Source organism: Sphingobium sp. TomMM35A (genome assembly GCF_054771735.1).
The window spans coordinates 1-111,947 of the sequence record NZ_BSRC01000001.1 but is presented as its reverse complement, the minus strand read 5'-3'; the positions used below and the strand labels follow the sequence as shown (position 1 = coordinate 111,947).

Here is a 111,947-nt window from a genome sequence, read left to right as displayed (position 1 = left end):
GCATGGTAAGGGATTCCGTTCGGGCAAGTCATGGCCTAGAATTCAGGTCATGAGCGCGGGCAGTGACATGGTTGAAGGATGGCGTCGGCATCTGGCGCTGGACCGGCGGCGCTCCACGCATACGGTGCGCGCCTATATGGCGACGGCGGAGCGGCTGATCGCCTTCCTCGAAGAACATCGCGGCGAGGCGGCGACGGCGGCCCTGTTGCAGAGCGTGGAACAGGCCGATCTGCGCGCCTTCCTGACGGCGCGGCGGATGGACGGCATCGGCAATGTGTCGGCGGCGCGGGAATTGTCGGCGGTGCGCGGCTTCCTGAAGTTCATCGGCGGCGAGGATGCGCGGGTGCCTGTGCTGAAAGGCCCGAAGGTGAAGCGCGGCCTGCCACGACCGATTTCGCCTGACGAGGCGGTGGCCCTGGCGCAGGATATCGCCGAGACCGCGCGTGAGGGGTGGATCGGCGCGCGCGATTGGGCGGTGCTGCTGCTGCTATACGGCGCGGGGCTGCGCATTGGCGAAGCCATGGGGCTGATGGGCGATGTCCTGCCGCTTGGCGATACGCTGCGGGTGACGGGCAAGCGCGGCAAGAGCCGACAAGTGCCGCTGCTGCCCCAGGTGCGGGCGGCGATCGAGGCTTATGTGGCGGCCTGTCCCTATCCGGCTGGCCGTGGCGAGCCCTTGTTCCGTGGCGCGCGAGGCGGGCCGTTGTCGGCGGCCTTGATCCGGCGGGCGGTGCAGGGCGCGCGGGGGCGGCTAGGGCTGTCGGACCGGACGACGCCGCATGCGCTGCGGCACAGTTTCGCGACGCATTTGCTCGGGCGCGGGGCGGACTTGCGGTCGCTCCAGGAACTGCTGGGGCATGCGAGCCTGTCCTCGACGCAGATCTATACGCAGGTGGATGCGGCGCATTTGCTGGATGTGTATCGGAATGCGCATCCCCGGGCTTGAAGGGGGGCGGACACATATTCCCCTCCCGCAGGCGGGAGGGGCCAGGGGTGGGCTGGCGCGACACAGAGGCATTATCCAACGGCTAGGTCGAAGCTCGCTCCGCTCGCGCCCACCCCCTAGCCCCCTCCCGCCTGCGGGAGGGGGAACAGGATATCACCCCCTTGGCTTCCAGGTCGCCAAGCGCCAGAGGTAGAGTATCACCGCGCCCACGACACAGGCCGTCGCCACGGGCCCGACATATTTATCGATATCGCGGAAATTCTGACCCAGCAGATAGCCCGCATAAGCCAGAATGATATTCCAGATCAGCGCCCCGCCCGCCGTCCAGGCGAGAAAGCGGACGTGCCCCATGCGGAACAGCCCGGCGGGGAGCGATATCATCGTGCGGAAGGCGGGCAGGAAGCGAAAAACGAACACGACGATCTGACCATATTTGCCGAAAATATGATCGAGCTTCTCCACGTCCCGCCATTCCAGCGTGGCCCATCGGCCATAGCGGTCGACCAGCGGCTTGAGGCGATGAAAGCCCAATATGTGCCCGACCAGATACCAGAAATAATTGCCGACGGTGGTGCCGATCGTGCCCGCCAGCAGCAGCCACTCCATCGCCATCCGGCCCTGCCCCACGCGAATGCCGCCGATGCCCATGATGAGTTCGGACGGCACAGGCGGGAAGACATTTTCCAGCACCATGAGGAGGAAGATGCCCCAATAGCCGCCCGCGTCGATGAGGTGGAGGACCCAGTCAGTCATGCGACAGGCCGCCCGGCACTGTTACGTGCTCCTGCGAAGGCAGGAGCCCAGTTCGACCGGGGGGCCTGGGCTCCTGCCTTCGCAGGAGCACGCTGCGCCATTCTGGTCAGGCAGCCACCCGCTCGGCGAGGCGGGCGTCGATCGCGTCCCAGATCATGCCGCCCGTATCCGTGCCGTTGAACGCGTCGATCGACACGATGCCGGTGGGCGATGTCACGTTGATTTCCGTCAGCCATTCGCCGCCGATCACGTCGATCCCGACGAACAGCAGCCCGCGCCGCTTGAGTTCCGGGCCCATAGCCGCGCAGATCTCCAGCTCGCGGTCGGTCAGCTCCGTCTTCGCCGCCGATCCGCCCACCGCGAGGTTCGAGCGGATTTCGCCTGCGCCGGGAATGCGGTTGATCGCGCCTGCGATGTCTCCGTCGATCAGGACGATGCGCTTGTCGCCTTGCGCCACGCCGGGAATGAAAGCCTGAACCATGAAGGGCTCGACCCATGAAGCGTTGAACAGTTCCACAAGCGCCGAAAGGTTCGCGCCGGATTGCCCGACATGGAAGACCGCGTTGCCCGCGTTTCCGTAGAGCGGCTTGACGACGATCTCGCCATGTTCGGCAAGGAAGCTCTTCACCTCGGCCAGGTCGCGGGTGATCATCGTGGGCGGCATGAAGCGGGCATAATCGAGCACGAACAGCTTTTCCGGCGCATTGCGGACGGCGGCGGGATCATTGACCACCAGCGTTTCGGCCTGCACCCGCTCCAGCAGATGAGTGGCGGTGATGTAGCTCAGGTCAAAGGGCGGGTCCTGCCGCATCAGCACGACATCGACGTCGCGGCCGAGGTCGAGCATTTCCGGCTCACCGAAGGCGAAATGGTCGCCGTCCACCTTCTGCACCTTCACCGGGCGCGCCTTTGCCAGTACGCGGCCGTCGCGATAGGTAAGGTCGGGCGCGAGATAATGGTATAGCCGGTGCCCCCTCGCCTGCCCCGCCAGCATGATGTGGAAGGTGGAATCGCCCTTGATGTTGATCCCTTCCATCGGGTCCATCTGCACGGCGACGGTGAGAGGGTTGAGTTCGGTCATCTGCTTTTACGTCTCCGTTCGGGCTGAACCGGACGAGAGCGGGTCAGCCCCCATGCCAGACATTCGCCAGATGGCGCGGCGGGCGGCCCGGCGCAAGGAGGATCACATCGATTCGCATGTCATCGCCCGGCTTGGCGAGGTCGTAGAACAGCATTTCGGCAGCCGCAGCCACGCGGGACAGGCGGCGTTCGTCGATCGCGAGGTCAAGATCAGCACCGGTCGCGCGGGCCTTCACCTCGACAAAGGCCAGCATCGCGCCGCGCCGGGCGACAAGGTCCACCTCCCCCGCAGGCGTGCGGAGGCGGCGGCCGACGATCTGCCAGCCCTTGAGCCGCAGCCACCATGCGGCGATCCGCTCCGCTTGGCGTCCGCGCTTTTCAGCAGCCTGCCGCTTCACCCCTTCAGTTCCAGCGCGCGATCGTACAGGGCGCGGCGATCGAGGCCGAGCTTCTTGGCAACCTCCCCCGCCGCCTTGGAGACCGGGAGCCGCTCCATTGCTTCGATGAGGGCAGCGTCGGCATCTTCTGCGCTGGCAGGCGGGGCTTCGCCGGGCGGGCCGACGATGACGACGATCTCCCCCTTGGGCGGCGCGTCGGCATAGCGGGCGGAAAGTTCGCTCAAAGTGCCGGTGCGGGTTTCCTCGAACGCCTTGCTGATCTCGCGGCTGACGGCGGCATCGCGATCGCCCAGCCCCTGCGCCATGGCGGCGAGGCTTTCGGACAGGCGCGGGCCGCTTTCGTAGAAGATGAGCGTGGCGCGCAGGGCCGCGACTTCGGCCAGGGCATCGGCCCGCGCCTTCTGCTTCACCGGCAGGAAGCCCATGAAGAGAAAGCGGTCGGTCGGCAGCCCCGACAGGGTGAGCGCGGCGATGGCGGCGCTGGGCCCCGGCAGCGTCACAACGCTCCGCCCCGCCGCGCGCGCATCGCGGACCAGCTTGTAGCCCGGATCGGAGATGAGCGGCGTGCCCGCGTCTGAAAGCAGCGCGACTGATTCGCCCGCCATCCGCTCGATCAGGCGCGCGCGGACCCCTTCGGCGCTATGGTCATGATAGGGGATCATCGGCCGATCCGACCCGGCGTGACGCAGCAACCGTGCGCTCACCCGTGTATCTTCCACGGCGATCACATCGGCGCGGCGCAGGACATCGGCCGCGCGCGGGCTAAGGTCTCCAAGGTTGCCGATCGGCCCTGCAACGATGTAAAGCCCGGGTTCCAGCCCCGAAGTTGTATTTTCCATAAGGACGCCAGATGACAGAGACGGATGCCCTCCGGCAAGCGGACATGTTCGCGGCAATGAAGCGCGGCGCGCGCATCCTCTTCGCCGCCAGCGCCCTGGCGCTCGCTGCCTGTCAGTCGATCGTGCCGCGTGGACCCGCGCCCGTCCGTCCTTCCGAGCCTGTCCCGACCGGCCCCGACGTGACGCAGGGCCTGCCCACCGATGCGCAGCGGCACCGCGTCGCGCTGCTGGTGCCGATGAGCGGCCCCAATGCGGGCGTCGGCCAGTCGATCGCCAATACCACCACCCTCGCCCTCCTGGATACCAAGGCGGACAAGGTGCGCATCACCACCTATGACACCAGCATGGGCGCGGCGGCGGCGGCGAACCGGGCGCTGGCGGAAGGCAATCGCCTGATCCTGGGCCCGCTGCTGGCAGAAGACGCGCGGGCCGTCGGGCCGATCGCGGCGCGGGCTAACGTGCCGGTCATCAGCTTTTCCAACGATGTGAGCGTTGCCGGAAACGGCGTCTACATCATGGGCTACATCCCCGGCCAGTCGATCGAGCGCGTGGTCGACTTCGCCAAGGGCAAGGGACTGTCGAAGTTCGCCGCGCTGGTGCCCAAGGGCATGTATGGCGAGCGTTCCGGCACATCGCTGCTGCGCGCCGTAGAGGGCGCGGGCGGCACGGTCGTATCGATGCAGACCTTCGACCGGACGCCAGCGTCGATGACGGCGGCGGTCAAGAAGTTGCAGGCATCGTCCAGCTATGACGCACTGCTGATCGCCGACAGCGGGCGGGTGGCTTTGCAGCTTGCCCCCATCGTGCGGAAGAATGGCGGCGCGACAGCGCGGCTGCTTGGCACGGAATTGTGGAATACGGACAGCAGCCTCGGCTCCAGCCCCGCGCTGCGGGGAGCCTGGTTCGCCAGCGTGTCGGACGGCCTCTACGGGCAACTGGCGAGCAAATATCGGGCGCGCTACGGCAGCGCGCCGTTCCGCCTGTCGGCGCTGGGCTATGATGCGGTGCTGCTGACCGTGCGCATCGCGCGCGACTGGCGGCCCGGCACCCCCTTCCCGGCGGCGCGGCTGCGCGATGCGGGCGGCTTTTCCGGGATCGACGGGGCGTTCCGCTTCGGACGCAGCGGGATAGCCGAGCGAGCGCTGGAAGTGTCGGAGATTGGTGCGGGCACCTACACGGTGGTGGCTGCGGCACCGAAGGCTTTCGGGGAGTAGTAACCACCTTTCGCCCAAACTCTTCCGTTCGGGCTGAGCCTGCCGAAGCCCTTGTCTTCCAAGGGGGGAAGCCCTTCGACAAGCTCAGGGCGAACGGAGGTAGCGCTTAGCCTTTGATCCGCCCCGTGGGCAGGATCAGCGGCCATTCGCCATTCGCATCGATGCACGCGGAAATGCCGTAGACTTGGGCAAGGCTCTGCTCCGTCAGCACGTCCATCGGCTTGCCGTCCGCGACCAGCCGCCCCTGGTCCATCAACAGCAGCCGGTCGCAATATCGCGCCGCCATGCCCAGGTCGTGCAGCACGGTTACAACCAGCGATCCTGCCCGCGCTTCGGCCTTCAGCAAGTCCATGACATCAAGCTGATGCCCCGGATCAAGCGCGGCAAGCGGTTCATCAGCGATGAGCGAGGGCGCTCCCACCGCCAATGCGCGGGCGAGGAGAACACGGGCCCGTTCGCCGCCTGACAATTCTGTCGCGATCCGCCCCTTCAGGTGCAACACATCCGCGCGGGCAAGCGCCGCATCGACCACCGCCTCATCCTCTGCCGACAGCCGCGAGAGCGGGCCCAGATGCGGCATCCGCCCCAGTGCGACCAGCCGCTCCACCATCAAGGGCCAGTGCAATGTCTGCCCCTGCGGCAGATAGGCGACCACACGCGCGATGTCCTTGCGGCCGATATTGGCGATCGGCTTTTCATTGATCGACGCCGTTCCGCTCTCCACGCGCGCAAGGCCGAGCATCGCTCGGATTAGCGTCGATTTGCCCGCGCCATTGGGACCTATGATGCCGACCAGCTGCCCCGGCTCCAGCGCCGTAGTGACGCCGCGAACCGCAGCATGACGGCCAAGGCGCACCGACAGCTCCTGCGTGCGGATCGTCACCATAGCCGCCGCTCCCGCATCAGATGGACCAGGAAGACCGGCACACCCAACAGCGCCGTCAGAACGCCCAGCTTCAATTCGCTGCTGGTGGGAATGAGCCGCACGCCGATGTCCGCAAGCGTCAATAACGCCGCGCCGCCGAGCAAGGACGGAAGCAGGATCGCCGACGGCGAGCGATCAGTCAGCGGCCTGACGAGATGCGGCACGATCAGCCCGACAAAGCCGATCGCGCCAGACACCGCGACCGCGCCACCGACGCCGATGGCGACACCCAGCATCATGCGCAGCCGCGCCTTGGTGAGGTCGACGCCCAATGCCTGCGCGCCTTCTTCGCCCAAGGTCAGCGCGTCGAGACTGCGCCCGTCCGCGATCAGCAGCGCGGCTCCGACAAGCACGCAGGGCAAGGCGATCCAGACATGCGCATAGCTGCGATTTTCAAGGCTGCCCATCAGCCAGCTCATGATCTCCATCGCGGCGAAGGGATTGGGCGACAGGTTGAGCGACAGGCTGATCCCCGCCCCGGCGAGCGTTGCGACGGCAATGCCAGCGAGGATCAGCGTCAAAGGACTTTCCGATGGCCCGGCCAGCAGGAACAGCGCGCCGATCGCGATCAGGCTGGTGGTGATGGCCAGGATCGGCAGGATCACTGGATGAAGCTGCGCCAGCCCGAAATAGAGCGCGCCCACCGCCCCGAGCGCGGCTGCATTGGATGCGCCAAGCACCGAAGGTTCGGCCAGCGGATTGCGCAAATAGCCCTGCAATGCCGCTCCGGCGAGGCCGAGCATCGCGCCGACGATCAGCCCGAGCAGCATGCGCGGCACGCGCAGATCGATCAGGATGGCGCGGGCGACCTCATCGCCGCCGCCGCTCAGGACGGCAAGGATGCGAGGGGGTGAAAGCGGAACGGCGCCCAGCGTGAGCGAGCCCAGCGCTGCGATGAGAGTCAGCGCGGTGAGAACCGGGAGCAGAAGCGGATGGCGGCGCGCGCTCATGGCTTGCGCACTCCAAGGCCGCTGATACAGGTCGTAGTGCTCCTGCGAAGGCAGGAGCCCAGTTGCTTCACTTGAGCTGGGCTCCTGCCTTCGCAGGAGCCCAGCACGTTGCAGAGGCAGGATTGATGCGCGGAAAGATCATCGCGGCGCTTTGTGCGCTCAGCCTCACCAGCGCCGCCCCTGCCCCGCCACGCCGCATCGTGTCGCTCAACACCTGCGCCGACCAATATGTGCTGGCGCTCGCCGATCCGGGTCAGATCGCGGCGTTGAGCCCCTATGGCCATGATCCCGAATTGTCGGCAGCGGTGGCGAAGGCGCGGCGCTTTCCGGTGCTGAAGCGCCCGGCCGAAGAGGTGCTGGCGTTGCGGCCCGACTTGGTGATTGGCTTTCCTGATGGCACAGGCGGCGTGGTCGGCGCGCCCGATGGGCGATGGCGCAAGCTGGGCCTCGCGAGCGCAACCAGCTTCGCCGCAATCCGCGATCAGGTTCGTCAGGTCGCGGCGGCGGTCGGCCAGCGCGCGCGCGGCGAAGCGTTGATCAGGGGCATGGAGCGCGATCTTGCCGCCCTGCCCCGGCGCAAGGGCGGCGGGGTCGCGGCCTATTATCAGCGACGCGGCTACATGACGGGCACGGGCACCCTGGTCGATGAACTGATCCGGCGCGCGGGCCTCGTCAATCTGGCGGAAAAGCTCGGCAAGCCCGCGCTGGCGCAAGTGCCGCTGGAACAGATGATCGCAGCCAAGCCCGACTATCTGATCGTGGAAGAAGGCAGCGAAAACATCGTCGATCAGGGGACGGAGATGCTGCACCATCCCGCGTTGAGATCCATCCCCCGCATCCGTGTGCCCCAGGCCTGGACGGTCTGCGGCGGCCCCGCCTATGTGCAGGCCGCGCGCAGCATCATTGCCCAGGCGGATGCTGCGGGCAAAGAGAGGGCGCAGCCAAAGGCCGCGCCCCGGCGATGAAGCGGGGCGGCCGCCCACCCCGTTCATCTTTCACCGTCAGAAGCGGACACGCACGCCGCCATAGGCCGATCGGCCATAGGTGCTGTAGCCATAGACGGTCGCATATTCTTCGTCCGTGACATTGTCGATGCGGCCGTAAATCTCCAGATGCTCGTTGATCGGCAGCGAGGCGCGGAGGTCCAGCCGGGCGTAGCCGTCGAGACGCTGGGTGTTGGCGGCATCGTTGAAGCTGTCGCCGACCATGGTCACCGTTGCGCCAGTCGACAGGCCGAACGACCAATCATAGTCTGCCGAGACGCTGACGGCATCCTTTGCGCGGCGGGGAAGGCGCTTGCCTTCGTTGAGCCCGCCTTCGGACCGGTCGACAGCGTCGATATAGCTGTAGGCCGCTATGACCGTCAGCGCATCGACGGGCTTCAGCGTCAAGGCTGCTTCCACGCCCTTTGCACGGGTGCGGGTGAGGTTGACATAGCGGCCGAAAGGAAGGGCGAAGCCGTCGAAATAAATCTGGTCGCGGGTGTCGCGGCGAAACGCGGTGACAGAGATCATCGCGCGGCCCTCATCCAGGCTCTGATCGAAGCCGATGTCATAGCTTTTCGACCGTTCGGGCTTGAGGTCGAGATTGCCATAGGTGGCGTCGTAGATCTGGTACAGCGAAGGTGCGCGAAAGCCTTCGCCATAGCTGGCGCGGATATTGGTGCGGCCTTCATTGGGCGTGTAGTTGGCGTTGGCGCCAAAGGTGGTGGCGCCCCCGAATTGGCTGTGATCGTCATGGCGTACGCCGCCGGTAACCGACAAGCCAACAAAAGGCTTTACGACCGCAAGCGCATAGACGCTGTCGATGTTTACCTCTGCTCCGCTGACGACCTTATCGCCTGTGAAGAAGTCGTAGAAGAACGAGTCATATTTGGGCCGCTCATGCTCGTAGCCAAAGACCAGTTTGGCTTGATCCACCGGCTGATAGACGCCTTCATATTCAAATCGCAGGTTGGTGCCTGAATAGCCATAGTCAGGCGCGGAACTGGGCGCGAAGAAATAGTCGCGGTCATTGCGGAACCAGGTCACCGCCGCACGCTGCGTCAACTTGCCGTCGAAAGAGGAAAGGTTGAGCCCCGCATAGCCGACATATTGGTCAAGCTTGCTGCTATCCCTTGATTCAGCCGGCGCGCCAAAGAAGATGTCGGTATCGAGGTCCGCATGGATGTAATAGCCACGCAGGTCGAGGCTGAGATTGTCGGTGAAGGCGAGCTTCAGCTTCGCGTGGGTCGCGATATTTTCATAACCGTCCTTCTCCGTACCGCCCTGTGCCGCGGAGATGCCATCGGTACGGAAATAGGCGACGCCCGCGCTGCCCGATGCGATGCCGGTGCTGCCCGATATGTCAGCCTTTGCATTCAGCGTGTCGGCATAGCCATAATCCACCGATGCGCTGCCGCCAACGCCTTCGCCCGGCTCGGCCGACATGATGTTGACCACGCCGCCGATCGCCTGGCTGCCGTAGACCACCGAATTGGAGCCGCGCAGCACTTCGATGCGGCGGATGTTGCCCGTGAGCAGATTGCCGAAGTCGTAGGCATCGCCAATGACGCTCGGGTCATTGATCTTCACGCCATCGAGCAGCACCAGCGTTTGCGTCGTTTCCGCGCCACGGATCGAAATGCCGGTGACGCCGCCCACGGCATCGGCGCGGTTGAAACGGACGCCGGGCGTGGTGATCAGCAGGTCCGCGACGCTGACATTCTGGCGCGTCTCGATCGTCTTTTCATCGATCACCGTCACGGCCTGCCCGACTTCATCGGTCGGCTGCTCGATGCCGAGCGCGGTGACGACGATTTCGTCTGCGTCTTCGGCAAGCGCTGGGGTGGCGGCGAGGAGCGCCAGCAGCGAGATTCCGGTCTTGAACATATTCTGTCTTCCCTGAGCGCCATGCGACATGAGGCCAGGGCGTCCGCGCGAGCGGCCGGTGCGCGAGGGAGGGAGACGCCAATCCCGTCACGCGCACCGATGCGGCCCTGCGCCGCTTCGTCGCTCAGACGGAAAACCGTGCCCGGGCCGATCCCTGGACCCAGGCAAGAGCGACCATGCGCCGGCAGGTTTCCTGGCTCGCGGGTCGTCGCGGCGATGCACGGGCCTTCCCGGACGCGTGTCCAGTGGCTGGTCCCCCTCGCCTTCCCCTTTTGAAGGCATGCGGGTTTCCGGGTGCATCGCGCTCACCGCTTACAGTTGCAGGGGCAGCTGCGGATTTGGACGGATGAGCCGTCCGCACCGCATTCCCTTTCCGGCGCGATCTTATCGTCAGCGGTTGCCCGCTCACGCCGCGCGCCATAGGGGAAAGCGAGGGTTCTGCCAAGGAGTGGATCGATGCGATTACTGGGCGCTGTGCTTGCCGGGGGACGATCAAGCCGGTTCGGGAGCGACAAGGCGCTGGCGCTGATGCCGGATGGGCGCATGCTGATTGAACATGCGGTAGCAGCAATCGCGCCGCATGTGGAGACGGTGGTGGTCTGCGGGCGGACGGTCGAGGGGATGACCAGCCTCTCCGACCGGCCCGCGCCTGATATGGGACCGCTGGGCGGGCTGAACGCGGCACTGCATCATGCGCGGGACGAAGGCTATGACGCGGTGCTGACGACCGGGTGTGACATGCCGCTCTATCCGGCGGCGCTGGTGGAGGCGCTGGCGGGAGAAGGCGCTGCGGTGTTGAAGGGGCAGCAACTTGCCGGTTTCTGGCCTGCGGGGCTTGCAGATGAACTGGACGCGCATCTGGCTGAGGAGAATAGCCGGTCGATATATGGCTGGCTGGAGCGGATCGGCGCGCGGATCGTGGAGCGGGCGGATATCGTCCTGCCGAATATTAATCGACCGCAGGATCTTGCCGGATTGCCAAAAAGCTAGCTGCGCCGTGCTCCTGCCTTTGCAGGAGCACGTTGCTTATCGTGCTGAGCGGGTTGCACCCTATCGCCGAGCTGAACTTGCCGAAGCCCCCTCCCTTCCTTCCAACTAAGTTCGGGGGCGTTCGGCAAGCTCAGGGCAAAGGTCGCGGAGAGCCGGTCTTCAAAGCTGAAGAGCGACGCTCGTGGCGGCCTCTACTGGCATGGTCGTGCCCGCCACCGCTTCACCAATCAGAAGCAGGGTCGGATCTTCGTCGCTGATCGTGGCCACCAGAAAGGCAAGCGCCGACAGCTTCCCCCGGATCAGGCGTTCGGTGGGCAGCGAGACATTGACCGCCACCATCACCGGCGTCTCGGGATCGCGTCCGGCGGCGATCAGCTGGCGGCTGATCTCTCCGGCGGCGGCGCGCCCCATATAGATGCCGAGCGTGCCCCCGGGACGGGCGAGCGTTTCCCAGTCGAGCTTGAGCGGCTCACCGGCTTTCAGATGCGCGGTCACCAGTGTCAGGCCGCGCGCCTTGCCGCGCAGGGTGAGCGAGGCGTTGCCGCTTGCCGCCGCCGCGCTGGCAGTGGTGATGCCGGGGCAGATGTGGGTGCGGATGCCGTCAGCGGCGAGATGATCCATCTCCTCGGCCGAGCGGCCAAAGACCGACGGGTCGCCGCCTTTCAGGCGCACGACGCGCTTGCCTGCCTTTGCGGCGGCGAGGAGGAGGTCGTTGATGCTTTCCTGATCCTTGCTGTGGCGGCCGGAGCGCTTGCCGACGCTGACGCGCTCGATGCCCTGCGGGATGAGGTCGAGGACGCCGGGGCCGACCAGTGCGTCATAAAAGACGATGTCGGCCGCCGCCATCAGCTTTTCGGCCTTGCGGGTCAGCAGGTCCGGGTCGCCGGGACCTGCGCCGACCAGCCAGACTTCACCGGGGGCGATAAGTTCATTCGGCTGCATGGAGCGTCTCCTGCGGGATTTGGGCGAGGATGTTGGCGAGCGCGGGGCGGCAGGACCCGCAGTTGGTGCCCGCGCCGATCGCCTTGCCGATGGCGGGCACGTCGACCAGGCTCTGGTCGCGAATTGCGGCGACGATCTGGTTGAGGCCGATGTCGAAGCAGACGCAGATGGTCGGGCCTTTGTCAGGCTGGCTGCCGGGGCCGCGCGCCGCGAGGACGGAAGCGCCCACCTCTTCGGCTTCAAGCTGGCCGATGAGCCAGTCGCGCGTGGGGAGCAGGCCGGTGCGGGTCACGAAGAGGACGCCTGCCAGCTTGCCATCCTTGATAATCGCGACGCGGCGGGTGCCACGCGACATATCGACGGCCTCGACCCGGTCGCCCCTGGGCAGGCAGGCTTCGAGCCGGGCGGGATCGCCATTGCCCGCGACCTCGTAAAGCGCGCCGCCCGGCACGGTGACCTTTGTCGCCCACAGGCAGGGAACCCTGGCGGGCTGCTCGCCGCGCAGGATCAGGAAGCCCTTCCACTCGGTCGCGACTTTCTCGATGCTGGCGGGCGTCAGCTTGAAGCCGGGCTGACCGGAATGGGGATCGACCAGCGGGCGGGGGAGCAGGCCGGTGCGGCCGCCGGTCGAGATTTGATCGGTCCAGTGGATCGGGGTGAAAATCTCGCCCCTGCGCTGGCCCTCGCTGAACGCCACGCGGAAGATGCTGTTGCCCTGCGCCGTGAAAACCCGGGCCAGGTCGCCATGGGCAATGCCCAGTTCCTGTGCGTCCTCGGCATGGATTTCGACAAGCGGCTCCTCCCGATGACGGGCGAGCTTCGCCGACAGGCCGGTGCGCGTCATCGTGTGCCACTGGTCGCGATAACGGCCGGTGTTGAGCGTCATCGGCCACTGTTGGAGCGGCTCCTGAAGGTCCATCTGCTTGGCGAGTACCAGCCGCGCCTTGCCATCGGGGGTGGAGAAGCGACCATCCGCGAAGGGCTTGTCGCCACCCCAGCGGAAGGGCTCCATCGCCTCATAGGCGTCGTTGCCGATGGTCGCCTGCGCGCGCAGGTTGAGCAGCCGTGCACCATCATTCTGATAGGCGGTCAGGCGGGCATGTTCGCGCCAGATGTCGGCGGGCCGATCATAGGCGAAGGCGTTGCGCCAGCCCATGCGACGGCCGACTTCCTTGATGATCCACCAGTCGGGCTTCGCCTCGCCGGGCAGCGCCATGAAGGGGCGCTGGCGGCTGATGGTGCGGTCCGAATTGGTGACGGTGCCGTCCTTCTCTCCCCAGCCAGCAGCGGGCAAGCGAACGTCGGCATAGACGCTGGTGTCGGTGTCGGCGATGATGTCCGAGACGACGAGGAAGGGCACGGTCTCCAGCGCCTCGCGGACCCGGCCTGCGTCGGGCAGCGAGACTGCGGGGTTGGTGGCCATCACCCAGAGCGCCTTGATCCGGCCTTCGTTGATGGCGCGGAACAGGTCGACGGCTTTCAGGCCCGGCTTGGTCGCCATGGTGGGCGCGGCCCAGAAGCGGCCGACGCGTTCCACATTCTCCGGCGCGAAGTCCATATGGGCCGCCAGCGTCGAGGCGAGGCCGCCGACTTCGCGGCCGCCCATGGCGTTGGGCTGGCCGGTGATGGAGAAGGGCGCAGCGCCGGGCTTGCCGATCCGGCCGGTAGCCAAGTGGACGTTGATGATCGCGTTGACCTGATCAGTACCGCGGATCGACTGGTTGATGCCCTGGCTGAACAAGGTGACGGTGCGCGCGGTGGCGGCGAACAGCTTGAAGAATTGCTCCAGCAGCGCGGGCGCGATGTCGCAGGTCTTTGCCGTGGTCCAGAGATCATGGCCGGTGCGGATATGCTCCCAGAAGCCTTCGGGCGCATTGAGATGGTCGGCGATGAACGCAGGGTCGGTGACGCCTTCCTGATCGCACCAGGCGAGCAGACCGCTCATCAGGGCAACGTCGGTGCCAGGCTTTACGGCCAGGTGCAGGTCCGCGCCTTCGCAGGTTTCGGTGCGGCGTGGGTCGATCACGACCAGCTTGGTCCCACGCTCCGCTCGCGCCGCCTGAATGCGCTGATAGACGATCGGGTGGCACCAGGCGGTGTTGGAGCCGACCAGCACGATCAGATCGGCTTCGTCCAGATCGTCGTAGCTGGCAGGCACGATGTCCTCGCCAAAGGCGCGGTTATGGCCCGCGACCGCGCTCGACATGCAAAGGCGGCTGTTGGTGTCGATATTCGCGGTGCCGATGAAGCCCTTCATCAGCTTGTTGGCGACATAATAATCTTCGGTCAGCAACTGGCCCGAGACGTAGAAGGCGACGCTGTCGGGGCCGAAGCGATCGACGGTGTCGCGAAATTTCTTCGCGACGAGGTCCAGCGACTTGTCCCAAGTGGCGCGCTTGTTGCCGATCATGGGGTGCAGCAGGCGGCCGGTTAGGCCCACCGTCTCGCCCAGATGCGTGCCCTTGGAGCAGAGCCGCCCGCCATTGGCAGGATGCGCCTCATCGCCCTTGATCGTGACCGATCGGGGTCCGGTCGGCGTGGCCGAAATGCCGCAACCGACGCCGCAATAGGCGCAGGTAGTGCGGATGGCCTGGTTCATGCTCTTACCTCTTCTTCCCGAGGAACAAGAATTGGGTGGAGGCGCTTGCCGCAAGGGATGGCCAACAAGACACCCCCACCCAGATCCCCGCCATTATGGCTGGGGACCGGAAGCTCGATGCCGCTTTCAGGCAGCCGCCTTCAGCGCCGTGGGCCGAGCGATCAGGATGCGACCGCCCTCCTCCTTCACGGCGATGGTCGGCGTGCAGCCCTCGTCATTGCCCTGCGCCTCGCCCGTTTTCAGGGCGATGTTCCAGTTGTGGAGCGGGCAGGCGACGCTGTGGCCATGGACGATGCCCTGGCTCAGCGGCCCCTTCTTGTGCGGGCATTCATTGACCAGCGCGAAGACCTTGTCATCGCTGGTGCGGAAGACGGCGATTTCCTTTTCGCCGCCAATCTGCACCGTGCGAGCGCCGCGCTGGGGAATGTCGGCCAGCGTTCCGATGTCGATCCAATCGGTCATGGGTGTCACTCCGCAGCGATGGCAATGGGTTCGAGGTGCTGGTGCAATTCGCTTTCTGCACCGGCGGCGCGCTGCGCCCAGGGATCTTCCTGGCTGAAGCTTTGCGAATAGAGGAAGCGTGCGCGCAGAGCCTCGCGGCCTGCGTCGTCCTCGACGATGCGCTGCTTCACATAGTCGACTCCGACGCGCTCGATCCAGGGCGCGGTGCGCTCCAGATAGCGTGCTTCCTCGCGGTAGAGCTGGGTGAAGGCGGCGCAGTAATCGAGCGCTTCCTGCTCGGTCGAAACCTTGCAGAGCAGATCGGTGGCGCGGACATGAATGCCGCCATTGCCGCCGACATGCAGTTCATAGCCCGAGTCCACGCAGACCACGCCGAAGTCCTTGATCGTCGCCTCCGCGCAGTTGCGGGGGCAACCGGATACGGCGATCTTGAACTTATGGGGCATCCACGACCCCCAGGTCATCCGCTCCGTCTTGACGCCAAGGCCGGTCGAATCCTGCGTGCCGAAGCGGCACCATTCCGAACCCACGCAGGTCTTCACCGTACGCAGCGACTTGCCGTAAGCGTGACCCGACACCATTCCAGCGGCATTGAGGTCGGCCCAGACGGCGGGCAGATCTTCCTTCTTGATGCCGAAGATATCCAGACGCTGGCCACCCGTGACCTTCACCATCGGCGCGTCATATTTCTCGACCACATCGGCGATCGCGCGCAGTTCCTTGGGGTTGGTCAGGCCACCCCACATGCGCGGGACGACCGAGTAGGTGCCGTCCTTCTGGATGTTGGCGTGCATACGTTCGTTGACGAAACGGCTCTGCTGGTCATCGACATATTCGCCCGGCAGCGCGCAGAGCAGATAGTAATTGAGCGCGGGGCGGCAGGAGGAACAACCATCCGGGGTGGACCAGTGCAGCTTCTGCATCACCTCGGGGATCGAGCGCATATTCTGCGCCACGATCTCGCGGCGGACATCGTCATGGCCGAAGCTGGTGCATTTGCACATCGTCTTGGGACCCGACTGGACGTCATCGCCCAGCACCACCGCCAGCAGGTTCTCGACGAGACCAGTGCACGAACCGCAGCTGGCCGAAGCCTTGCAGGTGGCGCGCACGGCATCCAGGCTGCATGCGCCCTTTTCGATGCAACCCACGACCTGGCCCTTGCTGACGCCGTTGCAGCCGCAAATCTCGGCATCGTCCGAGAGCGCCGCAACGGCCGCCTTAGGGTCCAGCGCGCCTCCTCCAGAGGCGAAGGCCTGACCGAAGATCAGCAGGTCGCGGATTTTGCCGACATCTTCCTCGCGCTTCAGCAGGTCGAAATACCAGCCGCCATCCGCCGTGTCGCCATAGAGGACCGCGCCAATGACCTTGTCATCCTTGACCACGACGCGCTTGTAGACGCCGCGTGATGCGTCGCGCAGCACGATGTCCTCGCAACCCTCACCGCCCGAGAAATCACCGGCGGAGAAGACGTCCAGACCGGCGACCTTGAGCTTGGTGGAGGTGACCGAACCCTTGTATCCCGTGTGCTGATCGGTCAGCCCATCAGCCAGGCTGCGGCACATGTCCCACAGCGGCGCGACAAGGCCATAGACATTGCCGTCATGCTCGACGCATTCGCCGACCGCCAGAACATCGGGGTCGCTGGTGACCATATGGTCATCGACCTTGATGCCGCGATTGACCTCCAGACCGGCTTCGCGCGCCAGAGCGGTCGAAGGGCGGATGCCCACCGCCATGACGACCAGGCTCGCCGGGATTTCGGTGCCGTCCTTCAGGCGGACGCCCTCGACCTTGCCGTCGCCATAGATGGATTCAGTGTTGGCGCCGGTCAGGATGGTTTGGCCCCGGCCTTCCAGCGCGATCTTGAGCAACCAGCCCGCCGCTTCGTCCAGCTGACGTTCCATCAGCGTGTCCATGAGGTGGATGACCGTCACCTTCATGCCGCGCAGGGTCAGGCCGTGTGCCGCTTCCAAACCGAGCAGGCCACCGCCGATCACCACTGCGTTGCCGCCCTTTCCGGCAGCTTCCAGCATCGTGTCGACATCCTTCATGTCGCGGAAGCTGATGACGCCGGGCAGGTCCTTACCCGGAACCGGGATGATGAACGGGTCGGAACCCGTCGCGATCAGCAGCTTGTCATAGCCAACAGTGCGACCCGACAGGCTCGTGACGGTCTTGGCGGTGCGGTCGATGCCCGTCACCGGATCACCCGCGATCAGTTCGATCTGATTGTCGTCATACCATTCGCGGCTGTTGATGATGATGTCATCGAAGCTCTTCTCACCAGCCAGAACCGGCGAGAGCATGATGCGATTATAGTTCACATAAGGCTCTGCGCCGAAGATGGTGACGCGATAACGCCCTGCATCCCGTGCCAACAGTTCCTCGACCGCGCGGCAACCGGCCATGCCGTTGCCAACAACCACCAGATGTTCGCGAACATCGTCCGAAGGCACGAAGATATCCTCTTCGTTGGCCGTCTCCGGTCCGGCGTTGTTCTGAAAATCCATCCCTTGACTCCAGACAATAAAAAAGCCGCCATCCGGACCCCTGGGCTTTGAACCCAGAGGTCTGGATGGCGGCTTTGCCATCATTCACGCTTTGTTGATCCGTCCGTGGATCACCGCAGCTATGTCAGTTGAGGACAACCTTGTCCTTCGCAGTGCAGCATAGATGAATGGGAAATGGGGTCAAGGTGATTCGGGAGAAACTTTCGCTCGAAATCCCAGAACACTTCCACCCGTTCGCACTGAAACAAAGGGCGGCGGCTCCTTTTCCGAGTGCCGCCGCCTCCCTCTCCAATCACTCTCTGATCAGATGCGCGCGCCGCTGCTCCAGGTCGCCCGCCATCGTGCACGAACCATCGAGATGCCAAGGAAGGCCACCACGCAAAGCCCCGCGAAGATCAGGAAGCCCGGCGCAAAACTGCCGGTGAACTGCTTGGCGATCCCCAGCGACGAAGCGAGGTAAAATCCACCAATGCCGCCCGCCATGCCGACCAGGCCCGTCATCACGCCGATTTCCGCCTGGAAGCGCTGCGGCACCAGTTGGAACACCGATCCGTTGCCGGCACCCAGCGCCAGCATCGCCGCGACGAAGAAGCCAAGCGCCGAAACCAGTGTGTCAGCGTAGGATACAGCCGCCAGCGCCAGAGCGGCGGCGATATAGACCATCATCAGCGCCTTGACCCCGCCGATCCGGTCGGCCAGCGCGCCGCCCATCGGACGGACCAGCGATCCGGCGAACACGCAACCCGCGGTGCAATAGCCTGCGGTGATCGGCGTCAGCCCGAACTGATCGGTGAAGTAGATTGGCAGGCTCGCGGCAAGGCCGACGAAACCGCCAAAGGTCACGGAATAAAAGCCCATCAGCCACCAGGCGTCCGCGCTCTTCAAAGGCTGGAAATAATCCACCAGCTTCTTGGGCGCAGGCGCGTTGGGCGCATTCTTCGCCATCATCATGTAGAGGACGAACACGATGGTAAGCGGGATGCAGGCGAGGCCGAGCACAGCGTTCCATCCGAACAGCTTGGCCAGGATCGGCGCGAAGAGCGACGCCAGCACCGTGCCCGAATTGCCCATGCCCGCAAGGCCCATGGCCTTCCCCTGATGTTCAGGCGGATACCAGCGGCTGGCCAGCGGCAGCGCGATGGCGAAGCTTGCGCCTGCAAAGCCCAAAATCACGCCTAGTGCCAGCGTACCGCCAAAGCTGTTGACGCCCATGAACCAGGCGGTGAAGAGGCCCAGGATCACGATGACCTGGCTGATTGCCCCCGCCTGCTTGCAGCCGATGCGGTCGACCAGCAGGCCGTTCACCACCCGCAGCAGCGCGCCCGCAAGCGTCGGCACCGCGACCATCAGCCCCTTTTCAGCGGGCGTCAGGCCCAATGTCTTGGAGATCGACGGGGCGAGTGGCCCAAGCAGCACCCACACCATGAAGGCGAGGTCGAAATACAGAAAGGCCGCGATCAGCGTCGGCGTGTGACCAGCTTTCCAGAAGCTGGTCGAACCCGCTTTCCCCTCACCGCTTTTGTCGCGGTCCCAATAAGCAGTTGCCATGATGCAAGTCCTTCAATCTAAGTGAAATGGACATAAAAAAAGCCGCTCTCCGGACGATCGCTTTCACGACATCCGGCCAGCGGCTTTGCTGCAAAATAATGTTGAGGAGAGCGTGCACCCTCTTTGGGCAGGCTCATCCGTAAACGCGCATCGTCGCGCGACCCTTATCTTATCCGATGATTCGTTTCATGTTGCAAGGCACAATTTTTCGTCGTTCATCGGCTTCAAATCCTCCCCAATAAGGATGGGGATGGAGCATTTAGAAACTCGCGAGAAAATCCTCGATCCGCTCAGGATCGAACACCCGCCCGTCGAAGAAGCGATCCGGCCCCAAGGTCAATTCGCCGCGCTTCGATCCCACCGCCAGTGGTGAGGCGACGGCGCCCTCCACCTTCATGCTTGCGCCGGGTATCGGCACATTGCTGTCCGCCAGCGCCCGCCGGAATATGTCGGGGCGGAACACGGACCCGGCCTTGGCGGCATTCTCCGCTGTATGCTCAACCATCTTCCACCGCACGAGCTGCGAATAGAGCCATAGCGCCTGACTGCGCCACGGAAACGGCGTAGCCTCCCGCGAAAAGAGCAGGAAGTCGGGCATATCCACGGGTGGCATATCCGCGCGCGCGGTGATGCGCCCCGATAGCGCGCGCCCGATCACATCGGCAGGCTGGTCGACCAGATGCGGCTGGGACAATAGGTGCGCCAACGCCTCATGGTTGGCCGGATCGTCGCACCATGCCGCCGACCGCACCAGCGCGCGGATCAGCGCATCGACGGCCTGCGGATTTTCCTCCAGCCAGGGCGTGCGGAAAGCCAGCACCTTTTCCACCCCGCGCCGCCAGATCCGCTCGCCGATCGCCACCGCTTCGGCAAGGCCCGCGTCCACCGCCGCGCTGCCCCAGGGCTCGCCCGCAATGAAGCCGTCAATCTCGCCCGCGCGCATCGCCTCCACGGTCAGCGACGGCGGCACCACCCGCAGCAGCACGTCGCGGTCCGGATCGACGCCAGCGCTCGCCAGCCAATAACGCAGCATGACCGCATGGCTGGAAAAGCGGTGGACGACGCCGATCACCGGCTTGCGCTTCCACAGGCCGATGGCGGCGGCGAAATCATGCGCCGTGCCCAGCGGATCGTCGAGCCGCGCGACCACATCGGGGTCGAGCGCCTGCGCGAATTCGCGTGCCATCACCAGCATATTGCCGTTGACGTTGAGCTTGTAGGGCGCGGCCAGCGGCGCGGGCTGCTGGCTCAATCCCAGCGTCACCGCGATGGCGAGCGGCGCCAGCATGTGGGCGGCCTGCACCTGCCCGAACACCAACCGGTCGCGCAAAGTCGCCCAGCTGGTCGCGCGGACGAGGTCAAGGGCGATGCCCTCCTCTTCCGCAAAGCCCTTTTCCCGCGCCACCGCCAGCACGGCGGAGTCGGTCAGCGGCAGATAGGCGATGCGCAGGGACGTCGTCATAACCCTCCTCCCAACAGGTCGCTGGCGGTGATCAGGGCCTGGGCGACATCCACGATCTTCTTCCCCTGGTTCATCGCGCCCGATCGCAGCAGCGCATAGGCGTCCGGCTCGCTGATGCCACGCTGGCTCATCAAAATGGATTTGGCGCGGTCGATGATCTTGCGGTCGGACAGCGCCGTGCGCGCCTCGTCCAGTTCCGTTTGCAGCTTGGCGAAGGCGTTGAAGCGGCGCACGGCCAGCTCCAGCACCGGCTTCACCCGTTCCTTGCGCAGGCCATCGACGACATAGGCGGACACGCCCGCATCGATCGCCGCGCCGATCATCGATTCGTCGGACTGGTCGACGAACATCGCGATCGGCCGGGCCAGCGCACGGCTGACCGACAGCATTTCCTCCAGCATGTCGCGGCTGGGGCTGCCCAGGTCCATCAGCACGACGTCGGGCGCCATGCGCTCCAGCCGCGCGACGAAGCCGCCGCGCGGGGGAACGATGTGGATATCGTCATAGCCCGCCTCGCGCAGTCCTTCTTCGAGTACCGTCGCGCGCAGGCCGCTGTCATCGATGATGACGATTCGCATGTGGACCCCGACCCTTTTGCCCTTTCAGTGACGGCGATGCTGCGCCGCGTCAATCGGGCGAGCGCGGCAAGGTTGCCTGCGTGCCGCACCTGCTGTATCGCTGCAGACCAATATTCGGAGGATCGACACCATGGACATCAACCTGATCGCACAGCCCCAACGCTTTGCTTTCAGCGAGATTTTTGCCCATGCCTTCGATCACATTATCGCACATCAGCTGGTCCGCGCCAGACGGGACAACCGTCCTTTCGGACATAGATTTTCGTTTCACTCCTGAGCGGATTGGCCTTGTCGGACGCAATGGCGTCGGCAAATCGACGCTGCTCGCCCTCATTTCCGGCAGGCTGAAGCCCACCAGCGGCAGCATTCAACGGGACGGGACCATCGCCGAACTGCGCCAGACCGTTCAGGTCGCGCCTGGCGAGACCATCGCCGATCTGTTCGGCGTGGCCCAAGCGATGGCGCTCCTTTCCAAGGCCGAACGCGGCGAGGCTGACATGACCGAGCTGGAAGCATGCGACTGGACGCTGCCATCCCGCATTGAGGAGGCTCTGGCGGACACCGGCCTCGAAGCCTTGCCCGAAACGCCACTCAGCCAATTGTCGGGCGGGCAGCGGACGCGGGCGGCGCTTGCCGGAGCGGTCTTCGCCCGGCCCGATTTTCTGCTTCTGGACGAACCGACCAACAATCTCGACGCCGATGGCCGGGCCGCGCTGATCGCCCTGCTCGCACGCTGGCGCGCGGGCGCGATCGTCGTCAGCCATGACCGCACGCTGCTGGAGGAAATGGAGGCGATCGCCGAACTGACGACGCTCGGCATCAGCCGCCATGGCGGCAACTTCTCCTCCTGGCAGGCACGCAAGGCAGTGGAACTGGCCGCTGCCGAGCAGGACCTCGCCAATGCCCAACGGCATCAAAGGGAGATCGCCAAGCGCACCCAGATCGCTACCGAGCGCAAGCAGCGCCGCGACGCCGCAGGCGCACGCAAGGGCGCAAAGGGCGACATGCCGCGCATCCTGATCGGCATGCGGAAAGACCGCGCCGAAGGGTCAGGTGGGGAGGCGGCGCGGCTGGCCGAGCGCCTGCGCCGCGAGTCGGAGCAGGCAGCGCAAGCCGCCCGGCAAAGGATCGAAGTGGTCGAAAGCCTGACGGTCGCCCTCCCCTCCACCGCTGTGCTGCCGGGGCAGCGGATCGTGATGCTCGATCATGTCACCGCGGGGCATGACCCCAACGCGCCGATCCTCAAGGGGCTGTCCTTCACCGTCAACGGCCCGGAACGCATCGCGATCATCGGCCCCAATGGCGCGGGCAAATCCACGCTGCTCCATGTGATCGCGGGCAGCCTTCCGCCGCTGTCCGGACAGGTCGACCGGCACGTCGCCTGCGCGCTGCTGGACCAGAAGGTGGAGCTGCTCGATCCGGCCGCCAGCATCGCGGACAATTTCGCGCGGCTGCATCCGGACGCCACCCATAATGAGGTACGCGCCGCCCTTGCCCGCTTCCGGTTCCGCGCCGACCTCGCGCTGCAAAAGGCCGGGAGCCTCAGCGGCGGGCAGCTGCTGCGCGCGGGGCTCGCCTGCGTGCTGAGCGGCGCGATGCCGCCGCCGCTGCTGATGCTGGACGAGCCGACCAACCATCTGGACCTGGACAGCATCGCGGCGATCGAACAGGGCCTGCTTGGCTATGACGGCGCGCTGATCGTGGTCAGCCACGACCCGGCCTTCCTGCGCGCCATCGGCATCGATCGGGAGATCAGCCTGCCTTAATGCGCCGCCGACATGTCCACGCGCGCCACCGGCTTCGGCGCGACCCAGACCAGCGCGGCTGCCACGAACAGGATCAAGGATGCGATGAAGAACACATGGTTCATCGACAATACCGTCGCCTGCTGATCGACCAGATTGGCAAGCATTTGCGGCGTCTGCTCGGGCGAAAGCCCCGTTCCGGAGAGCCGCGAGCCCACATCGGGGGCGAGCGCCGACACCATTTCATTGCGCGCGGTCCGCTGGCCATTGCCCCAGCCTGTGAGGACGACGGAGGTTGAGATCGCCACGGCCATGGTGCGCAGGAAATTCTGCATGCCCGCCGCTGACGCCGTCTCTTCCGGATTGACCGAACCCAGGGTCAGCGTCGTGAGCGGAATGATGAAGAAAGGCATCGCCAACCCCTGCACGACCTGCGGCAGCGAAAGCGTCCAGAAATCGGCTCCGCTCGTCCACCCGGCCCGCCACATCGTGACCATGCCCATCCACGCCACAGACGCCGATATCAGGATGCGCACATCCACTTTGCTGACCGCGCGGCCCGCCAGCGGCGCGACAAGAATGGACGTCATGGCGGTGAACGCCGTGACGATCCCCGCCCAAACGGCGGTGTAGCCCATCGATATCTGGAGCCATTGGGGAATGATGACGATCCCCGCGAAATAGGCCCCGAAGCAGAGCGAATATGTCAGCACCCCCGATGTGAAGCCGACATGGCGGAACACGCGCAGATCGACGATCGGATGCTCCTCGGTCAACTCCCAGATGATGAAGACGAGGAAGCCGATGCCCGCCAGCACGGCCAGCGTCAGGATCATGGGATCGGCGAACCAATCATGGTCGCGGCCGGTATCCAGCATGATCTGGAGACAGCCGATCCAGAATATCAGCAGGGCAAGGCCGATATAATCGATCGGCAGCTTCTTGCGCTCCGTTTCGGCTGGGGCGAGCAGCACCATCGCTGCGAAAACGCACAGCACGGCGATCGGCAGGTTGATGAAGAAGATCCAGTGCCAGCTCCAATTGTCGCTGATATAGCCGCCGATGATCGGCCCCAAGGCTGGCCCGGCGAGCGTCGTCATGGCCCAAAGCCCCATCACCCTTCCGCGCTGCTCGGGCGGAAAAATGCGCATCAGCAGGGTCTGCGACATCGGCATCAACGGCCCGCCGCACAGCCCCTGGCCGATGCGGCACACGACAAGCATGCCGAGCGTCATCGACAGGCCGCAGAGCAGCGAGAAGATGCCAAAGCCGATCATGCCCCCGATGAAGAGCCGCACCGTCCCGAACCGCTGCGCCAGCCAGCCGGTCAATGGCACGCAGACCGCTTCGGCCACCGCATAGGATGTGATGATCCATGTGCCCTGGTCAGGGGAAATGCCCAGATTACCGGCGATATGCGGCACCGACACGTTCGCGATCGTCAGGTCGAGCACGACCATGAAATTGCTCAATGCCAGCACGAACCCCGCCAGCATCCGCCGGCGGGGGTCCATAAAGAATTTTTCGGCCGCTTCGGTCACGCGCCCGTCCTCAATGGCGCGACAGGTCGATCTCGACCTCGGTCGAGAGGCCTACGCGCAGCGGATGGGCGGCGAGTTCGCGCGGATCGAGCGCGATGCGCACGGGCAGGCGCTGGACTACCTTGATCCAGTTGCCGGTCGCGTTCTGCGCCGGGATCAGCGCCAGCGACGATCCGGTGCCGCCCGAAAAGCCGACAACCTTGCCATGATAGACGACATCCCCGCCATAAATGTCCGCAACCACCGTCGCTGGCATGCCGACGCGGACCTGCCGCAGCTGCCGTTCCTTGAAATTGGCGTCGACATAGACTTGGGCAAGCGGCACGATGCTCATGATCGGGCTCCCTTGCGCGACGCGCTGGCCGACTTGCACCTGACGCCGCGTCACCACGCCATCGATCGGCGCGCGGATGATCGTGCGGCCAAGGTCAAGGCGCGCATTTTCAAGCTTCGCCTTGGCGGCAAGCACGGCGGGGTCCGTCTCGATGGTCGATCCGCTGACAAGGGCGTCGTTCGCTGCTAGCTGCCCCTGCGCCGCGCCCTGCGTCGCCCGTGCCGTCGCCACGCCCGCGCGCGCCTGCTCCAAGCCAGCCCGCGCCGCTGCAAACGCCTTGCGCGCGCTGGTCACTTCCTCACCCGAGACCGCGCCTTCGGGCGAGAGCGCCTCGCGCCGCTGAAGGTCCACCCGCGCCTTTTCATAATCGGCCTGGGCAGCGGCAAGCTGAGCGTTCGCCTGCGCGATGTCAGCGCCGCGCGCCCGCACCTGGGCGGAAAGCGATGTGCTGGTGGCCGCAGTCTGGCGGAAGCGGCGGCGCGCTTCGGCGAGGTCAGCCTCCGCCTGCGCGACGGCAATCCGCGCGTTGGTGGGGTCGAGCCGCACCAATATGTCGCCGCGCTTCACCGCCTGCGTGTCGGTCACCCGCACTTCCACGGCCTGCGCGGAAATCAGCGGCGTCACCTGCGCAATCTCGGCATTCACATAGGCGTTGTCGGTGCTGACATGATTGCGGCCGATCAGCAGATACCAGAGCGCATAGATCGCGCCGATGATCAGCACGGCCGCAGCCAACCGGATCAACCACTTCTTGCGCTGCTCCATCCGCGCGCTCTTGTCGGCGCTGCCCCCGTCTGTGCTGGCGGTATCGGTGGTGAATTCGGAGGCTGCATCAGCCATTGGGCAGGTCCTTGGACGAGATGCCGCTGGAGGCGAAGCCGCCGCCCAGCGCGCGAATGAGGGCTATGTCTGTGGAAAAGGTGAGCGCTTCCAGTTCCGCTACGGACTGACGCGCGGAAAGCAGCTGATCCTCGACATTCAGCACGTCGAGAAAGGTGAAAAGCCCGCCGCGATAACGTTTCTGCGCGATCGCATAGGCTTCTTCCGAAGCGGCCAGCGCCGCTCGTGCTTCGGTCAGCCGCTGCTCTAGCAAGCGGCGGCCGGTGACGGCATCCGCCACGTCGCGATAGGCGCCCAGCACGGTCCGGTCGTAATTGGCGACGGCTTCATCAAAGGTCGCCCGCGCGCCCCGATAGCGGCCGCTCAGCTCGCCGCCATGAAAGATAGGCAAGCTGATCGCCGGGCCCACCGTGCCGAACAGCGAATCCTTGCTGAACAGCGTGTCGACGAACGATCGGGGGCCCGTCGCCGATTGATCGGTGAACGACGAATTATACCCCAGCGACTGCACCCCGACCAAGGCGCTCAAGCGAATGGCCGGGAAGAAATCCGCGCGCGCCACCTTGATCCGCTTGGCCGCCGCTTCGGTCCGCGCGAGCGCGGCGGCGACATCGGGACGGCGTGCGACCAGGTTTGTGGTGACATCGGCAGGCAGGCCCAAGCCAGTCAGCGCAGCCAGACGCGGCTGCGTGATGGCAAGGCCGCGATCCGGCCCCGCCCCGATCAACGCAGCGATCTGATGCCGCCGCACAGCGATGGACTGGTCAATGCCTGCCAGCGCGGCGCGGGCTGCGGAGACCGTCGCATCGGCCTGCCGCACGCTGCCTTTCGTTTCCAGCCCATTGCGCTGCCGGTCCGCCACCAGTTTCTGGCTCGCGGAGCGGATGGCGAGCGCGCGTTCCTGGATCGCCCGTTGATCGAACAGGCGGGCAAGGTCGGCATACGCATCGCCGATGCCGGTCGTAAGCGCCAGTCGCGCCTGCTGCGCATCGAAGCGCGCGGCCTCCGTTTCCGACGTGGCAGCAGCGAGCGCGGCCCGATTGCGGCCCCAAAGGTCGAGATCGAAATTCAGGTCCAGCGCGACCTGACCCGTGCCCAGCCAGCCCTTGGGCACGAAATCCTTCGGCAGACCCATATTATAGCTCTGCTTCGTCGCGGCGGCCGAACCGTTGAGATCAAGCGAAGGCGCAAGCGGAGCCCCGGCCTGCTGGGCAGCGGCGCTTGCCTGCCGGAAGCGCGCGGCGGCGGCGGCAAGGTCGGGCGATCCCGCCAGCCCCTCCTCCATCAACGCATCGAGTTGCGAGTCGCCATAGGCCTTCCACCATCCGTCGGCGGGCCAGAGCGCGGTGCCCTGGCCGAGCGTCTCCGACGCGGCGATGCTGGATGCAGGCCGGGGCGCAGGCGCCTTGCCCAGGTCCGGCACAGCCGCGCAGGCGGACAGCGCCAGCACCGCCGCCGTCAGGCTTCCAGCATGAAGGAGATGGGTCGATCGACGTGTAGACATAGGAAACCGTACCATGTGGTATGAAAAACGCCTTTGCGCCTGCCGCAGGACCTTGTCAACCAAATTATCGTACTATATGGTACGCTTTTATGACAGCTCCGACCGACACTGCCTGCCTGTCCCGCCGCGAAGTCCGGCGCCGCGACCGCCGCGACGCCATTATCGCCGTTGCGAAGCGATCGTTCCTCGAAACTGGTTATGCCGCAACGACCATGTCCTCCATCGCCGCTGAACTGGGCGGGTCGAAGGGCACCTTGTGGAGCTATTTTCCGAGCAAGGAAGAATTGTTCGCCGCCGTCCTGCGCGACGCGACGAAGGTCTATCATGCCAGCCTCGCCCAGTTGCTCGACACCGGGGGTGAGCTTGAACCGACGCTGCTGCGCTTCAGTCACGACCTGCTGCGCAAAGTAACGTCGCCGGACGCGATAGCGCTGCATCGGCTGGTCGCGGCAGAGGCGAGCCGCTTTCCCGAAATGGGCGCGATCTTCCATGAACTGGCCCCACTCTACACCCGCAACCTGCTGGCCCGTTTCCTTGAAGGTGCGATGGACAAGGGGCAGTTGCGGCGGGCCGATGCCATGCTTGCCGCGCGGACGCTAGTGGTGCTGACGCTCTCGGGCTGTCATCAACAGATGATCTGGGGCGAGATAGATGCACCTGAAGCCAAGCAGATCGACGCCGATGTGTCCTTCGCGGTGGATTGTTTCCTGCGCGCCTATGCGCCCGATGCCGAAGCGCCAAATCCCTGACAGACGCATTAACCATTTTTTTGCGTGCTTATCCTAGATCAAGCCGTGGAGGAGATCCACGCCATGCAGTTCTTCAGGGCAATGGACAGCAGCGACAGCGCCAGGACGGAAGGCGCTCGGCCGCTTCGCCGCCGCAGGCTGCTGCTGATCGACGAGGACGAAACGGCCCGCGCGGTAATCGGGCGGCGCCTCTCCCACCTCCATCATGACGTGGCGCTTGCTGAAAACGGCTTCGTTGCCCTGAATCGCCTTCTCGCGCGCCCAGCCGACATCATCCTCATCGACATGGGCCTCAAAATCCTGCCGGCGATCGCTACCATGAGGAAGATCCGCGCGGCCGGGCTCTCGGGTCAGGCAAGCTTCGTGATGATCGCGGGGCGGCAGGACAGCGGCAGCGTCGTCGAAGCGTTGGAAGCGGGTGCGGACGATTATGTAGCCAAGCCGTTCGACTTCGCCGTCTTGGATGCGCGGCTGCGCCAGCTCTGCCAGCGCACGGACGAGATCAATGCGCTGACCCGCCACAATGCCGAACTCGATGCCCGCATCGCGCGCCGCGCCGTGGAACTCGGCGAAACCCGCGACGCCCTGCAGCTGTTGCAAGCGGACCGGGCACGGCTGGTGTCTTCCATCCAGGCGCTGAATGACGAGATCACAAGGCTGAGCGCTGGCCGGGCCTGACGCCGCGCGCGCGTTTGAGCTTGTGCCCTACATCGCTCGGCTTTCTAACACCCGTTCGCCCTGAGCCTGTCGAAGGGCTCTACTTCTTTTAAGAAAAGGAATGCTTCGACAAGCAGCCCGAACGGCTCGAATAGGCCTGCCCGATCCTAACGCTTCAGCCAGCGCGTTGCGGCGAACCAGCCACTGATCCCCACCGCCATGACCACGCAGACCGCCACCACGCCCCAAAACGCCCAGCGCTCATGGGCGAAGGGTATGCCGTTGACGTTCATCCCCAGCAAGCCGGTCAGGAAGGTCAAAGGCAGGAACACCAGCGCCACGACGGATATGATCAGCGCTTGCCGGTTCATCTGCTCGGCGCGCAGGTCCGTCAGCTCTTCATGCGCCAGCGCCGATCGTTCCCGCACCGCCTCCAATTCCTCGGCCATGCGCGCGCAGCGGTCCGCCGCTTCCTGCAAATGCAGCCGGTCGTCGGGATGCAGCCAAGGCGCGTCCGCCGCCGACAATCTTTCCAGCGCCTGCCGTTGCGGCGAGATGAAGCGGCGGTAGCCGATCGCCGAGGCACGGATTTCCGATACCTGCCGTCGCACCTCCGCCGCGCCGCTATCGCTCAGGCTGCTTTCGATTTCATCCAGATCATCGCCAAGCTGCGCGACTTCAGGGTCGAGTGCTTCGGTGATTTCCTGTGCGAAGGCGGCGATGAGGTCGCCCGGATCGCGGATTTCCCCGGCAAGCATCCGCTTCACCACCAGCTCCATCGCCGCGAGCGGGCGGTAGCTTACGGTGATCACCCGCGCATGTTCGGCCCACAGGCGGATCGACACCAGCGGATCGCCGCCCGCGCCCTCTTCCGCGCCCAGGCCGCGCAGGTTGATGAGCGCGCCATGCCCCATCAATGTGCAGCGCGGCCGCGTCTCCTGCGCCAGCAATGCCGACAGCGCCGCCTGTGGCATATGGTCGCAGCGCGAGACGATGCCGTGCGCATCCTCCCGCCAGCCATCGGCATGGACCCAGCTGAAAGCCGCATGATCCGCCTGCGCGCAAAAATCGTCGAGCGAGATTTCGCGGGCTCCGTCGCCATTATAGACGAACACCCGGCTCATCGCGGCATCTCCAGCCATAGCGACAGTCCCTCACCCGGCGCTTCCGGCGGCGCGTCGGCAGGGATGCGCACGGCGTCGGCGCGCGCACGATCAAGAATCGCGGGCGGCACGCGGGACTCATGATAAATGCGGTCTGCCTCCCCCAGCAGGCGGGCGGCGCGCAACGTCAGCTCATCGGGATCGTCCGACAGCAGACGCAACGCGACCAGGCGGGAAGGTTCGGCCTCCCCCTGCTCCGCCAGCCAGCGCGGCACCGCATCGGCGGCATCCTCGCGCAACGGGTCGATCAGCCCTCCCGCCGACAGGCCGGCGTCGATCGCCCGGCGGCGCGCGCTCGCATCGGGCCAGCGCGCTCGAATGGCGGCGCGCGCGTCGTACAACGCGGCGGCGAGCGTCCCGAGCCGCTGTGGCAAAAGCGCCTCGATCCGCTGGCGCAGCGCCTTGGCCAGTCCCGCCGAAGCCCCGCCCGTGCCAATGGCGATCAGCACAGGCTCCCGATCGATGATGGCGGGCAAGGTGAAGTCGCAAAGCTCCGGCCGGTCGGTCGCATTCACCAGCACGCCCCGCGCCTTCAGCCGCGCGACGGTCGCCTCATCACCATCCGCGACGATGGCAATCCCCGCGTCCGCATCCTCACCGACAATATGAGCGCCCGCCCGTTCCAGCAGCCGCCGCTTGGCGTCCGCCGCCTCGCCGGACCCTGTCAGGATGACGGCCCTGCCCTTCAACACCAGGAAGACGGGCAGGCTTTGCATCAGCCCTGCACCCAATCGGGGATCATGTCGGCCTCGATCAGCGCCTCGATCGGCGGGCGGGCGCGAACCACGGCCCATTTGTCGCCGGACACCAGCACTTCGGGCGTCAGCGGGCGGCTGTTATAGGTCCCCGCCATGGTCGCGCCATAAGCGCCCGCCGTCATGAAGGCGACCAGATCGCCCGCCTTCACCACATCCATGTCGCGATGCATTGCAAAAGTGTCGCCCGTCTCGCACACCGGCCCCACCACATTGGCGGTCTCGCGCGCGCCCGAAGGATTAACGGCGCGGATATCATGCCAGGCATCATAGAGGCTGGGCCGCATCAGGTCGTTCATCGCCGCATCGACGATGACGAACGGTGCCTGCGCCCCCTGCTTGACGCGCACCACCCGTGACAGCAGCGCCCCTGCATTGCCGACGATGACCCGGCCCGGCTCGAACATCAGCCGCACGTTCCACCCTTCCGTCACCCGCGTCACCATCTCGCCATAGGCTTGCGGCAGCGGCGGAACAGGAAGCGAGGGATCGTAGGGAACGCCAAGTCCGCCGCCAAGATCGGCGGTGCGGATATCATGCCCCTCGGCGCGCAGCTTCTCGATCAGCGCGCCGACTTTGATGAAGGCGGCCTCCAGCGGTGCAAGATCGGTCAGCTGGCTGCCGATATGGACGGCGACGCCCCGCACGTCCAGACCCGGTAGGCCGCGCGCAGCGGCATAGCTTTCCAGCGCCCTGTCATAGGGGACGCCGAACTTGTTCTCGGACTTGCCGGTCGAAATCTTGGCATGCGTGCCCGCGTCCACATCAGGATTGATGCGATAGGCGACAGGTGCCCTCTTCCCCATCGACAACGCCACCTCGGACAGCATCTCCGCTTCCGGCTCGCTCTCCAGGTTGAACTGGAAAATGCCATGGTCAAGGGCAAGGCGCATTTCCTCCGCCGTCTTGCCGACGCCGGAAAAAACGATGCGGCTGGCCGGAATCCCCGCCGCAACCGCCCGCAGCAGCTCGCCGCCCGACACCACGTCCGCGCCCAGCCCCAGCTTCGCCAGCGTCGCCAGCACGGCGCCATTGGGATTGGACTTGACGGCAAAGGCGATCAGCGGATCGTCCAGCCGTGACAGGGCATCGCGAAAGACATTGACGTGGCGCGTCAGCGTAGCGGTCGAATAGATATAGACGGGCGTGCCGACCGCCTGCGCGATCTCCGCCATCGGCACCTGCTCCACATGCATGGCGCCGTTCACATAGTCGAAATGGTCCAAGGCTTGTCTGTCCTAGCGAAGCGTATCAGGGCTGGTTTTCAGGCGGCAGGTCGAAGGGATCATCCTTGCGCAGTTCCGACTGCGAGAGGATGTCGACGCTTCGTTCCGGTCGCGACTGCATGGTTGGCGTCATCAGCTGCTGCGCGGTGGGCGCGGCAGCAGCGCCGACCGGCACCGCTGGCATTTTCTGCCCTTCAATGGGTTTCAACGGCTGTCGCCCGCCACAGGCCGCGAGCCCGAGCGCCAGCAGGGCAAAGACGACGTTCCGACTTATGGCAATCCTCATGCCGTCTCCTCCCGCGCCTGCGCGATGCGCGCGCGCACTTGGTCAGGCGCGGTGCCGCCATGGCTCTTGCGGCTGGCGACCGACGCATCGACCGTCAGCACCGCATAGATGCGCTCATCGATGCGGGCGTCAATGGCCTTCAGCGTCTCGATCGGCAGGTCGGCGAGCGGCGTGCCCGCGCTCTCCGCCGCCGCGACGGCACGGCCCGTGATATGATGCGCCTCGCGGAACGGCACATTGGCTTCGCGCACCAGCCAGTCGGCGAGGTCGGTGGCCGTGGCAAAGCCGCTCTCGGCGAGGCCGCGCATGCGATCGGTACGGAACGTCACCGTCTCGATCATCCCGGTCATCGCCGCGATCGACAGGCCGAGGAGATCATGCGCCTCGAACACCGGCGGCTTGTCGTCCTGCATGTCCTTGGAATAGGCGAGCGGCAGGCCCTTCATCGTGACGCAAAGCGCATTCATGCAGCCCATGATCCGCCCGGCATGACCGCGCACCAGCTCGGCGGCATCGGGATTGCGCTTCTGCGGCATGATCGAACTGCCGGTCGAATAGGCGTCGGGCAGCTTGACGAAGCCAAAAGGCTGGCTCGCCCAGATGATGAACTCTTCCGCCAGCCGCGACAGGTGCAGGCTGCATTGCGTCGCCGCCATCAGATAATCGAGCGCGAAGTCGCGGTCGCTGACGCTATCCAGGCTGTTGTCGGTGGGCTTGGCAAAGCCCAGCGCCGCCGCCGTCGCATGCCGATCGATCGGGAAGCCCGTTCCTGCCAGCGCAGCCGCGCCCAGCGGGCATTCATTCGCCCGCGCGCGCGCATCGGCAAAGCGGCTGCGGTCGCGGCGGATCATCTCATAATAGGCCATCAGATGATGACCCAGCGTCACCGGCTGCGCGGATTGAAGGTGCGTGAAGCCCGGCATCACCGCCTCGGCATGCTCCTCCGCGCGCGCCAGCAGCGCCTGCTGCAACGCATCCAGCCCCGCCTCGACCTCATCGATGGCGTCGCGCACCCACAGGCGGAAATCCGTCGCCACCTGATCATTGCGCGACCGCGCCGTATGCAGCCGCCCCGCCGCGGGGCCGATCAGTTCGGCAAGGCGAGACTCGGTCACCATGTGGATATCTTCAAGGTCCAGGTTCACCGGCACGCCATTGGATTCATATTCAGCCGCAATGGTGTCGAGCCCCTGGGCAATCGCCGCCGCGTCGTCGGCCGAAACTATGCCTTGCTTGGCCAGCATCGCGACATGCGCCTTCGACCCTGCGATGTCCTGCTTCCACAATCGCTTGTCGAACGGGATGGAGGCATTTATCTCGCGCATGACCGAAGCCGGGCCCGCTGCGAAGCGTCCGCCCCACATGCTGTTGGAGCTCCCGTTGCGATCTTCCCCGCCCCGATCGTTCTTGCCCTGCGTAATGACTCTGCTCCTGCTGGCTGGCCTCGGCGCGTGCGATAGGCAATCGCCGGGCGCGGGGCAAGATCAAGCCAATAGCAGCGCGCAAGTCCCGCCGACAAGCGGAGAGGCAATGGGCGCGCCGCAAAGCGCCAAGGGCGATTTCAGCTACACGCTCGACCGCTCGAAGGCAGGCACCCCTGCCCCGGATTTTGCCTTCGCAGCCCCCGACGGCGCGGACGCGACCTTGCAGGATTTCGCGGGCAAGCCGTTGCTCGTGAACCTCTGGGCCACATGGTGCGCGCCCTGCGTCGCGGAGATGCCGACGCTCGACGCCGTGGCCAAGGCTTATGAACCAAAGGGTCTGGCCGTGCTCACCATTTCGCAGGACAGCCAGGGCGAAAGCGTGGTGAAGCCCTTCTTTGCCAAGCACAGGCTGCCGCACCTCAAAAGCTTCATCGATCCGGAAAATCAGTTCGGCTTCCACTATGCGACCGGCATGCTTCCCACGACCGTCCTCTACGACCGGCAGGGCAAGGAGATGCTGCGCGTCGTCGGAGCCATGGACTGGAACAGCAAGGAAGCACGCGACCTCATCGAGACGGCGCTGAAATCCTGAGGTTCACCTCTCGCCGCACCCGACATGCTGACTAAGGCCAGGTCAGCAATCCTAATACGAACCACGTCTGAAATACCGCTACCCAGCCTGCATGCAAATTGCGCAAGCAAGTTGCAGCTTTCTCAATCGCATGATTGCGCGCTGTAATAGCGGCTAACCACCACCTCTTCGTCTTTCCCACTGCACGATAACGCATAAGCAGGGGGCAATAGATGAAACGATTATCCGCATTCCGGCTTTCTCTTGTTCTGGCTTCCTCATGGTCTGCTTGCGCCATGGCACAGGAAACGCCGCAGGAAGCCCAGGCTGACGACGGCGGCGCGATCATCGTCACGGGCACCCGCGCGACGGGCATGCAGGCCGCAGAAAGCGCCGCGCCGATCCAGGTGCTGAGCGAAGAGGCGATCAGCCATGTCGGCCAGCCCAACCTCAATCAGGTGCTGACGCAGATCGTCCCCAGCTTCACCGCGCAGACGCAGGGCACGGATCTTTCCAGCTTCTCCCTCTCCGCCCGGCTTCGCGGCCTCAGCCCCAATCACACGCTGGTGCTGGTCAACGGCAAGCGCCGCCATGGCAACGGCATCCTCCAGGTCATCTCCGGCGCGTTCCAGGGCTCGGCCGCGCCCAGCATCGACCTCATCCCGCCGGACTCCGTCGCCCGCGTCGAAGTGTTCCAGGAAGGTGCCGCCGCCGTCTACGGCACCGACGCGATCGCGGGCGTCATCAACTTCATCCTCAAGGATCAGGACGAAGGCGGCAGCTTCAAGATCACCGGCGGCCAGCATTACGACAGCGAGGGCGAGCTGTTCTCCGTCTCGGGCAATATGGGTTTCAAGCTCGGCGAGGACGGCTTCTTCAACCTGACACTGTTCCACCGGCGGCAGGATTACACCACGGTCGGCGAAGGCCAGGTTCAGGTAACGCAGCGCGACGGGACGCTGCAACCCAATGCGCCCGCGCAATGGGCGAACCTGGCTGGCGACGCTTTGTCCGGCATCAACGGAGGCCAGCCGCGCACGAAGCTGACGCTCGGCTTCTACAATATGGGCTATGATTTCGGCGGCGTCGAACTCTACAGCTTCGGCGATTATGCCCGCCGCGAAGGCTGGGCTCGCCAAGGCTACCGGCACCCGAAGCGCATCTGCTACGAACCCGGCAACCTCGGCGGCAGCGTGACGCCCGCACCCTATGATCCCGGCATCTGCTACAGCGATACCGGCATCTACGGCATGGTCCCGCTTCAGCATGTGGTGGAGGACGAATATAGCTTCACCATCGGCGCGAAGGGCGAATTTGGCGGCGGCTGGAACTACGATATTTCCGGCACCTATGGCGCCCAGAAGGACAGCATCTACACCGAACAGTCGGCGCACCGCGAACTGTGGCAGGAAAGCTTTGCCGCGGGCGGCGCAGCGCGGGCGATCACGCCCAGCAGCGCCTATGACGGCGGCTTCAAGCTGGCGCAGACGACCATCACCACCGACATCCGAAAGGAATTCGAAGTGGGCATGGCCAGCCCGCTGACCTTCGCATTCGGCGGCGAATATCGGAAGGATGAATATGAAATCCTTCAGGGCGACGCCGTCTCCACCTACAAGACCGGCGTTCAGTCCTTCCCCGGTTACAAGGCAACGGACGCTGGCGATTATCAGCGCAGTTCGAAAGCCGTCTACGCCAACCTGATCGGCGAGCCACTGGACGGCTGGAGCGTCGATCTTGCCGGGCGCTATGAGGATTATACCGACTTCGGCGACACCGCGATCTGGAAGGCGACGACCCGCTACGACGTCTCGCCCGCCTTCGCGCTGCGCGGCACCGTCAGCACCGGCTTCCGCGCGCCGACGCTCGCGGAACAGAAATATTCGACGATCAGCGTGGGTCCGACCAGCGCGGTGGCTCAGCTGCCCGCGGGCACGCCCGCAGCCCAGCTGCTCGGCTTCGGCCCCCTGAAGCCCGAAAAGTCGAAGAATTTCTCCGCCGGTGTCGTGTTGCGGCCCGTACCGAAACTCGCAATCACCCTTGATGGCTACATCATCAAGATCAAGGACCGCATCACCGGAACGGCGGCGCGCAATGCTGTCCTGAACGGGGTTCCGCAGGCGGGGGGAGCCGACATCCTCAACGCCCTGAACGCCGCAGGTATCGTTCTGGACAGCGCCTTGTTCACGTCCGGCACGATCGGCGTGTCGAGCTTCACCAACGGCATCGACACCCGCACCTGGGGCCTCGATTTTTCGGCCAGCTACCCGGTCGCGCTGGACTTCGGCTCGCTCAACCTGTCGCTGACCGCGAACTACAACAAGACGAAGATCACCAACAACAAGGTCGGCTACCCGATCTTCAACGCAGCGTCGGAAAGCAATATCGAACGCTCCAATCCCGACTATAAGATCGTCGCCAACGCGCTGTTCAAGAGCGGGCGGTTCACGCTCAACCTGCGTGAAACCTTCTACGGCAAGACCAGCGTCCTCGTTCGCCCGGCCTTCACGCCAGCGGGCGGCTTCATTCCCGACGGCGGCTTCCTGATCGCCGATGGCGCGCTTAATCCAGTCACCAACATCAACGCCAACCAGCTCTACTTCAACGGCGTGGTGAAAGCGGCGGCCATCACTGACCTGGAGGCAAGCTACGACTTCACCGACAATGTGACCTTCGCGATCGGCGCGAACAACCTCTTCGACAAGCGGCCGGAAATCCCCGCCCTCATGCAGGGCGTCACCCCCGGTGCGGGCGTGTCGCCCTATGTCAATGGCACGGGCACTTACAACGCCTATTACGGGCACGGCCCCTATGGCACCTCCGGCGGCTATTATTACGCGCGCCTGGACTTCAAATTCTAAACAGCCCGTCAGGGTCACGAACGGAGGCCGGTTTCCCAAAATGGGAGCCGGCCTTTTCCCTCTGACCGTCAACCCAGCGAAAGCTGGGGTCTCAGGCCCCACTGCACGACTTCTCCTGAAATCCCAGCCTCCGCTGGGATGACAGCACTTTAAAGCGAACGCGCCTCGCGCACCACCAGCACCGGCACGCCATCGCGCACCGGAAAGGCAAGCCCCGCAGCCTCCGACACCAGTTCGCTCCGCTCCCCGTCCCAGCGGAGCGGCGTCCGCGTCACCGGGCAGACGAGCTTCGCCAACAGAAAGGGATCAGGCCCGCTGCTCATTGCATCGTAGCCCCGCCATCGGGCTCCATCCGGCCGACGATCTGCATCAACTGGATGATCCGATCGCATCGCTCGCTTAAAGTGTCCGCTTCCAGCAAAGTCTGCTTGGCGGCCGGATCGAACGGCGCGATCTGTGCAATGCCATTCACCAGCGACGTATCGTCAAGCCGTGACACCGCCGTCCAATCGACGACATAGCCCAATGCTTCGGCAAAGCGCCGCGATTCCTGTTCCAAGGCGGCACGCTCGACGGCATGGAGCACCTCATCCTCGCCAACCTCTTCCACGTCCGCCTCGATCTGGCGAAAAGCGGTGGTGACATCAAGTTCGCGGATCACCCGAAAACGCGCCAGCCCTTCCAGGATGATGTTGAACCGGCCATCGTCCAGAAGCTCGAACTCGCTGATCCGGCCGAGGCAGCCGACATCGTAGAGCGCAGGCTTCGCCCCTTCCCCGCGCGGCTGGATCATGCCGATGCGCCGGTCGCGCGCCATCGCATCGTGGATCATGGCCCGGTAGCGCGGCTCGAATATATGCAACGGCAAGTCCATGCCCGGCAGCAGCAAGGCTCCGGGCAAGGGAAAGATCGAGACGCGCGCGCGGTTCACCGGCCGCGCCGTCAGGAAAAGAGGATTTGCGACAATTTGCGCCGCTGCCCCGCGACCCACGGGTCCTCAAGGCCGGTTGCCTCGAACAGCTTGAGCAGTTGCGCCTTGGCCGCGCCCTCATTCCATTCGCGGTCGCGGCGGACGATCTCCAGCAGCTCCTCGGCAGCCCGGTCCCGATCGCCATTGGCCATCAACCCACCGGCCAGTTCAAAGCGCGCGTCATGATCATCGGGGTTGGCCGCAACCTTCGCCTCGATGCCGGAAAGGTCAGAAACGGGCTTCGCATCCCGCGCCAGCGCAATGGCGGCGCGGGCGCGGTCCACCGCCTGCTCCTTCGCCACCTCGGCGGGCAGCGCGGCCAGCACCGCCTCCGCCTCGTCCAGCTGCCCAAGCGCCACCAGCGCCCGCGCATGGCCGGAAGCGACCTCTGCATTGTCGGGCACCATCTGGCCGATCTGCTCGAACACGGAAAGCGCGCGGTCAGCCTCCCCGCCCGCCAGCATCTCCTCGCCCATTTCGATGAGCGGGGCGATTTCCTGAAGCTGCGCCTTTTCATCCGATTCGATCGGCAGCTGCGCCAGCAACTGGTCGAGATATTGCTTCAGCTGCCCTTCGGTGCGGGCCTGGCTGAGGTCAGCGACCGGCTGGCCCTGAAACACGGCATAGACGGTCGGGATCGACTGGACGCGGAATTGCGCGGCGATGAACTTATTCTCATCGACGTTGATCTTGACCAGCTTCACGCCCTTGGGCGCATATTCGGCGCACACCTTTTCGATCACCGGGGTCAGCTGCTTGCAGGGTCCGCACCATTCCGCCCAGAAATCGACGATGACCAGGCTGGTGCGCGACGGGTCCACCACGTCGCGGCGGAACGCCTCCACCGCTGCCTTATCGGTGTCGCTCATTCCTAGGGTCGCCACTGCCGTCTTCTCCTGCCTTGTTGCGGTTGGGTGCCGCCTCCATAGACCGCCTTATGTGGGGCGTCACCCTTTCCGCACAAGATCAGAAGGTGTAGCCGACCCCGACCGCGCCGATCCACTGGTTCCTGGACCCGGCGATGCTGACCACGGGCGAGTCCGCATAGTCGCCCAGCATGCGCGAATAGCCGCCGAGCGCGAACAGGGCCCAGCCCTTGCGGATATCGCCCGACAAGGACACGCCGCCCGTCAGGTTGACGCCGATCTTCTTGAAACCGGCCCCCTCGCCCGCGCGCGAATAGGCGGGCAGGCCGGACGCCAGCGCCCCGGCGGCATCGACGTCATAATAATAGCGGCCATATTTCTTGCCCACATAATCGGCCGAAACGCCCAGGCCCACGAAGCTGCGCGTCGAAAGCGGCGTGAAATATTCGATGGCGGGCGTCACGATATAGCTGCTATGCGCCCCCGCGACATCCTTGGTCACGGCGACGCGCACCGACAGATTGTCATAATCGCTGGTGATGATGCCCGTCTTGCCGACGCCGACGAAGCCGCCCAGCTCCACCGCCACGTCACGCTCGCCCAGCGCCCGCACCGCGTCATCCTTGATACTCTTGAGGCTCGACCGGTCGAAGCGGACGCCCGCGACAGGCCCCAGCTGAAGGTCGATGTCCTGACCTCGGTTCGGGATCACATCGAAATAGAGGCTCGGGCCCCGGGTCCAGAAGGCGAAGTCGCTCACCTTGCCGCGCAGCTGCGGAACGGGGATCACGCGATAATCGTCCGACCCTTCATAGCTCGGGATGACGGCGGCCCCGATCCCGACGGTGAGTGCATTGCTGTCCTCAACCTCCTTGACTTGGGCATAAGCGCTATTGGCGGCACCCAGCGTAATAAAGGCCAGGCCCGCGAACACTATCTGGCGATGATTCATAAATCCCCTGTTCCCACGAATATGGTCAGCGCCTAGAATGTTTCGCTGCCATTACGGTTCCGATTAACTTCAATCAGAGGAAATATTTGATCTTTACGTCCTGACGCACCGCCGATCCCGTCATGGCGAATTGCGCGGATCGGAAGCTCGGCGCGCCAAAGCGGATCGCCGGGTTCCGGGAAAAGCCCACGCCCTCGCGCGGGATACCGGCAAAGGTATCCAGCTTCCCATTGCCATTTTCGTCATGGATGATGGCGATGGCATAAGTCCCCGGAGCCATGTCGCCCAAGGGAATAGCCGCGTTCGTCGCGGGCACCACCAGATGGCGCTTTTGCGGGTCCTTGCTGCAATCCGGGAAATAGGCCGCCGAGCGCGCCACGCATATGAGCAGGTCGCCCTTCATGGACCGCAAGCCCTGCACTCCGATGCTGAGCGGCTGGGCCTCAGGCGCCGGGGCCGCGCCGGAACCGGCCATCAGCGCCCCCGCCAGCAACAGCAGCTTCCCCCTCATCGACGCCCTTTCCTGAACTCGCCCAATCCCCGATCCGTCCCGCACAGCCGATCCCAGACACGGAAATAGAGCCCGTAATTGCAATTATATTGTTCATGATGCCGCTGATGATGGCTGGCCGTGATCAGCCAGCGGCCCGCCGGACCTTGCACCATCCAGCGCGGAAACATCTCCCACCCCATATGATTGGACACGCCCATCACCGTCATGATCGTCAGCACGCAGCCGAGAGCCGCCACATGAATGGGGATCAGGAAGACGAGCGCCGGAATGACGATCGCGCCGCTCAACGCCTCCCATGGGTGAAAGCTCATCGCTGCCCAGGCCGTGGGCGGACGGCTCGCATGGTGCACTGCATGAGCCGCGCGGAACAGGCGCGGCCGGTGCATCCAGCGATGCGTCCAGTAAAACCAGCTGTCATGCGCCGCGAGGTAGAGCAGCACCGAAACCGGCAGATACCATAGCGGATAGGCGCCGACATCCGTATAGATGCGCGTCCAGCCCTGCGCCTGCCATCCCCAGGCCACCACGCCCGCCGGGATGCCGTAGATCAGCGCCGACGCCAGCGACCATGCGATCTCCCGCCGGATCTGCGGGTCGAGCCCGGCATAGAGGCCCGGTTGCCGGACACGGGTCGCGAAGGCAAAGCCGCCGCTGGTGATCAGGTAGCGGACCGCCACGATCGCGCTCATGGCAAGAGCGGAAAGAAGGATCGCGGCCAGCATGGGGTCGACTATAAGCGGCAGCACCCGGCCCGTCACCCCTTCAGGTCCCTCCATCAGGTCCGCGGACGCGCCTGGCGGTAACTGCCCAGCATGCGCACCCACTTGCTGTGGAATTCCAGTTCGGCAAGCGCCCGGTCCACGGCGGGGTCGCCCGGCATGCCTTCGATATCGCAGAAAAACTCCGTCGCCGCGAAGCTCGCGCCCCGCTGATAGCTTTCCAGCTTGGTCATGTTGACGCCGTTCGTCGCAAAGCCGCCCATCGCCTTGTAAAGCGCGGCGGGCACATTCTTCACCTCGAACAGGAATGTCGTCATCACCGGCGCGTCGTCGGCCTGCGGCATCTGCGGCTCGCGCGACAGCACGAGGAAGCGCGTCATATTGTCGTCGCTATCCTCGATATTCTCCGCCACCATCTTCAGGCCATAAAGCTCTGCCGCCAGATAGGGGGCGACGGCGCCTTCGCCAGGCTTGCGCGATTCAGCCACCAGCGCCGCCGCGCCCGCCGTATCCGCATAGGCGACCGGCTGGATTCCCCGCTCGCGCAGATAATGGCGGCATTGCCCCAGCGCCTGCGGATGGCTGATCGCGCTTTTGACCGGGCTGTCGTCCACCGCCATCAGGCAGTGGCGAATGCGCAGGAAATATTCGTCGACGATATGCAGCCCCGATTCGGGGAGCAGGAAATGCATGTCGGCGACGCGCCCGTGCAGGCTGTTTTCGATCGGAATGATCGCCCGCGCCGCGATTCCGCCGCGCACGGCATCGATCGCATCTTCAAAGGCGAAGCAGGGCAGCGGCACCCAATCGCGCGCATATCCAAGCGCCGCGAGGTGCGAATTGGCGCCCGGCGCGCCCTGGTAGGCGATGGCGCGCGACGGGTCGGCTGCGGCCTTTTCAGCGAGTTCCGCGACCAGCGCGCGGGCGGGGGCAGGATAGTTTTCCATGGATGCAGCGCGCTTAGGCACTCCTCCCCGCGCGTGCAAGCGGAACGGGCGCTTGGCCGCGCACCGCCCCGGCGCCCCGCCGTTCAACCATGCTTGCACGTTCGCTCTTGCGCCATTATGGCAGCGCGCTAGAGGGGGCGCGGAAACCAAGCCGCCAGAACAGAAATTCAAGGGAATCCAAGCGAAATGAGTGATCGTTTCAACACCGTTGCAGGCTGGGCGTTGTTTGCGGGAATCATTGCGCTGGGTGGCGGCATCGTCAGCTCCAAATATTTCCACGCGGAACGTCCCGAAAAGATGGGCTATGCGATCGAAGGCGTCGAGGCCGAAGGTGAAGGCGGCGCGGCCAGCGGCCCCGGCCTCAACACCCTGCTCGCCAGCGCCGATGTCGCTGCCGGTGAAAAGGTCTTCGCCAAGTGCGCCGCATGCCACACCATCAATCAGGGCGGAGCCAACGGCATCGGTCCCAACCTCTTTGCGACCGTGGGCGAAGCCATCGGCCAAGGCAAGGGCGGCTTCGCCTTTTCCGACGCGCTCAAGAGCAAGGGCGGCAACTGGACCTTCGAAAATCTCGATCATTGGCTGAAGAGCCCGCGCGAATTCGCGCCCGGCACCAAGATGACCTTCGCTGGCCTCGGGAACCCGGCCGACCGCGCGAACCTTATCGCCTGGATGAACACGCAGGGCTCCAACCTTCCCCTCCCCGCCGCGGATGCGGCACCCGCCGACGCCAGCGCCACGCCTGCTGAAGCCGCAGGCAACGCCACGAACGCCGCCGAAAGCGTCGAAGGCAAGGCCCCGGCCAACGCCGCGCCCGCGACCGGACCCGCTGCCCCCGGCAAATAAGGGCCAGCCCCTTCTGACGAACCCACGGGCGCGGCACGATTGCCGCGCCCGTTGTGTTTCAGGGGTGAGCCCATAGAAATTTGCGCCTCTTACCCCCCCTCCCGCAAGCGGGAGGGGGTCGGGGGGTGGGATAGCGCAACGCCAGTCTATTACCTATTTCGCTCACTCCCCTCCCGCAGGCGTCAAACAAGGCACGTGGCTCGTTTGAAGGGTCGGGGGGTGGGCTAGCGCAACGCCCGCACGTTTCCCAAAACCTCCTCCCCACCACTCGCCCCATCCAGTCACCTCACCTACCGCTCGCCCACCCTCTTCCCGTCGCTTGCCACGGAACATCGGCATGCGCTCCGGGTTCAGGCTCGTCTGCAACACAGCAGCAAAGCCCAGGAAAGGACCCGGTCATGGTACAGGCATCAGCTATTTTCGACTCACACGCAGAGGCCGAAAGGGCAGTATCGGAGCTACGCACGCTCGGCGTGAATGACAGTGACCTGTCCGTCATCGCCCACCATGGCGGCACGACCACGACCACCAGCGGCGACGGCGAGATCACCGACGAACACCATCGGAACATTCTCCGGGGCATTCTGGGTGGCGGCGCGCTGGGCGCAGGATTGGGCGTCGCGGCGCTGGCGATCCCCGGCGTCGGGCCGCTCGCAGCCGCTGGCGCCATCGCTGCCTCGGCCGTGCCCGAAGCCGTCGGCATCGGCGCTGTCGTCGGAGCGATCGGCGGAAGCCTCAATGAGGCCCTGACCAAGCACGGCGTCAGCAAGGAAGACGCTGACTATTATGGCGGCCGTTTGAAGGATGGCGCCGTGCTCGTCACGGTTGCCGACGCCGGACTGGATGCCGGGCGCGTCCGCGAGGTGCTGTACCGCAACGGCGGCCACAACGCGTCTCAGGCCCGCAACGCCACCATCTAACAAACGCATGGAGCCGGAAAGCATCGCTTTCCGGCTCCTGCTTACCCGAGCTGTTCTCTACCGCTCCGCCACCAGCAGCTTGTCGATCTTGCGCCCGTCCATATCGACGATCTCGAAGCGCCATCCCTGATCCTCGATGAAGTCGCCCACTTCCGGCAGGCGCTTGAGCAGCCACAGCGCATGGCCCGCCACCGTCGCATAGTCGCGGTCCTCCGGCAGGTCGATGCCGATCCGGTCCGCCAGCAGGTCCACCGGCATCTGCCCCGACACCAGCAAGCTGCCATCGTCCCGTTCCACGACATCGGGTTCATCATGCACGTCACGGTCGGATGCGAAGTGGCCCGCGATCGCCGACAACAGGTCGGCAGGCGTCGCGATGCCTTCGAAATGGCCATATTCGTCATGCACCATCACCATCGGCACGTCGGCGCGGCGCAGCACTTCCAGGGCGTCCATGGCGTCGACCTGGTCGGGCACCACCTCCACCCGGCGCATCAGCGATCCGACATCGAGCCGCTCGCCCCGGAACAACGCCGTCATGATGTCGCGCGCCTGCACGACGCCGATAATATCCTCCACCGTGCCCCGTCCCACCGGAAGCCGCGTGTGCGGGGTCTGGAGCAGCCTTGCGCGGACCGTCTCATCGTCCGCGTTGATGTCGATCCAGTCGACGTCCATCCGCGGCGTCATGACCTCGCGCACCGGGCGGTCGGCCAGCCGCACCACGCCCGAAATGATGGCGCGTTCGCTTTCCTCGATCACGCCGGAGCGGCTCGCTTCCGCCACGATCAGGTGCAGCTCCTCGGCCGTCACATGATGTTCGGACTCCCGCGTCATGCGCAGCAGGCGGAAAATGAGCGCGCTCGACCCGTCCAGCACCCACACGATGGGCGCGGTGATCTTCGCCAGCCACAGCATCGGCGTCGCCATGACAACGGCGATAGGCTCGGGAGCGCGCAGGGCGAACTGCTTGGGCACCAGCTCACCGATGATCAGCGACGCGTAGGTCGTCAGGCCGATGACGACCGCGAAGCCCAGATTTTCGGCAACGTTGGGCGACAGGCCCAATAGCTGCAACCGCTCACCCACCGGCCCACCCAGGCTCGCGCCGGAATAGGCACCCGCGACGATGCCGATCAGGGTGATGCCGATCTGGACGGTGGACAGGAACTTGCCGGGATCGCTCGCCAGCATCAGCGCCGTGTGCGCGCCGCGCCGCCCCGCCTTTTCCATCGCCTGCAAGCGCGGGCGGCGGGCGGATACGATCGCCAGTTCCGACATGGCGAAGACGCCGTTCAGCGCGACGAGCGCCAGAATGATGACGATATCTACCCAGGGAAAGGGCGTCGGAGCGTGCGGGGGGATCGTGGCCATGGTGGTCAGCTACGCCCTATAACCCTGTTTCTTACAATTTCACAACCGTTGCATCATCTGGGGTTCAGTTCGCTGGTGGAACAAAAGCGCCGGTTCGATGATTGGGGCCTGCATCCGCGCTTTCGGGTGCAAGATAAATAAGGGAACTCAAATCTATGCGGATTTCTCATCGCATCCTGGGTACGGCGGGACTAGCCGCCATGCTCGCCACCGCCGCCTGCACGACTGACCCCAACACCGGCCAGCGTCAGATTTCGAAGGCCGCGATCGGCGGCATCGGCGGCGCCCTCGGCGGCTATCTGCTGGGCGATCTGGTCGGCGGCAAGCGTGACCGTACGGAAAAGATCCTGGGCGCAGGCATCGGCGCGGTCGCGGGTGCAGGCATCGGCGCTTACATGGACGCGCAGGAGCGCAAGCTGCGCGAGGAAACCGCAGGCAGCGGCGTCGACGTGATCCGCGACGGTGACAATCTGGTGCTGCGCATGCCGTCCGGCATCACCTTCACCACCGACAGCGCCGCCGTCCAGCCGCAGTTCCGCCCGACGCTGGACGAAGTATCCTCCGTGCTGGCGCAATATCCCAAAACCTATATCGACGTGTACGGCCACACCGACAGCGACGGCGCGGACGCCTATAACCAGACCTTGTCCGAACGCCGCGCTCAGTCGGTGGCGGACTATCTGACCAGCCACGGCGTCCAGTCGGCCCGCATCGCGACACGCGGTTTCGGCGAAACCCAGCCCATCGCTTCCAACGCCACGGCCGAGGGCAAGGCCAGCAACCGCCGCGTCGAAATCAAGATCGCGCCGGTCACGGAAAGCGACATCCGGGCCTAAAGCCTGCCGCCATGACCAAAAAAGCCGGGACGCGCCCCAAGCGCTCCCGGCTTCTTTACCCTCTCCTCCGTTCGACCTGAGCCTGTCGAAGGGCTCTTCTTTCTTCATAAGAAGTAAAGAGCTTTGACAGGCTCAGCCCGAACGGAGAAGGACCTCAGACGGCGTGCCGCACCTCAAAAACTCGCCTTCAACCCATCGATCACGAACTGCGCAGCCAATGCGGCCAGCAGCACTCCGAGAAGCCGCGTAATCACCGCCTCGATCTTGCTGCCCAGCCGCGCCATGATCGGCCCCGCCGCCAGCAATGCCCCCAGCATCAGCGCCAGCGTCACCACCACCGCACCGATCACCACCAGCCGCTGGCTGATCCCGTCGGCCTGCGACATCAGCAGCATCACCGTCGCGATCGATCCCGGCCCGGCGATCATCGGCATCGCCATCGGGAATACCGACACGTCCTCGACCTCAGGCGTCTCCGCGATCTTGTGCGCCCGGTCCTCGCGCCGCTGCGTGCGCTTTTCGAACACCATGTCCATCGCGATGATGAACAGCATGATCCCGCCCGCGATCCGGAAGCTGTCGAGCGCAATGCCCAGCACGCCCAGCAGCTGCTTTCCCCACAGCGCGAAGATCAGCAGGATGACCGCCGCAATCCCCACCGCGCGGATCGCCATCGCCCGCCGCTGCGCATGGCTCGCGCCATTGGTCAGGCTGGCATAGATGGGCGCGCAGCCCGGCGGATCGATGACCACGAACAAGGTGACGAAGGCGGATATGAACAGTTCGATCATGCTCCCGGCGCCTTCACCCGATCATCGATCACCACCTCATAATCCGTGCCGTTCCAGACGCGCACCATGACCTGCCGTCCGCCATCGGGCGCAACCTCCGCGCTCCAGATCAGGCTTTCATCGGCAGGCGGAACCGCAGCTTTCGCCTTGGGCACCACTCCGTCAGGCGCTTTGCCGCGCTTGCACGTCGCGACCTTGCCCACCAGAAATTCCGGCGCGGGGCGGGCAGCGCCCAGCGTGTCGCCATGGTCCAGCACCCATTTCCACGCGCCCTGCTTGTCCCGCCGCCAGATCGTCGTGAAATAGCCGACCGTTCCATCCGGCCGCTGCCAATTGCCCGTGCTCGCCGCCATGTTGCCGTCGCACGACACATGGATGACCGACGGCGTCCAGCTCACCGGCTGCGGCGGATCGGCCCGGCCCTTCAGCCATTGTTTCGCAAGCACCCGTTGCGGCACGAACATCACCGCGTCATCGGCAGCGGTCGCGCGAAAGGCGGTCCACTGCCCCTTGTCCCGCGCCAGCCGGTTGAAGGCGATTTCGGCGGCGAAGACGGAACTGGGATCAGGCTGATGCCGCATCGGCGGCCGCGCCGCGACCAGCCCCGTCAGGCAAGCCGCGATCAAAACGGCCCGCCTTGCCGTCACAGCCCCTCCGGCTTTGCCAGCCCCGCGCGGGCATGGGCCGCCACCAGCGTATTGCGCAGCAGCACCGCGATCGTCATCGGCCCGACGCCACCGGGAACCGGGGTGATCGCCCGCACATGCGCCAGCGCCTCGGCCGTCGCGACATCGCCGACGATCCGGCTCTTGCCATCCTCCGTGTCCGTCACGCGGTTGATGCCGACGTCGATCACGGTCGCGCCCGGCTTGATCCACTCGCCCTTCACCATCTCGGCGCGTCCCACGGCGGCCACGACGATGTCGGCGCGATGCACGACCGAAGCCAGATCCCGCGTGCGGCTGTGCGCGATCGTGACCGTGCAATTCTCCGCCAGCAGCAGCTGCGCCATCGGCTTGCCCACGATGTTGGATCGGCCGACGACCACCGCCTCCATGCCCGACAGGTCGCCCAGCTCGTCCTTCAGCAACATGATGCAGCCGAGCGGCGTGCAGGGCACCAGCGCCTCCTGCCCCGTCGCCAGCCGCCCGCTATTGACGACATGGAAGCCGTCCACATCCTTGGCCGGATCGATCGTCCCGATCACCGCCGCCTCGTCGATATGGCCGGGCAGCGGCAGCTGGACCAGGATGCCGTCCACCCGGTCATCCGCGTTCAGCTCCTCGACCAGGTCGAGCAATTCTTCCTCGCCGATGCTCGCGGGCAGCTTGAATTCCAGGCTTTCCATGCCCGCCTCGACCGTCATCTTGCCCTTGTTGCGGACATAGACGGAACTGGCCGGGTCCTCGCCCACCAGTACGACCGCCAGCCCCGGCTTGCGCCCGGTGCGCCCGACGAACGCGGATACGCCATCAGCCACCTTCGCGCGCAGCGTGGCGGCGAAAGCCTTTCCGTCGATGATCTTGCCGATGGTCATGCTGCCTCAACCCATTCCCTGATGATGGCGGACAGCCGCACCAACGCGTCGGCACCGCCCTTGATACGCAGCCGCTTTAGCCGGTTGCTGTCACCCGATTCCAGCGAAAACGCGCTGCGTGGCCAATCCATCTCCTTGGCGAGCAATGCAAGGAGCGCCCCGTTCGCCTTTCCCTTTTCCGCGACAGCGCGAACCCGCGCGCAGAGCCACTGCGCGCCTTTCTCATCCGTCCAGCACCCGCCAACATCCTCACGCGCCGCGCCCGGCGTCAACCGGACGGAAAGCAGCAGGTCGGTCCCGTCCTGCCGCCAGACGCTCACACCAGCCCGAAGATCGGCGGCAAAATGGCCTGGCGGATGATCAGGATGGCGAGCAGCACGACCATCGGCGACAGGTCGAGCGCGCCAAGGTCAGGCATCACCCGGCGAATGGGATTGTAGATCGGCGCCGTCATCCGGTCGAGCGCGACGATGATCGTGCGCACGATGTCGCTGGACGTGTTGATGACATTGAAGGCGATCAACCAGCTCATGATCGCCTGGATGATGATGATCCACCACAGCACATCGAGCAGGATGACGATGATCTGATAGAGCGCGTAGGCCATGTGGTCTCCAATTGATTGCCGATGCTCTAGCCGAGCGGGGCATGGCGCGACAAGAGTCCCTTTCGCCATCACCCTCTCGCCCCACTCCGTCATCCCAGCGGAAGCTGGGATCTCAGGAGAGGATACGCCAAGCCGCCCAAGATCCCAGCTTCCGCTGGGATGACGGACAAGGGAAGGACGATTGCAAACGACGATTACCGGCGCACTAAAGTCCCCGCACCGCGCTTGGTGAAAATCTCCAGCAGCATGGCATGCGGCACCCGCCCGTCCAGGATGACGGCAGCATCCACGCCGCCCTCGACCGCCTTCACGCAGGTCTCCAGCTTCGGGATCATGCCCCCGCTGATCGTGCCATCTTCCTGCAATATCTTGATCGCAGCCGGATCGAGGTCGGTCAGCAACTGCCCCTGCTTGTCCAGCACGCCCGCCACGTCGGTCAAAAGGAAGAAGCGAGAAGCCTGAAGCTCCGCCGCGATCGCGCCCGCCATCGTGTCGGCGTTCACATTATAGGTGTGCCCGTCAGCACCGATGCCAACCGGCGCGATGACCGGAATGATGCCGCTCTGCGACAGCGTGTCGAGGATCGACCGGTCGACCTTCACCGGATCACCGACGAAGCCCAGGTCGACATTGCGCTCGATGCCCGAATTGGGATCGGGCGCGCGGGTATCGCCAACCTTTTCGCACAGGACGAGCCCGCCATCCTTGCCCGAAATGCCGACCGCCTTGCCGCCCGCGCCGGAAATCCAGCCGACGATTTCCTTGTTGATGGAACCTGCCAGCACCATTTCGGCGATCTGCGCGGTTTCCTTGTCGGTGACGCGCAGCCCGTTCACGAAATGCGATTCGACGCCCAGCTTCTTGAGCATAGCGCCGATCTGCGGCCCGCCGCCATGGACGACGACGACATTGATGCCGACCGCCTTCATCAGCACCACGTCCTCGGCGAAATCGCGCGCCGCTTCGGGGTCGCCCATCGCATGGCCGCCATATTTCACGACGAATGTCTGCCCCGCATAGCGCTGCATATAGGGCAGCGCCTCCACAAGCGTTTCGGCCTTGGCGAGGAGAGCGGGATCGGGGGCGTGCTTGCTGTTCATGTGCGCGCGCAATAGGGCCTTATAGATGCGGGGGCAAGTTGGTGCAGAAGGACTATAATCCCCTCTCCCCTTCAGGGGTCGGCCAGAGGCACGTGACTCTCGCCGAGGTGCCGAGCGCAGCGAAGGCTAGAAGCCGTCCCCTCTCCCCTTCAGGGGAGAGGGTGCCGAGCGTAGCGAAGGCGGGAGAGGGGACTACTAAACCTTGGCGTCGTCCCCTCTCCCCAACCCTCTCCCCTAGAGGGGGGAGGGAGCCGGTTGCTCAACACCTCGTCTCGAAACCCAAGCTCGATCCAGCGTCCCGCTTCCAAGCCGAACATCGCGAATAAAGGCGAGCAATCCACCCTCACCAAGCCATCCGATACTTCACCCCCATCGCCTGCGCCAAATGCCGCTGCCGCCGCTCGACCGCCTCGCCGAACAGGTCCACATCCACGCCTTTCAGCCGCAGTTCCAGCGTATCGCCATCCATCTCCAGCGTCGACGCGAGCAGAGGCCCCTCGACCCCGCCGGACAGCCGCTGGCCAAGCCGGATCGCCAGCCCCCACAAGGTCGCGCGCTTCAACGCAGCGACAGAAGCCAGCCCCGCAATCCCGGCAGGCGGCGTGGACGATCCTCCGAAATTGCTGTGCAACGCCTGCGCCAGCATCGCCCGCTCGCATGCGGTGATGCCCACCCAATTGCTGTGCAGGGCAATCTCCACCCCCCGCTCCGCGCGAAAGTCGGGGTTGGCGCGCCAGCCGACATCGGCCAGCAGGCAAGCCGCCCGCCGGATGCGCCGCCAGGACGGCTCGTCATCGCGGAACAGCGGCCCGATCCACCGGTCGATCATGTCGCCATGGCCCGCAAAGCGCCCCTGCGCCTCGCCCTCCGCCTCCGCCGCGACCAGCAAGGGATCATGCGTCCGGATCTCGGCGGGCAGGTCTTCGAACAGCAGCCCCTCGCGCAGGCCATAGGCCGACACGATCAACTCGCTCGACTGCAATTGCCGGACGACCACCGACAGCAAAGCCGCCGCGTCGGGCAAGGTCGGCACGCGCGATCCGGTGATTGCCGGAATATCCTTCAGCCGCGCACGGCCGACATGGGACACGATCCGCGTCAGCTGCTCGGCGCGAAATGCGGGCATGGCATATTGATGCACGACCGGCAGCGGAAAGTTGGTCAGCTGCATGTCGAACCGGGCAAGCGCGCGCCACGATCCGCCCACCAGATAGAAGGGCAGGTCAGGCCCCGCGCTCCAGCCCGCCTTCGCCAGCATCTTCTTGACGCAGCGTTCCAGCGCGCCCGGCCCCTTCGCCCGGATCTGCGGCAGGCGCAGCACGCCCAGCGGCAGCGATATCGTCTCATGCACCGCGCCCCCGCGGATTCGCGCCAGCTCCAGGCTGCCGCCGCCCAGGTCCGCTACGATGCCGTCCGCGCCGGGTATGCCCGACAGCACGCCATAGGCCGCCGCGACCGCTTCCTGCCTCCCCGACAGCAGTTCAACCTCCAGCCCCATGTCCCTGGCGCGCAGGATGAACTCATCGCCGTTGGCCGCGTCGCGCACGGCGGCGGTGGCGACGCAGCGCACGTCACGCACCTCCATCTCGCGGCACAGATGGGCAAAGCGTCCCACCGCCCGCAATCCGCGCTCCATCGCGTCAGGCTCGATCCGCCCCGTCTTCCCGAGCGACGCGCCCAGCCCCGCCATCACCTTTTCATTGAACAGGATGAACGGAATGCGCCGCGGCCCGTCATAAACGACCAGGCGGACGCTGTTGGACCCGATGTCGATGATCGCCGTGCGCGCCTTGGCATGGGCGGGGGATGTCACCATCGTTTCGGCGATGGCGCGCACCTGGCTCAGCATCGAATTCATGCGCGTCAGGCCCGGCCGCGCAGGCGCAAAGTCGGCACCGTCCCGCTGTCCATCGCCGCGCCCCGGCCCGACAGCGACGGGTTGGTCATGAAATAGCGGTGCAGGTTGAACGGCCGATCGCTCGAATCCACGCGGGTATAATGGCCGTCGCTGTCCAGCTCCCAACTCTGTTCGCTGTCGATCAGGTTGGCGACCATCACCTGGTCCAATATTTGGTCGTGAACGGTCGGGTTCTCCACAGGGGCAAGAAATTCGACGCGGCGGTCAAAGTTCCTTGGCATCCAGTCCGCCGAGCTGATGAACACCTTCGCGCCATTGTTGGGCAGCGCCTTGCCATTACCGAAGGCGGTGATGCGGCTATGCTCCAGAAAGCGGCCGACCACCGACTTCACCCGGATATTCTCCGACATGCCCGGCACCCCCGGCCGCAGGCAGCAGATGCCGCGCACGATCAGGTCGATCTCCACCCCCGCATTGCTCGCCGCATAGAGCTTTTCGATGATCGCCGGATCGACCAGCGAGTTCATCTTCGCCCAGATATTGCCCGGCCGCCCGGCGCGGACATGCTCGATCTCCGCGTCGATCAGCTGGCAAAGGCGATTGCGCAGGTCGCGCGGGCTCATCACCAGCTTTTCCAGGCTCTGCGGCTCGACATAGCCGGTGATGTAATTGAACAGCGCGGCGGCATCCCGGCCATAGGCGGGATCGGCGGTGAAGAAGCTGAGGTCAGTATAGATGCGCGCGGTGACGGGGTGATAATTGCCCGTGCCGAAATGGCAGTAGGTGCGAAAAGCCTCGCCCTCGCGGCGGACTACCATCGACACCTTGGCATGCGTCTTCCAATCGATGAAGCCATAGACCACCTGCACGCCCGCGCGTTCCAGCGCGTCGGCCCACATCAGGTTCTGCTCCTCGTCGAACCGCGCCTTCAGCTCTACCACCGCCGTCACCGACTTGCCCGCCTCCGCCGCATCGATCAGCGCGCGGATGATCGCCGACTGCTTGCCCGCGCGGTACAGCGTCTGCTTGATCGCCACAACGTCGGGGTCGGACGCCGCTTGTTTCAGAAACGAAACGACCACATCGAACGCTTCATATGGGTGATGGACCACAATGTCCTTCGCCCGGATCGCCGCAAAGCAATCCCCGCCATATTCGCGGATTCGTTCAGGGAATCGCGGCGCATAGGGTTCGAACTTCAGGTCGGGCCGATCCTCATCGACAATGCCGCTAAGGTCGCCGATGCCGACAAAGCCCTCGACCTCGGCAATGATCGCCTCATGCCCCTGCAGCATGTCCTGCAACATTTCCTCGACCGGCTCGGGAATGCGCTCCTCGATCTCCATGCGGATGACGCGGCCCCGGCGGCGTCGCTTGATGGCGCTGCGGAAATAGCGGACCAGATCCTCCGCCTCTTCCTCGATCTCGATATCGGAGTCGCGGATGATGCGGAACACGCCGCTGTTGCGCACCCGATAGCCAGGGAAGAGGTCGCCCGAAAAACGGCGGATCACCGCCTCCAAAGCCATGTAGCGCGCCGGGGTGCCCGGCACCCGAACAAAGCGGGCCAGCGAGGACGGGATCATCACCAGTTCGCGGATCGGCTGCTTGTCCGACAGCCGCTCCAGATCGAAGACGATCGACAGCCCCTGATTGGGGATAAAGGGGAAAGGATGCGCCGGGTCCAGCGCCTGCGGCGTCAGGATCGGGAAGACCTGGCTCAGGAAATGCTCGCGCAGCCATGTTTCGCTGCCCGGATCGATCTCGCTGGCGGGCCCCATCACCTCGATCCCGACCTGCGTCAGTTCACCATGCAGCGCGCCCCAGACCTTCTGCTGCGCCGTCATCAGCCGCGCGGTCTCATCGGCGATCGCGGCAAGCTGCTGCGCGGGAGTTAGCCCATCGGCCGAGCGCATATCGACATCCTGCAGCTGCTGCCCTTTCAGGCCCGCCACGCGCACGCTGAAAAATTCATCCAGGTTCGCCCCGGAAATCGACAGGAACCGCAGCCGCTCCAGCAGCGGATGCGCACGGTTCATCGCCTCTTCCAGCACGCGCTGGTTGAATGCCAGCCAGGACAGCTCCCGGTTGAAATAGCGGTCGGTGGGCAGTGTCAGGCTGGCGGACGGATCAGCTTCGGCCACGTCTCTCTCACTATGATGAGGGGTGCGGATCGTCCGCCACTATAGGCAAGAAACCAGCCGCTTGCAGACTCTCTTTGGCCATAGCGACGGAAATCTTACGTCCCGATGACAATGCCGCTTCGTTGAGCAGGCGCGTCACCTCGGCGATAGCGGCATAGCTGCGCTCGATCCGGCGGAGCAGCCAGTCGGGCAAATCCTGCCCATATCGTGACCCCGCGCCCCCCAGCGCCCGTTCGATAAGTGCGCGGGCGAGCGGCTCGTCCGGCTGCTCGATCGCAACATGCGGCGCGGCGGCAAGGCGCGACCGCAGGTCCGGCAGCGCCACGTCCCACAGCGTCGGCGCGCTGTCCCCGATCAGCAGCAGCGGCTTGGCGCTCGTCTGCGCATCGTTCCAGGCGTTGAACAGCAGCCGGTCCTCCTGTCCTTGCGCATCGTCGATCACCATGCCCCCGCTCATCGCGGCGAAGCGGCGACCCAGCATCGACCGCCCCGACCGGGCCGGACCGCTCAGGACGCTGATCGCCAAGGGCCATTCGCGCCAATTTTCCAGATGGCGGACGGCGACATGATTGGCGTCGCTGACCAGGAAGTCATCGTTCGTCCCCTGCCCTGGCCATTCGAACGGCAGGCTTATCTGGCTCATTGCGGCGCTGACGTCCCCGCTCCCGCTCCGGCAGGTGCCGCCGCCCCGCCCCGGCGGATGCGCAGCGCATTGCCGGAACCCGTCACGGTGAAGCCTCGCGCCTGAAGCCCGGCGCGCAACGCTTCGACACTGCCGTCGAAGCTCACCTGCATCACCGACGTGCCCCCCAGCGCAAGGCTGCTCGTCGCCGCCGACCTGACGCCCAGGATAGACCGAACCGCCGCCTCGCCCTGCGCCACCGATCCGACATCGGGCGTATCGAACTGGATCGAAAAGCTGCTGGTGGTCGCAGATGGCGTTGGCGTCTCCAGTGTCTCCAGCGGCTGCTCGGTCGCATTCTCGATCTCGAGCGCGTCGGGATTGACCGGCTCCTCGATGATCAGCGACGGGTCGGGCCGCAAACGCCCGTCATTGAGCGCGGCTGTATAAAGCTGGTCGATCCGCCGCGCGGCCTCATCCATCATCTGCGGCAGCGCGCTTTCGGCCGATGCGCGAAGCGAAAAGCTGCCGATAAGCGTATCGTCCGGCCCATAGCGCGCGGTGAACGTGCCCCTTACCGGGCCGCCCGGATATTCCCGTTGCAATCGGGCGATCGGCACCACCACGTCAGCCGCGCCATATTGGTCCAGCAGCACGCGCCACCACAGCCGCCCGCGCCGCCCCACCTGGCCCGCATTCAGCAGGATGGGGTCGGCGATCGAACCGCTCACCCGCACATAGTCGATCGCGCTGTCCCCGGTGCGGAACCGCGCCCAGGCCTTCTGCCACTCATTGATCCGCTCATAGGAGACGGCGGACCCGCCGTCCCACATCACCGGAATGACCAGCAGCGGCGGCGAACGCATGACATTTCCGGACACGCCCAGCAGTTGCCCCGTCCGCGCGCGATCGAACAATATGCCCAGCGTCGCGACATAGCGCGTCGGCCCGATCTGCTCATATTCGATCTCGATGCCGGAAATCATCGCTTCCAGCTGCGAATCGGACAGGTTCGGCACGCCCGCCGCGCCATGGGTGCGCGTCCACAGCATCCGCCAGCCCTGCCGCTGCGCCAGCCGCCAGCCCGCCTGCCGCGCGCTGTTGGCATCTTTGCCCATCACGTCGACCTTGATGCCGCCTACCTGATAATCGCCGCCACTGGCGATCGGCGGCACGCCGCGTTCGCCTTCCATCTGCGCGAACAGGGCCGCAGCCGCGAGGCCAAGCATGATCGCACCCAGAATCTGGACGGGCCGCGACAAGCGGCGAAGCAGCGAAGAAGGCCGGAAAATCTGGCTTTGGAAGGCAGTGGACAGGCTCACGCGCGCCCTTTTGGCGGGATTTCCCCCATCTGCCAAGCGGCAACCCATTTGCCGTTCCGTTTTCCGCATCATTGCTATAGTGGGCGCGGGCATGAGCGACACCGAATCCTACAGCTACGCCAAGGCTGGCGTGGACATCGCGGCAGGCAATGCGCTGGTCCGTGCCATCGCCCCCTTGGCCAAGGCGACCCGCCGTCCTGGCGCAGACGCCGAACTGGGCGGCTTTGGCGGTTTCTTCGACCTCAAAGCCGCTGGCTATGACGACCCTCTGCTCGTCGCGGCCAATGACGGCGTCGGCACGAAGCTCAAGCTGGCAATCGACCATGACCGCCATGACGGCGTCGGCATCGACCTTGTCGCCATGTGCGCCAACGACCTCATCGTGCAGGGCGCGGAGCCGCTCTTCTTCCTCGACTATTACGCCACCGGCAAGCTGGAGAGCGGCGTCGCCGAACGCGTGATCGCGGGCATCGCCGAAGGCTGCAAACAGGCCGGCTGCGCCCTCATCGGCGGCGAAACCGCAGAAATGCCGGGCATGTATGCCGCCGGAGACTATGACCTTGCCGGATTCTGCGTCGGCGCGGTGGAACGTAGCCAGGCGCTCACCGGCAACAAGGTGAAGGCAGGCGACGTCCTCCTCGGCCTCACCTCCTCGGGCGTCCATTCCAACGGCTTCTCCCTCGTCCGCCGCCTCGCCGCCGACAAGGGGTGGAAGCTCGACCGCCCGGCCATCTTCGACAATGAAGTGCTGTTGATCGACGCGCTGATGGCCCCGACCCGCATCTATGTGAAGCCGCTCCTTCCGCTGGTACGCGGCGGCAAGATCAACGCGCTCGCCCACATCACCGGCGGCGGCCTTCTCGAAAACATCCCCCGCGTCCTGCCCGAAGGCTGCCATGCCGTGGTCGATGCCGACGCATGGGAACAGCCGCGCCTCATGGCCTTCCTGCAAGCGCAGGGCCATATCGAGCCGGAAGAAATGGCGCGCACCTTCAACTGCGGCGTCGGCATGGTGCTCGCCGTGGACGCTGATGCAGCCGACAGCGTAACCGCCGACCTCGAAGCCGCAGGCGAAACAGTCGTCCGCGTGGGGCTGGTCGAAGCGGGCGAAAAGGGTTGCACCGTCAAGGGCAGCCAGGAGACCTGGAGCGCCAAGGCCGACTGGACCGCCACGCATCTGGGTTAATCAACCAATCCCCCTCCCGCTGGCGGGAGGGGCTAGGGGAGGGCATGTCACAGGGTCGGCTTGAGCAAGCCTACCCCCGACACCTCCCGCAGCGGCAGGGAAGTTCCCCATGCAAAAGGCAAAAGTCGGCGTTCTGATTTCCGGACGCGGGTCCAACATGGCGGCGCTGCTTTACGCCGCCAAGCATCCCTCCTGCCCCTATGAGCTTGTCCTCGTCGCCGCCAACGACCCGCAAGCCCCCGGCCTCACCCTCGCAGAGGCCGAAGGCATCCCCACCTTCGCCCAAAGCCACAAGGGCCTGAAACGCGCCGAATTCGACCAGATCATCGACGCGCAGCTGCGCAAGGCAGGCGCGGAATATGTGGCCCTCGCCGGTTACATGCGCCTGCTCTCCCCGGAATTCGTGGGCGGCTGGGAAGGCCGGATGCTCAACATCCACCCCAGCCTTCTCCCCAAATATAAGGGGCTCGACACGCACCAGAAGGCGCTCGACGCGGGCGACAGCCATGCGGGCTGCTCCGTCCATGTCGTGACCAGCGAACTGGACGACGGCCCGGTGCTGGCGCAGACGGCGGTAGCGATCCTGCCCGGCGACACCGCCGACAGCCTAGCCGCGCGCATCCTCATCGCCGAGCATCAGCTTTATTCCCGCACCCTCTCCGACTTCGTCACACAAGAGCGCCTCTCGCCCCTTCCAAAATAGGATTTCCCCTGATCTATCCTGCCGGATGGAACAGCCTCTCCCCACCCCGCCCGCCGCGCGCGACCTACCGCCGCCATCCGGCCATGGCCGCTGGACCCCAGCCCTTCAGCGCCTCTTCCTCACCGCGCTGATCGAAACCGGCAACGTCTCCCAAGCCGCGCGGTCGGTCGGCATGTCGCGGTCCAGCGCCCACCGCCTGCGCCAACGCCTCATCGGCACAACGTTCGACCGCTGCTGGAACGACGCGCTCGAGATCCACGCGACGCGCATGGCCGATCCCTTCGCCTTGGAAACCCGCCCCCGCCCCCCGGCCTGATCCTGTCGCGCACCTGTCGCGTTCCCGCCGCCTTTTCGTCGCGATCCCGGCGATTTCAGCCCAAATCAGCCGACGACACTGTGAACTTCGGCCGTCCCAGCCTCTTTCCTTAGCCGCCTACGATCCCCATAGAGTTCAACCATGACCGACAGCCCCACTCCCGCCATAGAGATCACCAACCTCACCAAAGTCTATGCAGGCGGAAAACGCGCGCTCGACAATATCAACCTCACCATCCCGCGCGGCCAGATCTACGGCCTGCTCGGCCCCAATGGCGCGGGCAAGTCGACCACGATCAACATCCTCGCAGGCCTCGTCAACAAGACCAGCGGGACGGCAAAAATCTGGGGCTTCGACATCGACCAGAACCCCCGCAATGCCAAGAACAGCATTGGCATCGTGCCGCAGGAAATCGTCTTCGACCCCTTCTTCACGCCGTTCGAGACGCTGGAAAACCAGGCGGGCTATTATGGCGTGCCCAAGGAACGCCGCCGCTCCCTCGAACTCCTGCGCGCCGTCCATCTGGAGGACAAAGCCAACGCCTATGCCCGCACCCTTTCCGGCGGCATGAAGCGTCGCCTGCTTGTGGCCAAAGCCATGGTCCACTCACCGCCGATCCTGGTGCTGGACGAACCGACCGCAGGCGTCGACGTCCAGCTGCGCCAGCAACTCTGGGCCTATGTGCGCGAGCTCAACGCACAGGGCGTCACCATCGTCCTCACCACCCACTATCTCGAAGAAGCCGAGGAACTGTGCGACCGCATCGGCATCATCAACCATGGCCGCGTCATCACGGATAAACCTACCCGCGAACTCATCGCCATGGCGCAAGAGAAAGTCGTGCAGGTAACCGTCGACCGCGACATCACCGCTCCGCCCGATGCGCCCTGTTTCGAAAAGGTCGAACTGTCGGACCAGCGCACGCTCACCATCACCTACATGAAGGACCGCGCCAATGCCGGGCAGGTGCTGAGCGCCGTTCAGGCAAGCGGCCTCTCGATCGTGGACGTCGTCACGAGGGATCCGGATCTTGAGGATGTTTTCCTCAACCTGACGGCGGCGGCGTGAAGGAAGAAGCGCAATCTGCTCCCCCTCCCGCAGGCGGGAGGGGGCTGGGGGGTGGGCCAGCGCGACCTTTCAACCCGCGCAACACAGCTCGCGCGAAACAGCTCAGAAATGCCGCCCCCACTCCCGAAAGACTATTGTGGCAACAACTCCGCGCCCGCAAACTCGGCCACAAATTCAGCCGCCAGATGCCGATAGGCCCATATTTCGCCGATTTCCTCTGCCGCGAACTGTACCTCATCATAGAGATCGATGGTGAGAGCCATGACCCGCGCGCAGCATATGATCAGCATCGAGAAGAATACTGTCGCTCCCTCGGCTATCAAATCTTGCGCTTTTCCAATGCCGATGTGATGAAAAACCTCGAAGGCGTCATAACGCACATCCAGACCACCCTTGCGCAGGCCCACCCCCGGTCCTTGACCGGAGTCACGTGCCTCCGGTCAACGCAAGCGGGAGGGGAGCAGTAGAAGTAATGCCCACCACCACCCACGACGTCGTCATCATCGGCTCCGGCGCGGCAGGCCTCACCGCCGCCATCAACCTGGCGCAGGATCGCAAAGTCGTCGTCCTCGCTAAGGCAGCGCTCGACAGCGGCTCAACCAACTGGGCGCAGGGTGGCATCGCCGCCGTCCTCGACGCAGGCGACAGTTTCGAAGCCCATGTCAACGACACGATGGTCGCAGGCGCAGGCCTCAACAACCGCGAGACAGTGGAGTTCGTCGTCTCCGAAGCCCCCGCCGCCATCGAAAGACTGGCGGAGCTGGGCGTGCCCTTCAACGGCGGCGAAGAGTTCGGAGAACGCTGGCACCTGACGCGCGAAGGCGGGCACAGCCACCGCCGCATCGTCCATGTCGACGACGCCACCGGTCATGCCGTGCAAGTCGCGCTGCTGAAGGCCGCGCGCGCCAACCCCAACATTACCCTGCTGGAGGACATGGTCGCCATCGACCTCATCACCTCCCGCCATGGCGAGCGCTATTCGGGCGACGGTCATGTCTGGGGCGTCTACGCCTTCAACAAGCGGACCAAGCATGTCGACGCGCTGCTGGGCCGTGCGACGATCCTCTGCACCGGCGGAGCGGGCCGCACCTACCTTTTCTCCACCGCCCCCCGCGGCGCCACCGGCGACGGCATCGCCATGGCCTGGCGCGCGGGCTGCCGCGTCTCCAACATGGAGATGAACCAGTTCCACCCGACCTGCCTCTATAATCTGGAGGTCAAGAATTTCCTGATCACCGAAGCCGTGCGCGGCGAAGGCGGGCACCTGAAGCTCCCCCCCGGCGTCCCCGGCGGCGGCGAGCGTTTCATGCCCCGGTTCGATCCCCGCGCCGAACTTGCGCCCCGCGATGTGGTGGCACGCGCCATCGACCATGAGATAAAGCGGCTCGGCCTCGACTATGTTCATCTCGACATCAGTCACAAGGAACCCGAGTTCGTCCGCACCCACTTTCCCACCATCTACGCGCGGCTGCTCGACCTCGACATCGACATCACCAAGGAACCGATCCCGGTCGTCCCGGCGCAACATTATACCTGCGGCGGGGTCATCATCGACCTGGACGGCCGCACCGACCTGCCGGGCCTCTATGCTGCTGGCGAAGTCACCGAAAGCGGCCTGCATGGGGCCAATCGCCTCGCGTCCAACTCGCTGCTCGAATGCTTCGTCTTCGGCGAGGCGGCGGCCCGCCATATCCGCGCCCATTGGAGCGAACTGCCCCCGCCCCCAGCGGTACACCCCTGGGATGAAAGCCGCGTCACCAACAGCGACGAAGAGGTCATCGTCCAGCACAACTGGAAGGAAATCCGCCGCTTCATGTGGGACTATGTAGGCATCGTCCGCACCACCAAGCGGCTGGAGCGCGCGCAGCACCGCATCGACCTGCTCGCCAAGGAAGTGGACGAATATTACGGCCATTTCCACGTGACACCCGACCTGATCGAGCTGCGCAACCTTCTGGAAGTCGCTCGCCTGGTCGTCCGCTCGGCGCTCCGCCGCAAGGAAAGCCGGGGCCTGCACTATACGCTCGACTATCCCGACATGCTTCCGCAAGCGGTCGACACGGTACTCGCGCCCTGATGGCGGTCGGCTCAGCTCGACAGGAACCGCTTCACCACGGCGCTGAACCGCGTCGGCTGGTCCGCCATGACGACATGGCCGCTCGGCCCGATCGGCGTCAGCTTCAGGTCCTTCTTGGCCGCATAGGCGCTGCGGAAATTGCGCGCGATTTGCGCCGACTGCGCGGCGTCAGCCCCGACCGCATAGACCACCTCCATCGGCACGGCGATCCGTCCAAGCTGCGGCCCCAGATCGACATTGGCGAGATCGCGAAGCGCATTGGCGATGACATCAGGATCGCTCCCCTTGGCCCCCGGCGAATCCGCGACGATCTGCGCCAGATAAGCCCGGCCCGCCTTGGTGCCGGTGAAATACTGGCTCAGCTGGTTGGCGAGATAGCCCATGCCCCGCGCCGTGCCGCCGACCATCGCCGCGCCCTCCGGCAGCATGTCGACCACCATGATCCGTCCTGCCAATGCCTTCAGCCCCAGCTTCATCGCCAGCGTGCCGCCCATCGAATGCCCGATGACCGAAGGCCGCACGAGCCCGGCCGCCTTGATGTACCGCGCAATCTCATCGGCCAGCGGCTGCACCAGCGGCCCGCTCGCATTGGCATCGGCTGCGAGCCCGGCAAAGCCGCGCACATGGACAAGGTGCCAGCGATAGCCGGGCAGCTTCGCCATCATGTCGCTCCACAGCGACGGCCCGCTGGCGAGCCCCGCGATCAGGATCACGTCGCGGCCCGTCCCCCGCGTCGTCACGGCGATCCGGCGCGATGTGAAGGGCGCAGCCGACGCGCTCTGATGCCGCAGCAATATCAGCCCGGCGCAAGCGCCCGCGCCTATCCGCAGCAGTGCCCGCCTGTCGATCATCCGTCCGTCCATGCGCCCTTCCTTGCCCATCCCTGCTTAACGGCGGGTGAGCGCTGCTCGGCCATATCGTTCAGGCTCCTTACATCGCAAATGTGGAATCATTCGTCGCATCGTCCTTGTCAGTCGAAGGGTGCCGCAGGCCTAAATGAAGGAGAAGTCGGGGATATTCATGGACAAGCGAAATAAGGGGCGCAGCCTGCGTCCGGACGGGGGATCGCTCCGCCTCATCCTGTTGGTTGCGGCACTTTCCGCGTGCGTCAGCGCTCCCATGGAGCCGCAAGCCAGCGCCGCCCGGCAGGTGCAGCCCACGACGGCCACATTCCCGATCAAGCGCGTCGCCAACCCGCCCAAGACGTTCGACGAACTCGACGTCGATCAACGCCAGACCCCGCCGCCTGCCCTCGTCAGCGTCGTGCGCAACCTCGGGCAGAGCTTCAATGGCAAGGTCGGCATCGCCGTCCGCCGCATCGGCGCCGACTGGACCGTCGCGTGGAACGGAACCTCGCTCTTCCCGCAGCAGAGCGTATCGAAGCTCTGGGTGTCGATGACCTTCCTCGACGCGGTCGACCGGGGCAAGATCCGCCTGACCGACACGACCACGATCACGCGCAAGGACCTCACCCTCTTCCACCAGCCAACCGCCGCGCTCGTCGGGACCAGCGGCTGGACCACCAGCTATTCCGACCTCATGCGCCGTGCGATGACGCAGAGCGACAATACCGCGAACGACACGCTGCTGCGCGCGGTCGGCGGCCCCGAAGCGGTGCGCGCCTACCTCGCGCGGCGGACGATCAAGGATGTGCGTTTCGGTCCGGGAGAAAGGCTGCTGCAGTCCGCGACGGCAGGACTGGATTGGCGGCAGGATTATTCGATCGGCCGCAACTTCTACGCCGCCCGCTCCCGCCTGCCCATGTCGGTGCGTACGAAGGCGCTCGACAATTACCTCTCCAATCCGCCGGACGGCGCTGCGCCCTCCTCAATCGTGAAGGCGCTGGCAAAGCTCAAGGAAGGCGAGATGCTGTCCCCCGCGTCAAGCCAGTTGCTCATGTCGATCATGAGCGAGGCGAAGACCGGCCCGCAGCGCATCAAGGGTGGCGTGCCTCCCGGCTGGAAATATCTGCACAAGACCGGCACGGGCCAGGAATTGGCTCCACGCTCGACCGGCTATAACGACATCGGCATCATGACCGCGCCCGACGGCACCAGCTATGCCGTGGCGGTGATGATCGGCAGCACGACAGAGCCTATCCCGGTCCGCTGGCAGCTGATGCAGGCAGTCGCGAAGGCCGTGGCCGCGAACCACGAGAAGCGGTAGGCGCGGCCTTATTTGCCCAGCATCCGGTCGAGCGCATCCGCGATCGCCGTCATGCCGGGCAGCGTGGGATGATAAGGCGCGCTCACCGGCTTCCCTGGAACAGGATAGCCATTCATCCACGGATCTGGCGCGCAAACATCATGCCCCTTGGTCAGGTGCGAAGCAGCGAGGATCGACCCGCCCGTCTCCCGCGCCACCCGCGCCGTCAATTCCGCCAGCCGTTTCGCTACCTGACGCGCCTCATCCCCCTGCTCCGGCGAAAGCGGCGCCTCAGCGCAACCGCCCCGCTCGGGCAGGACGGCAGGATAATCGACCCAGATCAGCCGAGCCTTTGGCGAACGCTGCCGCACCTCGTTCGCGATCCGGCGAAGCGCAGCTTCCAGCGCCGCCCACTTCTCCTCAGTCGCCGGGACAGCGGGCGGACAACGGACGCTGCTCGCCGCATTCGCCTTCTGACAGGATGCCGCCATCAACCCCCCGATGTAGCCGACATCATTACCGCCGATGGTGATCGTGACGAGCCGCGTCTCCGGCGTCAGCGCATCGATCTGCGGCGCAATCCCCGCCCAGCCATCAAGCACACCGCGCGTCGTCGCGCCGCTGCAACTGACATCGTCAAGCTGCAGCCCCCGCCGCTTCGCCAATTGCTGGGCATAATTATTCGCCGACCGCGCGCACAGGGCCGGCTTGCTCCCGGCAGAAGGCGCAATCCCCGGTCCTGCGGCAAAGGAACTGCCCATTGCTACATAAGCGGCCCCGACCGGCATTGCCGCATCGTGGCGCACACGCTGATCATGGGCACAACCTGCCATCATCAACCCTGACAGAAGCGCACAGTAGGGGAAAAAGCGGATCATGCGCTTGTCGCTCCTCAATCCAGGTTCGGCCGTAGCCAGCGCTCGGCGGTCTCCACATCGATTCCGCGTCGCTGCGCATAATCCTCCAACTGATCGCGCCCAACCCGCGCCACGCCGAAATATTCCGCCTGCGCATGTCCGAGATAAAAGCCGCTGACCGCCGCTGTCGGCAGCATCGCGAAGCTCTCCGTCAGCGTCACGCCCGTCGCATGATGGGCGTCGAGCATGTCAAACAGCAACGGCTTGAGGCTATGCTCCGGACAGGCCGGGTAGCCGGGCGCGGGACGGATGCCGCGATATTGCTCGCGGATCAGCGCTTCGTTGGTGAGTTGTTCCCCCTCGGCGTAGCCCCACAGGGCGGTACGGACATAATGATGCAGCCGCTCAGCAAAGGCTTCGGCCAGACGATCGGCCAAGGCTTTTAAAAGGATGTCCGAATAATCATCGATCGCCGCCTTGAAGCGCGCAAGATGCGGCTCGATACCATGGATCGAGACAGCAAAGCCGCCCATCCAGTCGCCATTGGGGCTGATGAAGTCGGCCAAACACATATTCGCCCGCCCTTCGCGCTTGGCGATCTGCTGCCGCAACATGGGCAGGCGGACATGCTTTTCGTCTTCGACATGAACGATGATGTCATCGCCTTCGCGGCGGCAGGGCCATAGCCCGGCCACGCCGCGCGCCGTCAGCCACTTTTCGCTGACGATCCGGTTCAGCATCTTCTGCGCGTCGTTGAAGAGGCTCGTCGCGCTTTCGCCAACCACCTCATCCTGCAGGATCGCCGGATAATTGCCCGCCAGTTCCCAGGCCCGGAAGAAAGGCGTCCAGTCGATATAGTTGATGAGGTCCTTCAAATCCCAGTCGGGAAAGCTGTGAATACCCGGCAGCAGCGGGCGGGGAGCCTTCAGCGCCTCATCCATCTCGAACGCGTTGGCGCGCGCGTCCTCGATCGAAAGCAACTGGCTCTGCCCCTTGCCCTCGCGCGCGGCGCGGACATGGGCATAATCATCCTTCGTCTTCTGTACGAAGTCGGTCTTCTGCGTCTCGGACACGAGAGCCGTCGCAACGCCGACCGCGCGGCTGGCGTCCAATACATGCACGACCGGACCAGCAAAGGCCGGGTCGATGCGCAGCGCGGTATGCACGCGTGAAGTGGTTGCGCCACCAATCAGCAGGGGCATCGTCATATTGGCCCGCTGCATTTCCGCCGCCACCGTGACCATCTCGTCGAGCGACGGGGTGATGAGGCCGGACAGGCCTATCATGTCCGCGTCATTCTCGTTCGCTGCCTTGATGATGTCCTGCCACGGCACCATCACGCCCATGTCGATCACTTCAAAGCCGTTGCACTGAAGCACGACGCCGACGATGTTCTTGCCGATATCATGCACGTCGCCCTTGACGGTCGCCATGATGATCTTGCCCTTGCCCTTCGCGCCGGGCTCCTTGGCCGCCTCGATGAAGGGCAGTAGGTGTGCCACCGCCTTCTTCATGACGCGCGCGGACTTCACCACCTGGGGCAGGAACATCTTGCCCGCGCCGAACAGGTCGCCGACCACGTTCATGCCGTCCATCAGCGGGCCTTCGATGACATGGATCGGCTTTTCGGCGGCCAGGCGCGCTTCTTCCGTATCCTCCACCACCCAGCTGTCGATGCCCTTGACCAGTGCATGTTCCAGCCGCTTGGCGACGGGCCAGCCGCGCCATTCCTCGGCCGCCTTTTCGGACGCGGCATCCTTGCCCTTGAAGCTTTCGGCCAGTTCGACCAGCCGGTCGCCCGCTTCCGGATCGCTGTTCAGCAGCACATCCTCGCACGCCTTGCGTAGCGCCGGATCGATGGCGTCATAGACGTCCAGCTGCCCGGCATTGACGATCGCCATGTCCAGCCCCGCCGGGATGGCATGGTAGAGGAAAACCGAGTGCATCGCCCGCCGCACCGGCTCATTGCCACGGAAGGAGAAGCTGAAGTTAGACAGCCCGCCTGAAATATGGACATGCGGGCAGCGTGCCTTGATCTCGCGGCACGCCTCGATGAAATCAACGCCGTAATTATTGTGCTCTTCGATGCCCGTCGCCACCGCGAAGATATTGGGATCGAAGATGATGTCCTCCGGCGGAAAGCCGATGGTCATCAGCAGCTTGTACGCGCGCTCGCAAATTTCGACCTTGCGGTCCTTGGTATCCGCTTGGCCGGTTTCGTCGAAGGCCATCACCACCACGGCCGCGCCATAGGCCATGCATTTGCGGGCATGATCGAGGAATGCTTCCTCACCCTCCTTCATGCTGATCGAGTTGACGATCGGCTTGCCCGAAACGCATTTCAGCCCCGCCTCGATCACCTCCCATTTGGAGCTGTCGATCATCACCGGGACCCGCGCGATGTCCGGCTCGGACGTCATGAGCTTCAGGAAGGTCGTCATCGCCTCCACGGCGTCGAGCAACCCCTCGTCCATATTGACGTCGACGATCTGCGCGCCATTCTCCACCTGGTCGCGGGCAATGTCGATGGCGGCGGCATAGTCGCCCGCCATGATCAGTTTCTTGAACTTGGCCGATCCGGTGACGTTGGTACGCTCACCGATGTTGACGAAAGTGGCGGTCGATTGGGTGGTCATCTTCTGAACCTTCTCCCTCTCCCCTGAAGGGGAGAGGGCCGGGGAGAGGGGAATGCAAGGAAGGCGGCCTTTACAGTCCCCTCTCCCTAACCCTCTCTCCTGAAGGAGAGAGGGAACTTTTTTTACGCCGCGATGTGCATGGGCTCCAGTCCGGCAAGCCGCGTGACTACCGGCAACTCCGGCACGATCCGCGGCTTGTGCCCCGCCAGCGCCTTTGCCACCGCACCGATATGCGCAGGGGTCGTGCCGCAGCAGCCGCCGACCATATTGACCAGGCCCTCATCCACCCACTGGCGGATCAGGGTCGCCGTCGTCTCAGGCAACTCATCATATTGGCCCAACTCGTTCGGCAGCCCGGCATTGGGATAAGCCAGGATCAGCGTATCGGCATTCTTCGCCAGTTCGGAGAGATAGGGCCGCAGCAAATCCGCGCCGAACGCGCAATTCACACCGATGGTCAGCGGCTTCAGATGCCGCAGCGAATACCAGAAGGCGTTGATCGTATGCCCGGACAGGTTCCGCCCCGACATATCGGTAATGGTGAAGCTCAGCATCAGCGGCACGGGCCGCCCCGCCGCCGCCTCGGCCTCGCGCGCAGCCATGCCCGCTGCCTTGGCGTTCAGCGTGTCGAAGCAAGTCTCGACCAGCAGGAAGTCCACCCCGCCCTCGATCAGCGCATCGCATTGTTCGCGATAGTGCGCCTTCAGCGTATCATAATCGACCTCGCGATAGGCCGGGTCATTCACATCCGGCGAGATCGACAGCGTTTTGTTCGTCGGACCGATCGACCCCGCCACGAAGCGCGGGCGACCGTCCTTCGCGGTCGCGGCTTCACATGCCTTGCGCGCGATCTGGGCAGCCGCGATGTTGATTTCCCGCACAAGATGCTCGCAACCATAATCGGCCATGGCGATCTTGGTGGATGAGAAGGTGTTCGTCTCGATCATGTCCGCACCGGCATCCAGATAGGCGGTGTGAATGCCCTCGACGATATCCGGCCGCGTCAGGCACAGAAGGTCATTATTCCCCTTCTGGTCCTTCGCCAGATCAAGCGATCCGCGATAATCCGCCTCGGTCAGTCCATGCTTCTGGATCGACGTGCCATAGCCACCGTCGAAAATCATGATCTTTTCAGCGGCAACGGTGCGAAAGCGTTCCTCGGCGGTCATGCCCTCTTCTCCGTGTTCGCAGGCCGCAAACCAAGCAGATGACATATCGCATAGCTCAGCTCCGCCCTGTTGAGCGTATAGAAATGAAAGTCGCGCACCCCGCCAGCATAGAGTTTGCGGCAAAGTTCCGCCGCCAGCGTCGCCGACACCAGCTGCCGCGCGGCGGGCAGATCGTCCAGTCCCTCGAACAGCTTGCCCATCCAGCCCGGCACATCGGTATTGCACATCGCCGACATGCGCTGAACCGCGGCGAAGTTGCTCACCGGCATGATGCCCGGGATGATGTCTGCCGTGATCCCTGCCGCTGAAGCAGTGTCGCGGAACCGGAAGAAGGTTTCCGGTTCGAAGAAGAATTGCGTGATCGCCCGGGTAGCACCCGCATCCAGCTTGCGCTTCAGATTATCGACGTCGCTCTGCGCGCACGCCGCATCGGGGTGCGTTTCGGGATAGGCCGCGACCGAAATCTCGAACGGATGGCGCTTGCGCAAGCCTTCGACCAGCTCGGCCGCGCCCTGGTATCCTTGCGGATGAGGCATGAACTTCGTGCCCGCTTCCGGCGGGTCGCCACGCAGCGCGACGATATGCCGAACGCCCGCGTCCCAATAGGCGTCGGCCACCTCGTCGATCTCGGCCTTGCTCGCCGCCACGCAGGTGAGATGCGCAGCGGCCGACAGCGGCGTTTCCTTTGCGATCCGCGCCACCGTGTTATGCGTCCGCTCCCGCGTCGAGCCGCCCGCTCCATAGGTCACGGACACGAACTTGGGCGCCAGCGGCGTCAGCGTCTCGATCGCCGACCAAAGCTGCTCTTCCATCTTCTCCGTCTTGGGCGGGAAGAATTCGAAGCTTACATTCAGATCGCCTGCCAGATCCGCATAGAGCGGCGCTTGCCAAGCCCGCGCGGCCTCTTCGCTGGAGGGGATGCTTAGGGTCATAGGGAAAGTCGTCCTTCGATGGGCAGGATGCGCGCGCCCCGGCGGCGGCCCAGCCATAATACTACCGTCAATTCCTGGCTGGGCAGCACTTCTACCCGTTCCAGTTCCAGGCCCGCGTCCGCGAACCAGCTTTCGATCTGCTCATCGGAAAAGCCAAGCCGCGCATGCTGGTCGCGCAGCCGAAGCTCTTCCCGTTCATGCGCCGCGAAATCGGCGATCAGCACACGCCCGCCGCCCGTCGTGACGCGCGCGGCCTCCGCGATCACCGCTTCAGGCGCCTGAGCATAGTGCAGAACCTGGTGCAGGACCACCGTGTCCACGCTGCCCGGCTCCAAAGGCAAAGCCGTGAAGTCGCCCAGAACCAGCGCATATTTATCGCCTGCATCTTCCGGCAGCTTGGCCCGTGCCAGCCGCAGCATGTCGGGGCTGCGATCCAGCGCCGTCACCTGATCGGCCGAACGCCCGAACAGCTCTATCATCCGGCCAGTGCCGGTGCCGATGTCGAGCAGATGGCCGATCGTTTCGGGTCCGAGCAACGCCGTCATCACAGCTTCGACATCCACATCCGGCACGTGAAGCGATCGGATCGCGTCCCATTCGTCGGCATGTTCGGCAAAATAGCTTTCCGCCGCGCGCGACCTGTCGGCGCGGACAGCTGCCAGCCGGGCGAGGTCGGCCTTTTGCCATAGCTCCTCGCTTTCCGACGGTATCAACTGATCGAACAGCGCCAGGAAGGGCGCCATCGCCTCGCCTCTCACCAATCGCAGAAAGACCCAATTGCCTTCCTTGCGCCGCTCGACCAAGCCCGCTTCAGCGAGAATGCGGACATGGCGGGAGACGCGCGGCTGGCTTTGTCCCACGACTTGGGCGATCTCGCCCACAGCAAGTTCCATCGCGCGCAGCAGATAGATGATGCGCAGCCGCGTCGGGTCGCCTAGGGCGCGAAAGATGTCGAGTGCGGCGCTCATGACATCACCATATAAAGAAATCTTTATATGCGTCAATGGCCGCGCACAAGATCGGAGCGGATCGCCAGTTCAACCCCCACAAATGCGCGAGTCGCACGATGGGGATTGCCTTGAGTCGTTCAACGCATTACGAATCGGCCCCGCAGGCGCAAAGGGGGGTGAACTTTTCTCCGAGAGTGGTCTGCACCGTTTTATCTCTGAGAGGGGTTTGCCCATGTCCAAGTCGATTGCTCTTTCGCTCGTTCTCGCCGCATCGCTCGGCCTCGCCGCTTGCTCGAAGGGCGAAGAAAACGCCGCCAACGCTTCGGCCAACGCTGCTGAGAACGCTTCGAATGCTGCTGACAACGCCATGAACGCTGCCGAAAACGCTGCTTCGAACGCTGCCAATGCTGCTTCGAACGTCAGCAACACTGCTGAAAACGCTGCTTCGAACGCGATGTAATTTCCCTCCTCGGGATTTTCGGAAACAGGGCCGCCCGGCAACGGAGCGGCCCTTTTCTTTTGTGCGGCCTACACGACATGAAAAGGGCCACCCTTTTCAGGGCAGCCCTCCTTGTTCAACGGTAAGTGGCTGATCAGCAGTCGCGATCGATAGCCCGGCCAGCCAGCGCACCTACGCCCGCACCCACGATCGCACCGGTGGTGCCATCGCCGCGGCGGCCATAGCGGCCACTGCCCTTGCCAATCTCATTACCCAGCAGGCCACCGGCGATCGCACCTATGATCGTGCCGCCCGTGCCATTATCCCGACAGCGATAGCCGCCGCGATAGCCCCGGTAATAATTGTTGCGGTAGTAGCGGTCACCCCGGTAGCCGCGATAAGAGTCACCGCGATAATAATCGCCACGGTAGCCGCGATAGCCCCGGTCGCCACGATAATAGTCGCCGCGCTCGTAACGGCCCCAGCCATCCCGCGCCTGCGCCGGCGCTGCAGTGACGGCGAAGGAAGCAGCGCCCATTGCCAGCGCCGCCCCCATATTGATCAGAAACTTGGTCTTCATGGCGTGCTCCTCAATAATCTTGCTCTCGACCCGGTGAGCCTTTGACGCCGCACCTTCGATTGCACCCCTTTTGACCGATTCGCATTGAGCCAAGCCTGAATGGGCGTGTCAGCCGCCGTTCAGAAAAAATATCCGCTTCCACTGTGATGCGGGCTCACCAAGCCTCGGTCCCGACCGGCGACCTTACACCAAAAGCGCTCCGCTGTCGCCAAGGGGAGCAATCAGCCGTTGGTGGAGTGCGATGGATTGCCTATGGCGAAGCGATGCGCCGTATCCTGATCGTCCTGTTGCTCGCGATCCTGCTTTTGCCAGCGCCCCACAAGAACAAGCCCGAACTGCTAGAAGCTGGCCCGCTGCTCGTCACGGTCCGTCCCCTGTCCCTGAACTCGGCAGATCCCGCGGACAGGAGCGCAGGGGCGCTCGACTATCTGGGAGGCTGGCAGCTGAGCAGCCCGCATCATGGCTTCGGCGGCATATCCTCGCTCCTGGTCGACGAACAGGATCAGGTGCTGGCGCTCAGCGATTCCGGCACGCTCATGGGTTTCGCTCTCACGCCCAATCCCAAAAACAGGCATTCTTTCATCGCGCCGCTGCCTGTCCGCCTGCAGGATAAGGACCAGCCTTGGTGGGCGTGGGATTCAGAGGCGATCGCCCACGACGCTGTCACCAACAGATATTGGGTCGGCTTCGAGATGCTCCAGCGCATCTGCCGCTATGCACCGGGATTTTCGCGGGTGGAGGCGTGCCGCACTTGGCTTGAAATCGAAGCATGGCCCGAAACAGGGTCGATCGAATCCATGGCGCGTCTTCCGGACGGCCGCTTCCTTGTGATCGCGGAAATGGGGATGATGGCGGATGGCAGCCATGACAGCCTGCTTTTTGCTGCCGACCCGGCCGAAGAGAGCACCCCATCGCCCACACGCCTCCGCTACGTCGCCCCGCGCGGCTATCGCCCCACGGATGCCGTCGCTCTCGATGATCGTCACATTCTGGTTTTGAACCGCCGCGTCACATTGCGCGACCTGTTCACGGCGACGCTCGCCCTGATCGAGCTGCCCGACCGCCCAAAGCCGGGCGACCGGCTGATCGCTCGCACCCTGGCCCGGCTCGCGCCGCCGCTGTTGGCGGACAATTTTGAAGGACTGGCGATAACGCGGGAGCACGGACAAACGATCGTCTGGATCGCGTCAGACGATAATCACGAATTCTTCCAGCGCACCTTGCTCCTGAAATTCGCCCTGCGTGGAGCGCCCGGCTCTTCGTGAGCAGTAAGCGTAGCTTTGCTCCGCCCGCTACACCCGTTCGGGCTGAGCTTGTCGAAGCCTGTCCTGAGCCCGTCGAAGGGGTCTTTTATCTTTCTGGAGAACAGTAGAACCCTTCGACAAGCGCAGGGCGAACGACTTTCGAGACTATGCCGACTGAAATACGACGTCCTAAAACCGAACGACACCTCGCTCATTCCTTGTGGACGCAAAAAAGCGGCCCGTTGCCAGGCCGCTTCTTAAAGCCGAAACGAATCGAACCGAATCAGGCGGCTGCGGCAGCCTGCTTCTTGACGATGTCGCGCTTCAGGCGGCGCGCCTTCAGCGACAGCTTTTCATCGCTGGTCTTCAGCAGCCAGTTGTCCAGGCCGCCATTATGTTCGACCGAACGCAGACCATGGGTCGACACGCGCAGCTTGACAGTGGTTTCCAGCGTTTCGGAAATCAGCGACACATTCTGCAGGTTGGGCAGGAACACGCGCTTGGTCTTGTTATTGGCGTGGGAAACATTGTGACCCACCTGGCGGCCCTTGCCGGTCAGCTCGCAAATGCGCGACATAGTCAATCAACCTTGTAGTTCATGTTCGTTCGGAAAGCGGCGCCAGTAGCGGGATTCCGGATGGCCGTCAACCCGCCAAGCCGGTGAGATCGGACCGCTTGCGCAACCCTTTCCGCCACTCGGACGTTTGCAGCCGATAGACGAAAGGAGGGCGCAATGCGACTCATTGGTGGCTTGTTGCTGATTGTTCTGCTGGTGCTGGCCGCCGGCATCGCGACCGGCTTTGTCGATCTGCAAAAGACCCAGGAAGGCAGCCTTCCCAGGATCGCCGTCGAGGGCGGTCAGCTCCCCAAATTCCAGGCCGACGTTGCCAAGGTCGAAGTGGGCACGCGCAATGAAACGGTCGAGGTGCCGACAGTGGACGTAAAGAAGCCCTGACCATTTCTCGAACGGACGAGGATGCTGTAAGGGCGTGCCGATGGCACCGCCCTTCCCCCTTCCCGGACCGATGCGCCGCGCGCTTGAATTGGCGCGCGCTGCGGAGTTGGCGGGCGAAGTGCCGATCGGCGCGGTCGTCACGCTCGACGGGCATATCCTTGGCGAAGGGGAAAACCGCAACCGCCGCGACCGTGATCCCACAGCCCATGCCGAAATAGTTGCCCTGCGCGCCGCGGCGGAGCGGCTGGGCGACTTCCGCCTCACTGGCTGCGACCTATGGGTGACGCTCGAACCCTGCCCGATGTGCGCGGGGGCGATATCCCATGCGCGGATTGCGCGCCTCTACTATGGCGCTGCCGATCCCAAGGGCGGCGCGATCGAACAGGGGCCAAGGCTTTTCACCCAACCCCAATGCCTGCATCGTCCCGAAGTATATGGCGGCCTTGGCGAGGCGGAAGCCTCAACGCTGCTGCGTGACTTTTTCGTTGCCCGCCGCTGAATAATCGATGCGATAGAGGGTGTAGGGTAAGGCGAAGCCGCTCTTCAGCGTCACCGGGCGCAGCCAGCTGGGAACCTCGCCGCGTATCAACCCCGCATAGAAGCCGCGCGGGCTGCGGGACTGGTAGACTGTTCCTTCCGGAAACCCAGGACAGATCAGCAGATAGGTGGCATGATGCCGCGCAGCGATCGGCCGGAATGCCTCTGCGGTGCCATCGAAGGCATGATGCAGGTCCAGGATCACTGCTCCGTTCCGGTGATAGGGCCCTGCAACGGCGCTGTGATGCGTCGTCGCGATCAGGCGCGGCCCCAGATCGACCATAGTGAATATGGTGGCGGCCGGAAGCTGGTTCAGCACCTCCAGAGCTGGCAGCGACCGGCAACGCCCATTGGCCTTGTTGATCGACTGCAATCGGCTCTTCGCCGCCGGACGCTGGACCTTAGGCTTTTCGCCGGTCACGCCCGCCCATAATTGATCGATCTGCGGGTAAAGCGGCGTCGCGAACGCGGCTACGCCCAGCAGCGCGGCTCCGGCGATGCCGAACGCGCGGGCAACGGGCCTGCCGAAAAATATGATCTGAAGAACGCGGTGCGCCGCCCATGCCGCCGCTGGGATGGCGAGCAGCTGCGCGGCAGGCCCCGCCCGCAACTGCCAGAAAAGCAGGGCGGTCGAAAACAGCATCATCAGCCCGACGGTGGCCCAGGCCCATAGCCGGTCGCTATCACGCCGCGACTCCCACAGCGCCCAGATCAGGCCGAACAATCCCGCAACCGGAATGGCCATGAGCGGCACGATCAGGCTGCGCGCCTGAACCGTGATCGGTTTCGCCTCCCGAATATTGGCGAGCCACAGCCGCTCCAGCTCCGGCGAAATCTGATAGGCGCCTGTCAGGCATTGCGGCCAGTTTAGCCATGCACAGGCGGCGACGGCCGCGCCCACCACCACGCCAGCGCCCAATCTCGCCTGCCAGCTTCGAAGCGGCAGCAGCGCCAGCAGCGTCATCCCCGCGCCCACGGCTCCGAATATGGCCACCCAAATGGGCGAGATGGCGTCACACACCATCTGCCGGTTCGCGTAGCTGGCGAAGAGCAGGAACAGGACCGAAATCGAACCGGCAAGGCTGAGCGCATAAGGCAGCATCCGCCTCGCCGCGCCTTCCTTGAACACCCAGCGTAGCGCGATCAGTGCGCCGCCTGCCGCCAGATAGACGATCATCTCCATGCCGATCGTGATGGAAAGCGCGCTGCTCACGCCCGCGACGACGCCGCCGCGCAGCCAGTTGCGATCGACAAGCCCCGCCAGCATCAGCACCGTCAACGCCAGTTGCCAGCCATGGTGATCGACCCGCATCGGCAGGAACATGGCTATGCCCATCTGCGCTGCGAACGGCGCCAGCACCGCCAATATCCAGCCATTGCCTCCCGCCAGGCGACGAGCGATGAAGCCCAGCCCCAGCATGAGCGGCAACAAGGGAAGCGTCGGCGCGATGGCGCAGGCAAGCCGGTCGGCCAGCCCCTGCTCCAGAAACGCCCGGAACAGCAGCATCAACGCCGCGAGGGGCAGATCGACCAGCCTGGACCAGTGGATGTTGAACCCGGCGGGCGGGTCCAGACGATATTGCCTCAGATCATACCAGCCCTGCCCCGCCAGCCAGTCCCTGACCTGCAAATACCGCATATTGTCATCGGTATCGTTGAGCGTCAGCCAGTGGATGGCTGGCCAGCGGGAATAGAGCAGCCAGCTGACGGCCGCGACCCACATCAGGAAGGTCAGCCATTTCCAGTGCACCTGCGCCCAGGCAGATATCCAGACCAGGGCGCGCCGGGATCTTTCCCGCACGGTGAAGCCGCTTTGCAAGTTCATGGCCGGTGGATTAGAGCGTTCGCATCAAATCGCAACGGGGCCTTCATGAAATTGCTGTCACGCCTGACGCCAGAGCGGCAGGCCCTGTTCTGGCAGATCGTGCGCTATGGGCTGAGCGGCCTCTTCATCACAGCCTGCCAGGCGGTGATCTACTGGACGCTCGCCGCCCTCGCGGGGTGGCACCCGCAGCTTGCCAATGTCACGGGCTATGTCGCGGCGGTGATGATCGGCTATGTCACGCACAGCCTCTTCACCTTCCGCGATCAGGGCAGCGATGGAAACCACGCCGCACGCGGCGCCAAATTCGTGGCCGTGTCACTGCTGAGCTATGCGCTCAACGCTCTCTGGGTCTTCCTGTGCGTCACCCATATGCAATGGCCGGAATGGTCGCCCATCCCGGCCATGCTGTTCGTAACGCCAGCCGTGGTGTTCGGCCTCAATCGTCATTGGGTATTCCGTTAGCCTCGCCTCAATGAACGAAGCGGGCCACCACGTCCCTGTAGGACCGGCTGACCTTCACCTGAGCGCCTGATTCCAGCACCAGGAAGCATTCGCCATTGGTGTGCGGCTTCACCTGCCGCACTTGGCTTAAGTTAACGATGGTCGACCGGTGCACCCGCTGGAAATTGCGCGGGTCGAGCCGCTTTTCGAGATCCTTCATCGTCTCGCGCAGGATGAGGGAATTATCCGCCGTATAGATGCACATATAGTCGCCCGCGGCATCGATCCGCTCGATCGAATCCACATCGACGCGGAAGATCTGCCCCCGGTCCTTGATGTTGATGAGCTTTTCGAAACGGTTCGACGAGGGTGCCTCTTCATCGGCGTTGAATTCGTTCATCGCATCGGGCGCGACCTCCGCCAGCACTTCGCGCAGCTTCTCCGCTTCCTGCACCTGCTTCTTTTCGGAAAGGCGCTGGCGGACCCGGTCGAGCGCGTCGGCCAGGCGGCCTTCATCGACCGGCTTCATCAGATAATCGACGGCCTGCGCCTCGAAAGCCCGAATCGCATGATCGCTATAGGCGGTGCAGAAGATGAACAGCGGCGGTTCGACTTCCATCAGGCCCTGGACAACGGAAAAGCCGTCAAATCCGGGCATCTGAATGTCGAGGAACACAAGGTCGGGTTTATGCGTCTTGATAGCGCGGATGGCTTCACGGCCATTCGAGCAGGTTTCTACGATTTCGACATCCTCATGCGCTTCCAGACGGAGCTTGAGGCCTTGGATAGCCAGGCTTTCGTCATCGACGAGGATTGTTCTAATGGTCATGCGGCCACTTTCGATGGTTCATCCAGATTAAGCGGCATTTCGATATGGACCGAAAAGCCGCCTGGCGTGGAACGCGTTTCAAAGCTCTGTCGTTCCCCGAACGCCTGGATCAGGCGGTCGCGGATATTCGCCAGGCCAACGCCTGTCCCTTCGCTCATGGGAGTGTTCGGCCGCGTGAACCCTTCGTTCAATCCCGGACCCGTATCGGACACGACGATCCGGACGTTTTCACCGGCAGGCTGCGCCGTGATGGCGATTTCCGCCCCCTCTTCCTTGGGTGTGACGGCATATTTGATAGCATTTTCGACCAGCGGCTGCAGTAGCAACGAAGGCAATCGCGACTGCGCCACCGCCGGGTCGATGTTGAAGACCGGCCGCAACCGGTCCTCAAACCGCATCTTCTCAATCTCCAGATAAAGCTTGAGCGTCTCCACCTCCTGCTCGATCGTCACCTGCGCGGTCGGCTCGTTGATCAGCGTGTAGCGCAGGAAGGACGACAGGCGCGACAGCATCGCATTGGCCCGATCGGTCTGCTTCAGCAGCACAAGGGTCGAAATGCTGTTCAGCGTATTAAACAGGAAATGCGGATTGAGCTGGTAGCGAAGCATTGCCAGTTGCGCGCTCGACGCCTGATTTTCCAGAAGCAGCAGCTGGTCCGCCTGCTCCTCCACCTGCAGATAGAAATTGATGGCGTAGTAAAGCGCCGACCAGGCACCCAGCAATGTGATGCTGAGATAGAAAGCGCCCAGGAACAGCTGCACGCCGGCCGTATCGCTCCCTCGGTTCTGGGTCGAAAATACCCATGCGTCGATGAAGGCGACCAGTCCAGCCGCCAGCACCACCGTCACGATCGAAGCGCCCCAGGTGATGATCGGCCGCTGCTTTTGCAGAAAGCGGAAGATGACCGCGATGAGCAGCGTTACCGAATAACCCGACACGGTCGATATCATCACCGGGATCAGGCTGGAAAGCGGCTGCCCATTGGCGATGGTAGACGACCCACGCAGCAGGAAGGCCCCGGCCCACCCGACCGATTGCAGATTCCAGAAGGCGCGGTTCTTGTCAGCGAAAAAGGGCTGAGGCTGAATACGTTGGACAGACATCGCCGCCAGCCTAGGCGAATTCAGGCCCAGGGTGAAGCCACCCGCATCACGCCGCGTTAGCCGCTTCCTGATCCATCGGCGTGACTTCGTCAGGGCAAAGCCAGACAAGATCCCTCAACTCAAGCGGGCGGCCGTCATGCGCCTGAATGGTCACCCGGCGGATCGGCTGGCCGTCCCGCTTGTCGGCCAGCACCTGGCAGGACAGCGGACCGCATCCCCATTTCTCGCCCCATTGACGCAGCGCGATCATGACGGGAGCCAGCTCCTGCCCTTTCTCGGTCAGGCGATATTCGATCTTCCGCCGATCGCACTGCATCGGCTGGCGCAACATGATTCCGTTTTCAACCAGGCGCGAAAGCCTGTTTGCCAGGATGTTGCGGGCTATGCCAAGCGATGACTGGAAATCTTCGAAATGCCGGATGCCGGACAAGGCGCCGCGCAGGATGAGAAACGACCAGCGCTCACCCATCGCCTCCAGTGCGCTCGGCAGCGCGCACTGTTCCAGATCCTGCGCCAGATTATGCTTCATCGTCCGCCTAGATAGCTCAAAGCCACGGCCCATGCAAAAGTGCAGCCATTTGCCCCAAGATGGGATTTTTTTGTTGCACAGCAAGATGCTTCCCGGACAATCGGCAATACGATGCTGCGTCAATATGAACTTGTTGAGCGGGTGAAGCGCTACGATCCGGATGCGGACGAGGCGATGATCAACCGCGCCTATGTCTTTTCCGTCCAGAAACACGGGTCCCAGAAGCGCGCCAGCGGCGACCCCTATTTCAGCCATCCTATTGAAGTCGCCGGCATCCTGACCGACTTCAGCCTGGACGACCAGACGATCGTGACGGCGCTGCTGCATGACACGATCGAGGATACGCTCGTCACCTATGACGAGATTGAGAGCGCGTTCGGCAAGGATGTCGCCAGGATGGTCGATGGCGTCACCAAGCTGTCGAAGATCGAGGCGATGTCGGAAAATGAGCGGGCGGCGGAAAATCTCCGCAAGTTCTTGCTCGCCATGTCGGACGACATCCGCGTGTTGCTGGTCAAGCTCGCCGACCGGCTGCACAATATGCGGACGCTGCACTTCATCAAGAATGAGCAGAAGCGCCGCCGCATCGCCCGCGAAACGATGGACATCTATGCCCCGCTGGCCGAGCGGATCGGCATGTATGACTTCATGCGGGAAATGCAGCTGCTCGCTTTCCGCGAGCTGGAACCGGAGGCCTATGACAGCATCACCAAGCGCCTCGAACAGCTGAAAGAAGGCGGCCACGGCAAGGTCGACCGTATCGGCGCGGAATTGCAACTGCTGCTCGGTGGCAAGAATCTGTCCGTCACCGTGTCCGGCCGCGAAAAGCACCCCTATTCCATCTGGAAGAAGATGCAGGAACGGCACATCAGCTTCGAACAGCTGACCGACGTCATGGCGTTCCGCGTGATCACCGACACGACGGAAGACTGCTACCGGGCGCTCGGCTTTATCCACCAGACCTACAAAATGGTCCCCGGCCGGTTCAAGGATTACATCTCCACGCCCAAGCGCAACGGCTACCGGTCGCTGCACACCACCGTCATCCACCAGGACAATGCGCGCATCGAGGTGCAGATTCGCAGCCGCGACATGCACAACGACGCCGAACTCGGCCTCGCGGCGCACTGGGCGTACAAGCAGAAGGGCGACGCGGCCGATCATCATGCGGCATGGCTGCGCGACCTCGTCGAAATTCTGGAACAGAGCCAAGATGCGGACGAACTGCTCGAACATACCCGCATGGCGATGTACCAGGATCGGATCTTCGCCTTCTCTCCCAAGGGCGAGCTGCACCAGCTGCCCAAGGGTTCCACCCCGGTCGATTTCGCTTATGCGGTGCACACCTCGCTCGGCAACCAGACGGTGGGCGCGAAGGTCAACGGCCGCGTGGTCCCACTGCGCACCAGCCTTGAAAATGGCGACCAGGTCGAAATCCTCAAATCCGAGGGGCAGGAACCGCAACCGGGCTGGCTGACCTTCGCCATTACCGGCAAGGCCCGCGCTGCCATTCGCCGCTATATCCGCCAAAAGCAGCGTGGCGAGGAAGTGGCGCTGGGTGAGAAGCTCTATGAGGAAATCATCGGCCGCTTCTCCCCCGAACTGGCCAGCGAACTGGGCGACAAGGCGCTGAAGGCTGCGTTGAAGCGCTTGAAGCTGGAGGACCGTGCCTCTTTGATGGTCGCCATCGCCACGCACCGCCTGCTCGACTCAGAGGTGATGGAGGCGCTCGTCCCTGGCTCCACCAGCGTCGAAGGCGTCGAGGAAGCCCATCCGCGCCAACACGCCCCCGTCTCGATCCGTGGCCTCACGCCCGGCATCGCCTATAATCTGGGCGATTGCTGCCACCCCGTCCCCGGCGATCGCATCGTCGGCGTTCGGCGCACGGGCGAGCCGATCGAAGTGCACACCATCGACTGCCGTTCGCTCGAAGCCGGGCAGGATGACGATTGGGTTGATCTCAGCTGGGACAGCAGGTCCAAGGGCGGCACCGCGCGCCTGCAGGTCATCGTCAAGAACCAGCCCGGCGCCCTCGCCGCCGTCGCCAACGTGTTCGGCGCGACCAAGGCGAACATCCTGAACCTCCAGCTGGTGAACCGCGAAGGGCCGTTCCACACCGACATCATCGACCTGGAAGTCAACGACGCCCAGCACCTGAACCGCATCCTCTCCGCACTCCGCGCGCTGGACACGGTGGTGCAAGCCGACCGCGTCTAAGCACGTCACCTCCCCCTCCTGCAAGCGGGAGGGGGCCGGGGGGTGGGCCAGCGCAACCTCGATCTTCAGAGCATGCTCGCGCAAATCGGAACCTGTATCCCGAAAACCACGATCTCCGAAAAAACCATCCTATTTCCCTCCAAAACCCTCCCATTCCCGCTGTCCTACACAGCCCCGACCTGCCTATCCCCCAGCGGTCTTTAAAAACGTCGAACCGCTTCCCACGACGCCTACGCGCGCTGGCGCACGCGCGCGCATATGGTGTGAACTTCGGTGCAGAAACGGCGGTTTTCCGCCATTTGCCCGGCCTGCGCCAGAATCCGCGTGACACAAGGCGTCCTATTTTGTAGAGGCCCGCGCAGCAGGCTCCTTCGGGAGTCTTCCGTCCGAGACAGTTGGTGAAGGGAATTTGCCCTTCTTAATGTCCAGCCTAGACGGGGAAAAGTTCTTTACCGGCTGGCTTTGCCTGTCCGGGTCTGCCTGTTCTCCCATGAGGATGCGGGCCAGTCGATCTCTCCCCTTCGGACTTTAGTGCCCCGCGATTCGTCGCGGGTTTTAGCCGTTCGCTGGTTCGCCAGTGGACATGAAGTGGAGAATGGCATGGATCGTAATCAGAAAGCTGAGGTCGTTTCCGCGCTGAACGCACATCTGGCAGAAGTTGGCGTGGTCGTCGTGACCCGCAACCTAGGCATGACGGTCGCTCAGTCGACCCAATTGCGTCAGAAGATGCGCGAAGCCGGTGGCACCTACAAGGTTACGAAGAATCGCCTCGCCAAGATCGCCCTTGAAGGCACCGACTATACCGGCATCAGCGACCTGCTGACCGGCCCTGTCGGCCTCGCCTCCTCGGCCGATCCGGTTGCAGCCGCCAAGGTTGCAGTCGAATTCGCCAAGACCAACGATCGGCTTGAGATCGTTGGCGGCGCGATGGGCGAAGTGCTGCTGAACGCGGAGGGCGTGAAAGCGCTCGCCTCGATGCCGTCGCTGGATGAACTGCGTGCGAAGCTGGTCGGCCTTCTGGTCGCACCGGCTACCAAGCTCGCAACCGTCACCCAGGCGCCGGCGGCTCAGCTCGCGCGGGTCTTCAACGCCTATGCGGAGAAGGACGCGGCCTGATCGCCGTCGTCTCGACCGTCAATACACGTTTTCAACTCTTGATTTTGCGGGGTTCATCCCCCGCCCAGAAGGGAAATTAACATGGCAGATATCAATGCTCTGGTCGATCAGCTGTCGGCCCTGACCGTTCTCGAAGCCGCTGAGCTTTCGAAGGCCCTGGAAGAAAAGTGGGGCGTTTCGGCTGCTGCTGCTGTTGCAGTTGCTGCTCCCGCCGGTGGCGCCGCTGGTGGCGCGCCTGCTGAAGAAGCCAAGGACGAATTCGACGTCGTTCTGACCGGCGACGGTGGCAAGAAGATCAACGTCATCAAGGAAGTCCGCGCCATCACCGGCCTGGGCCTGACCGAAGCCAAGGCGCTGGTCGAAGGCGCGCCGAAGGCTGTCAAGGAAGGCGTCGGCAAGGAAGAAGCCGAAAAGCTCAAGAAGCAGCTGGAAGAAGCCGGCGCGACTGTCGAACTCAAGTAATCGGATCGCTCCGCCTCGCGCGGGGCACCGATCCAGCTCAGCTGGAACAAGGGGCGGCATCTTCGGATGCCGCCCTTTTCGTGAGCGTCCAGCCACTTCCCCGTCAGGCGCGGTCCAGGGCCCCGATCAACACCTGCGCTAACAGCCTGACCTTCTCATCTTCAGCATCTGCATCCAGCGCTTCTTCCAGCGCGGACGCACTGCTGCTGATCTCTCCATAACCAAATATCCCGGCAACCCCCGCCAACCCATGCGCGAGCTGCAGAAGCCGGGGGCAATCGCCCGCCGCCAACGCCGCCTCGATCTCCGCGCGATCGGACGCTACCCGCTGCTGAAAACGCTGCCGCATCTCCTGCATCTGCCGTTCCATGCCGCTCATGGCTGAAGCAATGTCCGCACATTCGCAGCAAGACTCATCGGATCGAACGGCTTGGCCAACACCGCACGCGCACCAAACGCCTTCAGGTCCGTCACATGCCGCGGATGCGTCTTCGCCGTTATGAAGGCGGCGGGAATTTCGCTGGTGTCCGGATCGGCCCTCAACGCCGCCAAGGTCGCGGGGCCATCCATACCCGGCATCATCACGTCAAGAAGGATGAGCGCAGGCCGCCATTGCTTCGCCTGCTCCAATGCTTCAGCGCCAGACGCCGCCGTGCGCACCTCAATTTCCGGGTCCAGTTCAAGCGACATGACGGCTATTTCCCGCAAGTCAGCTTCGTCATCGACATACAGGATGCGGATCAACCCGGCCTCTCCTTCAGCTCGCGGTGACGGCGGGCAGTTCTACATGGAAGGTCGCGCCCTTTTCCGCCTCCGGGTCGAGCGTGATACTGCCGCCATGCGCCTCCACTATGGCCTTGCTGATCGCTAGACCCAGGCCGGTGCCTGCATGACCTTGTTGATGGGCGCCGTCCTCCTGTTCAAAACGCTTGAACAGTCTGGCCCGGAACTCCGGCGAAATACCCGGCCCTTCATCAGCCACGCTGATGTGCGCACTATCGCCCACACGCTGCAGCGAAACGCGGACCGTGCCGCCGGAGGGCGAGAATTTGCAGGCGTTCGACAAGAGATTGGTCATGACTTGGCACAGACGGTTGCTGTCAACCTTCGCCACCACGGCGTCAGTTGGCCTTTCGAAAGCGAGCCTGACGCCGAAACGCTCCGCATAGGGTTCGATCTGCTCGATCGCTTCCGTCAGCAGCAGGCCCAATTCCCGCCCCTCGAAATGGAAAACCAGTTTGCCTGATTGAAGCTTGTCCATGTCCAGCAGGTCGTTGACCAGATGGATCAACCGTTCGGCGTTCTTGCTGCCGATCGCCACCAGTTGCTTGGCCCGGTCAGGCAGCTCTCCCGCAGCCCCGCCCGCCATCAGTCCCAAGGCCCCGGAGATAGCCGTCAATGGCGTGCGCAGTTCATGACTGACGGTCGATACCAGTTCGTCCTTCAACCGGCTGATCTGCCGTTCCTGCGTTACATCCCGTGCGGTCATGATGAAGCGCCCGCCGCGGATCGATTCCCGCCTTATGTCGAGAATACGGCCGTTCCGGCGCTGAATTTCCAGACGCCGACTATCGCTTGTGCGGATGGACTCCACAAAGCCCGTAACGATCTGATCCGGATCGCCAGGACCCAATTCGCCACGCTGCGCCGTGAGCCGGATGAGATCACGCGCATCCCGGCCGCCCGTGACACTATCGGGAGCATAATCGAAGAGATCGACGAAAGCCTGATTCCAAAGCATCAAGCGTAAATCCCGATCGACCACCGCGACGCCACCGCTGACGTTTTCGACCGTCAGCTTGAGCAACTGGCGTTCGTCGTCGAGCTTACGCCGATGCTCCTCCGCCGCAAAACCCTCCACCCTGAACTCGATGAGATCGACCACCGTCCGCGCAAGTTGCGCAAGGCGCTTTTGCTCCTGCTCCCCAAAATCGCGGGGCTTGTGGTCGATGATGCAGAGCGTCCCGATCGGCTGGCCGTTGGCGACCCGCAACGGCGCACCCGCATAGAAGCGGATGTGCGGCGCGCCGGTAACTAACGGATTGCTGCGAAACCTGGGGTCCTTCGCAGCATCTGGGACTACCATCACCTCAGGCTGCAAGATCGCGAAGGCGCAGAAGGCAACGTCACGCGGCGTATGGGTTTCATCAATCCCGCATGCGCCGCGAAAACATTGCGCGTCCGATCCCACGATCGACACCAGCGACATGGGCGCGTCGAACAGGTCGGCGGCGAACTGGGTGATATGATCGAAGGGCTGTTCCCGGCCAATGCCCCCCAGCCGATAATGCTCCAGCGCTTGCAGCCGGTCAGCCTCATCCGCCGGAATAGGAGGTTTGACCGCCCCAGCATGCTTTTGGCGCTCTTGCGTCCCTGACATCTGCCCTCACATTCGACATATAGTCATCGCATAAGTCCACACCTTATCTGGCGTGAAATCAACTACTTCCTGAACCAATCAGGATCATAGCGGGTCAGGATCAAGGTACAGATAGCGTTCGTCAAAGCCGGCGAGGGACTTCAAGCCCTCAAGATCCACAATCTGCGCTTCCCCCCGCTGATAGTTCAAAAGCCGCTGCTCCCGCAAAAGACGCAGCGTGCGATTCACATGAACGGGCGTCATACCCAGGCTATCGGCGAGTTGCGATTGGCTCATCCCTAGATTGAAGTGGGCACTTTCAAGACCCACGACCTCCAGCCGGACCTGCAGTTCGCAAAACAGCGCCGCCAGCCTTCCAGCTGCGGACCTTTGTCCCAATGACAGTTCCCATTCGCGATTCATGGAGGCGTCCAGATTGGTGCTGAACCAATATAATCGCCCCAATCGCGGCCATTGTTCGATCAGTTGGCGGATATGCTCATGAGGCACCAGAGCCACGACGCAGTCCGTCAGCGTCATCACATCATGTTCAAGGCGCTTCAATGTAAAGCCGTGCAGGTCGACAAAATCGCCGGCGATATGGATTTGCGTGATCTGCCGCTTGCCGTCGGCGAGGTCCTTGAAGCGGCACATGACACCTTCAAGGAGCAAGGTGCTGGCTTCCAAAAGCTCCCCTTCGTGAACGATGGTGCTGTTGCGCGCCACTCTCTTGCCTGGTGGTACGATGGCCCGGATCGCAGCCTCTTCCTCAATGGAGAGCGGATGGCGGAACCTAAGTTTGGCGAGATGCGCCGCTATCATCGCGGTCTCCTGGGTCGAGCCGGAGACACACGGCCTCGCTGAAGGTCACTCGCCCGATTTCTATACCAGCTTCGTTCCTTATATCGATCCAGCCGGTAAGATCGACCATGCCCTTCAGCACTTCTTCGCTCAGGATGGAGCGGATACTCCTTATAGCCACATCACGGGCATCCTCTTCATCAGCTAGTTCACGGCCCTCCTTGTCGCTGGTGAAGCCGGTGCCATTGTGAAGATCAAAGTGAAGGCGGCGCATGGCAGGGGAACGCCGCCCTCACCGGTAAGTTTCACGGATCACCCGATAAGTGTTGCAGGAGCGCCGTCACTTCCGGACGCCACCTCCTCTTCAATCAACGCGCTGCCAGAAGAATTGGACGCTCGCCTGAAGCGTCAGCCAAATGTTCGGCGCGCAGGCTGTTCAGCATCGTATCCCTTTCCCGCGCGTCATTGGCGACGATGACCCAGGCTTCAAACTTTGATCCTGGCCGCACTTCCTGGGGTAAAGGATAAAGCGATCCCATCGAGCGGATAGCCCGCATCGATATGCGATCGACATTCCGCGATGTGGAAGAGCCTGCTAGAGAGATATTTTCCGGTCGCCCCTGTTCTCCAAGGCGAAACTGGACACGGGAGTAACCTGTCGATGCTGCATCCCGATAAAGAGATGTTGCTTGACGGATGCTTCGAGACAATTTCGAGGCTGTGCGGTCCGTCCACTTTTCATAGTTTATCGCGCTCTTGTCGGGTGCAACGACGGTGAGTTGCCCACCCTGTTTCGCATCGGCGGCAATCGGCACAGCCAGGCAGACGCATAGCGCCGCCATCACAGGCTTGGCATACATAGAGGCCTCCTCTGTTTATCTATCGATTTTTACTGAAAAGCCACTGCGGCAGCGTCATACCGGCCGAGAGCAGCAACAGCCTTATATGGCAAAGCCGAGCGGTAGGGTAATAAATTAACGCCAGCGATGTCATGGGCCTATGATTATTTCATATGACCTTCATGTTCGCGTCATATTCGAACTTAACTGCTGCATCTATGTCCGGATACGAAAACCTGCGCCTAAGCCAACATAAGTGTTGGATTTTCGCGATTTCCCCCACGGCAAGGCTATGGCGAATCACTTTTAAGGGCGCATTTAATTGGTGATTGCCAACCCGACGGCTTCGCCAACCTTGATGCCGTCAATGGCAGCGGACAATATCCCACCCGCATAGCCAGCGCCTTCACCCGCAGGATAAAGTCCGGCGACGTTCAAGCTTTGAAGATCTTTCCCTCGAGTAATTCGGATTGGGGAGGAAGTGCGCGTTTCCACCCCTGTCATAACGGCGTCGGGATGGTCGTAATTGGCGATCTGTCGGCCAAAGACAGGCAAGGCCTCATGGAAGGCCTCTGTCACGAAATCGGGGAGGCAGGATGACAAGTCCGTCATCTTCACGCCCGGCTTGTAGGAAGGAACAACTTCCCCCAGTGCCGTGGATGGCCGCCGCGCGAGGAAGTCACCCACCTTCTGTCCCGGCGCCCAGTAGGAAGAGCCGCCCGCAATGAACGCCTGGCTTTCCCAATGCCGCTGAAGATCGATACCAGCCAGCGGGCTACCGGGGTAGTCACGTGCGGGGTCGATACCGACGACTAAACCGGAGTTGGCATTGAACTCGGCCCGGCTATACTGGCTCATGCCATTGGTGACCACGCGGCGTTCTTCGGATGTTGCCGCAACTACGCGGCCGCCGGGGCACATGCAAAAGCTGTAGACGGTGCGGCCATTCTCGCAGTGATGCGCCAGGCTATAGGCCGCCGCGCCCAACAGCGGATGACCCGCACAATTGCCGTAACGCGCGTGGTCAATCCAGCTTTGCGGATGTTCGATCCGCACGCCGATGGAAAATGGCTTCGCTTCGATATGCACGCCGCGTCGGTGCAGCATTTCGAATGTCGGACGGGCGCTGTGCCCTACCGCAAGCACAACATGGTCGGCCTCGATGAAGCTGCCGTCGGATAGATGCAACCCGCGCAGCCGCTGCGTGCCGTCGGATCGCCGCTCCAGTTCCAGGTCATCGACCTTGTGCTGCCAGCGATACTCGCCGCCCAACTCCTCAATCTGGCGGCGCATGTTTTCAACCATCGAGACCAGCCGAAATGTCCCGATGTGCGGATGCGCTTCAGTGAGAATATCTTCAGGCGCACCAGCCGCCACAAACTCTTCCAGCACCTTGCGGCCGAGAAACCGGGGGTCTTTCACCCGGCAGTAGAGCTTGCCGTCAGAAAAGGTGCCCGCGCCGCCTTCACCGAACTGAACGTTACTGTCAGGGTTCAGCTCGGCCCTTCGCCACAAACCCCAAGTATCCTTGGTCCTCTCACGCACCACCTTGCCGCGATCGAGGATGATGGGCCGGAAACCCATCTGCGCCAGGATCAATCCGGCGAAGAGACCGCAGGGGCCTGCACCGACCACGACCGGCCTCTTGCCCGACCATCCTTGCGGCGCATGGGCGACGAAACGATAATCGGTATCCGGCCGTCGGCGCACGTCATGATCATGGGCGAGCCGCTCAAGCACCTCCGCCTCATCGGCGAGCGTGACATCGACGGTATAGACCAGCTGGATCGCATTCTTACGCCGGGCGTCATTGCCCCGGCGCACGATCATGTGACGCAAAAGGTCCGATGCCTCTATCCCCAGCCGCGCACAAATTGCGGCGGGCATCGCGTCGGCCGGATGGTCGAGGGGCAGCTTAAGGCCGGAGAGGCGCAACATGGCGCCGCCTCTAGCCGCATTTGCCGCCCCGCTCCACCCCCTCATGAGGATAGGCCGACACCTTTTCAGAGACGCGCGCGCAGCCCGGCATAGATGGCACGTCGCTCAATGGGGTAGAAGGCGACACTGGCTTCGTTCGCCGCTGTCTGCGGATCGTCCCGCTTGTAGTTGACGAGCGCTCCTATGTCGCCGACCGCTCGCTTGCCCGTCAGGTTGCGGGCGTCGATGAAGAGACTGACAGCTTTCGTCAGCTGCGCCTGCGCCCCGAGGTTGAACGTGGCATAGCCGTCGACCCGCTTGCTGTTGGCATAATCCACCCAGGCACCCTGTGGGACCCATTCGACGGCCGGAGCGATGCTGGCGCGATCCGTCCCCAACCTCAGTTCGGCCCGGTAGAAATGGCGCGGCACGACGGGGAGGCGATTGTTGCCAAACTGCGCGTCGCCCCGAAATCGGAAATCGCTATATTGATAAACCTGCCGCAACGCCGTCCAAGGCGATATCTTCAACTCTAGCGCTGCCTCCACACCCTGATGCCGCGTCCGGCCCGCGTTGAAGGTGGCAGCCGGGATAACGCCCGGCTGAACACTATATTGAAGCAATTCGCCCTTCAGGTCCGCACGGTAGATGCTTAGATCCCACCGCGCCGGACCCAAGCTGCCGCGCGTGCCTATTTCCGCCGTCCAGGCCCGTTGCGCGTCAAGCGGCGTGAAGCCAGGCAATGCCACTCCGCCCGAGCCGACCGCTGTTTGCCCCAATTCGATGAAGCCCGGGAGTTCCACCGACCGACTATAATTGGCGTAGAACTGCACCGCTTGAGACGGTTCAAACAACAGCCCGAATTTTGGAGCGAAACTATCAAACTTCGCCTCCCCGCTACGTGCAGGGGCAAGGCGGTTGTCAAGTCGTCGTTCGCCATGCGTGTGGACGCCGCCTGCGATCAGCCATAATCCCCGAACGGGCGCTATCCTCGCTTCCGCATAGCTGTTAATCGTCTGAGCACGCGCCTTCTGGATGGAGGTGGGAACACCTGCCTTACCATTGATGTTCACGAACTGCCGGAAGTCGCCATGACCAAAGCGCGCCTGCGTGCCGAGCGTGATTCCGACCGGAAGCCCTCGTATGTCGCCCGCCAGTTCCAGGCTCGCGAACAGCCCGCGGTCTTCGGATTTCTGATCCACCACCTGGTAGATGGGATGATCCAGCGCCTTCGCGTTGAAATAGGCGCCAAATGCAAATTGTCCGCCGTCCAGCTGCACCGTGGTCCGGTTTTGAAAGCGGATCGAATCGATGTTCCTCGCCTGATCCCCTGCGAAATTACCGCGCGCCGGGTCGTTCAGAGCATCCACTTCGTTCAATGCGCCCGACAATTTTTGCCTTATCGACTGTGCGCTGACGTAGAAGCGGGTTCCCACACGCTCGCTGAGCTTGACCCCGACATTGCCGTTGAAGCGCAACGCACGCCTCTCGCCATGAGCGCGGTCACCATCGGACCGGTCGGCGGTAATTGCTGCCCAGGCATCTCCACGGTCATCCGCATAGCCATAGGCGGCCTTGGCCCGGAGCTTATCAAAAGAACCGCCATCGACGCGCAGTTCAGCCCCAGACGCTGTCCGCCCGGTCGGCGTCACTGCGTTGATCGCGCCGCCCAGCGTCGATCCACCAAGCCGCAGAGCATTGCCGCCGCGATACACCTCCAGATGCTGGAAAACCTGCGGGTCCAGTTCCTGAAAGTCCCCATTGTCATCGGCCATGTTGATGGGAATGCCATCCTGCAACAGGGTCAAGCCGCGCATATGGAAGCCTCGCGAAAGGCCAGAGCCGCGGATCGAAATCCGAACCTCCTGCCCGAAGCGGGGCTGCGTGTAGACGCCAGCCGAAAAGGCGAGCGCATCGCGCAGCGATACGGCCAGCTTGTCCTCGAAATCCTTGGCAGTGACGATATCGGCGCCGCCAGCGGTACGGCTGATATTGGCGGCGGCATCCTCAGGGGTCGAGGCAGCCGTAACAACGATGCGGCCTTGATCGCCCGCCTCATCAGCCAGGGCGGGTACGGACATCAGAGAACAGGCAAGTGCGCACAGCGAAACGCTGCGCAAAGCGGTAGGTGCAGACATGAATTCATCCTCATGAAAAATCGTGCCGCGGTCAGCGCGGCATAAGCGGCATTGTCAGGAGGAATGAGGGGGACCGGATGATGGAGGGGGGGGCGCCGCCAGCCTGGCGATCAGCCCGGTTTTGAGGGCAAAGGCGATGGGCCCGAAAACCGTCTGCCAGGCTGGCAGGGGCACATCGGCCAATAGCAAAGGCGGCACCATCGGCTGCACTGATGTGGCGAAAGGGCAATGCTGCTGAATAGGGCCGCCCTCATCGGGTGAATGATGCACCTTGCCGGGCGCCTCTTCGCGATCCACCATGACGCGGACGGCGCCCTGACCGGTGCAAAGCGTCACCATCACGCCGTGCGAGGTCCGTACCGGCATGAAACCGGCAGGCGTGACGAGCTGGATCGCGAGGACAAGCAGCCCCAACGCGGCCAAAAGGCCGCGCGCAAGTTCTGATCGTCTGATCGCCCCCGTCATGGAAAGCCGCTTAGCTCCCCCAGCCCACCCTGTCATCAGGCCAAATCGTCCCAGATCACACTTGACGTTAACGTAAAGCCCTCCTAGCTAAGGCGCCATGGACCAGCGCAGCAGCATCGCGGGCATTGAGCTGCCCGATCACAAGGAACGGCAAAGCTACACGATAACCGACCTGTCCGAGGAGTTCGGCGTCACCGCGCGCGCGCTCCGCTTCTATGAGGATGAAGGATTGATCGCACCCGAGCGCCAAGGCTTGGCGCGCATCTATTCCCGCCGCGACCGCGCGCGCCTCGCCTGGATCCTCCGCGGCAAGAGGGTCGGCTTCAGCCTGGCCGACATTCGCGAGATGATCGACCTTTACGACGCGGATGAAGAACATGAGGAGCAGCGGCGAGTCACGGTCGCCAAATGCAAGGCGCGTATCGAACTGCTCACCCGCCAGAAAAGCGATATCGACGCCGCAATCGCGGAACTGTCGGACTTCGTAACCGCTCTCGACAGACCGTGACACTTCGCCCTGCCAAGAAAAGAAACATCGGAGAAGATCATGCCCAGCTATTCAGCCCCCATCCGCGAAACCCGTTTCGTCCTCGACCATGTGGTAGGGCTTGAACGCTACGCAAACCTGCCGGGCTTTGAGAGCGCGACGCCGGATCTTGTCGACGCGATTCTGGCGGAAGGCGGCAAGATAGCGGAGGAGGTGCTCTTCCCGCTCAACGCGGTGGGCGACAAGGAAGGCTGCGTCCGCCATTCCGATGGCAGCGTGACCACGCCTCCCGGCTTCAAGGAGGCGTTCGACACCTATGTCGAGGGCGGCTGGACCACGCTGCATGCGCCTGTGGAATATGGCGGACAAGGCTTGCCCAACGTCGTCGCATCCGCGGTCGGGGAATATGTGCTTTCGGCCAATCACAGTTTCGAAATGTATCACGGCCTGACGAGCGGAGCTGTCTCCGCCTTGCTCGCGAAAGGCAGCGAAGAACAGAAGCAGAAATATATCCCCAACATGGTGTCGGGCAAATGGACTGGCACGATGAACCTGACCGAGCCGCATGCGGGCACGGACCTGGGCCTGATCAAGACCAAGGCGGTGAAGCAGGATGACGGCAGCTATTCGATCACCGGCACGAAAATCTTCATTTCGTCGGGCGAGCAGGACCTCACGGAGAATATCATCCACCTGGTCCTCGCCAAGACACCCGATGCGCCGGAAGGCAGCAAGGGCATTTCGCTCTTCGTCGTTCCCAAGGTTCTGGTGAATGATGACGGCTCTTTGGGTGAGCGTAATGCGGTCTCCTGCGGGTCATTGGAACATAAGATGGGCATCCACGGCAACGCGACCTGCGTCATGAATTATGACGGAGCGAAAGGCTGGATCGTGGGCGAGGAGAATAAGGGCCTTGCCGCCATGTTCATCATGATGAATGCCGCGCGGATGTGGGTCGGCATGCAGGGGCTGGGACAGGCCGAGGTCGCTTTCCAGAACGCGGTCCATTATGCTCGCGACCGGCGGCAGGGCCGGGCGCTGACCGGGCCTCAAGACAAGGATGAGAAAGCCGACACTCTCTTCGTCCATCCTGACGTACGCCGTATGCTGATGGAAGCCAAGGCACTGACGGAGGGACTGCGGGCGCTGATGCTCTGGGGTGCGCTTCAGGTCGATCTGGCGCATCATGCCGCGACGGATGAGGAGCGGCAGGCCGCTGACGATCTGGTCCAGCTGTTGACCCCCGTGCTGAAAGGCTATGGCACCGACAAGGGCTTTGACGTTGCGGTCATGTGCCAGCAGGTTTTCGGCGGTCATGGCTACATCTGGGAGAATGGCGCAGAACAATATGTGCGCGATGCTCGCATAGCCCAGATTTACGAGGGCACTAATGGCGTTCAGGCGATGGATCTTGTCGGCCGCAAGCTGCCCATGAACGGCGGCAGGGCGTTGCAGGCTTTCCTGAAGATCGTCGCTGACGAGGTAGCTGAAGCGAAAGGCAATGCGCGGCTGGCGGGGGTGGCGGAAGCGCTGGAGAAAGCGAGCGGACAGCTAGGCGCGGCGACCATGTGGCTGATGCAGAACGCGATGCAGAACCCCGACAATGCCGGGGCTGGCGCGGTGCATTACATGCACATATTGGGGATTGTCTCGACCGGCCTGATGTGGCTGCGCATGGCGAAGGCGGCGGCTGAGTTGCTGGAGGCGGGCGAAGGCGATGCGCGCTTTTTGGAAGCGAAGCTGGTGACGGCGCGGTTTTTTGCGGAACGGGTCATGCCGGATGCCGGGGCGTTGCGGCGCAAGATCGAGGGCGGGGCGGAAAGCTTGATGGCGATCGATCCGGACATGTTCCTGGCGGCTTGAGGGTGAAGCTGAAATTGATTTAAAGAATGAAGTAGCGAGAAAAACGCTTTCCCGACGTATAATAGCACGGTATCGTTCTATTGTGAGCTGGCGATCAGGGCGGGGGAGATGGCGATGCGTCATGTGAAGAAGCTTGCGGGGCTGCTGGCGCTGTGCGCTGTACAGGGCACCGGTTTCACCCAGACGCCGCCTGCCAAGCCGAACCCGATCGAAACTGATGGGACGGTGAACGTCCCCGCATTCCGCCTTCCCCCGTCCGTCTATCTGAGCGAGGAGGCGAAGAAGGCGCTTCCACGGCGTCCGTTGGATGCCAACGATATGCTCACCCAGCTGATCGAAAAGAAGCGCGTTCCCGCGACCCGGGAGATGATGACGCGCGGCGCGGCTTCGATGATCCGCAAGCTGGCGGAGGAATATCGGGTCAACTATCGCGAGGTCACGGTTGGCGGCGTCCACGGCTATCTGATCACGCCTGACAAGCGGAGCGGCCGGGGCAAGAATGGCAACATCCTGATCAACCTTCCCGGCGGCGGCTTCATCGTGGCGAACGCTGCAGCAGGCGGATTGCAGGGATCCATCCCCTTGGCGAGCCGGACCGGATTTGAGGTTCTGACGATCGACTACCGGCAGGCGCCCGAAGCTGTCTTCCCGGCGGCGAGCGAGGATGTGGCGGCGGTCTATCGGGAATTGCTCAAGACGCGCAAGGCTTCGCAGATCGGCATTTTCGGCAGTTCGGCCGGTGGGCTGCTGACAGCCCAGGCGATCGCCTGGTTCCAGCATGTGAAGCTGCCCGCGCCCGGCGCGGCGGGGATATTCTGCGCGTCGGCGGATGCGCGATGGGCGGGCGACAGCTGGTACACATTCAAGCCCATGCAGGGCCTGACCACGCCCGCAACGCTCGACGAGCGTTTCTATTATGGCAATCACGACCTGCTCGACCCGCTCATGTCGCCGATCATGTCGAGCGACACGCTGCGCTATTTCCCGGCTACCTTGTTGGTGACCTCGATGCGCGCGGGCGAAGTCAGCGCTGCGGTCAACACCCATCGCGAATTGATCAAGGCGAAGGTGAAGGCCGACCTGCATGTCTGGGACGGGCTGGACCATTGTTTCTTCGCCAACCGAAATCTGCCCGAGGCGCAGGAGGCGCTGGATGTGATGACGGAGTTCTTCCAGAAGAACCTGCGGAAATAATCACCCTTCGACAAAAGGAAAGCCGGGGACGGCCTTTCCGCACCCGGCTTCATGCATTGGCAGCAGCGAAGCGCCTTATTCTCCCCACAGCTCCTTGAGCTTGCTGAAGAAGCCGGTCGACTGCGGACATTCCTCGCCGGTTTCGGTTTCCCGGAAGGCTTCCAGCAATTCCTTCTGCTTGGCGGTCAAGCGAGTGGGCGTTTCGACATCGACCTGGATGACAAGGTCGCCCTGCCCTCGCCCGTTCAGCACCGGCATGCCCGCGCCGCGTTGGCGGATCTGCTTGCCGGACTGGATGCCGCTCGGGATCTTGATCTCATGCCGCTGGCCGTCGAGGCCGGGCACTTCGATGCAGCCGCCAAGCGCCGCCGTGGTGAAGCTGACGGGCGCGCGGCAGAAGAGGGTCGTGCCGTCCCGTTCGAACAGCGAATGCCGCTTCACATGCAGGAAGATGTAGAGGTCGCCAGCAGGAGCGCCGCGCGCGCCCGCCTCGCCTTCGCCGGACAGGCGGATGCGGGTGCCTTCATCAACGCCCGCCGGGATGTTGACGGACAGCGTCTTGGGCTTGTCCACGCGTCCTTCGCCGCGACAGGTGCGGCAGGGGCTTTCGATGACCTGACCTGCGCCATGGCAGCCGGGGCAGGTGCGCTCGACCACGAAGAAGCCCTGCTGCGCCCGCACCTGGCCATGACCGCCGCACGTGCCGCAGGTCTTGACCCCGGTGCCGGGCTGCGCGCCCGATCCATCGCAGCTTTCGCAAGGGGCGGAGACTTCGATCTCGATCTCGGTCTTCTTGCCATGATAGGCTTCGTCGAGCGTGATCTCCATGTCATAGCGCAGGTCCGCGCCGCGCCGCTGCGTCTGACGACCCCCGCCACCAAAGCCGCTCTGGCCGAAGATCGTTTCGAATATGTCGCCGAGATCGGAAAAGCCGCCCGCGCCACGGCCATTGAAGCCACCACCGCCATTCTGGGCATTGGTGTAGGCCGCATGGCCATAACGGTCGTAAGCGGCGCGCTTCTGCGGGTCTTTCAGACATTCATAGGCTTCGGAGACCGCCTTGAACTTGGCCTCGCTGTCGGTGCACCCGCCAGTGCGATCCGGATGATATTTCATCGCGAGCTTGCGATAGGCGCTCTTTATCGCGTTCCCATCAGCTGTGCGCTCGACTTCGAGCAGTTCGTAATAATCCACTTCGGTACTCATTAAAAAGCCCTCTCCCCTTCAGGGGAGAGGGTTGGGAGAGGGGCAATGCGGAACGTTAGATATCCTGTTGCCATCGCCACCTCTTCTAACCCCCTCTCCCCGGCCCTCTCCCCTGAAGGGAAGAGGGAGGGGGTCTGTTACGCCTTGTTGTCGTCGACTTCCGAAAATTCAGCATCGACGACATCGTCATCAGCCTTGGGCGCTTCGGCACCCGGAGCCGCGGCCTGGGCCTGCTCCTTTTCATAGATCGCCTGGCCAAGCTTCATCGCGACCTGGGCGAGTTCCTGCGCCTTGGCCTTCATCGCTTCAGCGTCGCCACCCTCGACAGCCGACTTGGTCGCGGCGATCGCGGTTTCGATTTCGGACTTGAGGCTTGGCTCCACCTTGTCGCCATGCTCATTGAGCTGCTGTTCGGTGGTGTGGATCAGGCTTTCGGCGTTGTTCTTCGCCTCTGCGCCTTCACGCCGCTTCTTGTCCTCTTCGGCGAAGCGTTCGGCGTCCTTGACCATCTGATCGATGTCAGCGTCGCTGAGGCCGCCCGAAGCCTGGATGCGGATCTGCTGTTCCTTGCCCGTGCCCTTGTCCTTGGCATGGACGTTGACGAGGCCGTTGGCGTCGATGTCGAAGGTGACTTCGATCTGCGGCACGCCACGCGGCGCGGGCGGGATGCCAACCAGGTCGAACTGGCCGAGCAGCTTGTTGTCCGCCGCCATTTCACGTTCGCCCTGGAAGACGCGGATGGTCACCGCCTGCTGATTGTCGTCAGCGGTCGAATAGACTTGGCTCTTCTTGGCGGGGATCGTCGTGTTACGGTCGATCATGCGGGTGAACACGCCGCCCAGCGTCTCGATGCCGAGGGAGAGCGGAGTGACGTCGAGCAGCAGCACGTCCTTGACGTCGCCCTGAAGCACGCCCGCCTGGATCGCCGCGCCCATGGCGACGACTTCGTCCGGGTTGACGCCGGTATGCGGTTCCTTGCCGAAGAACTCCTTCACGGCCTCGCGCACCTTGGGCATGCGGGTCATGCCGCCGACGAGGACGACTTCGCTAATCTCGCTCGCGGAGATGCCAGCGTCCGCCATCGCCTTCTTGCAGGGCTCCATGGTGCGCTTGATGAGGTCGGTCACCAGACGCTCCAGATCGGCGCGGGTGATGTTCTTCACCAGATGCTTGGGGCCATTCTGGTCAGCGGTGATGAAGGGCAGGTTGACTTCGGTCGACTGAGCCGAGGACAGTTCGATCTTCGCCTTTTCAGCCGCTTCCTTCAGACGCTGGAGCGCCAGCTTGTCCTTGGTGAGGTCGATGCCCTCATCCTTCTTGAAGCCTTCGGCGAGATATTCGACCAGCTTGGCGTCGAAATCTTCGCCGCCAAGGAAGGTGTCGCCGTTGGTGGACTTCACTTCGAACACGCCATCGCCGATTTCGAGGATCGAGATGTCGAAGGTGCCGCCGCCAAGGTCATAGACCGCGATCGTCTTGCCGTCCTGCTTCTCAAGGCCATAGGCGAGCGCCGCCGCCGTGGGCTCGTTGATGATACGCAGCACTTCGAGACCCGCGATTTGGCCGGCGTCCTTCGTCGCCTGACGCTGGGCATCGTTGAAGTAAGCCGGGACGGTGATGACCGCCTGCGTGACCGTTTCGCCGAGATAGCTTTCGGCGGTTTCCTTCATCTTCTGCAGCGTGAAGGCGGAAATCTGCGAAGGCGAATAATCCTTGCCGCCCGCCTGGACCCATGCGTCGCCATTGCCGCCCTTCACGATGTGATAGGGGACAAGCTCCATGTCCTTCTTGGTGGTCGGATCGTCGAAGCGGCGGCCGATCAGGCGCTTCACCGCGAAAATCGTATTGTCCGGATTGGTGACGGCCTGACGCTTGGCAGGCTGGCCGATCAGGCGCTCGCCATCCTTGGTGAAGGCCACGATCGACGGCGTGGTGCGCGCGCCTTCCGCATTTTCGATCACCTTGGGCTTGCCGCCGTCCATCACAGCCACGCAGCTGTTGGTGGTGCCAAGGTCAATGCCGATTACTTTTCCCATCTTGTCCTCTTCAAACCCCAAATCACATCAGCGGTTGACGGCCCCATACCTCACGAAAGCGCCAAGGCAAGGCCGTTTGCGGATGGGATATAGGCGCGATCTTCCTTGGCACAAGAAGCGCGGACGATTACCGTAACAACCGACCGGAAATCACGAAAGTTCTCCGATGCGCGCACCCTTGTCCCTTTTTGCCTTGGCTACTCCCTTTGCACTTGCGGCCTGCGGCGATCCTGCCCCGACCTATATAGATCAGGCCTGGGTGCGGCTCAGCCCCAACAAGGACACGCCTTCGGCCGGTTATTTTGTCGCCCATGGCGGCGATACGGCGACGCAGTTGCGCGGCGTGCTGACCGATTATGCGCTCAAGGTCGAGATGCATGAAAGCATGGATCATGGCGGCACGATGAAGATGCAGAAGATCGACGCGGTCGACATTCCCGCCAAGTCGAAGGTCGCCTTTGCACCCGGCGGCAAGCATCTGATGATCTGGGGCATCAACGACACGGCGGTCAGCCGCGGCAAGATGAGCTTTACCTTCCTCCTTGCCAATGGCGACCGCCTGCTGGTGGATGCCGTGATCCAGAAGCCCGGAGCGCCTGCACCGAAGGCCGGGGAGCCCGCCAAGCATTGACCAGCCGGAGCCTGACGCCGGGAGAGGTGGCGCTCGCCCGATCGGTGTTCGGCGACGCGATCGCCTATGACCGGGTGCGGGCGCATAATCGCAAATGGTGGCCCTTCCAGCCTGCTCGAGTCACCATGTCGCCCGATGGCGATATCTGGTTCAACCCCAGGAGCGGCCTGTTTTGCGATGATTTTTGCGGGTCGGCGCTTCACCTGCAGGGGCATTTCATCCACGAAATGACCCATGTCTGGCAGGCGCAACGGGGCGGCAAATGGTATCTGCCGCTGATGCGCCACCCCTTTTGCCGCTATGGCTACGACATCGTGCCGGGGCGGCTGTTCGAGCGCTATGGGCTTGAGCAACAGGCGGAGATCGTGCGCCATGCCTTCCTGATGCGCCGGGGTGCGCGGGTGGAGGGAAAGCCGCCTTTGCCGGTTTATGAAGAGCTGATCCCCTTCGTCCGCGCCTGAGCGATGAACATCTGCTAAGCTATCCGCATGCGGCTGCTCACCCCCCTCATGCCCCTGGCGGCTTTCTTCGCGACGCCGACACTGGCGGAGACTGCGCCTGCGGGACGGGCCGGTCACTATTATCTGCGTGGCGTCATGGAAACCGGATCGGAGCTGATGCTTCGGCCGGACGGGCGCTTTCAATGGTATCTCGTCTATGGCGCGCTTGATCTGTTTGCCGAAGGGCGCTGGCGGGAAGTGGATGGCACGGTGCGGCTTGAGGCGGAGCCGACGAAGGATGTGCCGCAGCCCGGCTTCGACACGCTCATCCTGACCATCAGGGGAAAGGAACTGGTGCCGCCGGACGGGCGAGGTGCCTATGCCCGCCCTGCGGAATAGGCGGACTGAGCTTTAGCTGACGGCTGGTTCGAGCAGGCGGATGCTGCCCGCATCGGCATCGATTTCGGCGCGCACGCCGAGCGGCAGGCTGAACTGGTTCGCCACATGGCCGATGGCGGCGCCCTGAAAGGCGGGGATGCCGAGGGGCCGGAGATGTTGCTCAAGCACCTGCGACAGGGTGAAGCCGCCATAGGAGGGGCCTGTCGCGCCGCAACTCGTGCACTGGCCGAACACCAGCCCGGCCAGCTTGCGCAGCACGCCCGCGAGCGACAATTGGGTCAGCATCCGGTCGATCCGGTATGGCGCTTCGTCCACATCCTCCAGGAACAGGATGGCGCCTGTGAAATCGGGGAGCCAGCCTGTTCCCATGAGCGCCGTCAGCACGGTGAGGTTGCCGCCCAGCAACCGGCCGCTCGCCCGCCCCCCGCCGAATGTGCGGGTGCGGCCGCCCAGCGGGACCAGCCGATCCTCTTTCGCCTGCGGGTTGGTCAACAGGGGCGTGCCGCCGTCAAAGGCGATCGCCCGGAACGCGTCCCAGGTGAAGCGCGGCCAGCTGCTGGCGGCGTTCGGGCCATGGATCGTGGTAAAGCCCGCGCGTGCGGCGAAGGCCATGTGCAAGGCGGTGATGTCGCTGAACCCTATCAGCAGCTTTGGGTTGGCGCGGATGGTGGTAAAATCGAGATAGGGCAGGATGCGGGCGCATCCCCAGCCGCCGCGCACCGCGAATACGGCCTTTACCTCGCGGTCGGCGAACATCGCGTTCAGATCGGCTGCGCGATCTTCATCCTTGCCCGCGAGATAGCCGTGGCGCTCGAGCAGGTGCCGGGCGGGCTTGGGCTTAAGGCCCATCGCGACGATCGTTTCCTTCACCACATCCAGATCGAACAGGTCGTCGGTGAAGCCCGCCGGTTCCACAAGGCCGACGACATCGCCAGGGCGCAAGCGCGGCGGCTTTACGAGGTCAGGCGGTGGCGCTTTCGCGGCCATCACGGCAGCCCCCATGCCCGCCAGCATCATCCGCCTGTCGAACGCTGGACAGCCGCTCAAAAGGCGCTCCCATCCTTGCGCTGATAGCCTCCCCTCGACCATCGAAGGTCGATGTCGGGATAGTGCGCATCCCCCTTCGGCACGCGCCCGAAGGCGAGGAATTCGCAATCGCCGTCACTTTCGTTGACGAGATGATGGCCATTGGGCTCGCCCTTGGGGAAGGCGGCCATGTCGCCTGCCTGCATGGCGAAGCGGCCTTCATCCTCGATCAGCACGGCGTTCCCGCTCAGCATGACGACGAATTCATCCTCATCTTCATGCCAGTGACGCTGCGACGAAGCGGCGCCGGGTTTCAGCACCACATGGCTGACGCCGAAGTCTGCAAGGCCGGAGCCCGGCCCCAGTCTTCGCACCCATCGCCCCTCCACCACAACCGCATAGGGATCGGGATAGCCGGTCCTGTTGGTCTGTTCCATGGCTGCAAGATCGATCTTGGGCATGATCTTTTCCTCCGCTGGCAAAGGCGCTCGGCTTTCGCTAACGCAGCGCCATGAGCATGACCAGCACCAATGCCGATGTAGTGGACATAGCGCGCAAGCTGATTGCCTGCCCTTCGGTGACGCCCGCCCGGGGTGAAGTCTTCGCGGTCCTTGAAGCGATGCTGGTGCCGATGGGCTTCACCGTCGATCGCTTTGTCACCGGAGAAGCACCCGATGGGCCGGTGGAAAACCTGCTTGCCTGGCGGACGACGGGCGCGGGCCCGCACTTCGCTTTCGCGGGGCATCTGGACGTGGTGCCGCCGGGCGACGGCTGGACGAGCGATCCCTTTGCGCCGGAGCTTCGCGGCGACCTGCTCCATGGCCGTGGCGCGGTCGACATGAAAGGGTCGATCGCCGCCTTTGTCGCTGCCCTTGCCCGCGTTCCCGATGATGTGCCGGGGACCGTCAGCCTCATCATCACCGGCGATGAGGAAGGCCCGGCGGTTTACGGCACGCTGGCGCTGATGGACCGCATGGCAGCGCACGGATTGCGGCCCGACCTTTGCCTGGTCGGCGAGCCGACTTCCTCCCAGCGGCTGGGCGACGTCATCAAGGTCGGGCGGCGCGGCTCGGTCAACATGTGGATAAAGGTGGACGGCGTGCAGGGGCATGTCGCTTATCCGCACCTGGCCGACAATCCGGTTCCGCGCCTCGTCCGCATCCTCGCGGCGATCGATGCCGTGGTCCTGGATGAGGGCACGGACTGGTTCCAGCCGAGCAATATCGAGATCACGGATCTGGAGGTCGGGAATCCCGCCACCAATGTCATTCCAGCGGCCGCCCATGCCCGCATTTCCATCCGCTTCAACGACCAGCATAGCGGCGCGCAACTGATCGAGCGGATCAGCGCGATTGCGGCGACCGAGGGGGGTATCCTCACCGCGAAGATCAGCGGCGAGCCGTTCTTGACGGAACCAGGCGCGCTCTCCAGCCTTGTGGCGGGCGCGATCAAGGACGTGACGGGGGTCGAGGCGGAGCTTTCCACCACCGGCGGCACATCGGACGCGCGTTTCCTCTCCCGCCTTTGCCCGGTGGTGGAGTTCGGGCTGAACAATGCAACGATGCACAAACTGGATGAGGCCGTGGCGGTGCAGGACCTTGAGGACCTGACCCGGATCTACGCCCTCGTCATCCGCAGCGCACTGGCGGCCTGATCGTCAAACGGTGCGGCGCTGGCCTAGCGGCGAAAGGGCGAAGCGGGACAGATAGTCCTGCTCGCTCATCGGCCGGGCGAAATGATAGCCCTGGAACAGGGTGCAGCCGATGACGCGCAGCATTTCCATCTGCGCTTCGGATTCGACGCCTTCGACCACGACTTCCATCCCCAGCCCCTGGATGAGGCCGACGACGGCGCTGCAGATCGTGCGCGCTTCCGCCGAAATGGCGATGTCGCGCACCAGACTGCGGTCGATCTTGACGCGATCGACGGGGAGTTCCTTCAGGCGCGAGAGGTTCGAATAGCCGGTTCCGAAATCGTCGATGGCGATCCGCACGCCTTCGTCGCGCAACGCCTTCAACTGGCCAAGCACGCGGCTGTCCATTTCCATCGCCAGCGATTCGGATATTTCCAGCTCCAGCATCTGCGGGGGCGTTTGATGCGCGGCCATGGCGTGCCGCAGGCGCAGGAAGAAATCCGCTTGCGACAATTCCCTTGAGGAGATGTTGACCGCGATACGCTGGCCGATGTCGGCCTTAGACCAGCGTGCCGCGGTCTCGCACACCCGTCCCATGACCCAGTCACCCAGCGCCACGATCGCGCCGCTTTCCTCCGCGACGGGCACGAAGAAGCCCGCCATGACCATGTCGCGTTCGGGATGGGCCCAGCGGATCAGCGCCTCCGCCGTGACGATCCGGCCGCTGGTGGCCTCGACCTGAGGCTGGAACTCCAGAATGAACTCATCCCGCTGCAAGGCCAGCAGCAAGTCCCTTTCCAGCTCGGCGCGATCGGCGGCTTCCAGCGCCAGTTCGGCGGTGAACATCTCTGCCCGGTTCCGCCCTTCATGCTTGGCGTGATACATGGCGATGTCCGCCGAACGCAGCAATGCGGACAGGGTGTCGCCATGGTCGGGATAGCAGGCGATACCGATCGATGCGCCCAGTTCTATATGCTGGCTGCCAAGGTCGAAGCGCTCGCTGAGCGCGAACTGGATCGCGCGCGCGATGCGGATGGCCGATTCGCGGCCGGGCAGTTGAGGGAAGAACATCGTGAATTCGTCACCTGCCAAGCGCCCGATGACGGCATCGCTGATCCCGGCGCTGACCTGCGCCATGACGACTTCGCGCAGGCGGCCCGCGACACGCGCAAGCAACTGGTCGCCCGCCGCATGGCCCAGCGTGTCATTGACGCCCTTGAACCCATCGAGGTCGATGAAGAACAAGGCGGCCGAAGCCACGTCGTCGCGCTCCGCCAACAGCCTCTCGACTTGCCGGCAGAAGCTTGTGCGGTTCGCAAGGCCAGTCACCTGATCGAACAGGGCGAGCGTCTGAACATGGTCGAGATTGGTGCGCACCTGACTGAACAGGCTGGTCATCGCAACCGACAGGTCGGGTAATTCCGCCACGATTTCGGGCGGCACGGGGGATTGCAGGTCGCCATGGGCGGCCGCGACCAGTCTTTCCGTCGCCCGATCGATCGCGCTGGCGGCCGCGACGACAGCCTGGCGGGCCGATACCCAGCTCATCGTGCCGCACAAAATCGCTACGATGAGCGATCGGCCTATGCCCAGGATGTCGGTCGCCTGCCCCTGCCCCAGCACGAGCGACAGGATGAACACCAGCGCCCCCGCGGCGCAGGCGAAGGCGGTGGCGCGGCTTTTCAATGTCACGCCCTGCATGTGCCTCCCGCCCAGAGCGTAGCTCGACAATGAGCCACGGATGGGCTGGTTATGGCCAATGCTGGTTAAGAAAAGGTCATTGGCGCGCGTCGCCCCGGCTATTTTTTGCGCCGCAATATGATGTAGATGGCGCCCGTGCCGCCATGCCGTGGATGGGCCTGGCGGACGCTGGCGATACGGTCCGCATAGGCGCTTGTTTCAAGCCAGTGGCCGATCTCTCCGCGAATTGCGCCGCGCCGGGATTGCTGGCTGGAAGCCGAGAGTTTCGGGGGCTTGCCAGTGATGATCAGCAGGATCCGGTGATCGCGCGCCAATGCCGATGACAGCGCCTGATTGAGCCTGGCATGGGCGCTCGACAGGCTGTGTCCGTGCAGGTCGACCGTCATGTCCGGCGTCAACGTACCGCTGCGGATGCGGCGTTCCCAGCTTGTATCGAGCATGGTTGCCGGAGCGCGGGCGGAGGGGGCATCGACTGGCCGGGGGGACAGCGGGGTCGCGCTTCGACCAGTGGAGATCGCAACGGGCCGCTCGGTGAGGGCCTCAGGTCGCGGGCGCGGACGGAGTGGCCTCACCGACTGCGTCAGGGTGTTCCAGATTGCCTGTTCGTCTGAAGACAGATGCCGCCGGGCCATCGCCAGCCACGCTTATTGCTGTGCGAGACGCGCCGCCGATCCGATCGGCAACAGGATCAATGCGCTGCCGCGTGCCGACATGCCGCCCGCTATTTCCCGGGCTCGCTTGCCTGCTCCCCAAAAGCTGTCGAAACGGTTGGCGCCCTTGATGGCGCCGCCGGTATCCTGCGCGATCCAGATGCCATTGGGCTCCGCACGATCGAGGGACAGCAGCACGGGCGCGCCGAGGGGAACATAGCGGGGATCGGCGGCCACCGTCGCTTCTGCCGTCACCGGCACGCCCAGCGCGCCCAGCGGTCCGGCCCCCGTCAACTCCCGGAAGAAGACGAAGCTTTTATTCTCGTTCATGATCTGCGCACCCTCCGCGGGATTGGCGCGCAGCCATGCCATGATATCCTGCATCGACCCGGCCTGGATCAGCCCGCGATCCTTCATGAGCTTGCCGATCCCGGTGTAATCGCGGCCGTTCTGCCCATCATAGCCGATCCGCATGACCCCGCCGTCGGGCAGCAGCAGCCGTCCGCTTCCCTGCACCTGGAGGAAGAAGAACTCGACGGGATCGGCGGCCCAGGCAAGTTCCAGACCCCGGCCTGCCAGAGAGCCCGCCACGATCTGCGCGCGATCGTCAAAGGGTACGAAGTTGGTCCCCTGCACCTTGCCGCGAATGGTCTTGCCCTTCAGGCTGTCGCTGAACAGGCCGAGATTGACGTCGATCAGGTCCGGCGGGCGGCGATAGATCGGCACCTCATAGCCGGGCTGCCGGACGCGCGATCCGGAGATTTCCGGCTCATAATAGCCGGTGACGAAGGCCGTGCCGGAGCCGACCTGCACCGCTTCGAAATAGCGGGAGAAAAATTCATTGGCGCTCGCTTCGGGCCAGCTGGAGGCGGCGGCGCACGCGCTGTTCCAGTCCGATCCCTGGGTCAGGCCGCTCTGGTCCGTGCGCTTCATCAGCGAGGGGCAGGAAATCCGGAATGCCTCGAGCGCCTTGCGCGCACGATCGCCGGGCTGGATCAGGGACGTGACATCGGGCCCGCGCGTTATGCCTGCGGCGAGAGCATTTTCCGTCGTTGCGGCGGGCGGTGCCGGCGTGGCTGTCGGCAGAGTGGGGCGCGGGGTCGCCGGGACGGGCTGCGCCGCGACGTCCGATCCACGTACCGGGCCGGATGGAGCCGGGCCTGACGCGCCAGGCGGAATGACACCGCCCGCGCACGCCGACAGCAGCAGCGCGGCACAGGTCGCCGCCCACGCCTGCCGGAAGCTCATGCAGCCTCGTCGGTTTCGCTGAGCTTCCAGTTGGGATCGGTGCTGCGCAGGTCGCGCGTGAAAGTCCAGATATCGTTGGTGCTGACCGCGTCGGTGAGCGACCCGGCGACGACATTGCCGTCCTTGTCCCTGGTTACGGCGGCGATGTCCGCTTCGAACCGCAGCGACACTTCGGCGATGCGCCCGTTCACATGGGCGCCGACGATCTGCGCCTTGTCGATGCGCACCAGCCGGTTGTCGAGCACATGACCCGCCGCCTCCCGCTGCGCAATCGCCTCTTCGAACGAGGTCAGCACGTCCGTGTCGCACAGCCATTCCAGCTCCGACCGGTCGCCGCGCCAGAAGGCTTCGAGCACCATCTTGTATGCCGCCTTCGCGCCATCCACGAATTGCGGCACGTCGAAGGTCCGGTCCGCCGCGATCAGCGCGCGCACGCCCGCTTCGCCGCCGGGCGCGATCAAGCCGTCTGCCAGACGAACCGAATCGCCGGGCATGTCCGATACCGGACGCGGCTGAAGCACGGTGACCTTCGCTCTTTCCTCCGCCGGGCGCAGCGCAGGCTCCTGCTCATGCCCTGTCCGCTTTCCCAGCACGGAATAGAGCCGCAGCGCCAGGAAACCGGCGATGAGCGCGAGGATGACGATTACATACACGGGCCGAGGCACCCTTTAGTTTAGATCTGAAACCACAACGCAGCCAACATAGGCATGTTTCCGCCCATATTCAAATGGCGCCTTTCGGCAGGCGGCATTGCCCTGCCCGGCCGCCCCTGCTAAGCGCACGGGCCACTGTCCCAAGGCTTTTCGCCAGCGGACCAACAGGAAAATCAGGGAACAGAGATGGCCGACGATGCCGATACGATCCAGACCAGCGCGGGCAACGGCGCGGACACGAGCCCGCAGATCGCGCTCATCAGCCAATATGTGAAGGACCTCTCGTTCGAGAACCCCAATTCGCCGGCCGTCTACCAGTGGCCCGATCAGCCGCAGATCGACGTTCAGTTCAACATCGGCGCCGACAAGGTGGGTGATGAGGTCGTCGAGGTTTCTCTGAAGATCGAAGTGAAGGCGACCGCGCCTCAGGGCACGGCTTTCGCGGTCGAACTGCTCTATGCCGCCCTCTTCGGCATGCGCAACGTGCCGGACGACCAGTTGCAGCCGTTCATGCTGGCCGAAGCGCCGCGGCTGATCTTCCCCTTCGCCCGCCGCGTTCTGGCCGATGCGATCCGTGACGGCGGCTTCCCGCCATTGCTGCTCGACCCGATCGACTTTGGCGGCCTGTATGAGCAGCAGGCTCAGGCGATCGCGCAGACGGCGGGCGAGCCGGCCGGTCACGCCTGAGCCTGGGAATGACCTTCATTTCCGTTCGCCCTGAGCTTGTCGAAGGGCAGTCCTTTTCTTCAGGTAAGAACAGGGCTTCGACAGGCTCAGCGCGAACGGCGATAGAGGTTTTGCCATGAAACTGGTGAAGGCGCTTGGCTCGGTCGGCGGGTTGACGCTTGCCAGCCGCATACTCGCCCTGGTGCGGGATTCGCTGGCGGCGCGCTATGTGGGCGCGGGATTTGCGTCGGACGCCTTCAACGGCGTCGCCTTCCGCCTGCCCAACATGTTCCGCGCGCTCTTTGCCGAGGGGGCCTTTTCCGCCGCCTTCATCCCCATGTTCAACCGCAAGGCGGCAGGGCCCGGAGGCATTGCCGAGGGCTATCATTTCGCCGAGCGCGCCTTGGCCGTTCTGCTGCCCGTGCTGATCTTCTTCACCGTGGCGCTCGTTGCTGCGGCTTGGCCTGTAACATGGCTGCTGTCCGGCGGCTTTTCGCGGCAAAATCCGACGCCGGAACAGTTCGCCTTCGCCGTGCTCCTGTCGCGCATCACCCTGCCCTATCTCGCGCTGATCAGCCTTGCATCGCTTCTGGGCGGCATCCTGAATTCGCTCGACAAATTCTGGGTCAATGCCGCCGCGCCGATCCTGTTGAACCTGGCCATGATCGCGGGGCTGTGGCTGTTCCACGGCGCCAATGAATATGAGACCGCGCGGGTCCAGGCCATTTCCGTGACCGTGGGCGGCGCGCTTCAACTGTTGTGGCTGATATGGGCCTGCCGCCGCGCTGGCGTGTCGATGAAGCTCAAGCGGCCGCGCCTGGATGCCGATGTGCGCGAGTTGTTGCGCCTGATCGTGCCCGCCGCCGCTGGCGCTGGCGCGTCGCAGATCAACCTGCTCATTTCCACCGCCCTGTCGGGGTGGCTGCTCGCGTCGGGATCGATCACTTACATCTATTATGCGGACCGCCTTAACCAGCTGCCGCTCGGCCTGATCGGCATCGGCCTCGGCACCATCTTGCTGCCGACAATCTCGCGCATGCTGTCGACCGGGCAAGAACAGCAAGCGATGGATACCCAGAATCGTGGGATCGAACTGGCGCTGTTCCTGACCCTGCCCGCCACCGTCGCCTTCATCACCGTAGCCGAGCCCATCGTGCGCGGCCTGTTCCAATATGGGCGCTTTACGGCGGAAGATGCGCAGCGGTGCGGATGGGCCTTGTCGGCCTTTTCGATCGGTTTGCCATCCTATGTGCTCGTGAAGGTGCTGACGCCCGGCTATTATGCGCGCGGCGACACGAAAACGCCGGTCCGTTACGCGATGCTGTCGATCCTCATCAACATCATCGGCAATATCACGCTGATCCCCCTGATGGCACGAGCGGGCCTTGGCCATGTCGCGCCGCCGCTGGCGACCGCGCTGTCATCCACAGTCAATGTCGCCATGCTGTATGCGACATTGGTGAAGCGCGGGCATTTTGCGGCGGATGCGCAGCTGCGCAGGCGGTTGCCGCGCCTAGCGGTGGCGGCGGTCGTGATGGGCGGCGCGCTGTTCGCGGGAGAAGAGCTGCTGGACCCATGGCTCGGCGGCGCGATGATCCAGCGCTATATCGGCCTTGCCCTGCTTGTCGGCGCGGGCATAGCGCTTTACGGGGTGGCCTGTTTTCTGACGGGCGCCTATCGGGTGTCCGACCTGAAGGCGCTGATGCGCCGCAGGGGCTCAACCGCAACCTAGAAGAACGGATAGAAACATGCGCGTCCTTTCCGGCATCCAGCCGACCGGTAATCTGCATCTGGGCAATTATCTGGGCGCGATCCGCAACTGGGTGCGGATGCAGGATGAAATGGACGGCGGCAGCCAGTGCTTCTTCTTCCTCGCCGACATGCATTCGATCACCGTGCATGAGGCACGCGAGCAGCGCATCCGCAACGTGCGCGACATGGCGGCGGCACTGGTCGCCGCCGGGATCGATCCCGATCGTTCCGTCCTGTTCAACCAGGCACGGGTGCCCGCCCATGCGGAGCTGTGCTGGTTGCTGAACGGCACGGCGCGGATCGGCTGGCTGAACCGCATGACGCAGTTCAAGGACAAGGTGGGCAAGGACCGCGAGGGAGCCTCGATCGGCCTGTTCGTCTATCCCGTGCTGCAGGCCGCCGATATCCTTGCTTACAACGCCACCCATGTGCCGGTGGGCGAGGACCAGAAACAGCATCTTGAACTGGCGCGCGACATCGCGACCAAGTTCAACACCGATTTCGGCGTCGAGCTTTTCACGCTGCCGGATCCGATCATTCCCAAGGAGTCGGCGCGTATCATGTCCCTGCGCGATGGGACCGCGAAGATGTCCAAGTCGGACCCGTCGGACATGAGCCGCATCAACCTTACCGATGACGATGATGCGATCATGCAGAAGGTGAAGAAGGCGAAGACCGACCCCGAGCCCCTGCCTGAAACGGCCGAAGGCCTAACGGGGCGGCCGGAAGCGGCCAATCTGGTCGGCATCTACGCGACCTTGGCCGGAAGCTCGCCTGACGCCATTTGCGCCGAATTTGCCGGCAAGGGGTTTGGCGCGTTCAAGCCTGCGCTGGGCGAACTGCTGGTCGAAACGCTGCGGCCGATCCGGACGCGCTTTCTGGAATTGCGCACGGATGACGCGGCTCTCGACGCGATCCTGGAAACGGGCGCGGCCAAGGCGCGGGCGGCAGCGGAGCCGACGCTCCGCGCCGCCTATGACGCGATGGGGCTTATGCGCTGAAGTCTGGAACTGCTTCAATGAGCGACCTGCGGCAGCCCGCCCCAGCAGAGCGTTCAAATGATGTTCAGTTGCATTCTGCTATAGCCGGGAGCAAGATTGCACCGAGCCCTTCCAGATTGGGACGCAAGACGATGAAATATATGAAGAAGATCGGCATGGTCGCGGCCCCTGCTCTGGCATTGGTCGCTCTTTCCGGCTGCGCGACATCCTTCAAGGCGGACGTCGCCCGGTTCCAGCAATTGCCCGCTCCGGCTGGGCAGAGCTTCACCGTGGTGGCGGACGATCCCCGGCTCGCTGGCGGTCTGGAATTCGGTCAATATGCAGGGTTGATCGGCCAGCGGCTGACGCAAACGGGCTATACGCCCGCATCGGACCCGGCGCGGGCCGACATGATCGTCCGCGTTGCCTACTATGTCGACAATGGCCGGGAAAAGGTGCGCTCGACCGGCTTCGGACCTGCTGATCCTTATTTCTACGGCGGCTGGGGCTGGCGAGGCCGGTGGGGACGCCCGTGGGGCTATGGCTTTTATGACCCTTGGCTGTTCGGCCCCGGTTACAGCGATGTCAGCAGCTATACCGTTTATACGAGCGACCTCAGCATGAAGATCGATCGGGCAGCGGACAACCGGCGCCTTTTCGAGGGCAAGGCGTCCGCACAGTCGCTGTCGAACAAGCTGACCTATCTTGTGCCCAATCTGATCGACGCCATGTTCACCGGCTTTCCGGGGCAGAATGGCGAAGATGTAAAGATCACCCTGCCACCTGAACGGAAGGGCTGATCTTTCAAGGAACCGCGAGCGGGTTTTGAGCGGTGTCAGGATCAGGGCAGACGGCGTGCGGTGACGATCCGCACGGGTTGCTCCAGCATCTGTCCTTTCATCACGCCCTCGCCGGCCGTGGGCGATTTGGGCGTCGACAGGATCGAGCGGACGGCGTCCATACCTTCCACGACATGGGCGAAAACAGCAAAGCCCTGATTGTCGCCCGGTGAGGCGGGCTGCGCGTCCATGCTCGGCATCTTTCCAAGCACGATGAAGAAGTCGCCGGTTGCGCTGCCGGGCGCATAGCGCGCCATGGACAGCGCGCCGTCATCATGGGTGAGACCGTTTTGCGTGGTCGGCTCATGCGCGATGGGCGGCAGGACGCGGGCGGGATCATTTTGCGTTCCGCCCTGCACGAAACCATAGTCCGCCGTTCCCACAGCCCGGTAGAAGCCGGTTCCGTCCAGTCGCTTCTGATCGACATAGCGCAGGAAGTTGCGCGCGGTGACCGGCGCTTTCGCGATATGAACGGCTATGATGATCCGGCCAGCATTGGTGTCGAGCGCGACCTGAACATCTTGCGCGGGCGGCGAAGCGGGAATCTGCGCAGCGGCCGGGACGAGGGACAGGAAGGCGGCGAGCAGGAGAGCGGCGTGGCGGATCATGGCCTGACCCTAGCCGTTCGCCACCTATTTGTCAGCGTCAGTTTTCCAGCTGCCGCTGCAGCGTGCGAATGTCGGCGTCTATGTCGGCATTGGTCTGCCGCAGTTCCTCGATCGTGCGCACGGCATGGATCACGGTGCTGTGATCGCGGCCGCCGAAGATGCGTCCGATTTCCGGAAGAGAGCGGGGCGTCATCTTCTTGGCGAGGTACATGGCGACCTGCCGGGGCCGCGCGACGGCGCGGGCGCGACGCTTGGAGCGCATTTCGGCGGCGTCGATCTTGTAATGCGCGGCGCAGACCTTCTGGATCTCGTCCACCGTGATGCGGCGCGCGTTGGCGCGCACGGCGTCGGCGAGCATGCTTTGCGCAAATTCCAGATCGACGGAGCGGCCGGTGAGTTGGCCGTAGGCGATGAGTTTGTTGAAAGCGCCTTCCAGCTCGCGGATGTTGGAGCGGATGGAGCGCGCGAGGAAATCGACGACGGCGTCGGGGACCGGCGGATCGCCTGCTATCGCGCGCTTGGCTTCCAGGATGGACAGGCGCAGGTCGAGGTCCGCCGGGCGGATGTCGGCGACCAGGCCGCCCGCGAGCCGGGAGAGGATGCGAGGGTCGATCGAATCGAGCAGCTGCGGCGCGCGATCGGCGGTCACGACGATGCGTGCGCCCGAGTCGATGAGGTCGTTGATGGTGTGCAGGAATTCCTCCTGCGTCGAACCCTTGCCCGCGATGAACTGGATGTCGTCGATCAGCAGCAGGCGGGCGGCGCGCAGACGCGCCTTGAACATCATGGTTTCGTTGGCGCGCATCGCGTTCACGAATTCCATCATGAACCGCTCCGCCGACATGTAGAGGACGGGCGCGCTGGGCGAATGGGTGGAGAAATGCTGGGCGATGGCGTGGAGCAGGTGGGTCTTGCCCTGGCCGGTGCTGCCATGGATGAAGAGCGGGCTGAAGCGCGGCTGCGCTTCTGCGGCAATGGCCTCAGCCGCGGAAAAGGCGAGATGGTTGGATTCGCCCGTGACGAAATCGGCAAAGCTGTGGCGCGGCTGAAAATTGCAGGCGGGCGCGCCCTCGACGGGGATCGGGGCAGCGGTAGCCGGTTCTTCGGCCGGAGCGGATTCGAGCAGGCGCGGGCCGACCGCATTGGGCGCGCGGCGCAGCCTGACCTCGCGGACACCCACGCCAGCGCAGCGCCAGGCCATGCACAGCCGATCGCCAAAATGACCGGAGACGAAATTGGCCGTGAAGTCGGAAGCGAACAGCAGGTCCAGCGTCTGGGATTCCGGGCAATAGTCACCCAGCTGAGCAGCCTTCAGCCACTGGTCGAACATGCGCGGGCCGATGTCGCGGCGAAGCCCGGCGCGGATCGCATCCCACGCCGATTCCAGACGCGCATGATCATGCGATGCCTGAACGCTCGAACTATTCGCCACTGCCGTGAAACCCTTCAT

General features: G+C 64.0%; 108 protein-coding genes, 1 pseudogene and 1 riboswitch. Of the genes and pseudogenes, 38 read left to right on the top strand and 71 right to left on the bottom strand.

The window, feature by feature from the left end; translation table 11 throughout:
• Positions 1-49: 49 nt before the first annotated feature.
• The gene (locus ACYU8T_RS00545) at positions 50-946 is read left to right on the top strand and encodes a tyrosine recombinase XerC (protein WP_097090906.1); all 897 of its coding nucleotides are present in this window, start codon (positions 50-52) and stop codon (positions 944-946) included.
• 153 nt (positions 947-1,099) lie between these two features.
• On the opposite strand, the gene ACYU8T_RS00540 is transcribed toward ACYU8T_RS00545, so the two are convergent.
• The 4 genes from ACYU8T_RS00540 to rsmI form a co-directional block, all read right to left on the bottom strand.
• Complete coding sequence (locus tag ACYU8T_RS00540) at positions 1,100-1,699, bottom strand: DedA family protein (protein ID WP_097092671.1); 600 nt, start codon at positions 1,697-1,699, stop codon at positions 1,100-1,102.
• Positions 1,700-1,805: 106 nt separating this feature from the next.
• Positions 1,806-2,780, bottom strand: a complete 975-nt coding sequence (gshB, locus tag ACYU8T_RS00535) for a glutathione synthase (RefSeq protein WP_097090905.1) — start codon at positions 2,778-2,780, stop codon at positions 1,806-1,808.
• A gap of 43 nt (positions 2,781-2,823) precedes the next feature.
• A complete protein-coding gene (locus ACYU8T_RS00530) occupies positions 2,824-3,177 on the bottom strand; it encodes a YraN family protein (protein WP_201515057.1) in 354 nt (117 codons plus the stop codon).
• On the bottom strand, positions 3,174-4,016 hold the full coding sequence (gene rsmI / locus ACYU8T_RS00525; RefSeq protein WP_097090903.1) for a 16S rRNA (cytidine(1402)-2'-O)-methyltransferase: 843 nt from the start codon (positions 4,014-4,016) through the stop codon (positions 3,174-3,176). The genes ACYU8T_RS00530 and rsmI overlap by 4 nt, the downstream gene beginning before the upstream one ends.
• Positions 4,017-4,027: 11 nt before the next feature.
• On the opposite strand from rsmI, the gene ACYU8T_RS00520 reads away from it, so the two are divergent.
• Positions 4,028-5,230 carry a penicillin-binding protein activator gene (locus tag ACYU8T_RS00520; protein ID WP_441339465.1) on the top strand — a complete coding sequence of 401 codons (1,203 nt, stop codon included), beginning with the start codon at positions 4,028-4,030 and terminating at the stop codon, positions 5,228-5,230.
• A 106-nt stretch (positions 5,231-5,336) separates the two neighbouring features.
• On the opposite strand, the gene ACYU8T_RS00515 is transcribed toward ACYU8T_RS00520, so the two are convergent.
• Together ACYU8T_RS00515 and ACYU8T_RS00510 are read right to left on the bottom strand one after the other, a co-directional pair.
• On the bottom strand, positions 5,337-6,116 hold the full coding sequence (locus ACYU8T_RS00515) for an ABC transporter ATP-binding protein (RefSeq protein ID WP_461158183.1): 780 nt from the start codon (positions 6,114-6,116) through the stop codon (positions 5,337-5,339).
• Complete coding sequence (locus tag ACYU8T_RS00510) at positions 6,110-7,105, bottom strand: FecCD family ABC transporter permease (RefSeq protein ID WP_461158182.1); 996 nt, start codon at positions 7,103-7,105, stop codon at positions 6,110-6,112. The genes ACYU8T_RS00515 and ACYU8T_RS00510 overlap by 7 nt, the downstream gene beginning before the upstream one ends.
• Before the next feature lie 125 nt (positions 7,106-7,230).
• Between ACYU8T_RS00510 and ACYU8T_RS00505 the strand changes: the two genes are divergently transcribed.
• A complete protein-coding gene (locus ACYU8T_RS00505) occupies positions 7,231-8,070 on the top strand; it encodes an ABC transporter substrate-binding protein (protein WP_461158181.1) in 840 nt (279 codons plus the stop codon).
• Between the two features lie 36 nt (positions 8,071-8,106).
• Here ACYU8T_RS00505 and ACYU8T_RS00500 read toward each other — a convergent pair whose 3' ends face one another.
• Positions 8,107-9,975: a TonB-dependent receptor plug domain-containing protein gene (locus ACYU8T_RS00500; RefSeq protein ID WP_461158180.1), complete on the bottom strand. Its 1,869-nt coding sequence runs from the start codon at positions 9,973-9,975 to the stop codon at positions 8,107-8,109.
• A 166-nt stretch (positions 9,976-10,141) separates the two neighbouring features.
• A riboswitch (cobalamin riboswitch) is annotated at positions 10,142-10,404 on the bottom strand.
• Positions 10,405-10,431: 27 nt separating this feature from the next.
• Between ACYU8T_RS00500 and mobA the strand changes: the two genes are divergently transcribed.
• Positions 10,432-10,965, top strand: coding sequence for a molybdenum cofactor guanylyltransferase (gene mobA, locus ACYU8T_RS00495; RefSeq protein WP_461158179.1), 534 nt, complete (start codon positions 10,432-10,434; stop codon positions 10,963-10,965).
• Positions 10,966-11,124: 159 nt separating this feature from the next.
• Here mobA and cobA read toward each other — a convergent pair whose 3' ends face one another.
• The 7 genes from cobA to ACYU8T_RS00460 all read right to left on the bottom strand — a co-directional run bounded on the left by cobA (position 11,125) and on the right by ACYU8T_RS00460 (position 21,069).
• Positions 11,125-11,907 (bottom strand): uroporphyrinogen-III C-methyltransferase, encoded by a 783-nt coding sequence (gene cobA / locus ACYU8T_RS00490; protein ID WP_247234073.1) that lies wholly within the window; start codon positions 11,905-11,907, stop codon positions 11,125-11,127.
• Positions 11,894-14,506 (bottom strand): molybdopterin-dependent oxidoreductase, encoded by a 2,613-nt coding sequence (locus ACYU8T_RS00485; protein WP_461158178.1) that lies wholly within the window; start codon positions 14,504-14,506, stop codon positions 11,894-11,896. The genes cobA and ACYU8T_RS00485 overlap by 14 nt, the downstream gene beginning before the upstream one ends.
• Positions 14,507-14,632: 126 nt before the next feature.
• Complete coding sequence (gene nirD, locus ACYU8T_RS00480; RefSeq protein WP_461158177.1) at positions 14,633-14,968, bottom strand: nitrite reductase small subunit NirD; 336 nt, start codon at positions 14,966-14,968, stop codon at positions 14,633-14,635.
• A 5-nt stretch (positions 14,969-14,973) separates the two neighbouring features.
• Positions 14,974-17,481 (bottom strand): nitrite reductase large subunit NirB, encoded by a 2,508-nt coding sequence (gene nirB, locus ACYU8T_RS00475; RefSeq protein WP_461158176.1) that lies wholly within the window; start codon positions 17,479-17,481, stop codon positions 14,974-14,976.
• A 303-nt stretch (positions 17,482-17,784) separates the two neighbouring features.
• Positions 17,785-19,029 (bottom strand): nitrate/nitrite transporter, encoded by a 1,245-nt coding sequence (locus tag ACYU8T_RS00470; protein ID WP_461158175.1) that lies wholly within the window; start codon positions 19,027-19,029, stop codon positions 17,785-17,787.
• A gap of 259 nt (positions 19,030-19,288) precedes the next feature.
• Entirely contained in the window at positions 19,289-20,491 is a 1,203-nt protein-coding gene (locus ACYU8T_RS00465) for a CmpA/NrtA family ABC transporter substrate-binding protein (protein ID WP_247234079.1), read from the bottom strand.
• Positions 20,488-21,069: an ANTAR domain-containing response regulator gene (locus ACYU8T_RS00460; protein WP_097090892.1), complete on the bottom strand. Its 582-nt coding sequence runs from the start codon at positions 21,067-21,069 to the stop codon at positions 20,488-20,490. The genes ACYU8T_RS00465 and ACYU8T_RS00460 overlap by 4 nt, the downstream gene beginning before the upstream one ends.
• Before the next feature lie 188 nt (positions 21,070-21,257).
• Here ACYU8T_RS00460 and ACYU8T_RS00455 point away from each other — a divergent pair, with 188 nt between their 5' ends.
• On the top strand, positions 21,258-22,835 hold the full coding sequence (locus ACYU8T_RS00455; RefSeq protein WP_461158174.1) for an ABC-F family ATP-binding cassette domain-containing protein: 1,578 nt from the start codon (positions 21,258-21,260) through the stop codon (positions 22,833-22,835).
• On the opposite strand, the gene ACYU8T_RS00450 is transcribed toward ACYU8T_RS00455, so the two are convergent.
• From ACYU8T_RS00450 to ACYU8T_RS00440, 3 genes are read right to left on the bottom strand one after another with little or no spacing between them, the layout of a single operon-like run.
• On the bottom strand, positions 22,832-24,328 hold the full coding sequence (locus ACYU8T_RS00450) for a DHA2 family efflux MFS transporter permease subunit (RefSeq protein ID WP_201515477.1): 1,497 nt from the start codon (positions 24,326-24,328) through the stop codon (positions 22,832-22,834). The two genes, ACYU8T_RS00455 and ACYU8T_RS00450, sit on opposite strands and share 4 nt — an antisense overlap.
• Positions 24,329-24,365: 37 nt before the next feature.
• Entirely contained in the window at positions 24,366-25,529 is a 1,164-nt protein-coding gene (locus ACYU8T_RS00445) for an EmrA/EmrK family multidrug efflux transporter periplasmic adaptor subunit (RefSeq protein WP_461158173.1), read from the bottom strand.
• Positions 25,522-27,033, bottom strand: a complete 1,512-nt coding sequence (locus ACYU8T_RS00440) for an efflux transporter outer membrane subunit (protein ID WP_461159710.1) — start codon at positions 27,031-27,033, stop codon at positions 25,522-25,524. Before ACYU8T_RS00440 ends, ACYU8T_RS00445 begins: the two co-directional genes overlap by 8 nt.
• Before the next feature lie 89 nt (positions 27,034-27,122).
• On the opposite strand from ACYU8T_RS00440, the gene ACYU8T_RS00435 reads away from it, so the two are divergent.
• Entirely contained in the window at positions 27,123-27,782 is a 660-nt protein-coding gene (locus ACYU8T_RS00435) for a TetR/AcrR family transcriptional regulator (RefSeq protein ID WP_461158172.1), read from the top strand.
• Positions 27,783-27,845: 63 nt separating this feature from the next.
• Positions 27,846-28,460, top strand: a complete 615-nt coding sequence (locus tag ACYU8T_RS00430) for a response regulator transcription factor (protein ID WP_380801021.1) — start codon at positions 27,846-27,848, stop codon at positions 28,458-28,460.
• Positions 28,461-28,606: 146 nt separating this feature from the next.
• On the opposite strand, the gene ACYU8T_RS00425 is transcribed toward ACYU8T_RS00430, so the two are convergent.
• Genes ACYU8T_RS00425 through argH form a run of 5 tightly spaced genes read right to left on the bottom strand, consistent with a single transcriptional unit; the run spans position 28,607 to position 33,233 of the window.
• The gene (locus tag ACYU8T_RS00425; protein ID WP_461159709.1) at positions 28,607-29,563 is read right to left on the bottom strand and encodes a zinc transporter ZntB; all 957 of its coding nucleotides are present in this window, start codon (positions 29,561-29,563) and stop codon (positions 28,607-28,609) included.
• Entirely contained in the window at positions 29,560-30,318 is a 759-nt protein-coding gene (locus tag ACYU8T_RS00420; RefSeq protein WP_461158171.1) for a precorrin-2 dehydrogenase/sirohydrochlorin ferrochelatase family protein, read from the bottom strand. The genes ACYU8T_RS00425 and ACYU8T_RS00420 overlap by 4 nt, the downstream gene beginning before the upstream one ends.
• Positions 30,318-31,583, bottom strand: a complete 1,266-nt coding sequence (gene lysA / locus ACYU8T_RS00415; RefSeq protein WP_461158170.1) for a diaminopimelate decarboxylase — start codon at positions 31,581-31,583, stop codon at positions 30,318-30,320. The genes ACYU8T_RS00420 and lysA overlap by 1 nt, the downstream gene beginning before the upstream one ends.
• Before the next feature lie 25 nt (positions 31,584-31,608).
• Complete coding sequence (locus ACYU8T_RS00410; RefSeq protein WP_461158169.1) at positions 31,609-31,869, bottom strand: hypothetical protein; 261 nt, start codon at positions 31,867-31,869, stop codon at positions 31,609-31,611.
• Positions 31,866-33,233, bottom strand: a complete 1,368-nt coding sequence (gene argH, locus ACYU8T_RS00405; RefSeq protein ID WP_461158168.1) for an argininosuccinate lyase — start codon at positions 33,231-33,233, stop codon at positions 31,866-31,868. The genes ACYU8T_RS00410 and argH overlap by 4 nt, the downstream gene beginning before the upstream one ends.
• A gap of 55 nt (positions 33,234-33,288) precedes the next feature.
• On the opposite strand from argH, the gene ACYU8T_RS00400 reads away from it, so the two are divergent.
• Positions 33,289-33,885 (top strand): TlpA family protein disulfide reductase, encoded by a 597-nt coding sequence (locus tag ACYU8T_RS00400; protein ID WP_461158167.1) that lies wholly within the window; start codon positions 33,289-33,291, stop codon positions 33,883-33,885.
• A 212-nt stretch (positions 33,886-34,097) separates the two neighbouring features.
• Complete coding sequence (locus ACYU8T_RS00395; protein ID WP_461158166.1) at positions 34,098-36,725, top strand: TonB-dependent receptor plug domain-containing protein; 2,628 nt, start codon at positions 34,098-34,100, stop codon at positions 36,723-36,725.
• Positions 36,726-36,874: 149 nt separating this feature from the next.
• On the opposite strand, the gene ACYU8T_RS00390 is transcribed toward ACYU8T_RS00395, so the two are convergent.
• The 7 genes from ACYU8T_RS00390 to ACYU8T_RS00360 all read right to left on the bottom strand — a co-directional run bounded on the left by ACYU8T_RS00390 (position 36,875) and on the right by ACYU8T_RS00360 (position 41,693).
• A complete protein-coding gene (locus tag ACYU8T_RS00390; RefSeq protein WP_097090880.1) occupies positions 36,875-37,048 on the bottom strand; it encodes a Trm112 family protein in 174 nt (57 codons plus the stop codon).
• Positions 37,045-37,656 (bottom strand): LON peptidase substrate-binding domain-containing protein, encoded by a 612-nt coding sequence (locus ACYU8T_RS00385; RefSeq protein WP_097090879.1) that lies wholly within the window; start codon positions 37,654-37,656, stop codon positions 37,045-37,047. The genes ACYU8T_RS00390 and ACYU8T_RS00385 overlap by 4 nt, the downstream gene beginning before the upstream one ends.
• 11 nt (positions 37,657-37,667) lie before the next feature.
• Positions 37,668-38,564, bottom strand: coding sequence for a tetratricopeptide repeat protein (locus ACYU8T_RS00380; protein WP_461158165.1), 897 nt, complete (start codon positions 38,562-38,564; stop codon positions 37,668-37,670).
• Between the two features lie 97 nt (positions 38,565-38,661).
• Positions 38,662-39,513 (bottom strand): MipA/OmpV family protein, encoded by an 852-nt coding sequence (locus ACYU8T_RS00375; RefSeq protein WP_247234103.1) that lies wholly within the window; start codon positions 39,511-39,513, stop codon positions 38,662-38,664.
• Positions 39,514-39,586: 73 nt separating this feature from the next.
• A complete protein-coding gene (locus tag ACYU8T_RS00370) occupies positions 39,587-40,024 on the bottom strand; it encodes a DUF2141 domain-containing protein (protein ID WP_097090876.1) in 438 nt (145 codons plus the stop codon).
• Positions 40,021-40,749 (bottom strand): sterol desaturase family protein, encoded by a 729-nt coding sequence (locus ACYU8T_RS00365; protein ID WP_247234365.1) that lies wholly within the window; start codon positions 40,747-40,749, stop codon positions 40,021-40,023. The genes ACYU8T_RS00370 and ACYU8T_RS00365 overlap by 4 nt, the downstream gene beginning before the upstream one ends.
• A 53-nt stretch (positions 40,750-40,802) precedes the next feature.
• Positions 40,803-41,693, bottom strand: a complete 891-nt coding sequence (locus tag ACYU8T_RS00360) for a prephenate dehydratase (protein WP_461158164.1) — start codon at positions 41,691-41,693, stop codon at positions 40,803-40,805.
• 186 nt (positions 41,694-41,879) lie between these two features.
• Here ACYU8T_RS00360 and ACYU8T_RS00355 point away from each other — a divergent pair, with 186 nt between their 5' ends.
• A complete protein-coding gene (locus ACYU8T_RS00355) occupies positions 41,880-42,539 on the top strand; it encodes a c-type cytochrome (protein ID WP_097090874.1) in 660 nt (219 codons plus the stop codon).
• A gap of 398 nt (positions 42,540-42,937) precedes the next feature.
• The gene (locus ACYU8T_RS00350) at positions 42,938-43,459 is read left to right on the top strand and encodes a hypothetical protein (RefSeq protein ID WP_141397797.1); all 522 of its coding nucleotides are present in this window, start codon (positions 42,938-42,940) and stop codon (positions 43,457-43,459) included.
• Between the two features lie 57 nt (positions 43,460-43,516).
• Here ACYU8T_RS00350 and ACYU8T_RS00345 read toward each other — a convergent pair whose 3' ends face one another.
• Positions 43,517-44,833 (bottom strand): hemolysin family protein, encoded by a 1,317-nt coding sequence (locus ACYU8T_RS00345; protein ID WP_247234109.1) that lies wholly within the window; start codon positions 44,831-44,833, stop codon positions 43,517-43,519.
• Positions 44,834-44,988: 155 nt separating this feature from the next.
• On the opposite strand from ACYU8T_RS00345, the gene ACYU8T_RS00340 reads away from it, so the two are divergent.
• Positions 44,989-45,669 carry an OmpA family protein gene (locus tag ACYU8T_RS00340; protein ID WP_097090871.1) on the top strand — a complete coding sequence of 227 codons (681 nt, stop codon included), beginning with the start codon at positions 44,989-44,991 and terminating at the stop codon, positions 45,667-45,669.
• Between the two features lie 173 nt (positions 45,670-45,842).
• On the opposite strand, the gene ACYU8T_RS00335 is transcribed toward ACYU8T_RS00340, so the two are convergent.
• From ACYU8T_RS00335 to ACYU8T_RS00290, 10 genes are all read right to left on the bottom strand, one after another.
• Entirely contained in the window at positions 45,843-46,460 is a 618-nt protein-coding gene (locus ACYU8T_RS00335) for a MarC family protein (RefSeq protein ID WP_247234111.1), read from the bottom strand.
• Entirely contained in the window at positions 46,457-47,041 is a 585-nt protein-coding gene (locus ACYU8T_RS00330) for a YybH family protein (protein ID WP_461159708.1), read from the bottom strand. Before ACYU8T_RS00330 ends, ACYU8T_RS00335 begins: the two co-directional genes overlap by 4 nt.
• A 62-nt stretch (positions 47,042-47,103) precedes the next feature.
• On the bottom strand, positions 47,104-47,997 hold the full coding sequence (gene folD / locus ACYU8T_RS00325; RefSeq protein WP_097090868.1) for a bifunctional methylenetetrahydrofolate dehydrogenase/methenyltetrahydrofolate cyclohydrolase FolD: 894 nt from the start codon (positions 47,995-47,997) through the stop codon (positions 47,104-47,106).
• Positions 47,994-48,317, bottom strand: coding sequence for a DUF167 domain-containing protein (locus ACYU8T_RS00320; RefSeq protein ID WP_461158163.1), 324 nt, complete (start codon positions 48,315-48,317; stop codon positions 47,994-47,996). Before ACYU8T_RS00320 ends, folD begins: the two co-directional genes overlap by 4 nt.
• A complete protein-coding gene (locus ACYU8T_RS00315; protein WP_097090866.1) occupies positions 48,314-48,604 on the bottom strand; it encodes a YggT family protein in 291 nt (96 codons plus the stop codon). Before ACYU8T_RS00315 ends, ACYU8T_RS00320 begins: the two co-directional genes overlap by 4 nt.
• Before the next feature lie 194 nt (positions 48,605-48,798).
• Positions 48,799-49,704 carry an acetylglutamate kinase gene (gene argB, locus ACYU8T_RS00310; RefSeq protein ID WP_236575039.1) on the bottom strand — a complete coding sequence of 302 codons (906 nt, stop codon included), beginning with the start codon at positions 49,702-49,704 and terminating at the stop codon, positions 48,799-48,801.
• A 343-nt stretch (positions 49,705-50,047) separates the two neighbouring features.
• Entirely contained in the window at positions 50,048-51,562 is a 1,515-nt protein-coding gene (locus ACYU8T_RS00305) for a Ppx/GppA phosphatase family protein (protein WP_461158162.1), read from the bottom strand.
• Between the two features lie 5 nt (positions 51,563-51,567).
• Positions 51,568-53,706: an RNA degradosome polyphosphate kinase gene (locus ACYU8T_RS00300; RefSeq protein ID WP_461158161.1), complete on the bottom strand. Its 2,139-nt coding sequence runs from the start codon at positions 53,704-53,706 to the stop codon at positions 51,568-51,570.
• Between the two features lie 10 nt (positions 53,707-53,716).
• On the bottom strand, positions 53,717-54,349 hold the full coding sequence (locus ACYU8T_RS00295) for a P-loop NTPase family protein (RefSeq protein WP_461158160.1): 633 nt from the start codon (positions 54,347-54,349) through the stop codon (positions 53,717-53,719).
• Positions 54,346-55,557 (bottom strand): heavy-metal-associated domain-containing protein, encoded by a 1,212-nt coding sequence (locus tag ACYU8T_RS00290; protein ID WP_461159707.1) that lies wholly within the window; start codon positions 55,555-55,557, stop codon positions 54,346-54,348. The genes ACYU8T_RS00295 and ACYU8T_RS00290 overlap by 4 nt, the downstream gene beginning before the upstream one ends.
• 184 nt (positions 55,558-55,741) lie before the next feature.
• Between ACYU8T_RS00290 and purM the strand changes: the two genes are divergently transcribed.
• The 6 genes and pseudogenes from purM to nadB all read left to right on the top strand — a co-directional run bounded on the left by purM (position 55,742) and on the right by nadB (position 61,000).
• On the top strand, positions 55,742-56,836 hold the full coding sequence (purM, locus tag ACYU8T_RS00285) for a phosphoribosylformylglycinamidine cyclo-ligase (RefSeq protein WP_097090861.1): 1,095 nt from the start codon (positions 55,742-55,744) through the stop codon (positions 56,834-56,836).
• A gap of 109 nt (positions 56,837-56,945) precedes the next feature.
• Positions 56,946-57,518: pseudogene (purN, locus tag ACYU8T_RS00280) on the top strand (phosphoribosylglycinamide formyltransferase); the annotation flags it as partial.
• 46 nt (positions 57,519-57,564) lie between these two features.
• The gene (locus ACYU8T_RS00275; protein ID WP_461158159.1) at positions 57,565-57,855 is read left to right on the top strand and encodes a LysR family transcriptional regulator; all 291 of its coding nucleotides are present in this window, start codon (positions 57,565-57,567) and stop codon (positions 57,853-57,855) included.
• Positions 57,856-57,996: 141 nt separating this feature from the next.
• Positions 57,997-58,923, top strand: coding sequence for an ABC transporter ATP-binding protein (locus ACYU8T_RS00270; RefSeq protein WP_461158158.1), 927 nt, complete (start codon positions 57,997-57,999; stop codon positions 58,921-58,923).
• Positions 58,920-59,390, top strand: coding sequence for an endonuclease domain-containing protein (locus tag ACYU8T_RS00265; protein ID WP_461158157.1), 471 nt, complete (start codon positions 58,920-58,922; stop codon positions 59,388-59,390). The genes ACYU8T_RS00270 and ACYU8T_RS00265 overlap by 4 nt, the downstream gene beginning before the upstream one ends.
• A 5-nt stretch (positions 59,391-59,395) precedes the next feature.
• Positions 59,396-61,000, top strand: coding sequence for an L-aspartate oxidase (nadB, locus tag ACYU8T_RS00260; RefSeq protein WP_461158156.1), 1,605 nt, complete (start codon positions 59,396-59,398; stop codon positions 60,998-61,000).
• An 11-nt stretch (positions 61,001-61,011) separates the two neighbouring features.
• Here the strand turns inward: nadB and ACYU8T_RS00255 are convergent, their stop codons facing one another.
• Complete coding sequence (locus ACYU8T_RS00255; protein WP_461159706.1) at positions 61,012-61,851, bottom strand: alpha/beta fold hydrolase; 840 nt, start codon at positions 61,849-61,851, stop codon at positions 61,012-61,014.
• 169 nt (positions 61,852-62,020) lie between these two features.
• Between ACYU8T_RS00255 and ACYU8T_RS00250 the strand changes: the two genes are divergently transcribed.
• Positions 62,021-63,166: a serine hydrolase gene (locus ACYU8T_RS00250; protein WP_461158155.1), complete on the top strand. Its 1,146-nt coding sequence runs from the start codon at positions 62,021-62,023 to the stop codon at positions 63,164-63,166.
• 8 nt (positions 63,167-63,174) lie between these two features.
• Here the strand turns inward: ACYU8T_RS00250 and ACYU8T_RS00245 are convergent, their stop codons facing one another.
• The 5 genes from ACYU8T_RS00245 to ACYU8T_RS00225 form a co-directional block, all read right to left on the bottom strand.
• On the bottom strand, positions 63,175-64,023 hold the full coding sequence (locus ACYU8T_RS00245) for an SGNH/GDSL hydrolase family protein (protein ID WP_461158154.1): 849 nt from the start codon (positions 64,021-64,023) through the stop codon (positions 63,175-63,177).
• A gap of 14 nt (positions 64,024-64,037) precedes the next feature.
• A complete protein-coding gene (metH, locus tag ACYU8T_RS00240; RefSeq protein WP_461158153.1) occupies positions 64,038-66,638 on the bottom strand; it encodes a methionine synthase in 2,601 nt (866 codons plus the stop codon).
• A gap of 122 nt (positions 66,639-66,760) precedes the next feature.
• A complete protein-coding gene (locus ACYU8T_RS00235; protein WP_461158152.1) occupies positions 66,761-67,807 on the bottom strand; it encodes a homocysteine S-methyltransferase family protein in 1,047 nt (348 codons plus the stop codon).
• Positions 67,804-68,739, bottom strand: coding sequence for a methylenetetrahydrofolate reductase (metF, locus tag ACYU8T_RS00230; RefSeq protein ID WP_461158151.1), 936 nt, complete (start codon positions 68,737-68,739; stop codon positions 67,804-67,806). The genes ACYU8T_RS00235 and metF overlap by 4 nt, the downstream gene beginning before the upstream one ends.
• Positions 68,736-69,707 carry an ArsR/SmtB family transcription factor gene (locus tag ACYU8T_RS00225; RefSeq protein ID WP_461158150.1) on the bottom strand — a complete coding sequence of 324 codons (972 nt, stop codon included), beginning with the start codon at positions 69,705-69,707 and terminating at the stop codon, positions 68,736-68,738. Before ACYU8T_RS00225 ends, metF begins: the two co-directional genes overlap by 4 nt.
• 214 nt (positions 69,708-69,921) lie before the next feature.
• On the opposite strand from ACYU8T_RS00225, the gene ACYU8T_RS00220 reads away from it, so the two are divergent.
• A complete protein-coding gene (locus tag ACYU8T_RS00220) occupies positions 69,922-70,149 on the top strand; it encodes a circumsporozoite protein (protein ID WP_097090850.1) in 228 nt (75 codons plus the stop codon).
• Positions 70,150-70,282: 133 nt separating this feature from the next.
• Here the strand turns inward: ACYU8T_RS00220 and ACYU8T_RS00215 are convergent, their stop codons facing one another.
• Positions 70,283-70,708 (bottom strand): glycine zipper 2TM domain-containing protein, encoded by a 426-nt coding sequence (locus tag ACYU8T_RS00215; protein WP_097090849.1) that lies wholly within the window; start codon positions 70,706-70,708, stop codon positions 70,283-70,285.
• Between the two features lie 263 nt (positions 70,709-70,971).
• On the opposite strand from ACYU8T_RS00215, the gene ACYU8T_RS00210 reads away from it, so the two are divergent.
• Positions 70,972-71,973 (top strand): esterase-like activity of phytase family protein, encoded by a 1,002-nt coding sequence (locus tag ACYU8T_RS00210; RefSeq protein ID WP_461158149.1) that lies wholly within the window; start codon positions 70,972-70,974, stop codon positions 71,971-71,973.
• Between the two features lie 262 nt (positions 71,974-72,235).
• Here ACYU8T_RS00210 and rpmB read toward each other — a convergent pair whose 3' ends face one another.
• Complete coding sequence (gene rpmB / locus ACYU8T_RS00205) at positions 72,236-72,529, bottom strand: 50S ribosomal protein L28 (protein WP_097090848.1); 294 nt, start codon at positions 72,527-72,529, stop codon at positions 72,236-72,238.
• 156 nt (positions 72,530-72,685) lie between these two features.
• On the opposite strand from rpmB, the gene ACYU8T_RS00200 reads away from it, so the two are divergent.
• Positions 72,686-72,907 carry a hypothetical protein gene (locus ACYU8T_RS00200; protein WP_097090847.1) on the top strand — a complete coding sequence of 74 codons (222 nt, stop codon included), beginning with the start codon at positions 72,686-72,688 and terminating at the stop codon, positions 72,905-72,907.
• 40 nt (positions 72,908-72,947) lie between these two features.
• The gene (locus ACYU8T_RS00195) at positions 72,948-73,406 is read left to right on the top strand and encodes a nucleoside deaminase (protein ID WP_461158148.1); all 459 of its coding nucleotides are present in this window, start codon (positions 72,948-72,950) and stop codon (positions 73,404-73,406) included.
• On the opposite strand, the gene ACYU8T_RS00190 is transcribed toward ACYU8T_RS00195, so the two are convergent.
• The gene (locus ACYU8T_RS00190) at positions 73,368-75,269 is read right to left on the bottom strand and encodes a hypothetical protein (protein ID WP_461158147.1); all 1,902 of its coding nucleotides are present in this window, start codon (positions 75,267-75,269) and stop codon (positions 73,368-73,370) included. The genes ACYU8T_RS00195 and ACYU8T_RS00190 overlap by 39 nt on opposite strands.
• A 45-nt stretch (positions 75,270-75,314) precedes the next feature.
• Between ACYU8T_RS00190 and ACYU8T_RS00185 the strand changes: the two genes are divergently transcribed.
• Positions 75,315-75,731, top strand: coding sequence for a GtrA family protein (locus ACYU8T_RS00185; RefSeq protein WP_201515108.1), 417 nt, complete (start codon positions 75,315-75,317; stop codon positions 75,729-75,731).
• Between the two features lie 7 nt (positions 75,732-75,738).
• Here ACYU8T_RS00185 and ACYU8T_RS00180 read toward each other — a convergent pair whose 3' ends face one another.
• The 3 genes from ACYU8T_RS00180 to ACYU8T_RS00170 are packed head-to-tail and all read right to left on the bottom strand — an operon-like array spanning position 75,739 to position 78,171.
• On the bottom strand, positions 75,739-76,539 hold the full coding sequence (locus tag ACYU8T_RS00180; RefSeq protein WP_097090843.1) for a LytR/AlgR family response regulator transcription factor: 801 nt from the start codon (positions 76,537-76,539) through the stop codon (positions 75,739-75,741).
• Positions 76,536-77,642: a sensor histidine kinase gene (locus tag ACYU8T_RS00175; RefSeq protein WP_461158146.1), complete on the bottom strand. Its 1,107-nt coding sequence runs from the start codon at positions 77,640-77,642 to the stop codon at positions 76,536-76,538. The genes ACYU8T_RS00180 and ACYU8T_RS00175 overlap by 4 nt, the downstream gene beginning before the upstream one ends.
• Before the next feature lie 46 nt (positions 77,643-77,688).
• On the bottom strand, positions 77,689-78,171 hold the full coding sequence (locus tag ACYU8T_RS00170; protein ID WP_461158145.1) for a winged helix-turn-helix transcriptional regulator: 483 nt from the start codon (positions 78,169-78,171) through the stop codon (positions 77,689-77,691).
• Positions 78,172-78,282: 111 nt separating this feature from the next.
• Between ACYU8T_RS00170 and ACYU8T_RS00165 the strand changes: the two genes are divergently transcribed.
• The 3 genes from ACYU8T_RS00165 to rplL all read left to right on the top strand — a co-directional run bounded on the left by ACYU8T_RS00165 (position 78,283) and on the right by rplL (position 81,966).
• The gene (locus ACYU8T_RS00165; protein WP_461158144.1) at positions 78,283-80,388 is read left to right on the top strand and encodes a RelA/SpoT family protein; all 2,106 of its coding nucleotides are present in this window, start codon (positions 78,283-78,285) and stop codon (positions 80,386-80,388) included.
• 600 nt (positions 80,389-80,988) lie between these two features.
• Positions 80,989-81,504 (top strand): 50S ribosomal protein L10, encoded by a 516-nt coding sequence (gene rplJ, locus ACYU8T_RS00160; protein ID WP_201515112.1) that lies wholly within the window; start codon positions 80,989-80,991, stop codon positions 81,502-81,504.
• A gap of 81 nt (positions 81,505-81,585) precedes the next feature.
• Positions 81,586-81,966 (top strand): 50S ribosomal protein L7/L12, encoded by a 381-nt coding sequence (rplL, locus tag ACYU8T_RS00155; protein WP_097090838.1) that lies wholly within the window; start codon positions 81,586-81,588, stop codon positions 81,964-81,966.
• A gap of 103 nt (positions 81,967-82,069) precedes the next feature.
• Here rplL and ACYU8T_RS00150 read toward each other — a convergent pair whose 3' ends face one another.
• The 9 genes from ACYU8T_RS00150 to ACYU8T_RS00110 form a co-directional block, all read right to left on the bottom strand.
• Positions 82,070-82,345 (bottom strand): Hpt domain-containing protein, encoded by a 276-nt coding sequence (locus ACYU8T_RS00150; protein ID WP_461158143.1) that lies wholly within the window; start codon positions 82,343-82,345, stop codon positions 82,070-82,072.
• Positions 82,342-82,710 carry a response regulator gene (locus ACYU8T_RS00145; RefSeq protein WP_461158142.1) on the bottom strand — a complete coding sequence of 123 codons (369 nt, stop codon included), beginning with the start codon at positions 82,708-82,710 and terminating at the stop codon, positions 82,342-82,344. The genes ACYU8T_RS00150 and ACYU8T_RS00145 overlap by 4 nt, the downstream gene beginning before the upstream one ends.
• Positions 82,711-82,723: 13 nt before the next feature.
• Positions 82,724-84,346: a GAF domain-containing sensor histidine kinase gene (locus ACYU8T_RS00140; RefSeq protein ID WP_461158141.1), complete on the bottom strand. Its 1,623-nt coding sequence runs from the start codon at positions 84,344-84,346 to the stop codon at positions 82,724-82,726.
• An 84-nt stretch (positions 84,347-84,430) separates the two neighbouring features.
• The gene (locus ACYU8T_RS00135; protein WP_461158140.1) at positions 84,431-85,147 is read right to left on the bottom strand and encodes a Crp/Fnr family transcriptional regulator; all 717 of its coding nucleotides are present in this window, start codon (positions 85,145-85,147) and stop codon (positions 84,431-84,433) included.
• On the bottom strand, positions 85,119-85,400 hold the full coding sequence (locus tag ACYU8T_RS00130; protein WP_201515118.1) for a DUF6894 family protein: 282 nt from the start codon (positions 85,398-85,400) through the stop codon (positions 85,119-85,121). Before ACYU8T_RS00130 ends, ACYU8T_RS00135 begins: the two co-directional genes overlap by 29 nt.
• 94 nt (positions 85,401-85,494) lie before the next feature.
• The gene (locus ACYU8T_RS00125; protein WP_461158139.1) at positions 85,495-85,986 is read right to left on the bottom strand and encodes an energy transducer TonB family protein; all 492 of its coding nucleotides are present in this window, start codon (positions 85,984-85,986) and stop codon (positions 85,495-85,497) included.
• 297 nt (positions 85,987-86,283) lie between these two features.
• The gene (locus tag ACYU8T_RS00120) at positions 86,284-87,903 is read right to left on the bottom strand and encodes an NAD(P)/FAD-dependent oxidoreductase (protein ID WP_461158138.1); all 1,620 of its coding nucleotides are present in this window, start codon (positions 87,901-87,903) and stop codon (positions 86,284-86,286) included.
• Between the two features lie 65 nt (positions 87,904-87,968).
• On the bottom strand, positions 87,969-89,963 hold the full coding sequence (locus tag ACYU8T_RS00115; protein WP_461158137.1) for a TonB-dependent receptor family protein: 1,995 nt from the start codon (positions 89,961-89,963) through the stop codon (positions 87,969-87,971).
• A gap of 111 nt (positions 89,964-90,074) precedes the next feature.
• Positions 90,075-90,485 carry a hypothetical protein gene (locus ACYU8T_RS00110; protein ID WP_461158136.1) on the bottom strand — a complete coding sequence of 137 codons (411 nt, stop codon included), beginning with the start codon at positions 90,483-90,485 and terminating at the stop codon, positions 90,075-90,077.
• A 97-nt stretch (positions 90,486-90,582) separates the two neighbouring features.
• Here ACYU8T_RS00110 and ACYU8T_RS00105 point away from each other — a divergent pair, with 97 nt between their 5' ends.
• The 3 genes from ACYU8T_RS00105 to ACYU8T_RS00095 all read left to right on the top strand — a co-directional run bounded on the left by ACYU8T_RS00105 (position 90,583) and on the right by ACYU8T_RS00095 (position 94,029).
• A complete protein-coding gene (locus tag ACYU8T_RS00105) occupies positions 90,583-90,993 on the top strand; it encodes a MerR family transcriptional regulator (protein WP_097090829.1) in 411 nt (136 codons plus the stop codon).
• Between the two features lie 39 nt (positions 90,994-91,032).
• Entirely contained in the window at positions 91,033-92,835 is a 1,803-nt protein-coding gene (locus ACYU8T_RS00100; protein ID WP_461158135.1) for an acyl-CoA dehydrogenase C-terminal domain-containing protein, read from the top strand.
• 108 nt (positions 92,836-92,943) lie between these two features.
• Positions 92,944-94,029, top strand: a complete 1,086-nt coding sequence (locus tag ACYU8T_RS00095) for an alpha/beta hydrolase fold domain-containing protein (RefSeq protein WP_461158134.1) — start codon at positions 92,944-92,946, stop codon at positions 94,027-94,029.
• A gap of 75 nt (positions 94,030-94,104) precedes the next feature.
• On the opposite strand, the gene dnaJ is transcribed toward ACYU8T_RS00095, so the two are convergent.
• Together dnaJ and dnaK are read right to left on the bottom strand one after the other, a co-directional pair.
• The gene (gene dnaJ / locus ACYU8T_RS00090; RefSeq protein ID WP_097090826.1) at positions 94,105-95,235 is read right to left on the bottom strand and encodes a molecular chaperone DnaJ; all 1,131 of its coding nucleotides are present in this window, start codon (positions 95,233-95,235) and stop codon (positions 94,105-94,107) included.
• Between the two features lie 137 nt (positions 95,236-95,372).
• The gene (gene dnaK, locus ACYU8T_RS00085; RefSeq protein ID WP_097092660.1) at positions 95,373-97,271 is read right to left on the bottom strand and encodes a molecular chaperone DnaK; all 1,899 of its coding nucleotides are present in this window, start codon (positions 97,269-97,271) and stop codon (positions 95,373-95,375) included.
• A 166-nt stretch (positions 97,272-97,437) separates the two neighbouring features.
• Here dnaK and ACYU8T_RS00080 point away from each other — a divergent pair, with 166 nt between their 5' ends.
• From ACYU8T_RS00080 to ACYU8T_RS00070, 3 genes are read left to right on the top strand one after another with little or no spacing between them, the layout of a single operon-like run.
• Positions 97,438-97,902 (top strand): copper chaperone PCu(A)C, encoded by a 465-nt coding sequence (locus ACYU8T_RS00080; RefSeq protein ID WP_461158133.1) that lies wholly within the window; start codon positions 97,438-97,440, stop codon positions 97,900-97,902.
• The gene (locus tag ACYU8T_RS00075) at positions 97,899-98,363 is read left to right on the top strand and encodes a vgr related protein (RefSeq protein ID WP_461158132.1); all 465 of its coding nucleotides are present in this window, start codon (positions 97,899-97,901) and stop codon (positions 98,361-98,363) included. Before ACYU8T_RS00080 ends, ACYU8T_RS00075 begins: the two co-directional genes overlap by 4 nt.
• A 27-nt stretch (positions 98,364-98,390) precedes the next feature.
• Positions 98,391-98,741, top strand: coding sequence for a hypothetical protein (locus ACYU8T_RS00070; RefSeq protein WP_461158131.1), 351 nt, complete (start codon positions 98,391-98,393; stop codon positions 98,739-98,741).
• A 12-nt stretch (positions 98,742-98,753) separates the two neighbouring features.
• Here ACYU8T_RS00070 and ACYU8T_RS00065 read toward each other — a convergent pair whose 3' ends face one another.
• A complete protein-coding gene (locus tag ACYU8T_RS00065; protein ID WP_461159705.1) occupies positions 98,754-99,758 on the bottom strand; it encodes a S66 peptidase family protein in 1,005 nt (334 codons plus the stop codon).
• Between the two features lie 26 nt (positions 99,759-99,784).
• Complete coding sequence (locus ACYU8T_RS00060; protein WP_461158130.1) at positions 99,785-100,228, bottom strand: cupin domain-containing protein; 444 nt, start codon at positions 100,226-100,228, stop codon at positions 99,785-99,787.
• Between the two features lie 50 nt (positions 100,229-100,278).
• Here ACYU8T_RS00060 and dapE point away from each other — a divergent pair, with 50 nt between their 5' ends.
• Entirely contained in the window at positions 100,279-101,421 is a 1,143-nt protein-coding gene (dapE, locus tag ACYU8T_RS00055; protein WP_461158129.1) for a succinyl-diaminopimelate desuccinylase, read from the top strand.
• A 3-nt stretch (positions 101,422-101,424) separates the two neighbouring features.
• Here the strand turns inward: dapE and ACYU8T_RS00050 are convergent, their stop codons facing one another.
• The 4 genes from ACYU8T_RS00050 to ACYU8T_RS00035 all read right to left on the bottom strand — a co-directional run bounded on the left by ACYU8T_RS00050 (position 101,425) and on the right by ACYU8T_RS00035 (position 105,652).
• Complete coding sequence (locus ACYU8T_RS00050) at positions 101,425-103,101, bottom strand: putative bifunctional diguanylate cyclase/phosphodiesterase (protein ID WP_461158128.1); 1,677 nt, start codon at positions 103,099-103,101, stop codon at positions 101,425-101,427.
• 98 nt (positions 103,102-103,199) lie between these two features.
• Complete coding sequence (locus ACYU8T_RS00045) at positions 103,200-103,733, bottom strand: Smr/MutS family protein (protein ID WP_461158127.1); 534 nt, start codon at positions 103,731-103,733, stop codon at positions 103,200-103,202.
• Between the two features lie 12 nt (positions 103,734-103,745).
• Positions 103,746-104,999, bottom strand: a complete 1,254-nt coding sequence (gene mltA / locus ACYU8T_RS00040) for a murein transglycosylase A (RefSeq protein WP_461158126.1) — start codon at positions 104,997-104,999, stop codon at positions 103,746-103,748.
• Entirely contained in the window at positions 104,996-105,652 is a 657-nt protein-coding gene (locus tag ACYU8T_RS00035) for a Tim44/TimA family putative adaptor protein (RefSeq protein ID WP_097090816.1), read from the bottom strand. Before ACYU8T_RS00035 ends, mltA begins: the two co-directional genes overlap by 4 nt.
• Positions 105,653-105,838: 186 nt before the next feature.
• On the opposite strand from ACYU8T_RS00035, the gene secB reads away from it, so the two are divergent.
• The 4 genes from secB (at position 105,839) to ACYU8T_RS00015 (ending at position 109,850) form a co-directional block, all read left to right on the top strand.
• The gene (gene secB / locus ACYU8T_RS00030; protein WP_201515144.1) at positions 105,839-106,339 is read left to right on the top strand and encodes a protein-export chaperone SecB; all 501 of its coding nucleotides are present in this window, start codon (positions 105,839-105,841) and stop codon (positions 106,337-106,339) included.
• A 115-nt stretch (positions 106,340-106,454) separates the two neighbouring features.
• Positions 106,455-108,050, top strand: coding sequence for a murein biosynthesis integral membrane protein MurJ (gene murJ, locus ACYU8T_RS00025; protein WP_097090814.1), 1,596 nt, complete (start codon positions 106,455-106,457; stop codon positions 108,048-108,050).
• A gap of 16 nt (positions 108,051-108,066) precedes the next feature.
• Positions 108,067-109,071 (top strand): tryptophan--tRNA ligase, encoded by a 1,005-nt coding sequence (gene trpS, locus ACYU8T_RS00020; protein WP_097090813.1) that lies wholly within the window; start codon positions 108,067-108,069, stop codon positions 109,069-109,071.
• 131 nt (positions 109,072-109,202) lie between these two features.
• Positions 109,203-109,850, top strand: coding sequence for a DUF4136 domain-containing protein (locus ACYU8T_RS00015; protein WP_097090812.1), 648 nt, complete (start codon positions 109,203-109,205; stop codon positions 109,848-109,850).
• A 41-nt stretch (positions 109,851-109,891) separates the two neighbouring features.
• Here the strand turns inward: ACYU8T_RS00015 and ACYU8T_RS00010 are convergent, their stop codons facing one another.
• Positions 109,892-110,497, bottom strand: a complete 606-nt coding sequence (locus ACYU8T_RS00010) for a peptidylprolyl isomerase (RefSeq protein WP_461158125.1) — start codon at positions 110,495-110,497, stop codon at positions 109,892-109,894.
• A gap of 37 nt (positions 110,498-110,534) precedes the next feature.
• Complete coding sequence (gene dnaA / locus ACYU8T_RS00005; protein ID WP_461158124.1) at positions 110,535-111,947, bottom strand: chromosomal replication initiator protein DnaA; 1,413 nt, start codon at positions 111,945-111,947, stop codon at positions 110,535-110,537.

Bases quoted from the DNA above. Each gene is read 5' to 3' on its own strand.
- ACYU8T_RS00220 (WP_097090850.1), top strand. From the start codon at position 69,922: ATGTCCAAGTCGATTGCTCTTTCGCTCGTTCTCGCCGCATCGCTCGGC.
- ACYU8T_RS00380 (WP_461158165.1), bottom strand. From the start codon at position 38,564: ATGAGCGACACCGATAAGGCAGCGGTGGAGGCGTTCCGCCGCGACGTG.
- ACYU8T_RS00135 (WP_461158140.1), bottom strand. From the start codon at position 85,147: ATGATAGCGGCGCATCTCGCCAAACTTAGGTTCCGCCATCCGCTCTCC.
- dnaK (WP_097092660.1), bottom strand. From the start codon at position 97,271: ATGGGAAAAGTAATCGGCATTGACCTTGGCACCACCAACAGCTGCGTG.
- ACYU8T_RS00335 (WP_247234111.1), bottom strand. From the start codon at position 46,460: ATGATCGAACTGTTCATATCCGCCTTCGTCACCTTGTTCGTGGTCATC.
- metH (WP_461158153.1), bottom strand. From the start codon at position 66,638: ATGACCACCCAATCGACCGCCACTTTCGTCAACATCGGTGAGCGTACC.
- secB (WP_201515144.1), top strand. From the start codon at position 105,839: ATGGCCGACGATGCCGATACGATCCAGACCAGCGCGGGCAACGGCGCG.
- ACYU8T_RS00290 (WP_461159707.1), bottom strand. From the start codon at position 55,557: ATGCTTGGCCTCGCGGCTGCGGCCCTGTTCGCGCAGATGGAAGGCGAA.
- murJ (WP_097090814.1), top strand. From the start codon at position 106,455: ATGAAACTGGTGAAGGCGCTTGGCTCGGTCGGCGGGTTGACGCTTGCC.
- ACYU8T_RS00120 (WP_461158138.1), bottom strand. From the start codon at position 87,903: ATGTTGCGCCTCTCCGGCCTTAAGCTGCCCCTCGACCATCCGGCCGAC.
- ACYU8T_RS00460 (WP_097090892.1), bottom strand. From the start codon at position 21,069: ATGCGAATCGTCATCATCGATGACAGCGGCCTGCGCGCGACGGTACTC.
- metF (WP_461158151.1), bottom strand. From the start codon at position 68,739: ATGACCCTAAGCATCCCCTCCAGCGAAGAGGCCGCGCGGGCTTGGCAA.
- ACYU8T_RS00110 (WP_461158136.1), bottom strand. From the start codon at position 90,485: ATGACGGGGGCGATCAGACGATCAGAACTTGCGCGCGGCCTTTTGGCC.
- ACYU8T_RS00520 (WP_441339465.1), top strand. From the start codon at position 4,028: ATGACAGAGACGGATGCCCTCCGGCAAGCGGACATGTTCGCGGCAATG.
- ACYU8T_RS00225 (WP_461158150.1), bottom strand. From the start codon at position 69,707: ATGAGCGCCGCACTCGACATCTTTCGCGCCCTAGGCGACCCGACGCGG.
- ACYU8T_RS00545 (WP_097090906.1), top strand. From the start codon at position 50: ATGAGCGCGGGCAGTGACATGGTTGAAGGATGGCGTCGGCATCTGGCG.
- rplL (WP_097090838.1), top strand. From the start codon at position 81,586: ATGGCAGATATCAATGCTCTGGTCGATCAGCTGTCGGCCCTGACCGTT.
- ACYU8T_RS00060 (WP_461158130.1), bottom strand. From the start codon at position 100,228: ATGCCCAAGATCGATCTTGCAGCCATGGAACAGACCAACAGGACCGGC.
- ACYU8T_RS00440 (WP_461159710.1), bottom strand. From the start codon at position 27,033: ATGTCTACACGTCGATCGACCCATCTCCTTCATGCTGGAAGCCTGACG.
- ACYU8T_RS00330 (WP_461159708.1), bottom strand. From the start codon at position 47,041: ATGCGGCATCAGCCTGATCCCAGTTCCGTCTTCGCCGCCGAAATCGCC.
- ACYU8T_RS00395 (WP_461158166.1), top strand. From the start codon at position 34,098: ATGAAACGATTATCCGCATTCCGGCTTTCTCTTGTTCTGGCTTCCTCA.
- ACYU8T_RS00105 (WP_097090829.1), top strand. From the start codon at position 90,583: ATGGACCAGCGCAGCAGCATCGCGGGCATTGAGCTGCCCGATCACAAG.
- ACYU8T_RS00065 (WP_461159705.1), bottom strand. From the start codon at position 99,758: ATGATGCTGGCGGGCATGGGGGCTGCCGTGATGGCCGCGAAAGCGCCA.
- ACYU8T_RS00450 (WP_201515477.1), bottom strand. From the start codon at position 24,328: ATGGACCCCCGCCGGCGGATGCTGGCGGGGTTCGTGCTGGCATTGAGC.
- ACYU8T_RS00505 (WP_461158181.1), top strand. From the start codon at position 7,231: ATGCGCGGAAAGATCATCGCGGCGCTTTGTGCGCTCAGCCTCACCAGC.
- ACYU8T_RS00235 (WP_461158152.1), bottom strand. From the start codon at position 67,807: ATGACCGCCGAGGAACGCTTTCGCACCGTTGCCGCTGAAAAGATCATG.
- ACYU8T_RS00185 (WP_201515108.1), top strand. From the start codon at position 75,315: ATGAAATTGCTGTCACGCCTGACGCCAGAGCGGCAGGCCCTGTTCTGG.
- ACYU8T_RS00425 (WP_461159709.1), bottom strand. From the start codon at position 29,563: ATGAGCCGGGTGTTCGTCTATAATGGCGACGGAGCCCGCGAAATCTCG.
- argH (WP_461158168.1), bottom strand. From the start codon at position 33,233: ATGTGGGGCGGACGCTTCGCAGCGGGCCCGGCTTCGGTCATGCGCGAG.
- ACYU8T_RS00465 (WP_247234079.1), bottom strand. From the start codon at position 20,491: ATGACGACGTCCCTGCGCATCGCCTATCTGCCGCTGACCGACTCCGCC.
- ACYU8T_RS00195 (WP_461158148.1), top strand. From the start codon at position 72,948: ATGGCACCGCCCTTCCCCCTTCCCGGACCGATGCGCCGCGCGCTTGAA.
- ACYU8T_RS00270 (WP_461158158.1), top strand. From the start codon at position 57,997: ATGACCGACAGCCCCACTCCCGCCATAGAGATCACCAACCTCACCAAA.
- nirD (WP_461158177.1), bottom strand. From the start codon at position 14,968: ATGACCGATTGGATCGACATCGGAACGCTGGCCGACATTCCCCAGCGC.
- ACYU8T_RS00365 (WP_247234365.1), bottom strand. From the start codon at position 40,749: ATGCTGGCCGCGATCCTTCTTTCCGCTCTTGCCATGAGCGCGATCGTG.
- mltA (WP_461158126.1), bottom strand. From the start codon at position 104,999: ATGAGCTTCCGGCAGGCGTGGGCGGCGACCTGTGCCGCGCTGCTGCTG.
- dnaJ (WP_097090826.1), bottom strand. From the start codon at position 95,235: ATGAGTACCGAAGTGGATTATTACGAACTGCTCGAAGTCGAGCGCACA.
- ACYU8T_RS00125 (WP_461158139.1), bottom strand. From the start codon at position 85,986: ATGTATGCCAAGCCTGTGATGGCGGCGCTATGCGTCTGCCTGGCTGTG.
- ACYU8T_RS00510 (WP_461158182.1), bottom strand. From the start codon at position 7,105: ATGAGCGCGCGCCGCCATCCGCTTCTGCTCCCGGTTCTCACCGCGCTG.
- ACYU8T_RS00445 (WP_461158173.1), bottom strand. From the start codon at position 25,529: ATGGCTGATGCAGCCTCCGAATTCACCACCGATACCGCCAGCACAGAC.
- ACYU8T_RS00515 (WP_461158183.1), bottom strand. From the start codon at position 6,116: ATGGTGACGATCCGCACGCAGGAGCTGTCGGTGCGCCTTGGCCGTCAT.
- ACYU8T_RS00485 (WP_461158178.1), bottom strand. From the start codon at position 14,506: ATGAACCAGGCCATCCGCACTACCTGCGCCTATTGCGGCGTCGGTTGC.
- folD (WP_097090868.1), bottom strand. From the start codon at position 47,997: ATGACCATCGGCAAGATCATCGACGGAAAGGCTTTCGCCGCCACGCTG.
- rplJ (WP_201515112.1), top strand. From the start codon at position 80,989: ATGGATCGTAATCAGAAAGCTGAGGTCGTTTCCGCGCTGAACGCACAT.
- ACYU8T_RS00400 (WP_461158167.1), top strand. From the start codon at position 33,289: ATGACTCTGCTCCTGCTGGCTGGCCTCGGCGCGTGCGATAGGCAATCG.
- ACYU8T_RS00340 (WP_097090871.1), top strand. From the start codon at position 44,989: ATGCGGATTTCTCATCGCATCCTGGGTACGGCGGGACTAGCCGCCATG.
- ACYU8T_RS00050 (WP_461158128.1), bottom strand. From the start codon at position 103,101: ATGCAGGGCGTGACATTGAAAAGCCGCGCCACCGCCTTCGCCTGCGCC.
- ACYU8T_RS00430 (WP_380801021.1), top strand. From the start codon at position 27,846: ATGCAGTTCTTCAGGGCAATGGACAGCAGCGACAGCGCCAGGACGGAA.
- cobA (WP_247234073.1), bottom strand. From the start codon at position 11,907: ATGCAGCCGAATGAACTTATCGCCCCCGGTGAAGTCTGGCTGGTCGGC.
- ACYU8T_RS00190 (WP_461158147.1), bottom strand. From the start codon at position 75,269: ATGAACTTGCAAAGCGGCTTCACCGTGCGGGAAAGATCCCGGCGCGCC.
- ACYU8T_RS00350 (WP_141397797.1), top strand. From the start codon at position 42,938: ATGGTACAGGCATCAGCTATTTTCGACTCACACGCAGAGGCCGAAAGG.
- trpS (WP_097090813.1), top strand. From the start codon at position 108,067: ATGCGCGTCCTTTCCGGCATCCAGCCGACCGGTAATCTGCATCTGGGC.
- ACYU8T_RS00210 (WP_461158149.1), top strand. From the start codon at position 70,972: ATGCGCCGTATCCTGATCGTCCTGTTGCTCGCGATCCTGCTTTTGCCA.
- ACYU8T_RS00045 (WP_461158127.1), bottom strand. From the start codon at position 103,733: ATGGCCCGGCGGCATCTGTCTTCAGACGAACAGGCAATCTGGAACACC.
- ACYU8T_RS00410 (WP_461158169.1), bottom strand. From the start codon at position 31,869: ATGAGGATTGCCATAAGTCGGAACGTCGTCTTTGCCCTGCTGGCGCTC.
- ACYU8T_RS00180 (WP_097090843.1), bottom strand. From the start codon at position 76,539: ATGACCATTAGAACAATCCTCGTCGATGACGAAAGCCTGGCTATCCAA.
- ACYU8T_RS00250 (WP_461158155.1), top strand. From the start codon at position 62,021: ATGGACAAGCGAAATAAGGGGCGCAGCCTGCGTCCGGACGGGGGATCG.
- ACYU8T_RS00200 (WP_097090847.1), top strand. From the start codon at position 72,686: ATGCGACTCATTGGTGGCTTGTTGCTGATTGTTCTGCTGGTGCTGGCC.
- ACYU8T_RS00245 (WP_461158154.1), bottom strand. From the start codon at position 64,023: ATGATCCGCTTTTTCCCCTACTGTGCGCTTCTGTCAGGGTTGATGATG.
- purM (WP_097090861.1), top strand. From the start codon at position 55,742: ATGAGCGACACCGAATCCTACAGCTACGCCAAGGCTGGCGTGGACATC.
- nirB (WP_461158176.1), bottom strand. From the start codon at position 17,481: ATGGATTTTCAGAACAACGCCGGACCGGAGACGGCCAACGAAGAGGAT.
- ACYU8T_RS00255 (WP_461159706.1), bottom strand. From the start codon at position 61,851: ATGATCGACAGGCGGGCACTGCTGCGGATAGGCGCGGGCGCTTGCGCC.
- ACYU8T_RS00150 (WP_461158143.1), bottom strand. From the start codon at position 82,345: ATGAGCGGCATGGAACGGCAGATGCAGGAGATGCGGCAGCGTTTTCAG.
- rsmI (WP_097090903.1), bottom strand. From the start codon at position 4,016: ATGGAAAATACAACTTCGGGGCTGGAACCCGGGCTTTACATCGTTGCA.
- nadB (WP_461158156.1), top strand. From the start codon at position 59,396: ATGCCCACCACCACCCACGACGTCGTCATCATCGGCTCCGGCGCGGCA.
- ACYU8T_RS00170 (WP_461158145.1), bottom strand. From the start codon at position 78,171: ATGAAGCATAATCTGGCGCAGGATCTGGAACAGTGCGCGCTGCCGAGC.
- gshB (WP_097090905.1), bottom strand. From the start codon at position 2,780: ATGACCGAACTCAACCCTCTCACCGTCGCCGTGCAGATGGACCCGATG.
- rpmB (WP_097090848.1), bottom strand. From the start codon at position 72,529: ATGTCGCGCATTTGCGAGCTGACCGGCAAGGGCCGCCAGGTGGGTCAC.
- ACYU8T_RS00360 (WP_461158164.1), bottom strand. From the start codon at position 41,693: ATGGAAAACTATCCTGCCCCCGCCCGCGCGCTGGTCGCGGAACTCGCT.
- ACYU8T_RS00345 (WP_247234109.1), bottom strand. From the start codon at position 44,833: ATGGCCACGATCCCCCCGCACGCTCCGACGCCCTTTCCCTGGGTAGAT.
- argB (WP_236575039.1), bottom strand. From the start codon at position 49,704: ATGAACAGCAAGCACGCCCCCGATCCCGCTCTCCTCGCCAAGGCCGAA.
- ACYU8T_RS00130 (WP_201515118.1), bottom strand. From the start codon at position 85,400: ATGCGCCGCCTTCACTTTGATCTTCACAATGGCACCGGCTTCACCAGC.
- ACYU8T_RS00315 (WP_097090866.1), bottom strand. From the start codon at position 48,604: ATGGCCTACGCGCTCTATCAGATCATCGTCATCCTGCTCGATGTGCTG.
- ACYU8T_RS00010 (WP_461158125.1), bottom strand. From the start codon at position 110,497: ATGATCCGCCACGCCGCTCTCCTGCTCGCCGCCTTCCTGTCCCTCGTC.
- ACYU8T_RS00470 (WP_461158175.1), bottom strand. From the start codon at position 19,029: ATGGCAACTGCTTATTGGGACCGCGACAAAAGCGGTGAGGGGAAAGCG.
- ACYU8T_RS00295 (WP_461158160.1), bottom strand. From the start codon at position 54,349: ATGAGCCAGATAAGCCTGCCGTTCGAATGGCCAGGGCAGGGGACGAAC.
- ACYU8T_RS00435 (WP_461158172.1), top strand. From the start codon at position 27,123: ATGACAGCTCCGACCGACACTGCCTGCCTGTCCCGCCGCGAAGTCCGG.
- ACYU8T_RS00420 (WP_461158171.1), bottom strand. From the start codon at position 30,318: ATGCAAAGCCTGCCCGTCTTCCTGGTGTTGAAGGGCAGGGCCGTCATC.
- ACYU8T_RS00375 (WP_247234103.1), bottom strand. From the start codon at position 39,513: ATGAATCATCGCCAGATAGTGTTCGCGGGCCTGGCCTTTATTACGCTG.
- ACYU8T_RS00175 (WP_461158146.1), bottom strand. From the start codon at position 77,642: ATGTCTGTCCAACGTATTCAGCCTCAGCCCTTTTTCGCTGACAAGAAC.
- ACYU8T_RS00100 (WP_461158135.1), top strand. From the start codon at position 91,033: ATGCCCAGCTATTCAGCCCCCATCCGCGAAACCCGTTTCGTCCTCGAC.
- ACYU8T_RS00140 (WP_461158141.1), bottom strand. From the start codon at position 84,346: ATGTCAGGGACGCAAGAGCGCCAAAAGCATGCTGGGGCGGTCAAACCT.
- ACYU8T_RS00390 (WP_097090880.1), bottom strand. From the start codon at position 37,048: ATGAGCAGCGGGCCTGATCCCTTTCTGTTGGCGAAGCTCGTCTGCCCG.
- ACYU8T_RS00080 (WP_461158133.1), top strand. From the start codon at position 97,438: ATGCGCGCACCCTTGTCCCTTTTTGCCTTGGCTACTCCCTTTGCACTT.
- dapE (WP_461158129.1), top strand. From the start codon at position 100,279: ATGAGCATGACCAGCACCAATGCCGATGTAGTGGACATAGCGCGCAAG.
- ACYU8T_RS00500 (WP_461158180.1), bottom strand. From the start codon at position 9,975: ATGTTCAAGACCGGAATCTCGCTGCTGGCGCTCCTCGCCGCCACCCCA.
- ACYU8T_RS00165 (WP_461158144.1), top strand. From the start codon at position 78,283: ATGCTGCGTCAATATGAACTTGTTGAGCGGGTGAAGCGCTACGATCCG.
- dnaA (WP_461158124.1), bottom strand. From the start codon at position 111,947: ATGAAGGGTTTCACGGCAGTGGCGAATAGTTCGAGCGTTCAGGCATCG.
- ACYU8T_RS00015 (WP_097090812.1), top strand. From the start codon at position 109,203: ATGAAATATATGAAGAAGATCGGCATGGTCGCGGCCCCTGCTCTGGCA.
- ACYU8T_RS00540 (WP_097092671.1), bottom strand. From the start codon at position 1,699: ATGACTGACTGGGTCCTCCACCTCATCGACGCGGGCGGCTATTGGGGC.
- ACYU8T_RS00070 (WP_461158131.1), top strand. From the start codon at position 98,391: ATGCGGCTGCTCACCCCCCTCATGCCCCTGGCGGCTTTCTTCGCGACG.
- ACYU8T_RS00370 (WP_097090876.1), bottom strand. From the start codon at position 40,024: ATGAGGGGGAAGCTGCTGTTGCTGGCGGGGGCGCTGATGGCCGGTTCC.
- ACYU8T_RS00115 (WP_461158137.1), bottom strand. From the start codon at position 89,963: ATGTCCGTACCCGCCCTGGCTGATGAGGCGGGCGATCAAGGCCGCATC.
- ACYU8T_RS00455 (WP_461158174.1), top strand. From the start codon at position 21,258: ATGCCTTCGATCACATTATCGCACATCAGCTGGTCCGCGCCAGACGGG.
- ACYU8T_RS00095 (WP_461158134.1), top strand. From the start codon at position 92,944: ATGGCGATGCGTCATGTGAAGAAGCTTGCGGGGCTGCTGGCGCTGTGC.
- ACYU8T_RS00215 (WP_097090849.1), bottom strand. From the start codon at position 70,708: ATGAAGACCAAGTTTCTGATCAATATGGGGGCGGCGCTGGCAATGGGC.
- mobA (WP_461158179.1), top strand. From the start codon at position 10,432: ATGCGATTACTGGGCGCTGTGCTTGCCGGGGGACGATCAAGCCGGTTC.
- ACYU8T_RS00305 (WP_461158162.1), bottom strand. From the start codon at position 51,562: ATGAATTCGATGCTGAGCCAGGTGCGCGCCATCGCCGAAACGATGGTG.
- ACYU8T_RS00355 (WP_097090874.1), top strand. From the start codon at position 41,880: ATGAGTGATCGTTTCAACACCGTTGCAGGCTGGGCGTTGTTTGCGGGA.
- ACYU8T_RS00275 (WP_461158159.1), top strand. From the start codon at position 57,565: ATGGAACAGCCTCTCCCCACCCCGCCCGCCGCGCGCGACCTACCGCCG.